The organism is Cryobacterium glaciale (assembly GCF_004402535.1).
Lineage (GTDB): Bacteria > Actinomycetota > Actinomycetes > Actinomycetales > Microbacteriaceae > Cryobacterium > Cryobacterium glaciale.
This window is the reverse complement of sequence record NZ_SOEY01000002.1, coordinates 1-112,694: the sequence shown is the minus strand read 5'-3', so window position 1 is coordinate 112,694 and position 112,694 is coordinate 1. Positions and strand designations below refer to the sequence as shown.

Annotated in this window: 111 protein-coding genes, 1 tRNA gene, 1 other RNA gene, 2 pseudogenes and 1 riboswitch (1 of these 116 running past the window's edge); of the genes and pseudogenes, 57 read left to right on the top strand and 58 right to left on the bottom strand. The window is 66.0% G+C overall.

The window, feature by feature from the left end:
• Positions 1-732 carry the 5' portion of a hypothetical protein gene (locus E3O06_RS00785; protein WP_134501135.1) on the bottom strand. The gene continues 228 nt to the left of window position 1, outside the view, so 732 of the gene's 960 nt are visible here — the first part of the coding sequence; its start codon is at positions 730-732; the stop codon falls past the left edge of the window.
• A 365-nt stretch (positions 733-1,097) separates the two neighbouring features.
• Here E3O06_RS00785 and E3O06_RS00780 point away from each other — a divergent pair, with 365 nt between their 5' ends.
• A complete protein-coding gene (locus E3O06_RS00780) occupies positions 1,098-1,310 on the top strand; it encodes an ABC-F family ATP-binding cassette domain-containing protein (RefSeq protein WP_134501134.1) in 213 nt (70 codons plus the stop codon).
• Positions 1,311-1,454: 144 nt separating this feature from the next.
• Here the strand turns inward: E3O06_RS00780 and E3O06_RS00775 are convergent, their stop codons facing one another.
• On the bottom strand, positions 1,455-1,709 hold the full coding sequence (locus E3O06_RS00775; protein WP_241979783.1) for a DUF1801 domain-containing protein: 255 nt from the start codon (positions 1,707-1,709) through the stop codon (positions 1,455-1,457).
• Positions 1,710-1,752: 43 nt separating this feature from the next.
• Positions 1,753-2,520: an MBL fold metallo-hydrolase gene (locus tag E3O06_RS00770; RefSeq protein WP_134501133.1), complete on the bottom strand. Its 768-nt coding sequence runs from the start codon at positions 2,518-2,520 to the stop codon at positions 1,753-1,755.
• Positions 2,521-2,611: 91 nt separating this feature from the next.
• Between E3O06_RS00770 and E3O06_RS00765 the strand changes: the two genes are divergently transcribed.
• A complete protein-coding gene (locus E3O06_RS00765; RefSeq protein ID WP_134501132.1) occupies positions 2,612-3,346 on the top strand; it encodes an NUDIX hydrolase in 735 nt (244 codons plus the stop codon).
• Here the strand turns inward: E3O06_RS00765 and E3O06_RS00760 are convergent.
• The 4 genes from E3O06_RS00760 to E3O06_RS00745 all read right to left on the bottom strand — a co-directional run bounded on the left by E3O06_RS00760 (position 3,343) and on the right by E3O06_RS00745 (position 7,283).
• Entirely contained in the window at positions 3,343-4,287 is a 945-nt protein-coding gene (locus E3O06_RS00760) for a hypothetical protein (protein WP_134501131.1), read from the bottom strand. The two genes, E3O06_RS00765 and E3O06_RS00760, sit on opposite strands and share 4 nt — an antisense overlap.
• Before the next feature lie 94 nt (positions 4,288-4,381).
• Positions 4,382-5,308 (bottom strand): OB-fold nucleic acid binding domain-containing protein, encoded by a 927-nt coding sequence (locus tag E3O06_RS00755; protein ID WP_166788046.1) that lies wholly within the window; start codon positions 5,306-5,308, stop codon positions 4,382-4,384.
• Positions 5,309-5,319: 11 nt separating this feature from the next.
• Positions 5,320-6,474 (bottom strand): thiolase C-terminal domain-containing protein, encoded by a 1,155-nt coding sequence (locus tag E3O06_RS00750; RefSeq protein WP_134501129.1) that lies wholly within the window; start codon positions 6,472-6,474, stop codon positions 5,320-5,322.
• On the bottom strand, positions 6,471-7,283 hold the full coding sequence (locus E3O06_RS00745; protein ID WP_206751359.1) for a thiolase C-terminal domain-containing protein: 813 nt from the start codon (positions 7,281-7,283) through the stop codon (positions 6,471-6,473). The genes E3O06_RS00750 and E3O06_RS00745 overlap by 4 nt, the downstream gene beginning before the upstream one ends.
• Positions 7,284-7,458: 175 nt before the next feature.
• Here E3O06_RS00745 and E3O06_RS00740 point away from each other — a divergent pair, with 175 nt between their 5' ends.
• Complete coding sequence (locus E3O06_RS00740) at positions 7,459-8,526, top strand: acyl-CoA thioesterase (RefSeq protein WP_134501127.1); 1,068 nt, start codon at positions 7,459-7,461, stop codon at positions 8,524-8,526.
• Between the two features lie 16 nt (positions 8,527-8,542).
• Here E3O06_RS00740 and E3O06_RS00735 read toward each other — a convergent pair whose 3' ends face one another.
• From E3O06_RS00735 to E3O06_RS00710, 6 genes are all read right to left on the bottom strand, one after another.
• Positions 8,543-9,487: a cytochrome b/b6 domain-containing protein gene (locus E3O06_RS00735; RefSeq protein ID WP_134501126.1), complete on the bottom strand. Its 945-nt coding sequence runs from the start codon at positions 9,485-9,487 to the stop codon at positions 8,543-8,545.
• Positions 9,484-10,473 carry an electron transfer flavoprotein subunit alpha/FixB family protein gene (locus E3O06_RS00730; RefSeq protein ID WP_134501125.1) on the bottom strand — a complete coding sequence of 330 codons (990 nt, stop codon included), beginning with the start codon at positions 10,471-10,473 and terminating at the stop codon, positions 9,484-9,486. Before E3O06_RS00730 ends, E3O06_RS00735 begins: the two co-directional genes overlap by 4 nt.
• On the bottom strand, positions 10,473-11,249 hold the full coding sequence (locus tag E3O06_RS00725; RefSeq protein WP_134501124.1) for an electron transfer flavoprotein subunit beta/FixA family protein: 777 nt from the start codon (positions 11,247-11,249) through the stop codon (positions 10,473-10,475). Before E3O06_RS00725 ends, E3O06_RS00730 begins: the two co-directional genes overlap by 1 nt.
• 136 nt (positions 11,250-11,385) lie before the next feature.
• Entirely contained in the window at positions 11,386-13,383 is a 1,998-nt protein-coding gene (locus E3O06_RS00720) for a 3-hydroxyacyl-CoA dehydrogenase NAD-binding domain-containing protein (RefSeq protein WP_255453524.1), read from the bottom strand.
• Positions 13,384-13,403: 20 nt separating this feature from the next.
• Positions 13,404-14,315 carry an acyl-CoA dehydrogenase family protein gene (locus E3O06_RS00715; RefSeq protein ID WP_134501122.1) on the bottom strand — a complete coding sequence of 304 codons (912 nt, stop codon included), beginning with the start codon at positions 14,313-14,315 and terminating at the stop codon, positions 13,404-13,406.
• Positions 14,312-15,445, bottom strand: a complete 1,134-nt coding sequence (locus tag E3O06_RS00710; RefSeq protein ID WP_134501121.1) for an acyl-CoA dehydrogenase family protein — start codon at positions 15,443-15,445, stop codon at positions 14,312-14,314. Before E3O06_RS00710 ends, E3O06_RS00715 begins: the two co-directional genes overlap by 4 nt.
• Positions 15,446-15,553: 108 nt before the next feature.
• Between E3O06_RS00710 and E3O06_RS00705 the strand changes: the two genes are divergently transcribed.
• Positions 15,554-16,489: a cyclase family protein gene (locus E3O06_RS00705; protein ID WP_134501120.1), complete on the top strand. Its 936-nt coding sequence runs from the start codon at positions 15,554-15,556 to the stop codon at positions 16,487-16,489.
• Here the strand turns inward: E3O06_RS00705 and E3O06_RS00700 are convergent.
• The 4 genes from E3O06_RS00700 to E3O06_RS00685 all read right to left on the bottom strand — a co-directional run bounded on the left by E3O06_RS00700 (position 16,486) and on the right by E3O06_RS00685 (position 21,730).
• The gene (locus E3O06_RS00700; protein ID WP_134501119.1) at positions 16,486-17,331 is read right to left on the bottom strand and encodes a shikimate dehydrogenase family protein; all 846 of its coding nucleotides are present in this window, start codon (positions 17,329-17,331) and stop codon (positions 16,486-16,488) included. The two genes, E3O06_RS00705 and E3O06_RS00700, sit on opposite strands and share 4 nt — an antisense overlap.
• Positions 17,332-17,348: 17 nt before the next feature.
• Complete coding sequence (locus tag E3O06_RS00695) at positions 17,349-18,554, bottom strand: acyl-CoA dehydrogenase family protein (RefSeq protein ID WP_134501118.1); 1,206 nt, start codon at positions 18,552-18,554, stop codon at positions 17,349-17,351.
• A 69-nt stretch (positions 18,555-18,623) separates the two neighbouring features.
• Positions 18,624-20,627 carry an AMP-binding protein gene (locus E3O06_RS00690; protein ID WP_134501117.1) on the bottom strand — a complete coding sequence of 668 codons (2,004 nt, stop codon included), beginning with the start codon at positions 20,625-20,627 and terminating at the stop codon, positions 18,624-18,626.
• The gene (locus E3O06_RS00685) at positions 20,627-21,730 is read right to left on the bottom strand and encodes an NAD-dependent epimerase/dehydratase family protein (protein ID WP_134501116.1); all 1,104 of its coding nucleotides are present in this window, start codon (positions 21,728-21,730) and stop codon (positions 20,627-20,629) included. Before E3O06_RS00685 ends, E3O06_RS00690 begins: the two co-directional genes overlap by 1 nt.
• A gap of 128 nt (positions 21,731-21,858) precedes the next feature.
• Between E3O06_RS00685 and E3O06_RS00680 the strand changes: the two genes are divergently transcribed.
• From E3O06_RS00680 to E3O06_RS00660, 5 genes are read left to right on the top strand one after another with little or no spacing between them, the layout of a single operon-like run.
• Positions 21,859-22,650, top strand: coding sequence for an enoyl-CoA hydratase/isomerase family protein (locus tag E3O06_RS00680; protein WP_241979796.1), 792 nt, complete (start codon positions 21,859-21,861; stop codon positions 22,648-22,650).
• A gap of 5 nt (positions 22,651-22,655) precedes the next feature.
• Positions 22,656-23,396: an SDR family NAD(P)-dependent oxidoreductase gene (locus tag E3O06_RS00675; RefSeq protein ID WP_134501114.1), complete on the top strand. Its 741-nt coding sequence runs from the start codon at positions 22,656-22,658 to the stop codon at positions 23,394-23,396.
• A gap of 12 nt (positions 23,397-23,408) precedes the next feature.
• Complete coding sequence (locus E3O06_RS00670; protein WP_198415753.1) at positions 23,409-24,236, top strand: enoyl-CoA hydratase-related protein; 828 nt, start codon at positions 23,409-23,411, stop codon at positions 24,234-24,236.
• The gene (locus tag E3O06_RS00665) at positions 24,233-25,228 is read left to right on the top strand and encodes an LLM class flavin-dependent oxidoreductase (RefSeq protein WP_166788043.1); all 996 of its coding nucleotides are present in this window, start codon (positions 24,233-24,235) and stop codon (positions 25,226-25,228) included. Before E3O06_RS00670 ends, E3O06_RS00665 begins: the two co-directional genes overlap by 4 nt.
• Before the next feature lie 55 nt (positions 25,229-25,283).
• Positions 25,284-26,435 (top strand): acyl-CoA dehydrogenase family protein, encoded by a 1,152-nt coding sequence (locus E3O06_RS00660; protein WP_134501112.1) that lies wholly within the window; start codon positions 25,284-25,286, stop codon positions 26,433-26,435.
• Here the strand turns inward: E3O06_RS00660 and E3O06_RS00655 are convergent, their stop codons facing one another.
• From E3O06_RS00655 to E3O06_RS00605, 11 genes are all read right to left on the bottom strand, one after another.
• Positions 26,436-27,197, bottom strand: a complete 762-nt coding sequence (locus tag E3O06_RS00655) for an ABC transporter ATP-binding protein (RefSeq protein ID WP_241979782.1) — start codon at positions 27,195-27,197, stop codon at positions 26,436-26,438.
• On the bottom strand, positions 27,151-27,882 hold the full coding sequence (locus E3O06_RS00650; RefSeq protein WP_134501111.1) for an ABC transporter ATP-binding protein: 732 nt from the start codon (positions 27,880-27,882) through the stop codon (positions 27,151-27,153). The genes E3O06_RS00655 and E3O06_RS00650 overlap by 47 nt, the downstream gene beginning before the upstream one ends.
• A complete protein-coding gene (locus E3O06_RS00645; RefSeq protein WP_134501110.1) occupies positions 27,879-28,916 on the bottom strand; it encodes a branched-chain amino acid ABC transporter permease in 1,038 nt (345 codons plus the stop codon). The genes E3O06_RS00650 and E3O06_RS00645 overlap by 4 nt, the downstream gene beginning before the upstream one ends.
• Positions 28,913-29,779, bottom strand: a complete 867-nt coding sequence (locus E3O06_RS00640; protein ID WP_134501109.1) for a branched-chain amino acid ABC transporter permease — start codon at positions 29,777-29,779, stop codon at positions 28,913-28,915. The genes E3O06_RS00645 and E3O06_RS00640 overlap by 4 nt, the downstream gene beginning before the upstream one ends.
• Positions 29,780-29,840: 61 nt before the next feature.
• Entirely contained in the window at positions 29,841-31,085 is a 1,245-nt protein-coding gene (locus tag E3O06_RS00635; protein ID WP_134501108.1) for an ABC transporter substrate-binding protein, read from the bottom strand.
• 187 nt (positions 31,086-31,272) lie between these two features.
• A complete protein-coding gene (locus E3O06_RS00630) occupies positions 31,273-32,040 on the bottom strand; it encodes an enoyl-CoA hydratase/isomerase family protein (RefSeq protein ID WP_134501107.1) in 768 nt (255 codons plus the stop codon).
• 82 nt (positions 32,041-32,122) lie between these two features.
• Positions 32,123-32,761: a TetR/AcrR family transcriptional regulator gene (locus E3O06_RS00625; RefSeq protein WP_134501106.1), complete on the bottom strand. Its 639-nt coding sequence runs from the start codon at positions 32,759-32,761 to the stop codon at positions 32,123-32,125.
• Between the two features lie 138 nt (positions 32,762-32,899).
• Positions 32,900-33,634 (bottom strand): 3-oxoacyl-ACP reductase FabG, encoded by a 735-nt coding sequence (fabG, locus tag E3O06_RS00620; protein ID WP_134501227.1) that lies wholly within the window; start codon positions 33,632-33,634, stop codon positions 32,900-32,902.
• Positions 33,635-33,821: 187 nt separating this feature from the next.
• Positions 33,822-34,700: a universal stress protein gene (locus tag E3O06_RS00615; RefSeq protein WP_134501105.1), complete on the bottom strand. Its 879-nt coding sequence runs from the start codon at positions 34,698-34,700 to the stop codon at positions 33,822-33,824.
• Between the two features lie 110 nt (positions 34,701-34,810).
• The gene (locus E3O06_RS00610) at positions 34,811-35,017 is read right to left on the bottom strand and encodes a hypothetical protein (protein ID WP_134501104.1); all 207 of its coding nucleotides are present in this window, start codon (positions 35,015-35,017) and stop codon (positions 34,811-34,813) included.
• Between the two features lie 199 nt (positions 35,018-35,216).
• Positions 35,217-36,272, bottom strand: a complete 1,056-nt coding sequence (locus E3O06_RS00605) for a zinc-dependent alcohol dehydrogenase family protein (RefSeq protein WP_134501103.1) — start codon at positions 36,270-36,272, stop codon at positions 35,217-35,219.
• Between the two features lie 257 nt (positions 36,273-36,529).
• Between E3O06_RS00605 and E3O06_RS00600 the strand changes: the two genes are divergently transcribed.
• Positions 36,530-37,384 (top strand): universal stress protein, encoded by an 855-nt coding sequence (locus E3O06_RS00600; RefSeq protein ID WP_134501102.1) that lies wholly within the window; start codon positions 36,530-36,532, stop codon positions 37,382-37,384.
• Positions 37,385-37,451: 67 nt separating this feature from the next.
• Positions 37,452-39,230 carry a GAF domain-containing sensor histidine kinase gene (locus E3O06_RS00595; protein ID WP_134501101.1) on the top strand — a complete coding sequence of 593 codons (1,779 nt, stop codon included), beginning with the start codon at positions 37,452-37,454 and terminating at the stop codon, positions 39,228-39,230.
• Here E3O06_RS00595 and E3O06_RS00590 read toward each other — a convergent pair.
• Both E3O06_RS00590 and E3O06_RS00585 read right to left on the bottom strand, forming a co-directional pair.
• Positions 39,130-39,789, bottom strand: a complete 660-nt coding sequence (locus E3O06_RS00590) for a response regulator (protein WP_134501100.1) — start codon at positions 39,787-39,789, stop codon at positions 39,130-39,132. The genes E3O06_RS00595 and E3O06_RS00590 overlap by 101 nt on opposite strands.
• Positions 39,790-39,892: 103 nt before the next feature.
• Complete coding sequence (locus E3O06_RS00585; protein ID WP_134501099.1) at positions 39,893-40,201, bottom strand: metal-sensitive transcriptional regulator; 309 nt, start codon at positions 40,199-40,201, stop codon at positions 39,893-39,895.
• 131 nt (positions 40,202-40,332) lie between these two features.
• Between E3O06_RS00585 and E3O06_RS00580 the strand changes: the two genes are divergently transcribed.
• The 5 genes and pseudogenes from E3O06_RS00580 to E3O06_RS00560 all read left to right on the top strand — a co-directional run bounded on the left by E3O06_RS00580 (position 40,333) and on the right by E3O06_RS00560 (position 43,621).
• The gene (locus tag E3O06_RS00580; RefSeq protein ID WP_420898854.1) at positions 40,333-40,560 is read left to right on the top strand and encodes a heavy-metal-associated domain-containing protein; all 228 of its coding nucleotides are present in this window, start codon (positions 40,333-40,335) and stop codon (positions 40,558-40,560) included.
• Between the two features lie 43 nt (positions 40,561-40,603).
• A pseudogene (locus tag E3O06_RS00575) lies at positions 40,604-41,221 on the top strand (heavy metal translocating P-type ATPase); the annotation flags it as partial.
• Positions 41,222-41,380: 159 nt separating this feature from the next.
• Positions 41,381-43,045 carry an FAD-dependent oxidoreductase gene (locus tag E3O06_RS00570; RefSeq protein WP_134501097.1) on the top strand — a complete coding sequence of 555 codons (1,665 nt, stop codon included), beginning with the start codon at positions 41,381-41,383 and terminating at the stop codon, positions 43,043-43,045.
• Positions 43,042-43,344, top strand: a complete 303-nt coding sequence (locus E3O06_RS00565; RefSeq protein WP_134501096.1) for a rhodanese-like domain-containing protein — start codon at positions 43,042-43,044, stop codon at positions 43,342-43,344. The genes E3O06_RS00570 and E3O06_RS00565 overlap by 4 nt, the downstream gene beginning before the upstream one ends.
• A gap of 1 nt (position 43,345) precedes the next feature.
• Complete coding sequence (locus tag E3O06_RS00560; protein ID WP_134501095.1) at positions 43,346-43,621, top strand: metal-sensitive transcriptional regulator; 276 nt, start codon at positions 43,346-43,348, stop codon at positions 43,619-43,621.
• Positions 43,622-43,745: 124 nt separating this feature from the next.
• Here the strand turns inward: E3O06_RS00560 and E3O06_RS00555 are convergent, their stop codons facing one another.
• From E3O06_RS00555 to arsB, 3 genes are read right to left on the bottom strand one after another with little or no spacing between them, the layout of a single operon-like run.
• Positions 43,746-44,384, bottom strand: a complete 639-nt coding sequence (locus E3O06_RS00555; protein ID WP_134501094.1) for an arsenate reductase ArsC — start codon at positions 44,382-44,384, stop codon at positions 43,746-43,748.
• Positions 44,384-44,782 (bottom strand): arsenate reductase ArsC, encoded by a 399-nt coding sequence (locus E3O06_RS00550; RefSeq protein WP_134501093.1) that lies wholly within the window; start codon positions 44,780-44,782, stop codon positions 44,384-44,386. The genes E3O06_RS00555 and E3O06_RS00550 overlap by 1 nt, the downstream gene beginning before the upstream one ends.
• Positions 44,783-44,807: 25 nt before the next feature.
• Positions 44,808-45,911: an ACR3 family arsenite efflux transporter gene (gene arsB / locus E3O06_RS00545; RefSeq protein WP_255453485.1), complete on the bottom strand. Its 1,104-nt coding sequence runs from the start codon at positions 45,909-45,911 to the stop codon at positions 44,808-44,810.
• Between the two features lie 108 nt (positions 45,912-46,019).
• Between arsB and E3O06_RS00540 the strand changes: the two genes are divergently transcribed.
• The 4 genes from E3O06_RS00540 to crcB all read left to right on the top strand — a co-directional run bounded on the left by E3O06_RS00540 (position 46,020) and on the right by crcB (position 47,934).
• Entirely contained in the window at positions 46,020-46,376 is a 357-nt protein-coding gene (locus E3O06_RS00540; protein WP_420898853.1) for a metalloregulator ArsR/SmtB family transcription factor, read from the top strand.
• 124 nt (positions 46,377-46,500) lie between these two features.
• Positions 46,501-47,001, top strand: a complete 501-nt coding sequence (locus E3O06_RS00535) for a universal stress protein (RefSeq protein ID WP_241979781.1) — start codon at positions 46,501-46,503, stop codon at positions 46,999-47,001.
• A gap of 10 nt (positions 47,002-47,011) precedes the next feature.
• Positions 47,012-47,081, top strand: a riboswitch (Fluoride riboswitch).
• A 41-nt stretch (positions 47,082-47,122) separates the two neighbouring features.
• Entirely contained in the window at positions 47,123-47,557 is a 435-nt protein-coding gene (locus E3O06_RS00530; protein ID WP_134501090.1) for a CrcB family protein, read from the top strand.
• Positions 47,554-47,934 (top strand): fluoride efflux transporter CrcB, encoded by a 381-nt coding sequence (crcB, locus tag E3O06_RS00525; protein ID WP_134501089.1) that lies wholly within the window; start codon positions 47,554-47,556, stop codon positions 47,932-47,934. The genes E3O06_RS00530 and crcB overlap by 4 nt, the downstream gene beginning before the upstream one ends.
• A gap of 96 nt (positions 47,935-48,030) precedes the next feature.
• Here crcB and E3O06_RS00520 read toward each other — a convergent pair whose 3' ends face one another.
• Positions 48,031-48,912 carry a DsbA family protein gene (locus tag E3O06_RS00520; RefSeq protein ID WP_166788042.1) on the bottom strand — a complete coding sequence of 294 codons (882 nt, stop codon included), beginning with the start codon at positions 48,910-48,912 and terminating at the stop codon, positions 48,031-48,033.
• A 251-nt stretch (positions 48,913-49,163) separates the two neighbouring features.
• Positions 49,164-50,009, bottom strand: coding sequence for an NAD-dependent epimerase/dehydratase family protein (locus E3O06_RS00515; protein WP_134501087.1), 846 nt, complete (start codon positions 50,007-50,009; stop codon positions 49,164-49,166).
• Between the two features lie 186 nt (positions 50,010-50,195).
• On the opposite strand from E3O06_RS00515, the gene E3O06_RS00510 reads away from it, so the two are divergent.
• The 3 genes from E3O06_RS00510 (at position 50,196) to E3O06_RS00500 (ending at position 53,753) form a co-directional block, all read left to right on the top strand.
• Positions 50,196-51,473, top strand: coding sequence for a multidrug effflux MFS transporter (locus tag E3O06_RS00510; RefSeq protein ID WP_241979780.1), 1,278 nt, complete (start codon positions 50,196-50,198; stop codon positions 51,471-51,473).
• Between the two features lie 190 nt (positions 51,474-51,663).
• On the top strand, positions 51,664-52,374 hold the full coding sequence (locus tag E3O06_RS00505) for a phosphatase PAP2 family protein (RefSeq protein WP_134501086.1): 711 nt from the start codon (positions 51,664-51,666) through the stop codon (positions 52,372-52,374).
• The gene (locus E3O06_RS00500; protein WP_134501085.1) at positions 52,371-53,753 is read left to right on the top strand and encodes an NAD(P)/FAD-dependent oxidoreductase; all 1,383 of its coding nucleotides are present in this window, start codon (positions 52,371-52,373) and stop codon (positions 53,751-53,753) included. The genes E3O06_RS00505 and E3O06_RS00500 overlap by 4 nt, the downstream gene beginning before the upstream one ends.
• On the opposite strand, the gene E3O06_RS00495 is transcribed toward E3O06_RS00500, so the two are convergent.
• On the bottom strand, positions 53,750-54,316 hold the full coding sequence (locus E3O06_RS00495) for a hypothetical protein (RefSeq protein WP_134501084.1): 567 nt from the start codon (positions 54,314-54,316) through the stop codon (positions 53,750-53,752). The genes E3O06_RS00500 and E3O06_RS00495 overlap by 4 nt on opposite strands.
• Before the next feature lie 142 nt (positions 54,317-54,458).
• Between E3O06_RS00495 and E3O06_RS00490 the strand changes: the two genes are divergently transcribed.
• From E3O06_RS00490 to E3O06_RS00480, 3 genes are read left to right on the top strand one after another with little or no spacing between them, the layout of a single operon-like run.
• On the top strand, positions 54,459-55,844 hold the full coding sequence (locus tag E3O06_RS00490; protein WP_241979779.1) for a TrkH family potassium uptake protein: 1,386 nt from the start codon (positions 54,459-54,461) through the stop codon (positions 55,842-55,844).
• On the top strand, positions 55,837-56,535 hold the full coding sequence (locus tag E3O06_RS00485) for a potassium channel family protein (protein WP_134501083.1): 699 nt from the start codon (positions 55,837-55,839) through the stop codon (positions 56,533-56,535). The genes E3O06_RS00490 and E3O06_RS00485 overlap by 8 nt, the downstream gene beginning before the upstream one ends.
• Entirely contained in the window at positions 56,532-56,759 is a 228-nt protein-coding gene (locus E3O06_RS00480; RefSeq protein WP_134501082.1) for a putative acetyltransferase, read from the top strand. The genes E3O06_RS00485 and E3O06_RS00480 overlap by 4 nt, the downstream gene beginning before the upstream one ends.
• Before the next feature lie 78 nt (positions 56,760-56,837).
• On the opposite strand, the gene E3O06_RS00475 is transcribed toward E3O06_RS00480, so the two are convergent.
• The 4 genes from E3O06_RS00475 to pdhA form a co-directional block, all read right to left on the bottom strand.
• Positions 56,838-57,542: a helix-turn-helix transcriptional regulator gene (locus E3O06_RS00475; protein WP_166788041.1), complete on the bottom strand. Its 705-nt coding sequence runs from the start codon at positions 57,540-57,542 to the stop codon at positions 56,838-56,840.
• A 64-nt stretch (positions 57,543-57,606) separates the two neighbouring features.
• Positions 57,607-58,941, bottom strand: coding sequence for a dihydrolipoamide acetyltransferase family protein (locus E3O06_RS00470; protein WP_134501080.1), 1,335 nt, complete (start codon positions 58,939-58,941; stop codon positions 57,607-57,609).
• A 9-nt stretch (positions 58,942-58,950) separates the two neighbouring features.
• Positions 58,951-59,973 (bottom strand): alpha-ketoacid dehydrogenase subunit beta, encoded by a 1,023-nt coding sequence (locus E3O06_RS00465; RefSeq protein WP_241979778.1) that lies wholly within the window; start codon positions 59,971-59,973, stop codon positions 58,951-58,953.
• Positions 59,970-61,046, bottom strand: a complete 1,077-nt coding sequence (pdhA, locus tag E3O06_RS00460) for a pyruvate dehydrogenase (acetyl-transferring) E1 component subunit alpha (protein WP_134501079.1) — start codon at positions 61,044-61,046, stop codon at positions 59,970-59,972. Before pdhA ends, E3O06_RS00465 begins: the two co-directional genes overlap by 4 nt.
• A gap of 139 nt (positions 61,047-61,185) precedes the next feature.
• On the opposite strand from pdhA, the gene E3O06_RS00455 reads away from it, so the two are divergent.
• The 6 genes from E3O06_RS00455 to E3O06_RS00430 all read left to right on the top strand — a co-directional run bounded on the left by E3O06_RS00455 (position 61,186) and on the right by E3O06_RS00430 (position 69,321).
• Positions 61,186-61,908, top strand: a complete 723-nt coding sequence (locus tag E3O06_RS00455) for a helix-turn-helix transcriptional regulator (protein WP_166788040.1) — start codon at positions 61,186-61,188, stop codon at positions 61,906-61,908.
• 145 nt (positions 61,909-62,053) lie between these two features.
• On the top strand, positions 62,054-65,818 hold the full coding sequence (locus E3O06_RS00450; RefSeq protein WP_134501077.1) for a nitrate reductase subunit alpha: 3,765 nt from the start codon (positions 62,054-62,056) through the stop codon (positions 65,816-65,818).
• On the top strand, positions 65,818-67,497 hold the full coding sequence (narH, locus tag E3O06_RS00445) for a nitrate reductase subunit beta (RefSeq protein ID WP_134501076.1): 1,680 nt from the start codon (positions 65,818-65,820) through the stop codon (positions 67,495-67,497). The genes E3O06_RS00450 and narH overlap by 1 nt, the downstream gene beginning before the upstream one ends.
• Positions 67,494-68,219, top strand: a complete 726-nt coding sequence (gene narJ / locus E3O06_RS00440) for a nitrate reductase molybdenum cofactor assembly chaperone (RefSeq protein WP_241979777.1) — start codon at positions 67,494-67,496, stop codon at positions 68,217-68,219. Before narH ends, narJ begins: the two co-directional genes overlap by 4 nt.
• Positions 68,216-68,974, top strand: coding sequence for a respiratory nitrate reductase subunit gamma (gene narI / locus E3O06_RS00435; RefSeq protein WP_134501075.1), 759 nt, complete (start codon positions 68,216-68,218; stop codon positions 68,972-68,974). The genes narJ and narI overlap by 4 nt, the downstream gene beginning before the upstream one ends.
• Positions 68,975-68,979: 5 nt before the next feature.
• Positions 68,980-69,321 carry a DUF488 domain-containing protein gene (locus E3O06_RS00430; RefSeq protein WP_198415752.1) on the top strand — a complete coding sequence of 114 codons (342 nt, stop codon included), beginning with the start codon at positions 68,980-68,982 and terminating at the stop codon, positions 69,319-69,321.
• Positions 69,322-69,404: 83 nt separating this feature from the next.
• Here E3O06_RS00430 and E3O06_RS00425 read toward each other — a convergent pair whose 3' ends face one another.
• On the bottom strand, positions 69,405-70,634 hold the full coding sequence (locus E3O06_RS00425) for an NAD(P)/FAD-dependent oxidoreductase (protein ID WP_134501074.1): 1,230 nt from the start codon (positions 70,632-70,634) through the stop codon (positions 69,405-69,407).
• Between the two features lie 69 nt (positions 70,635-70,703).
• Here E3O06_RS00425 and E3O06_RS18165 point away from each other — a divergent pair, with 69 nt between their 5' ends.
• The gene (locus E3O06_RS18165) at positions 70,704-70,826 is read left to right on the top strand and encodes a hypothetical protein (protein WP_255453479.1); all 123 of its coding nucleotides are present in this window, start codon (positions 70,704-70,706) and stop codon (positions 70,824-70,826) included.
• 142 nt (positions 70,827-70,968) lie between these two features.
• Here the strand turns inward: E3O06_RS18165 and E3O06_RS00420 are convergent, their stop codons facing one another.
• Positions 70,969-72,294 (bottom strand): MFS transporter, encoded by a 1,326-nt coding sequence (locus E3O06_RS00420; RefSeq protein WP_134501073.1) that lies wholly within the window; start codon positions 72,292-72,294, stop codon positions 70,969-70,971.
• Between the two features lie 179 nt (positions 72,295-72,473).
• Here E3O06_RS00420 and E3O06_RS00415 point away from each other — a divergent pair, with 179 nt between their 5' ends.
• Both E3O06_RS00415 and E3O06_RS00410 read left to right on the top strand, forming a co-directional pair.
• Positions 72,474-72,989 (top strand): MogA/MoaB family molybdenum cofactor biosynthesis protein, encoded by a 516-nt coding sequence (locus E3O06_RS00415; protein ID WP_241979776.1) that lies wholly within the window; start codon positions 72,474-72,476, stop codon positions 72,987-72,989.
• Positions 72,989-73,411 (top strand): molybdenum cofactor biosynthesis protein MoaE, encoded by a 423-nt coding sequence (locus E3O06_RS00410; protein WP_134501072.1) that lies wholly within the window; start codon positions 72,989-72,991, stop codon positions 73,409-73,411. Before E3O06_RS00415 ends, E3O06_RS00410 begins: the two co-directional genes overlap by 1 nt.
• Positions 73,412-73,539: 128 nt before the next feature.
• On the opposite strand, the gene E3O06_RS00405 is transcribed toward E3O06_RS00410, so the two are convergent.
• A complete protein-coding gene (locus E3O06_RS00405; protein WP_134501071.1) occupies positions 73,540-74,907 on the bottom strand; it encodes an APC family permease in 1,368 nt (455 codons plus the stop codon).
• Positions 74,907-75,800: a carbon-nitrogen hydrolase family protein gene (locus tag E3O06_RS00400; RefSeq protein ID WP_134501070.1), complete on the bottom strand. Its 894-nt coding sequence runs from the start codon at positions 75,798-75,800 to the stop codon at positions 74,907-74,909. Before E3O06_RS00400 ends, E3O06_RS00405 begins: the two co-directional genes overlap by 1 nt.
• 100 nt (positions 75,801-75,900) lie before the next feature.
• Between E3O06_RS00400 and E3O06_RS00395 the strand changes: the two genes are divergently transcribed.
• Complete coding sequence (locus E3O06_RS00395) at positions 75,901-76,494, top strand: TetR/AcrR family transcriptional regulator (protein WP_134501069.1); 594 nt, start codon at positions 75,901-75,903, stop codon at positions 76,492-76,494.
• A gap of 67 nt (positions 76,495-76,561) precedes the next feature.
• Here E3O06_RS00395 and E3O06_RS00390 read toward each other — a convergent pair whose 3' ends face one another.
• Genes E3O06_RS00390 through E3O06_RS00365 form a run of 6 tightly spaced genes read right to left on the bottom strand, consistent with a single transcriptional unit; the run spans position 76,562 to position 81,024 of the window.
• Positions 76,562-76,801, bottom strand: coding sequence for a MoaD/ThiS family protein (locus E3O06_RS00390; RefSeq protein WP_134501068.1), 240 nt, complete (start codon positions 76,799-76,801; stop codon positions 76,562-76,564).
• Positions 76,801-77,073, bottom strand: a complete 273-nt coding sequence (locus E3O06_RS00385; RefSeq protein WP_134501067.1) for a DUF6457 domain-containing protein — start codon at positions 77,071-77,073, stop codon at positions 76,801-76,803. Before E3O06_RS00385 ends, E3O06_RS00390 begins: the two co-directional genes overlap by 1 nt.
• Before the next feature lie 6 nt (positions 77,074-77,079).
• The gene (gene mobA / locus E3O06_RS00380; RefSeq protein ID WP_198415751.1) at positions 77,080-77,760 is read right to left on the bottom strand and encodes a molybdenum cofactor guanylyltransferase; all 681 of its coding nucleotides are present in this window, start codon (positions 77,758-77,760) and stop codon (positions 77,080-77,082) included.
• Positions 77,757-78,266 (bottom strand): cyclic pyranopterin monophosphate synthase MoaC, encoded by a 510-nt coding sequence (gene moaC, locus E3O06_RS00375; RefSeq protein WP_134501066.1) that lies wholly within the window; start codon positions 78,264-78,266, stop codon positions 77,757-77,759. The genes mobA and moaC overlap by 4 nt, the downstream gene beginning before the upstream one ends.
• Positions 78,263-79,732, bottom strand: coding sequence for a molybdopterin molybdotransferase MoeA (locus tag E3O06_RS17745; RefSeq protein ID WP_134501065.1), 1,470 nt, complete (start codon positions 79,730-79,732; stop codon positions 78,263-78,265). The genes moaC and E3O06_RS17745 overlap by 4 nt, the downstream gene beginning before the upstream one ends.
• A 2-nt stretch (positions 79,733-79,734) precedes the next feature.
• Positions 79,735-81,024, bottom strand: a complete 1,290-nt coding sequence (locus E3O06_RS00365; RefSeq protein WP_134501064.1) for a ThiF family adenylyltransferase — start codon at positions 81,022-81,024, stop codon at positions 79,735-79,737.
• A 191-nt stretch (positions 81,025-81,215) separates the two neighbouring features.
• Here E3O06_RS00365 and E3O06_RS00360 point away from each other — a divergent pair, with 191 nt between their 5' ends.
• From E3O06_RS00360 to E3O06_RS00330, 7 genes are all read left to right on the top strand, one after another.
• Positions 81,216-81,620, top strand: coding sequence for a TOBE domain-containing protein (locus tag E3O06_RS00360; protein ID WP_134501063.1), 405 nt, complete (start codon positions 81,216-81,218; stop codon positions 81,618-81,620).
• Complete coding sequence (gene modA, locus E3O06_RS00355) at positions 81,617-82,405, top strand: molybdate ABC transporter substrate-binding protein (RefSeq protein WP_241979775.1); 789 nt, start codon at positions 81,617-81,619, stop codon at positions 82,403-82,405. Before E3O06_RS00360 ends, modA begins: the two co-directional genes overlap by 4 nt.
• 283 nt (positions 82,406-82,688) lie before the next feature.
• Positions 82,689-83,471, top strand: a complete 783-nt coding sequence (locus tag E3O06_RS00350) for an ABC transporter permease (protein WP_134501062.1) — start codon at positions 82,689-82,691, stop codon at positions 83,469-83,471.
• A gap of 91 nt (positions 83,472-83,562) precedes the next feature.
• A complete protein-coding gene (locus E3O06_RS00345; protein ID WP_134501061.1) occupies positions 83,563-84,669 on the top strand; it encodes a sulfate/molybdate ABC transporter ATP-binding protein in 1,107 nt (368 codons plus the stop codon).
• Positions 84,670-84,770: 101 nt separating this feature from the next.
• Entirely contained in the window at positions 84,771-85,283 is a 513-nt protein-coding gene (locus E3O06_RS00340) for a mycothiol transferase (protein WP_134501060.1), read from the top strand.
• 175 nt (positions 85,284-85,458) lie between these two features.
• On the top strand, positions 85,459-86,673 hold the full coding sequence (locus E3O06_RS00335) for an ATP-binding protein (protein ID WP_134501059.1): 1,215 nt from the start codon (positions 85,459-85,461) through the stop codon (positions 86,671-86,673).
• Positions 86,670-87,764: a tetratricopeptide repeat protein gene (locus E3O06_RS00330; protein ID WP_134501058.1), complete on the top strand. Its 1,095-nt coding sequence runs from the start codon at positions 86,670-86,672 to the stop codon at positions 87,762-87,764. The genes E3O06_RS00335 and E3O06_RS00330 overlap by 4 nt, the downstream gene beginning before the upstream one ends.
• 184 nt (positions 87,765-87,948) lie before the next feature.
• Here the strand turns inward: E3O06_RS00330 and E3O06_RS00325 are convergent.
• Positions 87,949-88,036: transfer RNA gene (locus E3O06_RS00325), tRNA-Ser, on the bottom strand.
• A gap of 121 nt (positions 88,037-88,157) precedes the next feature.
• Here E3O06_RS00325 and ffs point away from each other — a divergent pair.
• From ffs to E3O06_RS00305, 4 genes are all read left to right on the top strand, one after another.
• Positions 88,158-88,254, top strand: an RNA gene (ffs, locus tag E3O06_RS00320) — signal recognition particle sRNA small type.
• A 365-nt stretch (positions 88,255-88,619) separates the two neighbouring features.
• Positions 88,620-91,091: a phosphoketolase family protein gene (locus tag E3O06_RS00315; protein WP_134501057.1), complete on the top strand. Its 2,472-nt coding sequence runs from the start codon at positions 88,620-88,622 to the stop codon at positions 91,089-91,091.
• Between the two features lie 53 nt (positions 91,092-91,144).
• Positions 91,145-93,349 carry a phosphate acetyltransferase gene (gene pta / locus E3O06_RS00310; RefSeq protein ID WP_134501056.1) on the top strand — a complete coding sequence of 735 codons (2,205 nt, stop codon included), beginning with the start codon at positions 91,145-91,147 and terminating at the stop codon, positions 93,347-93,349.
• Entirely contained in the window at positions 93,346-94,596 is a 1,251-nt protein-coding gene (locus tag E3O06_RS00305; RefSeq protein WP_134501055.1) for an acetate/propionate family kinase, read from the top strand. The genes pta and E3O06_RS00305 overlap by 4 nt, the downstream gene beginning before the upstream one ends.
• A 135-nt stretch (positions 94,597-94,731) precedes the next feature.
• Here E3O06_RS00305 and E3O06_RS00300 read toward each other — a convergent pair whose 3' ends face one another.
• Positions 94,732-95,649 (bottom strand): type IV toxin-antitoxin system AbiEi family antitoxin domain-containing protein, encoded by a 918-nt coding sequence (locus E3O06_RS00300; protein ID WP_134501054.1) that lies wholly within the window; start codon positions 95,647-95,649, stop codon positions 94,732-94,734.
• A gap of 199 nt (positions 95,650-95,848) precedes the next feature.
• A complete protein-coding gene (locus E3O06_RS00295; protein ID WP_134501053.1) occupies positions 95,849-96,520 on the bottom strand; it encodes a hypothetical protein in 672 nt (223 codons plus the stop codon).
• A gap of 293 nt (positions 96,521-96,813) precedes the next feature.
• Between E3O06_RS00295 and E3O06_RS00290 the strand changes: the two genes are divergently transcribed.
• From E3O06_RS00290 to E3O06_RS00260, 7 genes are all read left to right on the top strand, one after another.
• Positions 96,814-99,447, top strand: a complete 2,634-nt coding sequence (locus E3O06_RS00290; RefSeq protein WP_174843189.1) for a DNA polymerase III subunit gamma and tau — start codon at positions 96,814-96,816, stop codon at positions 99,445-99,447.
• A gap of 3 nt (positions 99,448-99,450) precedes the next feature.
• Positions 99,451-100,050 carry a recombination mediator RecR gene (gene recR, locus E3O06_RS00285; protein WP_134461491.1) on the top strand — a complete coding sequence of 200 codons (600 nt, stop codon included), beginning with the start codon at positions 99,451-99,453 and terminating at the stop codon, positions 100,048-100,050.
• Between the two features lie 221 nt (positions 100,051-100,271).
• Positions 100,272-101,549, top strand: a complete 1,278-nt coding sequence (locus E3O06_RS00280; protein WP_134501052.1) for an aspartate kinase — start codon at positions 100,272-100,274, stop codon at positions 101,547-101,549.
• Positions 101,550-101,730: 181 nt separating this feature from the next.
• Positions 101,731-102,801 (top strand): aspartate-semialdehyde dehydrogenase, encoded by a 1,071-nt coding sequence (locus E3O06_RS00275; protein WP_134501051.1) that lies wholly within the window; start codon positions 101,731-101,733, stop codon positions 102,799-102,801.
• Positions 102,802-103,102: 301 nt separating this feature from the next.
• Positions 103,103-105,472: an EAL domain-containing protein gene (locus tag E3O06_RS00270; protein ID WP_134501050.1), complete on the top strand. Its 2,370-nt coding sequence runs from the start codon at positions 103,103-103,105 to the stop codon at positions 105,470-105,472.
• Positions 105,469-107,097 carry a sensor histidine kinase gene (locus E3O06_RS00265; RefSeq protein WP_134501049.1) on the top strand — a complete coding sequence of 543 codons (1,629 nt, stop codon included), beginning with the start codon at positions 105,469-105,471 and terminating at the stop codon, positions 107,095-107,097. The genes E3O06_RS00270 and E3O06_RS00265 overlap by 4 nt, the downstream gene beginning before the upstream one ends.
• Positions 107,098-107,118: 21 nt before the next feature.
• Complete coding sequence (locus E3O06_RS00260) at positions 107,119-108,288, top strand: diguanylate cyclase (protein ID WP_134501048.1); 1,170 nt, start codon at positions 107,119-107,121, stop codon at positions 108,286-108,288.
• A gap of 25 nt (positions 108,289-108,313) precedes the next feature.
• Here the strand turns inward: E3O06_RS00260 and E3O06_RS17355 are convergent, their stop codons facing one another.
• Positions 108,314-108,472 carry a helix-turn-helix domain-containing protein gene (locus E3O06_RS17355; protein ID WP_166788039.1) on the bottom strand — a complete coding sequence of 53 codons (159 nt, stop codon included), beginning with the start codon at positions 108,470-108,472 and terminating at the stop codon, positions 108,314-108,316.
• A gap of 49 nt (positions 108,473-108,521) precedes the next feature.
• Entirely contained in the window at positions 108,522-109,172 is a 651-nt protein-coding gene (locus tag E3O06_RS00255; RefSeq protein ID WP_134501047.1) for a response regulator transcription factor, read from the bottom strand.
• 139 nt (positions 109,173-109,311) lie between these two features.
• Here E3O06_RS00255 and E3O06_RS00250 point away from each other — a divergent pair, with 139 nt between their 5' ends.
• The 3 genes from E3O06_RS00250 (at position 109,312) to E3O06_RS17350 (ending at position 111,509) form a co-directional block, all read left to right on the top strand.
• The gene (locus E3O06_RS00250) at positions 109,312-110,742 is read left to right on the top strand and encodes a malate:quinone oxidoreductase (RefSeq protein WP_241979793.1); all 1,431 of its coding nucleotides are present in this window, start codon (positions 109,312-109,314) and stop codon (positions 110,740-110,742) included.
• A 262-nt stretch (positions 110,743-111,004) separates the two neighbouring features.
• Entirely contained in the window at positions 111,005-111,319 is a 315-nt protein-coding gene (locus E3O06_RS00245) for a hypothetical protein (protein WP_134501045.1), read from the top strand.
• A gap of 37 nt (positions 111,320-111,356) precedes the next feature.
• Entirely contained in the window at positions 111,357-111,509 is a 153-nt protein-coding gene (locus E3O06_RS17350) for a hypothetical protein (RefSeq protein ID WP_166788038.1), read from the top strand.
• Here the strand turns inward: E3O06_RS17350 and E3O06_RS00240 are convergent.
• From E3O06_RS00240 to E3O06_RS17680, 3 genes and pseudogenes are all read right to left on the bottom strand, one after another.
• Positions 111,506-111,787, bottom strand: coding sequence for a hypothetical protein (locus E3O06_RS00240; protein WP_134501044.1), 282 nt, complete (start codon positions 111,785-111,787; stop codon positions 111,506-111,508). The genes E3O06_RS17350 and E3O06_RS00240 overlap by 4 nt on opposite strands.
• 15 nt (positions 111,788-111,802) lie before the next feature.
• Positions 111,803-112,261, bottom strand: a complete 459-nt coding sequence (locus E3O06_RS00235; protein ID WP_134501043.1) for a hypothetical protein — start codon at positions 112,259-112,261, stop codon at positions 111,803-111,805.
• Positions 112,262-112,391: 130 nt separating this feature from the next.
• Positions 112,392-112,694: pseudogene (locus E3O06_RS17680) on the bottom strand (hypothetical protein); the annotation flags it as partial.

Genomic DNA, 112,694 nt, shown 5'->3' with positions numbered 1-112,694 from the left:
TTCGTTGGAGATCGACTCCTGGGCATCGGCCTTCTTGAGGAAGGTCGCATACCCGGCGTCGGCCATGCAGGTCGCCCATTCGGCGTCGAGGGCGACGAGGGTGGGGGACGATTGGGCTTCCTCGTACATGGCGCTCATCGCGTCGTACAGCGCCGCGTGATCTTCCTGCGACGGCTGGTCGCCATTGATTTCATGACTGGCGAAGCCCTGGCAGCCCGAGGTCTCCCAGTTGTATTCGTATGAGCCGTCTTCGCCCATCTCCTCTTCGGTGGGCTGAACGCCGTAGAGCACCTCGTAGTAGGCCGTCTGCTCACTCTCAGAGAGGCTCATTACGTAGTCCTGGTTGGGGTCGACGTACGCTTCGCTCTGCTCCTGCTGTTCCGCGAGCTGCTCCGGGGACTGGCTCATGCCGTAGCCGTTTTCAGATACCCATTTCTCGGTGCCGTACTCTTCGCTGTCATCGCTCATCATGCCGCTGTACTGCGAGTTGTCGACCGGAACATAGTCGAATCCCTCGTCGGCCATGCAGGTGGCGACCAGCTCTTCCTGTTCGTTCTGCTGGGCCGTCATCGAGTCTTCGTCGTAGTCCCCGTACATCGATGACATGTACTTCGAAAGCGGGCTCTCGGCCGGATCGAGTTTGGCGGCGGTCTTGTCGCCGCTGCACCCCGCGAGCGTCAGTGACAGAAAGGCCGCGGTGGCGATGGCCGTGAGCAGTGAGCGATGGCGCATGAAGGTCCCCTTTGAGCATTGTCTGGGCTGCGCCGCTGACCGATCGCCGCCCCCGATCTCCCCATAAGCTAGCGCACTGCGACGACGAATGGGGGTGAACGCCAAATTGCAGCGCTACAAAGACCATACCGTTCGGTCTGTTTCGGATGCAACGTGCCGGCGGCTATCCGGGTTGTCGCTGGAGGCGAGCGCGTGGCTGTCCGGTCCTCCGCGTGGCGGTCACCGAGCGGACAGGAACTCGAGGGTGCGTGCGATCACGACGGCGGGTCGTTGCTCGGCAATGTAGTAGCCGGTACCGGGGACGTGCCCGAGGGTGAAGTCGTCGACGTAGTCTTGGCAGTTCGGGCGTGGTCTGCGTGCTGGTCATGGCATACTCCTCGCGTGTGTACCGACCCGAGCAGTGGTCCAGGGCGGCACTGGCCGGGCTGGGTGCTCCGGATCCGAAGACCGCGGCCGTCGCTCTCATGGCGTTCGGCGAGGGACTGATTTTGCACCGCCTGACGGTCGACGAAGGCGCCGAGATCCGCCCAGCGGTCGCCCTCGTTGTGCGCGCCTGCCTGGCTTCGCCGACGCCGTAGACTGACGGGCTGCGCGCATAACTCCTGAAATTTCTGAACCCGGATGATCAGATCCGCGTCATGACGGGAGAGTTGTAATACATCGAGACGGATTGCAGGAGTTACGAACGGGAACGGGGTTTGAGGAACCGAAGAACTTCGAAACTAGGCCGCGGGTGCTGCGGGGTCGTCGCCCCTGGCCGCGGCGATCGCAATGAGCCGGCGCAGCACGTCGAGGTCGATGTCATCGAGCTTCTTCACGTACACACACCCGGCGCCCTCGGTATAGGTGCCGAGTTGGGGAAGCAGGGCGGCGCCCTCGGGGAGATCCTTGAGGCCGTAGATCGACAGTTGTGCTTTGCGCGGGGAGAAGCCCGAGCCCAGTATCGCGCGTGCGGCCCGGCGCAGGCCAGACCGCACGCGGGAAAGTTTGCGCGACAGCGACAGCGACAGCGACAGCGGGTCAGGCCTCCGCGCGCAGGTAGGCCAGCTGCGCGCGAACGGATGCCTCGGCGGCGAACCGCACCGCGGCATCCGTTTGCGCGTAGACGAGATCGGTGACTTGGGCCACCGTCGCCGCGGAACCGAGCCGCGCGAGGGCAGCGCGCACCTGGTCGAGACGCTCATGCCGGTGCGCGAGATAGGCGGTGCAGCTGGCTGCCAGGTCGGGCAGTACCGGGCCGTGCGCGGGCAGCACGGTGGCCGGGCCGAGCGCGCGCAGGGCTTCGAGGGAGGCGAGGTAGTCGGCGAGGTCGCCGTCGATGATCGTCGTTCCCCGGCCGAGAATGGTGTCGCCGGTGAGCACCGATCCGGCCTCGCCGTCGCCCGGCAGGTGCAGGCAGACCGAGTCGTCGGTGTGTCCAGGGGCGGCTATTACCCGGATGCTGGTGCCGGCGGCCGCAATCAGCTCACCGTCGACGAGTGGGTCGCCATTCACGCAGTGCGCCGCGTCGAACGCCCGGACCGGGGCTCCGGTCAGCTCGGCGAATCGCACGCTCCCCGCCGTGTGGTCGGCGTGCCGGTGCGTGATCAGCACGAGCTCGACCCGGCCGGCAGCGGCGAGGGCGGCGAGGTGGCCCTCGTGTAGCGGCCCCGGGTCGACGACGACCAATGCCGGTGCGTCGGCGGCGCCGATGAGATAGCTGTTGGTGCCGTCGAGCGTCATCGGCCCAGCGTTCGGCGCGAGCAGGCTGCGGGTGAGCGGACTCGTGCGCTTGATGTCGGCGGGCATGGTTGGCAGCTTAGCGCCGGTGTTCGTGTCGGTGTCGGAGCCCGGCGTTAGGGTGGGGGAAGCCTGCACGATCCGACCATAAGGACCAGCGATGACGCCAGACACCGAGAGCATGCACGCTTCGATCGGAGTCGCGGCGACCGTGGTCTTGCTTCGGGACAGCCCAGACGGCCCCGAAGTGCTGCTCCTCGAGCGGCCCCGCCACCGCGGGTCCTTCGCCGGCGCGTGGGTCTTTCCCGGCGGCGGCGTCGACCCCGACGATCGACTGCCAACGGATGCCGCAGCGCCCGCTGGCAGCGCGCCCTCGGCGGAACGAGCCGAGGCCATCGAGCAGCTCGCCGCCCGCCGGGCTGCGGTGCGCGAGGTGCGCGAAGAGACCGGACTCGAAGTCGCACCCGAGGCCCTCGTGGCCGCAGCGCTGTGGGTTCCGCCGCTGAACGTGCCGAAGCGGCTGCGCACCTGGTTCTACCTCACAACGGCACCGCCCGGCACCATCGTGCTCGCCGAAGACGAGGTCATCGACTTCGTCTGGCTGCGGCCGGCGGCGGCGCTGGAGCGACACTCATCCGCTGTGATGACTCTGGTAGCACCGACCTGGGTGACGCTGCACGGGCTGCAGGGACACGAATCGGTGGCCGACATCGTGGCCAGCGCAGGGCAGCGCGGGCTCGCGCACTACGAAACCCGGCTCGGTGCGAGCGAGCGTGGGCCGGCGCTGTTCTGGGCTGGTGACGTTGCCTACGCCGATGACGCGCTCGCCGAGCAGGCCGGGGGGCGGCACCGCCTCGAGATCGGCGGGCTGCCGTGGGTGTACAGAGCGAACTAGCCGGCCGCGGCGACGGTCGGCAGCAGTGACACGGGCGTGCAGCCTTGGCCGTCGACGAAACTGAGGCAGTCGTCGAAGATGACCGAGAACGGTTCGAGGGCCCCGTCCCCGAACCAGTCGTTGTAGAACAGCCAGAAATTGAGGTTGCCGTAGGTGGAGCAGGCGTCGCCCTCGTCGCCGGCGTTCTCGACGGCAACCGGGTTGGGCTGGTACGGCGTGTAGTTGTACAGGTTGGCGGTGGCCTGGTTCTCGATGACCACGGCGGAGGCCCCGCACTCGGCGTTGGGGTTGAAACCCACATCGACCGAACCGACCTGGAACGCCCGGTCGGGCTCCTGGGTGTACTGCCGAAACTGCCAGGCCGCGTTGTAGACCTGGTTGAAGAAACCGAAGTACTGGGCGTCGCAGTCCGCAGTGTCCGGGCAGCCGTAGCCGGTGGCGCGCAGATAACCGGATGCCGTGGGCCGGGTCAGCAGCGACTGCTCCTTTTGCAGCAGCACCAGCAGGACTTCGGGGCTGATCGTGCAGGCCGCCGCGATCTTCGCGATGATGCGGGCGGCCGTTTCGTTCTCGGCACCGGCGTAGGGCAGGCAGTGGCCGGCGCCCTGGGCCGGTTGGCTGGTCGTCGTCTCGCGGTATTCCCAGAGGCACGGCACGTCGTCGCTCGGGCGGCAGGATCGCTGCTCGAGAAAATCCTGAATCTGGACCGCGGTGAGGGCATCGGGGTTGAAGAAGTTGTAGTCGCTGATGATGAGGCCGGGGTCGAACGGAGCAGGGTCAAGCGGGGCCGGGTCGGTCGGTGCCGATTCGGTCGCGGCCGAGAGCGGAGCTGCGGCGACCGACGTCGCCGGCAGTGTGATGAGCGTCGCGGCCAGCCCGAGCAGGGCCATCACGGTCGCCAGCGGGCGCAGTCGACGTCGGGTCTGCGCGAAGAGTTTCATACCAAAACCCTAACCGGGGTCGCGCGGCAGGCTCGCCGCGAGCGGCTCGAACGATAGGGGAGCCACACCCTGCGGTGTGGCTCCCGTCTCGCAATCAGGGGATGAGTTTGAAGTAGTCGATGTCGGTGAGGCTGCCGGTTCGGCGGTCGCTCCACACCGCCCGTACCCGTGCTCCAGGGGTTGCGGCTGTCTTGGCGTCTTCGGCATCGACATCACCGATCATGTGAATCAATCGTGTCGATGTCCCATCGAGCACGATCTCGGAGTAGACGTACGGCGGCTTCATCCGCTGCCCGATGAATTCGATGTGTACGATCGAGCTTGCCTGCACCGTGCCGACTGCGTCGATATCTACCCATTGCGAGGTCGGAGCGAAGCAGACATCGCACATGGCGCGCGGTGGCAGCAATACTCGGGCGCATTTCGTACACGTGACCCCGCGCAGTCGTCGGTCGTATTTCACGGCGTTAAACAGGGTGCCGTAGTACGGGCCGTAGGCGTGCTGGTAGTCCAGAGTCATCGAATAGTCGACTTGCAGCACGGGCGGCAGAAGGTCACCCGGCACCGCACGCGGAGAGAACGATTCGCTCGAGCTGGCTAGGGCAAACCCGGCAAGGTCGAGCATGCTTCCCACGGGTTTATCCGACCACACCGCTTCGACTCGCGCACCAATCTGAAGCGTTTCGCTGTCGAAGTCAAGCAGTCGATGAATCATCGGGATATCTGTGCCGTCGATCAGTACCAGCCCGAGCGTGCCATCCGCTGTGGTGGTGAAGCCCTGCAGCGCACCGACCGGTGCCACTTCGACGAGCCCTTCCGTTGGCTCGCCGGACGTACCGCTGAAGTCCTGCGCTGGCACACTGATCGTGTCACCGTGCCGGGAACCAATGAGGCGGTGCCGCCCGAGTTCGGCGAGGAAGATTCCCGTCGCCCAGCCCGGGGTCAGGGTGTACGGCATCCTGAGCTGCGCGGCGAGGGATTCCATCTCGTCGCTCGCAGTTGGAGCATCTGTTGTCGTCATCGTCTCGCCTTTCATCGCTTTTCGGCTCCGACTGCAGCGACGCCGCGGAGGTTTGCCCAGCCGCCACCGGCCTGCACGAGCGCACGTTCGGCGCCGACGACCTGGTGATCACCGGCCTTGCCCGTCACTTGCATCGCAGCTTCAGCGAGCCTGATCAACGCGGTGGCGCCGATCGGATTGGCACCCATGCAACCGCCCGACGGATTCACGGGCAGGGAGCCGCCCATGGCCGTTTCGCCCGACTCTATGAGTTCCGCTGCGCCACCCTCGGGGCACAGCCCGAGACCTTCGTAATAGCTCAGCTCGAAGCAGGTGTAAGGCTCCTGAACTTCAGCAACGTCGAATTGGCGGAACGGGTTCGTGATCCCGGCTTGCTTGTAGACCTTCGCTGCCGCGATCTGTAGCGGCTCGGACTGCAGCATCGAGCGATCCGCTCCGTTGTCGGCCTCGCTGTAGTAGGTCATCCCGTGGATCCAGGCGGGGCGGTCGGTGATCGCCTCTGCATCACCGCCGGCCGCAAAGATCACGGCACAAGCTCCGTCAGAAATAGGCGGGACATCGAGCAGCTTGATCGGCCAGCACAGGGGGCGGGACGCCATCACTTCGTCGACGGTGACCTCGCGTCGTACGTGCGCTTTCGGATTGGCCATGGCCTGTCGACGATTCTTCACCGCGACCAGGGCCGCGGCCTCTTCGGTATGGCCGAGCTTCTCGATTCGAGCATGCCAATAGGCCGCGGCGAATCCCATGATCCCCACAGCGAATTCGCGACCCCAGAACGGGTCGTACAGGGTCGAGATTGATGCCTGCAGCGCGCCCTCGGAGAGCTTGTCATAAGCCACCACGAGTACACGACGCGCTGAGCCGCCATTGATCTGGTTGATGGCAGCCAGCGCCCCGGCGAGCCCGGTACCGCCGCCACTGGTGACTCGCACCAACGGCTTGTATCGGGCGCCGAGAGCGTCGACGAGCCATTTTTCAGGCTGATTCACGGCGCCGAACATGGCCGGTCCGCTCGCGACGATGACGCTGTCGATGTCGTCCATGGTGAGGCCGGCGTCGGCCAGCGCTTCGATGACGGCTTCGCGGGCGAGGCCGGCCTGACTGACGTCGGTTCGACGACGGGCATGAACGGTTTGGCCCGTTCCAACTATTGCGATGCTCATGAGTTGACTTCCAAGGTGATGACGCAGTGATTTTGCATTCCGAACCCTCCGGCTCCGTGCACGAGTGCCGTTCTGGCGTCGGTGGCCTCGACGCCGGGGCGCCCGCCTAGGCGTGACGCGGCTTCATGTAGTCGAACCAATCCGGTGGCCATGATTGGATCTGCCGGCAAAGCTCCGCCAGACGGGTTGATTCGGCTCTGGTCAGGGTCTCGATAGAGGTCGATCCCGTGGTGTTTCTCGGCGAGTCCGACGGCTTCGAGCACCATGAGTTCACCGACCGTCGACGTGGCCGACACTTCGGCGAGGTCGATGTCCGCCGGGCCTATCCCGCCAGCCATTCGATAGGCGGACTTGGCCGCGACTTCGCAGGCTGGAAAGGTGTCGGGTTCTCGAGCTGCCAGAAAGTGCTGGTCGATGGCGGAGCCCATTCCGGTGATCCAGATCGGGCGCGAAGTTGCGCTGGCTGCGACCTCGGCGTTGGAGATGAGGATGGCGACGGCGCCATCGACGGGCCGGGAGAGATCGGAGCGCCTCAGTGGGGTGGCGAAATCATCATTCCAGAAGGCGTCATCGGTGGGCAATTCGCTGACGTCCACGCCCGCGTTGCGTGCCGCTGCGGCCCAGGCATGCTCGCTCACCGAACGGAGGTCATCAGCTCCGAGGCCGGCCGCGGCCAGATATCTCTGGGCATAGAGACCGGCAGCTGACCGCTGGTCCAGCCCGACCGGGCGTTGGATGAACGGCTCCAGGAGGCTGGTCCAGAAAGCGTCAACGTCGCTTTCAGAGGGCTTCGAGTAGGCAATAATCAACCCGACGGATGCTGCGCCACTCGCAATTTTATTGGCCCCATACATAAGAGACCAGAGACCATCTTCTTCGACTCGGGATTCTTCTTTATGGTGGGCTCCCATCGCGCCGAGGAATCCGCAGTTTGAAATACTCCTTCCGTCAAGAAAGTCGCTCCCGGAGTCGATGACGAAATCAATGTCATTGATTCCGAGTGAGGTTCCTTTCAGTGCGCGCGTTACCGCTTCTGAAATGAGGTCGATGTGCTGTCGGTCTGACCACGAGGGTGTCAGTAGCGTGTGTGCGCTATTTAACACTGCAGTGTGCCGTAAAAGCGTTTCTGTCATAGACTCATTCAACCGTACGTTTGGTATTATTGCAAGGGAATTGAGTGCCGTGAATGAACTTCGAAACATCGCCGGGTCGGTGCCGCGTGAGCGGCGATTGCAGGATTGGCTCTCCACGACGAACGCACCCCACGGTCGGGTGGCCTATGCGCCGCCGGGCGCCGGTGGGTCGATTTTTGGCGGGGCACTGCTGGCGCAATCACTTCAGGTCGCCTCCCTCGGCGTCGATGACAAACAACGCCCCCACTCCCTCCAGATGAGTTTTCTGCGCGCGGGTGACATCACCCAACCGGTGCTCTATGGGCGGGTGGTGCTCAACGAGACGAAGCGCTTCAGCACGATTCGAGTCGCGGCGAACCAGAACGGCCGACTCATCGCAACCTCGACGGCCTCGTTTCATTCCCCGGAATCATCGCCGGAACATGCTGCCGAAGCGGCGACGCGTTGGGCGAAGCCGGGTTCGGGGACCGACGCTGTCGGTGGGGCGCTCCCGCCGATCGGTTCGTTCATGCGAAACTCGTTCGAGCTCCACGCCGCCGAGCCCACGGACTCCCAACGGCTGGGACAGGGGGCACCGGTGGGAATCTGGATGCGCGCGTCCACCCTCGTGGACCAGCCGGCGATCCGTCATGCTTCAGCGCTGGCCTGGGCCTCAGATTTCGCCATGACTCACGTGGCCGACCTAGAGCACCAGCACCTTGCCGGGCCTCGCTTCGCCACGTCGCTCAATCATTCGCTTTGGTTTCACCGGCCGTTTGCCATGACCGAGTGGCTGCTCCACGAGGTGGAGAGCCCGGTCTATCGGGATGCCCTGGCACTCTCGGTCGGTCGTTTCTTTGATGAGCGCGGACGGATGGTCGCTTCGGTGGCGCAGGAGTCGTTGTTGCGGCGATCAGCGCCGAACCCTTTCGACCGGTGAGCGTCGGCCGGCGTCGTTACCGGCTGACTGTTCCGGTCAGGGCAGCGATCGGTCGCAGCAACAAGGGACGAGCGGCCACCCAAGCGATCACCATCACGACCGCAGAGGCGGCGAAGATGCCGAAGCCGAGCCATGATTCACCGTTGTTGACGGCATACATGTTGTTAAGGTTGTGCAGGACTCCCGTGGTCGCAACCAACGTCACGTGGGCGACGATGAAGAGGACGAAGTAGAACATGACGGGCAGGTGAATGGCCCGAGCGATTTCGATCGGGTACAGTGCGTTCAGCCGGCGGGCCTTCTGTGGCCAGGCGCCCGACATGCGAAGCCCCGTGATGATCGCGAGCGGTGCCGCAATGAAGATCGTGGTGAAGTAAGCCAGAACCTGCAGACTGTTGTAATTGACCCAGCCGCTCTCGGTAGGCCAGTTGAGGGACGCGTAGTGGAGCAGGGCAGAAACGGCGTTCGGGAACACCTCCCAGGTCAGCGGGACCACCCGCATCCATTGGCCGGTCGCGAACAGGAGCACATAGAAGACGACACCGTTCGCAATCCACAGCGCGTCGAGCGAGAGATGAAGCCAGAGGTCGATGCTGATCTTCTTCGGCGCGTTCCTGGTACGAAAGATGCCGGTGTTCCGGCGGGTCCAGAATGCTTCGGGCCTCCGCACGGTGCGAACACGCCAGCCCGAGCGGATGATGAGGAGCAGGAACAGAGAGTTGAGGAAATGCTGCCACGCCAGCCAGGCTGGAAACCCGACCGGAGCTGTCGCGGGCAGGTCAGTCTCCCCCGGAAAATCCACGAGGAACGATTGGACGGCCGGCAATTCTCGTAGCCCCTTGGCCACGAGAATGACCACGGCAACAATGACGACGGCTGTGGGAACCATCCAGATCAGCTTGCGCCAGCGGTTCGAGGTTCCGAGCGGTGAACGCGACGTCGACTCGGCCGTGGCGGTCATGGTCGCCGGGCTTCGATCGCCTCAATGAGCTGGGGAACGACGGTGAACAGGTCGCCCACGATGCCAAAGTCGGCGATATCGAAAATCGGAGCATTTTCGTCCGTGTCGATCGCCACGATCGTTTGCGCCGTCTGCATCCCGACCCGGTGCTGGATCGCACCGGAAATTCCAAGCGCGATATAAAGCTGGGGCGACACGGTAGTGCCGGTTTGGCCAACCTGAAAAGCCGGTGGTCGGTAACCCGCATCCACGGCGGCGCGAGACGCCCCGACGGCAGCGCCCAGGGTGTCGGCGAGTTTCTCGACCAGCTCGAATTTCTCTCCCGAGCCGAGACCGCGGCCTCCCGCCACAACCCTCTCAGCGCTGCGCAGTTCGGGTCGGTCCGATTGAGAGCTGGACTCTTCGACTCCGCTGATGAGCGGCAGGCCCGCCGGGGCCACGTCGAGCTCCACCGCGAGAACCTGCGGTTCGGCAACCGGGTCAGTCGCCAGCGCGGTGCCCATACGCACCGTGACGATCGTCACCGCGCCACCCTCGACCGTCGAGTGAACATCGTAGGCTCCGCCGAAGACCGAGTGGGAAGCGACGATCGATCCGCTGTCGCGGCTCAACCCGACGGCATCCACGATCAAGCCCGCGTGCAGGCGCACCGCCGCTCGTGCCGCGATCTCACGGCCATCGATCGTATTCGCGGCGAGGATGGCGATGGGTGTGAATTCCTGTGCGGCCGCCACGAGTGCGTCCAATTGTGGGGCAAGCAGCGTACGACCGACCAGTTCTGTGTGCGCCACGAACACTCGTGCGGCTCCGACGGTTGCCAGGTCAGTAACAAGCTGGGAGTGGTCGTCCGAACTCGTCGCGACCACGGCTACCGGCGTGCCGATGGTCGCCGCCAGTCCGAGAAGAATTTGAGCGCTGTTTGAGATGCCGCCCGTGGAGTCCAGCTCCACGAGGACCAGCACGGTGGATGTTTCTTTCTCACTCATCAGTGGAACCCCCGGGTAGCCAGAAAATCTGCGAGGCGTGTGCCCGCATCTCCATCATCGACAATTTTCAGCCCGCCACTCTTGGCGGGGCGCTCGCTCACGCTCACGATGACGGTGCGAGCACCGGCCAGCGACGCGGCCTCGATGCGCAGATCGGCGAGCGACCAGGTGTCCAGCGGTTTGCGCTTGGCCGTCATGACTCCCTTGAAACTGGGGAACCGGGCGGCCGGATTGGCCTCGGTGAGCGACACGATGGCTGGGATTGTGCCGGTCACGGTGAAGGTGGCGTTTTCGGCGGCCCTGACACCGCTGATTTCGGTGTCGCTGAACTCTACCGAGTTGAGTGACGTGAGCTGAGCGATACCGAGGTGCTCTGCGATCATCGCCGGGATCACACCCCCGCGTCCATCGGTGGATTCATTGCCCGCGATAATCAGGTCGAAGCCGATCTTCTTAACCGTGGCAGCCAGCACCGACGCTGTCCACGTCAGATCCGCACCGCCGAGACCATCGTCGCTGACGTGAACGGCCGAGGTTGCTCCGATGGCCAGTGCCTTCCTCAGTGATTTCGCCACGCTGGACGGGCCCATCGAGACGGCGATGACCTCAGCGCCAGAATTCTTGTCGCGGTAGCTCACCGCCGCTTCGAGGGCCTTTTCACTAATTTCATCCAACACGGGGGCGCTGGCGCCCCGATCGACGTACCCGCTGCCGGTGTCGAGCTTTCGTTCACCGTAGGTGTCGGGCACTTCTTTAACTAAGACGATGATCTTCACCCTGTCGTCCTCCTGGTTCTGATGGTCTGTTCTCTGTCGTCGTTCGAGGTGTAGCCAATTACAGCATGAACCCGGCAAGCAATCTACCATGCGTTTGATTGGTAATTCCGAATTATTCGCACGTGTACGCGACTGGCTACGGGGCGACCTGGCGAAGAAGAACGCTGATCGCCTCGGGGAGTTCTCCGTTCACGGCGGGTGCCGCGATCGCGAACGTGATCGAGCATGAGCGGTAGGTGGCGGCCAGGGTGTCGACCAGCTCCGCGTGGGGCATTCGCGCCAGATGCCGGATGGGGCCGCCGACATGGCGAGGGAAGGCGAACCCTTCGGTCAGGGCGACATCGATGTCAGACGCTCGTTGCACAGTGCCCGACTGCATCAGGGATGCTGCGGCGCAGAGCATCGCGGCGAAGATTCTCGATCGAATCTCTTCGTCGTCGATGTCTCGGGGCGAGATGCCGTGCGCAACCCGATCGGCCTGGATCAGAGCATCCGTTCGCGGATCGGGGACTCCTCGCGGTTGGTCCGCTCCGTAGCGGTACCAGCCACTCCCGGACTTCTTGCCGAACCGACCGAGCTCGCACAGTTGGTCAGCAATGGTGACGTAGCGCTGGCGAGGATCGCGGGTGGCTGCCAGACGTTTGTGGCGGCTCCAGGCAATATTGAGCCCGGAGAGATCGCCGACCGCGAAGGGGCCGATGGGGAACCCGAACGATATGAGGGCCGCATCGACCTGCTGCGGTGAAGCCCCATCCTGCACCAGGAATTCGGCCTGGCTTCGGTACGCGGCATAGATGCGGTTGGCCACGAATCCGTCGCCCATTCCGGCTGAGATCGGAGTCTTTCCGAGCCGGGAAACCACGACGCTTAACGTTGCAATGGTGGCGTCGTCGGTATGCGGCGCGCGAATCACCTCGACGAGAGGGTTGCGGTCGGCCGGGTTGAAGAAGTGCAGACCGGCGAACCGGGAGGTCTTAGCAAGCGATCGTGAAAGCTCGGCAAGGTCTAGATAGGAGGTGTTACTCACCAGAATGGTGTCCGCACGAACGTGTTCCTCGATTTCACGAAACAGCGCCGTCTTGACCTGCATATCTTCAAAGACCGCGTCCACGACCAGGTCGGCCTTGGCAAGCCCGGAGAGCGCATCCGTGCCGCTGACCCCAGTAATCTCGTTCACGCGGGCGACGGCGGCGGCATTCGGATCATAAACGGTCACGTCGTAGCCAGCTGCGGCGAAGGCGCGCGCCAGAGAGCTGCCCATCGTGCCGGCGCCGGCGATTCCCACCGAACGTACCTTGCGTGGAGACGCCGTCGTGCGCAGGTCCTTGGCAGCTGCACGCCGCGCGAAGAAGAGGTATCGGAGATTGGTTGCTTCGTCGGAAACACGCAGACGGTGAAATGCCTCCCGTTCGAGTACCAGCGCCTCAGGTCCACTCAGGTGCGCGGATTGTTCGATCAGGGCAACGGCTTCGAGAATGTTGGGTCGGGAGCGTTTCGGGAGTAGGGCAACGGCAGCATCAATCTGCGTGCGCGCCGCGGGGGCCAGGGGCAGGTCACGCACGAGTCTCTTCGCCGGCATCGACCGTGCATAGGCAATCGCCGCATCGAGCAGCTCGTCGGGCGGGACCACTCGGTCGAGGATTCCCAGCGACAGGGCTTCGTCGGCATCAATCTGACGGGCCGTTGCGATCAGGTCGATTGCTTTGGGGATGCCGGTGAGCCTAGGTGTGCGCACGGTTCCGCCAGCTCCGGGTAAAAACCCGAGGGTGACCTCGGGAAACCCCACGCGCGCGCTGGTATCGCCCACCCGAGCGTCACAGCCCAAGGCAAACTCGAGCCCGCCGCCGAGTGCAAGACCCGTGATCGCTGCGACGACGGGCACCGGCAGCGCCTCAAGCGCCGCGATGACCGCGGGCAGCTGTGGTTCCGACGGTGGCCCGTCGAACTCTGCGATGTCGGATCCGGCATAGAAATGACGTCCGGCCGTCGTAATCACGACGTTGAGGACGTCGGTTCGCCCCTCCAAGGCGGTGATCGCTTCAAGGAGGGCGGTACGCATGGCGGTGTTCCCCATGTTCACGGGTGGATTGTCGATCACTAGAACAGCGGTCGAATTTTCAACGGATGTCGACACGATTGGCACGGCGTTGTTCCTTACTCGATTGTCGCTAATTGGATGAGACCGGGAACCATTTCGCGCACCATCATCATGTGCCGAAGGTAGAAGTGCAGCCCCATTTCCCAGGTGAAGCCGAGGCCTCCATGGACTTGCACAACGATTTCCGCGGTCTTGATGCACTGATCGACGGCGAACAGCAGAACAGCTGCCGAGACGGTGTCATCGACACTCGCCCAAATGGTCGTGGACTCGGCAAGTTCAACGGCGATGAGCGCGTTCGCGAGGTGGTGTTTGATGGCCTGGAACGACCCGATCGGCTGCCCGAACTGCTCCCGAGTACCCACAAACGACACGCCGTCGGCAAGGAGTTGTCGTGCGCCTCCGACGCACTCGGCGACCAACACGATGGCAACGTCGCGGGCCACCTGGGGTGACAGAGCTGAAATCTCGTCCGCCTCAATGCCGTGCAGCGAGAGCGCCAGATCGTCGGCCTGTCCGGCTGGAATGCTATGGACGCCGTCTGTGCTGCCGCCTGGATCTCTGACGAGTAAGATGCCGTCCAGTTGGCCGAATGGCAAGTACGACCGGCCGGAGGGCAGCGACACTATGGGCAGGGCCATGGTGAGTGGCGCGTCAGTTTCGAGTGATGCAGGTGAATGACGTTTAGCGACGATCGTCAGCATGAATGGGAGCGGAATCAATTGCTCTCCCCAGGCGATGGCGATTTCCACCAGGTCGCGGCGGGTTGCGCCTTCACCGTTTTCGACAATCCCGGCGAGGTCCCAACCGCCTTCGACGAGCTCATTCCAGGCCAACGGCGATGGTCCTTCGACATAGGTCGAAATCTTCGAGCCGCCCGTGGCTTTCAAGGCCAATTCGCGCACGGCTTCGGCGGCCATCAAGCCGATTTCTCCCACCGTCGATGACGGGACGGCGTTCACATTCATCGTGGCAACCCCAGTACTCGCTCGGCCATTATGTTTCGTTGAATTTCGTTGGTTCCTGAATAGATGCTGGCGGAACGAGATTCCAGGTACTGAAACCGCCAGTGTTCGCGGTCGTCCGGATTGCCGGCTCGCCAGCCGGCTCGCGTCACGTCCTGCCATAGCTCACTCCAGACGACTTTGAGAACTGAGACCGCACGAAGAAAGGCCTCGCCCTGTTCCCCCTCGAGGTCGACGACTTTTGACAGATGCCAGCGAAGCGCCTCGGCGCGAATGTCGAGGGCTGAGAGCTCAGCGGCCAAATCCGGTCGATCCCCGCACGTCTCAAGTAATGCGTCAATGTCGGAGCGGATCTCGACGTAGCGTGTGGCCGCTTCGGCCCCACCCCGCTCGTCAGAGAGGATGCTCATGGCGAGCTTCCACCCTTCCCCGTCGGCACCCACCCGATCGTCGTCGCTGACAAAGACGTCGGTGAACTGGACCTCGGCGAAATGAACGGCTCCTGATATCTGTCGGATGTCGTCCACAGTGACGCCGGCTTGGCGCATGTCCACCAGGAACAGGCTGAGATTCTTGTAGCGCGGGGCCTGCTCATCCGTTTGCACGAGCATGAGGCATCGGTCGGCGTGCTGAACGAAACTGGTCCAGGTCTTACGCCCGCGGATGTGATAGCCGCCGGACACACGGGTGGCTCGGCTGGCGATGCTGGCGAGGTCCGATCCGGCAGTGGGCTCGGAGAATCCCTGGCACCAGATTTCCTCACCGTTCAAGATTTTGGGAAGGTAGCGGGCCTGCTGCGCGACAGTGCCAAACCGCACGAGCAGGGGCGCGGTGAGAATTTTTCCGATGCGGGCGAGGCCATCGGGAGCCTGTGCCTTGGCCGCCAAAACGTGAAACGCCACCTCTTCGGCCAGGCCCATGCCCTGGCCGCCGAATTCCTTCGGCAAGCTCAATCCGGCGAACCCCGCCTCCGACAGTGTTCGGTCCCAGTCCCGACGGATTGCGTCCGACTCGCTGGTGCTCAGTGCCCCCCGCTCGCTCTTCCAGCGCGGTGGAATGGACGTCGACAACCACGTGTCGGCGCGCGCACCGAACTCCTCGATGGACTCACGAGGATTCTCCGAATCGTGCATTTTCCAGCATCCTTCCCTCTCTGCGTGTCACGCCTGTCGGACCTTGACGAGGTTCAGCTTGTCATACAAACGTTTGGCTCGCAATCATTTCATGGGTAGTCTGAACCCATGGACATTACGAGTGAGATCCCCCGGTACGCCGCACTGCCTCGGATTCCCGGGCTGGATCTTGCTTATTCCTGGGATTTCTTCGGCCGGGGCGACGAGTTGGGCACGCTCAACTACCTCACGCCGGAGCTGATCCGATCCGCAGCTGCACTCGTTGTCGACGGCACGGTGATCTCCCTCAACCTGCCGATTGACCAGCCGAGCCCGGGCCTGTTCGGGAGAGAGCGCTACGTTCACGAGCAATTTTGGGTTGATCGCAACACCTGGGATGAGAAATTGGACGGCTACTTTCCGCAGAGCTCTACCCAGTGGGATGGCTTCAAGCACTTTCGCGCCCGAGAGCACGGTTTCTTCGGCGGCCGCACGGGTGACCCCGCCACCGAGATCCATGACATTGGCATCGATGTATGGGCACGACGTGGAATTGTCGGTCGGGCGGTGCTTCTCGACGTGGAAAGGTATTTGCAGGGCCGCGGGAGCTCGGTGCCGGTAGACGAGCGATTCATCATTTCGGCTGAGACGCTGAAACTCGTCGCGGCAGCACAAGGCGTCACGATCGAACGCGGCGACATTCTGGTGATTCGAACCGGCTGGCCAGCGAAATACTCAGAGCGACCATCGGGGTCTGGCAGTCTGAGTATGCTGCCCGGTCTCGATGCTGATGACGAAACGGCCCAAGTGCTCTGGGATTGGCACATATCAGCCCTGGTGACCGATTTGCCGGCAGTCGAAGCGGTACCTGGAGACCCTGCGGTCGGCTCGCTCCATCGTCGGTTGCTGGCACTGTTGGGTCTCCCGTTGGGAGAGCTCTTCGACCTTGAGGAGGTGGCAGTGCGTTGCCAAGACACCGGTCGATACGTTTTCTTTTTCACCTCGGCACCGATGCACCTGCCGGGCGGTGCAGGCTCGCCGGGTAACGCACTTGCGATGCTTTAAGGCAGACTTTTCTGGCCGCCGTTCAGCAGGCCCCACCTCGTCGGTGCGCGCCCGGCTGCGGTCGTCACGATGGCCGTCATCCGCTCAATGGTCGGTGCCGCTATGGTGCGCGCAGCGAGCGTTGCTTCAGCGTGGGCCTGCAGGTGCGCAAGGCCGTCGACCGCTCTGACCCCCGCTCGGGAAGCGAGCCTCTGGAGGGGGGTCAGCTCGGGGCTGTAGATGAGGTCATAGAGCAGGGCGCCTTCCGGCCATCGAGCGAGCGGCGTCGCGTCGACCGTGAGCCCGAACGGTGCTGTATTGATGATGAGATCTGCACCGGCTGCATGGCGTTCACGATCACTCCACAGCACTGGGACCGTGCGAACGGACCAGTCCCGATCGGCTAGGGCTCGAGAGCGATCATCCGTGCGGTTGGTGATTAGAACGGTCGACGCCACCTCGTTCGCGGCGCAGACCAGTGAGGCGGCCGTCGCACCGGCCCCGATCACGAGGACACGCTGGGGTGGAGCCGGCAGCTCAGAGAACAGGATCCGCGCAGCTTTGACATCAGTGTTGCTGCCCATGATCTGGTCGCCTTTCAGCGACAGGCTGTTCGCCACCTGGGTCACCCCGACCGTCGAGTCGTCGTACGTGTCGGCTACTCCGAACGCCCACCTCTTGTAGGGCATGGTGACGTGAAAGTGCGTCACCCGTCCGGCACGTAGATCGGCGATCGCAGCGTCGAGTGCGGTTTTATCGACATCTCGAAGGGCATAGCTGCCGCTCAGTGACAGCTCCGCGAATATGCCCTCCCACATGCGAGGCGACAATGAGTGTCGGATGCCTCGCCCGAGGAGGACCATCTTCTCGATCGTGTCTCCTAGTCAGCGAGAACGGCGTATTCGTCGGAGTCCGGACCGGGGTTCGGTCCGTAGAATTCCGCGGGTAGTGTCGGCACCCACTTCGAAATCGCCTGACGCGAGATGACGGATTTCTGGACCTCTGCTGTACCTTCTTCAAACCACATGCCTCGAGCGTCTCGATACATCTGTTCGATCGGGTATGCCGAGGTGTAACCGACGCCGCCGTGCACGCGAATCGAGTGGTCGGTGACTCGCCCCACCATCTCGAGTCCGAAATACTTGCACATCGCGGCTTCCTGAATGATCTCGTCGCCGCGATCAAACGCTGTAGCGGTGTGCATCACGAGTGCGCGTGCAGCCGCGATGTCCGTCGCCATATCGGCCAGGCGACCCTGAATGTACTGACGCGAGGAAATGGGTTTTTGAAAGGTGGTACGCCGGGTCGAGAACTCGAGGGCCTGATCCAGAGCACCCTGCGCCAATCCGACACATGATGCCGCGATGGAGAGGCGGCTGGGGTCGAGAAAACCGCGAAGTGCCACGTCCAGCCCGCCGCCGATCTCTCCGAGAATTCTGTCGTGGGGCACCACGGCGTCATCGAAGAACATCACATCGTGGTCGAGCCCTTTGCAGCCCATCGTGTGCGCCATGTGCTTCCTCGTGATGCCAGGACCGTTCGGGTCGACCATGAACGTGGTGATACCCAGATCCTCCCCGCTGGCCGAACGAGCCTTGGCCGGGATATAGATGAGTTGGGCTTTGCTGGCCAGGGTTGCCCATTGCTTTGCACCGTTCAGTATCCAGCCGTTCTCGGAACGCACAGCGGTCGTGCCGATGTCCTCGCCGCTCCCGGTTCGTGGCTCGCTAATGCAGAAACCCAGGTAGCTGCCGGTTGCCAGCCCGGGCATCAACTTGGCCTTCTGCTGGTCTGTTCCGAATCGGTCCAGTGCACGCCACGTCCCGTTCGCACCGTGCACGATCATTCGGATTGCTCCGTGCACGGGCGCGCAGACTTCGAGGATGGGAAAGTATTCCGCCAATGACAGACCCTCGCCGCCCCATTTTGTCGGGAGCGTGAGACGAAGGAGGCCGGTATCGGCCAGGCGTTGCCACCAGGCATCGCTGACGATGCTGGTCGCTTCGGCTTCTCGACCGAGGGCCGCCAACTCTGTTACCGCCAAGACGCGTGCGCGCGCCAGGAGTTCTTCGCTTCTCGTGCTCATGATTCCTGTCTCTGGATAGATGGGACTGCGTCATCCCGGCGCCACATCCGTGTGGTGCCGGGATGTGCTTCAGTGTGCTGCCGCAGGGTGCGGGACGGCCGGCGCGGCAAGCGATCGAATTGCTTCTGCGGCGGAGGGGTTCTCCAGGTTTGAAAGATCACCCGGATCCAGGTCCAGCAGCCAGGCCCGCAGGGCGCGGCGATGAATTTTGGAATTCCTCGTGAGCGGCAACTCGTCCACGATCGCGACGCGCGAAATTCGGAATGGTTTACCGAGTGCGTGTTCCACCCGTTCGTGGATTGAATCGCTGATGGATTCACCGGCGTGGGCGTATTCCGGGGCAAGCGTGATGATTATCATCACTGTCTGGCCTTTGAGCTCGTCGGGAATTCCGACGGCAGCAGCCCCGGAAACTCCTCTGATACCGAGCGCGAGTTCTTCGTATTCGCTCGGCCCGATCCGCTTTCCTCCGACCTTGAGCAGGTCGTCGGACCGGCCGGGCACCTCCCAGCTCCCGTCGCTGTGCTGGATCGCCCGGTCGCCGTGTATGTAGACGCCCTCGAATTTGGATGCGTGGGCAACGGTCCAGCGCTCGTTTTCGTTCCAGAAGCCATAGGTCATCGATGGCCACGGCGCCAGTACCGCCAGCTCACCCAGCTCGTCCACCACCGGATGGCCTTCCGAGTTGACGACCACCACGGCCAGCCCGGGCGGCGGCCCGGCAAACCGGCATTCTCGCATCGGCAATACCGGGCTCCCGGTTAACAGGGCGCAACCGATTTCGGTACCGCCGGTGTGGTTCATCAGCGGCCGGATGCCGCGACCGACGTTTCGATGCATCCATCGCCAGGCTGCCGACGTCATGGGTTCACCCGCCGACACGATCACCTGAAGAGATTCCAGCCCGTAGGGCTCCACCCATTCAGCACCGTGCGCTGCGAGCAATCGCATGAGGGTTGGTGACGAACCAAGGTGGGTGACCTTGTAACGATCGACGAGCTTCCACAGTGTGTCGGGGGCCGGGAACGTCGGCGCTCCCTCGTAAATGAGGTGTCGCCCGCCCAGGGTGAACGAGGTGATGAGTCCGAGCGGCGCGATGATCCATCCCATATCGCTCGGCCAGTACAAACACGAATCGTCCGACATATCGATGCAATACGCCATGTCGATGGCAGCGCGATAGGGCATTCGTCCGTGACAGTGCACGGCCCCCTTGGGCCGGCCGGACGAACCGCTTGTGAAAGCGATCAGCCACGGCTTTTCGGGGCCGAACCACGTGAAGAACTGTTCAGGCTCGTGGTCGAGCAATTTCCGCCAGGGAGTCTCGTTCGACTGGCAGTCGTCGTCCTTGCCCAAGCGCGGTACGACGAACACGTTCTCGATACCGGCCTTGGTGGCGGCTGTGCGAGCCACGCTGATCATTTCGACCTCGTGGCCGTGGTGGAGGTATCGATTGGCCGTGACGAGGTGCTTGGCTCCGACGATCTCGAGACGCTCACTGAGGGCGTCTTCACCGTATCCGGAGAACGCTGGGGCAACGACGGCCCCGATGCGGGCTATGGCGAACATGGAGATGACCGCCTCGGGAAGCGGCGGAAGGTAAAGCCCCACCACGTCCCCGTCAACAACTCCGTGAGCGCGCAGTCCCGCCGCCACTCGTGAAACTTCGTCGGCCAGTTGGGCATAGGTGTACGAGCGCGTTGATCCGTCTTCACCCTCCCACTCCAGAGCAAGCCGGTCGCCCTGGCCGCGCTCAACCCAGCGGTCGAGTGCCAACCAGGCGAGATTGGTGGTTCCACCCACGAACCATTTCGACCAGGCGGCGCCATCGGACTGATCGACGAGCGTGTGCCACTCCGTCTGCCATTCGAGATCGAGGTCGGCCATTGCTGCGCGATAGAACTCTTCTGGCTTGTCGATGGCGTAGCGCAAGAAGTCCTGGTAATCGTCGAGACCCAGTTTCTGCATGAACTTCGACACGCGACGCTGTTCGATCGATGCCGGTGGTGGCACCCACCGATCGACCTCGAACCATTCCGGTAGTTGACTCATTGTGGTGTTGGATCCTTCCATCAGTCAATCTTCTGTACAGGCGGGTGGTCGTACGCGTGCCGGGTCGGCGCGACGAGAATCGGAATGGCGGCGCAGTCGTCAACGAATCGACGACGAGCCAGACGGAAGCGATCTTCGGCGACGTAATCGAATTGGTCGCCGAGTCGGGCCTCGATATCGCCGCCCGGAACACTCGGGTGCTCGAGATACCAGTCGACGGTGCGTTGGATTGCCTCGTCGAAATCGACGAGATCCCGATACCCGAGTTCAGCTTTGGCGCGCGATATGTCCAGCACCGAATGATCGGTAATGGGAAAATCCTTCTGTTTGACCCCGAGGGTTCGTCCAGCGAACCAGAACCAGGCCGGCTGGCTGACCTCGCGGGGATAATTCACGAGCTCGATCTCGGTCCCCATAGCGCGCGCGATCGCGTGCGCCCGTTCGCCATCGGTCGGGGTGAGTTCGTCGGAGACATGGTAAATTTTACCCGCTGAATCTGGCGTATCGACCGCGAGAAGTACCGCGTGTGCCGCATTCTCGGAATATGCCTTGCTCTCCTGGGATAACCCTCCGTCCACAACCGGGATTGTGTGACGCCCATCCAGTATCCGGCGAATGATGCTCCATTCCCGCGGTGCGAGTTGCCGGGCACCGTACAGGTACGGGTAACGAATGTGGGTCAGATTCAAACCCGTTCGTGCCGCACACTCGAAGATCGCTTCCTCGGTCTGCTGAATTTTCAGGGTCAGTGGTGTCGTCAGGTCTCGGAGTGCTGTTTCAGTTATCGGTGTCGACCAACGCTGTCTGGCGTAGGCCGTTCCGCCGACACTGACGAGACGGTTGGTGTGCCGGGCCACCTCGATGGCGACATGGCGCAGCCGCCCATACGTGACCACGGCCACATCGAAAGTTCGGCCCAGAAGACCGGCAGCGAGTTCGCCCTCGAAGTGCGGATCTGCGTGAATGTGTTCAAAATCGGCCACGTCGTCGATCTCATGGCTTCCACGGTGCAGGATGGTCGTTTCGTACCCCCGCGACTTTAATCCACGGGCTATATCAGGCCCGGTCGGACCGGTGCCGCCAATCAGGAGCGCCCTCATTGGGCCCCTTTCCTTGCCAATCAATCGTTTGGTTCGAGTGTGACGGCATTCTGTGCGGGTGTCAACAGTGAGAGATCGGATAGCGTTTAGTTGACACTAAACCAAACGTGCGACAGTCTTATCTACCAGACGATGGGTAGAATTGGAGCGTGATGGACATCCAAAAGATTGGCCACGTGATGACGTGGACGCTTGACGCACCGCCGGTCAACAGCATCAGCGAATCATCGCTCCTGGCGATGGAGCGTTCGCTGCTCGAGTTGGACGCTGATCGGGGAGATGTCAGGGTGCTGGTCATAACGGGCGCCGGTCGATTCTTCTCAGCTGGTGTCGACCTCACCCTGGTGCAGGAGAATATGGAGCGGCAGGATGGCGCTGACCGAATGGTGGAATTCATCGCCAGGGTTCAAGCGGCCTACGCGGCGATCGAAGCGTTGCTCATTCCCACGGTCTGCATCATCAACGGGAACGCCCTTGGTGGCGGCTTCGAGCTCGCGCTGGCCTGCGATTTACGAATCGCCTCGGCGGGCGCCCAGATCGGGCTGCCAGAGATCACCCTGGGCCTCCTGCCCGGAGCGGGAGGTACCCAACGTTTGCCGCGGCTCGTTGGATCAGCGCTCGCACTCCGCCTGATCATGCGTGGGGAAGCCCTCGACGGCGCTGAGGCGGAGCGGCTGGGTCTGGTGCACTGGGTCGTCTCCGCCGGCGAAACAGCCGCCTTTGGTTCCGAGCTCGCAATGGAGCTGGCCGGTCGATCACCGGTCTCGCTCGCTGCGATCAAACGTTGCATCCGGCTCTCATCCACACCGGGTGGGGGATACGTGACCGAACTCGAGACGACGCACCTGTTGATGAGTGACGACATCGCACGCGGCGAAGTAACCGACTTTTTTTCACGCCGACAGTCCAGTAAAACGAATCGAACGAGAGCAGGATCAGAGTGAGTGCAGTGCAAAACCTCGTGGTGGTAACCGGCGGTGGCTCAGGGATGGGTCGCGCCATCGCCCTCGGAATGGCAGCACAGGGAAAACCTGTGGCGGTTTTGGATCGCGATCTTGAGGGGGCGGAGGAGACTGTGCGCGAGATAAGGGAACGCGGCGGTGAAGCGACCAGTTTTTATGTGGACATCTCCCTGGCCGACGAAGTCTCGGCAGCCTGCGCGGCCGTGGAGGAAACCTATGGCCCAGCCCACACGCTGATCAATAATGCTGGCTGGGAGGAGATCATGCCCTTCATGGAGACCTCGCCCGAGTTCAGATTGAAGAACATCTCGATCAACCTGCTGGGCACTATGTCGGTCAGTTCAACATTTCTGAGGGGAATGATCGACGCCGGGCGCGGGGGCCGGGTCGTGAATATTTCCAGCGATGCTGGCAGAGTGGGGAGCAGCGGTGAAGCTGTCTATTCGGGGGCGAAGGGCGGGATCATCGCGTTCACAAAATCAATTGCACGCGAGATGGTTCGATATCAAATCACGTCCAACTGCGTGTGCCCTGGACCCACTGAAACGAGGATGCTGTCCGGAGCTCCTAAGAAACTCACCGACTCCCTCGAAAAAGCAATCCCGATGCGGAGGCTCGCCCAACCTGAAGACATCATGAACGCTGTCCGTTTTTTTGCTTCAGAAGAATCGTCTTATATCACCGGCCAGACCCTGAGCGTCAGCGGCGGCCTAACAATGGCAGGTTAGAAAGGAATCGCAATGAACGACAATGAAGCCTTCAGCGATATCAGTGGCTACACGGACATCCTCTATGAGGTCGAGAATGGCGCGGCGATCATCACGATCAATCGCCCCGAGCGGTACAACGCATTTCGCGGTCGCACGATCGACGAGTTGGTTCATGCTTTTCGGCGAGCGTCGGCAGACAACGCCGTACGCACCGTCATCTGGACTGGGGCGGGAACGAAAGCGTTCTGTGCCGGGGGGGATGTCAAGCAGCGGGCCGAGACCGGCAACTATGGTCCGACTCGGGATGGAATTCTCGACGCCGACTATCTCCACAGTCTCATTCGCGACATTCCGAAGCCCGTCATTGCGGCGGTCAACGGGGTAGCGATCGGTGGGGGACATGTGTTCCATGTCTTGTGCGATATCAGCATCGCCTCTGAAACCGCGCTCTTCGGCCAGGCTGGCCCGCGCGTCGGCTCCTTCGACGCCGGCTATGGAACAAACTATCTCGCTCGAATCATCGGTCAGAAACGTGCTCGCGAGATCTGGTATTTCTGCCGCAAGTACACCGCCGCGCAGGCCCTCGAGTGGGGCCTGGTCAACGCGGTAGTGCCGCCGGACCAGCTCATGGCCACCGCGAAAGCATGGGCCGCTGAGCTGAATGATATGAGTCCAACGGCATTGAAGTTCCTGAAGTTCTCCTTCAACGCCGACACAGCTCACCATGCTGGTCTGGAGAAGATGGCCAACGCTGGTCTTGATCTGTTCGTGGCCACGGAAGAGGCCAAGGAGGGTGCCGCTGCATTCGCTGAAAAGCGCGCACCGGACTTTGAGAAATACATGAGCACCGGGCATTGAATCGACCGTTAGTCGGGGTCGCGGGCGTCGTACGAACCTTTCCCGGGTTCTGGGAGGGCTTTGGCTATGAAGTTGCTCTTCCTGCCCGCGGCCTCGGCGCGGCCCAGATTCTGGAGCTGTCCATCCAGGCAGAGAAGGATGGGTGGACCGGAATCTGGGTTTCCGAGGTGCTCTCCCTCGATGCGTTCGCCCTGCTCGGCGCAATATCCCAGCGCACGGAGCGTCTGCGCCTCGGTACGTCGATTGTTCCGGTGACCACGCGCAGTGCAGCGTTGCTGGCCATGACGGCCACGACCATGGCCCAGCTTGCTCCCGGGCGCTTTGCATTGGGGATCGGGGTGAGTACCCCGGCGATTGTCTCGGTCCGTCATGATCGCGCCGTAACAGGGCCGGCCGCGACTTCTGCCGGGGTGCTAGACGTCATCGAGAGTGCGCTGAGCGGTCTCCTCGTCGAGCACGCCGGCAATCCTGCCGTGCAGAACCTGAGAATCGATGCTCCGCAGGTTCGGCCACCCGTGCTCCTCGCGGCACTGGGCCCGATGATGATCCAGACGGCTATCGAACACGCTGATGGTCTCATCCTCAATCTGGTGCCCCTCGCGCACGCGCGCGAGATCGCGGCCGCCGCGGCGACAGCCAGGCCGGGGTTTCAGACACTCCTGACGCAGCGGGTGTGCTTCGATCCCACGGCCGACGATCTCGCGGCGATCCGCCGTGAAGTCACGAGTTATTGCCGGGTCCCCACCTACGCCGACAATCTTTGTCGGCTTGGGTGGGACCTCGAGGCTGTTCGAGTGGCTTCACCGACCGAGGCCGCGGTCCTGCTTCCACCCGGGCTGTTGGAAGAATTAGTCATCATGGGGACCGCCGAAGAATGTCATCGCCGGTTCGAAGAGATCGCCGCAGCTGGAGTACGCGCTATCGCAGTTCCAGTCGGAAGCGGCAACACGACGGAAAAACTATTTGCCGGCTTCAAGCCCAGATTTTTGTAACTCGCAGCACCGACAGTGTCGTCACACCCATCAAATCGAAAGAGAGAAACGCAGCATGGACTTTGCCATAACCGAAGAGCAGTCAGACCTCGTGCAGGTTGCTCGCACGTTCGCCGCCGAACGCATCGCCCCCTATTATCAGCAACGGGAGAACGAGGGAAAATTCGACCGGGCGACCCTCGTTGAGATGGGCAGCCTGGGGTTCTTCGGCGTTGAACTGCCGGAGGAGGTCGGTGGTCTCGGGCTCGACTGCCTCACCGCCGGCCTCGTTCTCGAAGCCCTGAGTGGCGACGATTACAACCTCGGCTATATCCCGGTGACGGTATCGCTCGCAGCTCAGATCATGCACAACTATGGCCGGGCCGAGGTCGTGCAGCCCTGGATCAGGGGGATGCTGGCCGGTGAGGTAATCCCGTGCGTGGCACTCACGGAGCCCAGTGGTGGATCCGATGCCGCAAACCTCACGCTCAATGCGCGTAAGGACGGCAACGAGTACGTTCTGACCGGCGAGAAGACCTCGATCAGCATGGCAACTCAAGCGGATGTCGCGGTCGTGTTCGGCCGAACCGGCACTCCTGACTCGCGCTCGCGCGGCGTGAGTGCCTTCCTAGTCCCGCTCGACGACCCCACGGTGACTCGAAGCGCATTCAACGACCATGGTGGTCGAGCTGCGGGGCGCGGAACCATCCACTTCGACGGCACCCGCGTGCCGGAGTCGCATCTTCTGGGAGAGGAGAACCGCGGGTTCTCACAGGTCATGTCTGGTTTTGACTACAGTCGGGCGCTCATCGGGTTGCAGAGCCTCGCGGTCGCGCGAAAATCACTGGATGAAACCTGGGCCTACGTCAGTACTCGGCGCAGCTTCGGCCAGGCGCTCGTCGAACACCAGGGCGTGGCGTTCCCCCTCGCGGAGGCAGAAACGCACTACGAAGCGGCGCGGCTGCTGTGTTTGCAGACGCTGTGGCTCAAAGACCAGGGTGCTCCCCACACCTCGCAAGCCGCGATGTGCAAGTGGTGGGCACCCAAGTTGGCCTATGACATCGTGATGAAGTGCCTGCTCTCCCACGGTCACGGCGGATACTCGAATGAGCTTCCGTTTGAGCAGCGGCTGCGTGACCTTCTTGGTCTGCAGATCGGCGACGGCACGGCCCAGATCATGAAGACCGTGATCACCAAGCGTCGCCTGATGGCACTCGCGAAAGAGTAGTTACTCCTTCGCGGCCGCCGCGATGCCGAGCATCGCGGCGGGCAGGCCTGGATCATTGAGCAGCTCCTGACCGGTTCCCTCCATGATGACCGTTCCCTGCTGGAGTGCGTAGGCGCGGTTCGACAGGGCCAGGGCGCGCGATACATTTTGCTCAACCAGCAGCACGGCCGTGCCCTCGCTGGCGATTCGCGCAATAATGCTGAAGAGTTCGGTGACAACGATGGGCGCAAGTCCGAGAGACGGCTCGTCGAGCAACAAGAGACGCGGCTGAGCCATGAGGGCTCGGCCGATCGCCAGCATCTGCTGCTGGCCTCCGCTCAATGTTCCGGCCAGCTGGTCTTTTCGGTCCTGAAGCACTGGGAGAAGCCGGTAGATCTCTTCGCGGCCCTTCACTGAGTCGCGTCGCGCACGCTTGTGATAGGCGCCGAGCTGGAGATTGTCGTCGACACTGAGCCGAGCGAAAAGCCGGCGCCCTTCCGGCACCTGAACGATGCCGAGCTCGGGGAGTCGGTGGGGCTTCAGGTCGCCCAGGGGCTGGCCCTCGAACATGATTGAACCGCTGGACAGGCGATTCAATCCGGAAATCGAATTGATGAGCGTCGTCTTGCCGGCGCCGTTTGCACCGACAATTGCGACGGTCTCACCCTCGTTGACGCTCAGCGTGGCTCCGCGGAGAGCCTCCACCTCGCCGTAGTTGACGCGGACATCGTGAATTTCAAGAAATGGCAAAATCGTCTCCCAGATATGCTTCGACAACCGCACGGCTGCTCATTACGCTTGCGGGCAGACCTTCTGAAATCTTTCGCCCCTGACTAATGACCACGATGCGACTGGCGAGCTGCATGACGGCGTGCACCACGTGCTCGACCACGATGATGGTGACACCCTGCCGATTCACATCGCGCAAGATCTCAATGAAGGGATCAAGCTCCGCAGGGTTGAGTCCGGCCATCATCTCATCGAGCAACAGGAGCTGTGGCTGGGACGCGAGCGCACGAGCCACCTCGAGCCGCTTTCGATGACCGAGCGTCAGACTTGACGCCATTGTGGTGACCATCTCGGACAACCCCACCAGGTCGAGTGCCGCCTCGGCGCGCTCCCGCGCGTGGCGCACCGATCTCGTCTTCGCGAAGGCGCCAACCATGGCATTCTCGAGAACGGTCAAGCCAGCCAGGGGCCGAACAATTTGAAAAGTGCGCGCTACGCCCCTCTGGCACATTCGATGCGCGGGTTGGCCGGTCACGTCTTCTCCGAAAACTTCCAGACGGCCCGTATCGGGCGGAAGTGCCCCAGCTATCAAGTTGAAGAGCGTGCTCTTCCCCGCACCGTTCGGTCCGAGTAGTCCGACGATCTCGTTCTCGAAGATCTCGAGGTCCAGGGAATCCACTGCAGTGACACCGCCGAAGCGCTTCGTGATTCCAGTCGTTCTCAACATTAGTGTGCTCATGAGTGCTTCCTTCGACGATTGATCAAGGCTGCGGTGTCAGTGAGCATGCCCCAGATTCCTCGGGGGAAGAGAAGGATCACGATGATCACGATGACCCCGTAGACGAGTGTGTGCAGGCCGGGAAGCGCGCCGCCGAATTCGCGAAGAACCAGTTGACCGGCAGGAATCAGCAGGACGGCGCCGAGTAAGGGACCGTAGAGTTTGCCGCTGCCGCCGACGATTGCCAGAACGATGATCTCGATCGAGACAGCCGTTCCGAGTACGCTGTCCGGGGTGAGAAACAGGATGTATTGCGCGTAGATCGTGCCGATGCCCGCGGCCAGACCACCGCTGAGCGTTCCGGCAAGGAGCTTGACCCGCGTTGCATTCACGCCGAGAGCCCGAGCGGCTTCTTCGTCTTCGCGCACCGCGGCGAGCTGGTAGCCGAACCGGTTGGACAAGATTATCCCGCTGATCAGGAGGCAGACCAGAAGGTAGCCACCGGCTATGACGACGTACTGCCAGCGGTTAAGGAAGGTCATCGTTCCCCAGCCTTCCGTGGGGGGCAACGAGATGCCGACGTGGCCTCCCGTGAGCTCACGGAAGTGAACGGCCACGTTCAGCAGAATTATGCCGAGGGCGAGGGTGGCCAGCGCGAAGTAGGGGCCGCGTAGTCGAAACGTCGGGATTCCGATCAGAAGACCTAGCGTGGCACCGCCCAGGAGTGCAATCAGGAGACCGATCCACGGCGAGATGCCGAAGTCCACAAAGAGTATCGAGCTCGTGTAGGCACCAAGGCCGAAGAACGCTGCGTGCCCCAGCGAGAGCTGGCCGGCAAAGCCGCCAATGATGTTCCACGATGTGGCGAGCGCCGCATAGATGAGCGTCATCACGATCATGTGCCCATAGAATACGGGCGCGGACGAGGACACGAACGCGAGGAGTGCAATCGCGACCACGCCGAATCCGATGAGCAGGGAATGCTTCGGGAGGGGCCGGGACCTGACCATTGGGTCGATAGGGCCTGATGAACGGTTGACGATCTGCTGGCTCATACGGTATCTCCTTTGAGAATTCCCTGCGGACGAACCAGCAAGATCACGATGAACAGCGCGAACACCACGATCTGGCTCATCGCGGCTCCCAGCCAGAACCCTGCCAGGGCCTCGACGACGCCGATGATGATGCCCCCCAGGAATGCTCCGGCGACGCTGCCGAGTCCGCCGAGAACGACGACGACGAATCCGATGAGAAGGATATTCACGCCGACCGTCGGGTAGACCGGGTAGATGGGCATGAGCATGACACCGGCCGCTCCGGCCAGTGCTGAGCCGATTCCCATCGTGATCAGATAGACGCGCTGAACCGGGATGCCCATCAGGGTCGCGGCGTCACGATCCATTGCCGTTGCCCGCATGGCCTTTCCGGTGAGGGTGCGATCGAGCAGGAACAGCAGGGCGATCGTGGCAATTCCAGCGACAACGAACGCTGCGAGGCGGGTCGTGCCGATGGAGATCGAACCGATCACGATCGAGCCGCCCCGAAACGGCTCGATCTGCAGCGACTGGAAGGAGCCCCCGAAGATCATCAGCGCGGCGCTTTGAAGCACGATGCCAATGCCGAGCGTGAGCACGATCTGCTGGGTGTGCCCACGATCGACAACCCACCGAAGTAGGCCGAAATGTATGCCGGCCCCGAGGCCGAAGAGCGCGACAACGACGATCGGAAAAGCGACGTACGGGTGAAGGCCGAGAACAGTGTGGAGCAGGAGGGTGAGGTACATTCCCACCATCAGGAGTTCACCCTGCGCGAAGTTCACGATCTTCATGACCCCGAGCACGAGCGTGATCCCGACCGCCAAGAGCGCGTAGACGCCCCCAATGAGGACCCCCGAGACGAGTATTTGTATGGTGGTCATGTTTGTCCTCGCCTCGGGGTCATGGTGCAGCTCTGGCTGGTCGTAGTCACTACTTCGAGACTTACTGCCCTGAAGCCAGTGCGGTCGGGTAGATCGTCACGAGTTCGCCTTCCTGGTACTGCATGAAGAACCAGCCGGCGCGTTCGTTCTGGCCCGTTTCGTCGAATTTGACACCGAACGAGGCCACCGTCTCGCCGGGGCCGAGGTCGACGGCTTCGGCTGCGGCGACGATTCCATCAGCGTCGAGGGTTTCTGCCTTCGAGAGCACTTCCTGAAAGAGAACCGTTGCTCCGACATAGCCAAGGGTGGCGTGGGTCAGGGGCTTGCGGCCGATCTGTTCCTCGTAGGCCGTGATGAATTCGCTGTAGGTCGGCGAAAGGTCGGCGCTAAGCAGGCTGTCGGAAATGTTCAGGGGTGCGGCATCGGCAACGACCAGTCCGTCAGCGGTGTCACCGACGGCTGCAATGAAGTCGACGCTCGTGTATCCGGTGCCATTGCCCAGCGTGTAGGCGGGTTTGAATCCGAGGGCGGCCGACTGCTGCGTGAGGAGGATCGCGTCATTGATATTGGGAACGGAGTACAGCACGTCGATTTTGGCGGCCTTGAGCCGCTCGATCACCGATGTCAGGTCGTTCGTATTGGCCGCGTACGATTCCGTCGCCACGAGATTATAGCCCTCGGTGCCGGCTAGTGCTTTGAACTGATCCGAGGCTGAAGTGCCGTAAGCGCCGTCTTCGAAGACGAGCCCGAAGCGAAGTTCGTCGGGCGAAGATTCGAGCGCAGGAGCGGCTACCTTAGAGATGAACTCCTGTGTCGCGTTCGAGTATGCCGGCATGGCCGCACTGATCACCGTGCGGTACAGATGCGACAGGCCTCGGTCGGTGGTCGCCGCGGCAACGCTTCCGGTTTCCCAGTACGGCATCTGATTTCGGCTGGCGACAGCCGAGGCCGGAATGGCGATGGAGCTCGAGTAGGAGCCCATGATGGCAGTCACATCCGGGTCGGTGCTCAAGGTGCCAGCGACGGAAACGGCGTCTTCTGGAGTTGGGGCGTCGCTGACCTGGAACTCGATCTGGCGACCGTCGACCCCGCCGGCTTCATTGAAGAGCGTGCGGGCCACTTCGTAGCCGTTCTGCATCTCCTTACCAAGTGTGGAAAGCGGGCCGGTGAGCGGAAGAAGGACGCCGATTGTGATGGGAGCTTCGGCCTCCGACGTTGAATCTCCGGCCGTGGAAGCACACGCGGTGAGAGCGAGTGTTCCCATAAGCGCGAGTGCCAAAACTGGCTTGAAATGTGATTTCGACATATGTGATCCCCTGATAAGTACGACGGTGTACTGCAGATAAGCTATTCGCAAATCTACCAGATGTCTGGTTGATTTATCTATATTGATTTCGGCGAGCCTGACGCGGCCCACCGCAGACCGAACGCCGAGGGCCAACGAACGGTCCGCCTGGGGGTGCTTGTTCGGTCGATGAAGTGGGTTGGTGAAGCTAGCCCTGGCTCCGTGAGGTGAACGCCGCTACGCTGTCACTGTGCTCCGGCGTACCGCTGAGCATCAATTGGGACAGCGCCTCGCGGTCGAGTTGACGTGCCAGGGGGCTTTCAAAGCTGCTGTTCACCAGCTGCTTGATGGCGCCATAGGCTGCGGTCGGGCCGGCGGCCAGCGTGCCGAGATAGCCATCGAGTTGTGCCTCGAAGGTCGCGGGTTCCCAGACGTGCGAAACGAGACCGAGACCGGCGGCCTCGTTGACGCCGACGGTTCGACCCGAAAGCAGGATTTCTTTGGCTCGATGGATTCCCACCTGGCGGCTCAACCAGAACGAGCCTGACATGTCGGGGGCCAACCCACGATGAACGAATGATGGATGAAACCGTGCAGACGTATCCGCCACGACCAAGTCGCAGGCTAGGGCCAGGCTCATGCCCGCCCCGGCTGCGTCGCCCTGGATAGCACCGACCACGGGCTTATTCAGTTCGGCAATCGCTGTGATGATGCTCCCGGCCAGGTCGAGCTTGGCGAGAGAGTCGGCCATTCCGCCGCCCATCTGCTTGATGTCACCACCCGCACAAAATGTCTTGCCTGCGCCACGGATAACGACAACCCGTACCTCCGAGGCTGTGGCGTTGACTCTGATAGCGACATCGAGCGCTCGTCGCAGATCCCAGTTGATGGCGTTACGAGCCTGTGGGCGGTTGAGCGTCAGTGAAAGGACGCCGAGCCGCTGCTCGATGATGAGTGGGTGTGCTTCAGTCGACATTTCGATCTCCGATCAACCATACGATCGTTTGAGTCTAGAGCACGAAGACCGCCCAGAGTAGACCAGTGTGGTCGAGCGGCCCCTACGCGCTGGTCAGCGGCGGCATTTTTCCAAAGACACTGGAGCAAGCCAGCAACGACAGTTCTGAAGCGATATGGGCCGGATTGACCGGACGGGACGTGCGGTACCAGGTCGGGATGCTTCCGATGGCGGAGATGATGAACGAGGTCGCAACGCGGATATCCATGTCCGTGCGGATGAAGCCCGTCTCTTGCGCTTCGATCAGGATCGAACGCATGTATTCGTCGTAAGCGCGTCGCTGAGTCTTCGTGATCGCGGCATGCTCGCCCTGGAGATACCGCCATTCGGTGAGGTAGAGACTCGCTCTCTCCAGATTGGCCAAGTACCAGGTGGCGAGTCTTTCGACGTAAACCAGGAGTCGTTCCTGGGCGGGGAGGTTCAACGCATTCACTTCTTGCATCATAATTTCTGCGTGATGATGCGTGTCCTGGAGCACTCTGAAGAGGAGGCTCTCCTTAGAGTTTATGTAGTGGTACAAACTGCCCTTGAGTAGGCCGACTTCGTCGGCGATGTCTTGCAGTGAGGCCGCTGAGTACCCCTTTTGCGAGAACACTTTGATCGCCGCGTCCATGACTTCAACGTCACGATTGCGCCGATTGGACTGATGTTCACTTCCCGGGGTTGACAGTGCCTTAACCACAAAACACACTCCTTTTTTGAGAGGCCGGTCGGGGACCTACCATACGATTGTATGCTCAAATCGAGTTCGAAAAGATTGTATCGGCGTAATGCGATTACCATTTCTCGGGGCTCTCGATGCGGCCGTCGGGCTTGTCCTTCAGGTGAAAGGCCCTCCGCCAACGTAAAGGACCTGCCCTGAAACGAAACTCGCTTCGTCACGCAGGAAGAACGACACGGCGGCCGCGACGTCCTTTGGTTTGCCTGGGCGCCCCACCGGTATCGAGGCCACCAACTCGTCGGAATACGTCTCAAAAGTTTTACCGATGCGTGCGGCCGTGGAGCGCGTCATTTCGGTGTCGATGAAACCGGGGGCTACGCAGTTCACGGTCACGCCAAACACACCCAGCTCTATTGCGAGAGATTTGGTCAAGCCCTGCAGGCCGGCCTTGGCGGCAGCGTAGTTGGCCTGGCCCCGGTTGCCCAGAGCGGAGGTGCTTGAAATATTGACGATGCGGCCCCACCCGGCGTCGAACATGTGTGGCTGCACCGCCTTGCTCATTAGGAAGGCGCCACGCAGGTGTACCGAGATCACCGCATCCCAGTCACTCTCCTCCATTTTGAACAGCAGACTGTCGCGAACAATGCCAGCGTTGTTCACAAGGCCCGTGGGTGCGCCTAGTTTATTGGCCACGGCCTCGACCGCTGCGCGGACGGTGGAAGCATCGGTGACATCGGCACCGATACCAACTGCATTCCCGCCACTGTCCTGGATGGCTGCGACAGTTCGTGCGCACGATGGTTCATCGAGGTCGATGACCGCCACGGAAAACCCGTCTGAAGCTAAACGAATCGCCGTTGCAGCACCGATACCGCGCGCGGCTCCGGTGACCATAACAACCTGATTTGGGCGCCTTGCGTCGGTGGCTGCCACAGTTTCCCCCTAGATGTGCAACGTTGGGTTTCAAGTAATAATACAAACGATTGATTGGTACGGCTAGTACATATTATCGTGACGGATGGTTGCGAAGTTCACGCGAAATCGTGGCATGAATGGCAGGTCCGGCGCGCGGGGCGCGAGGTCAGGCCGTCGGGGCGGGGATGACCACCATCGGGGACTGGATGTTCAGGACGATCGAGTGACTCACGGAGCCGAGCAGCAATTTCGACAGGCCTTTGATGCCGTGGTCGCCGACGACCAGCAGCGCAGCCCCGCGGGCTGCGTCGAGCAGCACCGACTGGGCCGGGCCTCGCACCAGCGACGGTCGGATGCGCACCATCGAGTAGCGGGCGGCGACGGTACGCAGCGACTCGTCCAGGATGCGTCGGTGCGAGGTCTCCAGGGTCTCCAGAAACCGGGCGTCAGGTTCGGTCGTGTCGCGCCAGACAAGCGGTTCCTGCCAGGCATGGATCGCGATGAGGTCTTCGCCGGAACGCTCGGCTTCGGCCGCCGCGAATTCGATGGCGGCGTTGGAAGCAGCCGAACCGTCGACGCCGACCACGATGCCGGTGTGCCCGGTGTTGAACGGCACAGCGCTGTCGCCCTCCGGAATGATCGCGACGGGTCCGTTGGCCGAACCGGCCAGGCGTGCCCCCATCGACCATTCGTAGCGCAGGGTCGACCCGCGGCGACGGTGGGTTCCGACGACGACGAGGGTGTCCGTTCCGCTCAGCGCGCGCAGTTCGGAGATCGGGTCTCCGGAGAGCAATTCGGAGTGCACCGTCAGCGCCGGATACTTCGCGCTGACCCGCTCCGCATCATCGCTGAGTACCTCACGTGCGCGTGCTGTCGTGGACTCCAGCGCGAAATAGTCCGCCGACGACACCGTGCGATCGAGCACCTGCACCAGCGTGAGGTCCCCGCCGATTGCACGGGCCAGCGACCAGTTCAGGGCCGCTCGGGCCGGCTCCGTTCCGTCCCAGGCAACCACCATCTTGGCGGTAGTGAGCGTGTCAGTCATGAGCCCAACCCTTTCTGCGGTGCTGGGCCGCGAGTGAATTCTCGGGTGACCGTCGCCGACTTCTGCCTTTCAGGTTAGCCACGGCGATCATCCCCAAGTAGGGCCGAAAGTCACGAGATCAGCGACGACATCCGCTCAGCACGGTACGCAACGCCGGTAGATTTCGGGACACGCCGTGATTGGGGCGCAGCCAGATCGGGCAGGGAGCCGAGCCATTCGCGCACGCCGCTGCCGGCGGCATCCGCTTCGAGGTGGAGGGTGTGCTGGGGGGTGACGGCCGCGTCGATCGCGCCCTGGCGGGTGCTCGGGCGACTCATGCCGTGCACGTGCGTGGGGCCGCCGACCACGAGCAGGTCGACCTGCGAGGGCCACCCCGGCAGCCTGAACGGTCGGAACGAGGGTCACCTCGGCCGGGTCCAGGCCGCGCCCGATCGCCTCCGCGACGAGACGGGTATTGCCGTACATCGATTCAAAGACGATCAGGGCGCGCATGAAAACCTCTAGGAGTGAAGCGGACTAGCGGGAAATGACGACCTTGAGCGCCTTGGTCTCGGCCGCGCGGCCGAAGGTGTCGTAAGCCTCGAGGAACTGGTCGAAGCTGAAGTGGTGCGTGGCCAGCTTCTCGGCCGGCAGCTTCTTGCTCGCGACGAGCTTGAGCAGCATCTTCGTGGTGTTGGCGTTGACCAGGCCCATGCTGATGTTGATGTTCTGGATCCACAGGGTCTCGAGGTGCAGGTCGACCGGCTTGCCGTGCACGCCCACGTTGGCGACGTTGCCGCCCGGTCGCACGATCTCGGTAGCCATGGTGAAGGTCTGCGGAATGCCGACCGCCTCGATGGCCACGTCGACGCCCGCCCCGTCGGTGAGTGCCAGGACCTGCTCTTTCCAGTCGGCGGCGCCCGAGACGACCGTGTCGGTGGCGCCGAAGTCTCGGGCCCGCTCGAGGCGGTTCTCGTCGAGGTCGATCGCGATGATGGTCGCCGCACCGTAGAGACCGGCTGTGGCGATGGAGGCGAGGCCCACCGGGCCGGCGCCGATCACGGCGACGACATCGCCGGGCTTGACCCGGCCGTACTGTACGCCGATCTCGAAACCGGTGGGAAGGATGTCGCTGAGCATGACGCCCTGGTCGTCGCTGACGCCCTCAGGCAGTTTGTGCAGGGAGTTGTCGGCGTAGGGCACGCGCACGAACTCGGCCTGGGTGCCGTCGATGAGGTGGCCGAAGACCCAGCCGATGCCGGAGGCGCCCTCGTCGCCGAGGCAGTGCGAGTACAGGCCATTGCCGCAATTGCTGCAGTGACCGCAGCTCTTGATGCACGAGATGATGACCCGGTCGCCGACCGTGAGGTTGCTCACCGCTGAGCCGATCTCGGTGATCGTGCCGACGCCCTCATGGCCGAGGATGCGCCCGACCGTGACGGCGGGAACATCCCCCTTGAGAATGTGCAGGTCGGTGCCGCAGATCGTGGTGGTGTCCACGCGCACGATGGCGTCGGTCGGGCTGTGCAGCGTCGGGTCGGGAACATCGGTCCAGCTCTTCAGACCGGGGCCGCCATAGACAAGTGCCTTCACGAGTAACTCCTTTGTGATGAATGGGGTGTGATGAATGGGGGTTGTGGCGAATGGGGGCGGGCGAACCCGTCAAAACCACGGTACGACCGGGTGCCCGGTTCGGCTAGGGCCGAAGGTCCCGTAGCCGCCCCGGGGAATAGGCGGCTAATCGGGACTTCCGGCCCTATTCGCGCGGCCCGCAGACTGACAGGATGGACGGGAGGCGATGGAGCACCAGCTCTGGGCCCGCCCTTTCGATTGCAGAACGAGGTAGAGCAATGAACCGGATGATTGTGGTCGGCATCGACGATTCGGCTGCCGGCGAGACCGCCCTCGCGTGGGCCATGGCCCGGGCGGAGAGCGTGAAGAGCCCGGTGACGCTCATGCACACCGTGTACGAAACCTGGCTGGCCGACGGCTACGGCTACTACGACTCCATCCTTGACGCCGAGAAGAAGCTGCTCGCCGAAGCGGGCGCCCGCGCTGCGGCCCTCGCCCCCACGGTCGTGACCCACACCGAGCTGCGCACCGGCAGTGCGCCGCGCGTGCTCAGCGAGCTGTCGAAGGACGCCGACCTGATTGTCGTCGGCACCGAGCGTAAGAGCCGGGTCGAGGGTGACCTGTTCGGCAGTGTCAGCCTGCAGATCGCCGCGCTGGCTACCTCCCCGGTCGCCGTCATCCCCTCGCTGCCCGAGGCCGAGAGATCCGGCGTCTACGTCGGCGTCGACGGCTCGGCCGACTCGGTGACCGCCGTGGCGTTCGCCGCGGCCGAGGCCGACCGCACCGGCCAGGAGCTGTTCGCCCTGTACGCGGTGCACCTGCCGACTCGTCGCGTGCTGCGCAGCATCCCGGCCGAGGCCGTGACCGAGCGCATGGAAGAGGAACGCGTCGTGCTCGCCGAGTCCGTGGCCGGACTCAGCGCACGCTACCCCGACCTCGTGGTGCACCAGGTTCTCGAGACCGACGAATCGCCGGCCCGGGCGCTCGTGGCCGCAGCCCGGAACGCGCAACTGCTCGTGGTGGGCAGCCGCGGTCGCGGATCGCTGCAGCGACTGCTGATGGGGTCGGTCAGTCACGAGGTGCTCCTGCACATCACCTGCCCGACAATTGTCACCAGAACCACCCATAAGTAAGGGCACCACTCGCCAAAGCGTGCTTAGGTTAGAGCCTAAGGCGGCTTGATGGGCGGGGACGAGAACAATGACGGATCAGACTGCCGCCGAACTTGCCCTCACCCAGGAACGAATGCGCGGCCTGCTCGATGCCGTCGTGTCGGTGGCCGAGGACCTCAGCCTTGAAGCGGTGCTCGAACGCGTCATCACCGCGGCCTGCCAGCTCGTGCAGGCCCGGTTCGGCGCCCTCGGCGTGATCGGCGCCGGCCAGGAGCTCAGCCACTTCGTCACCGTGGGCTTCGACGACGAGACCGTGCGCAAGATCGGCGCGCTGCCGGTCGGGCACGGCGTGCTCGGCCTCCTCATTCGAGAACCGCACCCCATTCGCCTGCATGACCTGCACGATCACCCCGACTCCTTCGGTTTTCCAGCGCACCACCCGCCGATGAAGTCATTTCTCGGTGTGCCGGTGCGGGTACGCGACACGGTGTTCGGCAACCTCTATCTCACCGAGAAAGAGGGCGGCGGCGACTTCACCGACGAAGACCAGGAACTCGCCGTCGCGCTCGCCGCGGCCGCCGGCGTCACGATCGAAAACGCCCGCCTTTACGACGAGGCCCGCGGTCGTTCACGCTGGCTCGAAGCGGTCGCCGAAATGGGCCGCGACCTGCTGCGACCGGTCGACGGCGACGAAGACAACGGCCTCGACCTCGTTGCCGAGCGGGTGCTCGCAGCATCCGGCGCCGATCTCGCCGTGATCGGGTTTCCCACCGGCGACAGCTTGTTCTGTGCGGCTGCGGCCGGCGCGCCTGCGTCTCTGGCGTCTGCATCCGCCCTGGTCGGCACGACCGTGCTGCTGCACGCCGACGTCTTGCGCGACGTGCGGGCGACCGGCCGGTCCGCCATGCTCGCCGGGCCGCCACTGCACCCAGCACCATTGCAGGCAGCGGATGCCGCGCCCGGCCCCGCCGCGCACTGGTCGCTCCTGGGTTCCACCCTCGTGGCCGCGCTCGGGCCGGCCGGGGACGGGCAGGGCGTGATCCTGCTGTCGCGCGCGCCGGCATCCGCTGGTTACAGCCTCACCGATCTGGAGATGAGCGCGGTCTTCGGTACCCAGGTGTCGCTCGCGCTCGAACTGGCCTCTGTGCATCGCATGCGCGAGGAGCAGGCCGTGCTCGGTGACCGCGACCGCATCGCCCGCGACCTGCACGACCTGGTCATTCAGCGCCTGTTCGCCGCCGGGCTGAGCATGCAGAGCCTGCGGCGGTTCACCAACGATCCGATCGCGCTCGACCGGATCAACGCCGTGACCAACGAGCTCGACGACACCATTCGGGAACTGCGCGACACGATCTATTCGCTGCGGGGAATGGCGCAGGACACCGGCACGCTCAGCAGCCGCATTCTGGCCGTGATCAAGGAGGGGGCGGCGAGCCTGCCGTATGCGCCGCGCATCCGCCTGTCTGGACCGATCGATGCGCCGCTCAGCGACGAGCTGGGCAGCAGCCTGCTCGCGGTCATCTCGGAGGGACTCAGTAATGCTGCACGGCATTCCCAGGCGAGCTCGATCGACATCTCGGTCGACGCCGACGCTGATCGCATCAAGCTCGTGATCGCCGACAACGGCTGCGGCTTCCGCAAGCCCGCCCGGCGCAGTGGCCTCGACAACCTGAAGGAGCGCGCGGCGCTGCTCGGCGGCAAGTTCTCGGTGCGCAGCGTTCTGGGCGAGGGTACCCGGCTGCGCTGGTCGGCGCCGGTGCCGGAGGTTACCGTGGGTGTTCGTCTCCACGTTTCGCAACGTACACGGCAGCCTGGGTTCGGCGCTGAAAATCCAGCTTCGCCAGCATCGACGACACGTAGTTCTTGACCGTCTTCTCGGCGAGGAACATGGTCTGACCGATTTCACGGTTGGTCAGCCCCTCCCCGATCAGGTCGAGCACCTTGCGCTCCTGCGCGGTGAGCGACGCCAGTCGGGCGTCCTGCGGGTCGGCCAGCCCGGCGATGATGCCCGCCTTGACCGCCGGGTCGAACAGTGAATCGCCGGCCGCCGCGCGTCGGATCTTGCCGAGCAGGTCGGTGCTGCGAATCTCTTTGAGCACGTAGCCGGCCGCCCCGGCGAGCACCGCGCCGCGCAGGGCCTGCTCGTCGTCGTAGCTCGTGAGAATGAGGCAGTGCACGGAGGGGTCGGCCGACCGCACGTCGCGGCAGACCTCGATGCCGGTGCCGTCGGGCAGGCGGGCATCGAGAATGGCCACATCGGGTCGCAACTGCAGAATCAGCGGTGTCGCTTCGGCTGCCAGCCCGCTGTCGGCGACCACGTCGAAGCCCTCGCCCTCGAGTAGCTCGCGCAGGCCGCGGCGCACCAGCTCGTGGTCGTCGAGGATGAAGACGCGAATGCGGTCGGTCGTGCGCGCTGGGGTGTTCATGGGGTGTCCTTCCCGGCCGGGCGCGGTGCAGGCGGCCGGTGCTCGGTTATAAGTCTTTCCAGTGTTGCGCGCGGGCTCACCCGGCGACTAGGGCCAAAGGTCCTTAAGAGCGCACCAACCGGGCAATGGCAGCGGATGCCTCCTGCAGCTTGGCCTCGGCTTCGGCGCCGCCGGCCATGGCCGCGTGCAGAACGCAGTGGTTCAGGTGGTCGTCGAGCAGGCCGAGGGCGACCGATTCGAGCGCGCTCGTCATGGCCGAGATCTGCGTGAGAATGTCGATGCAGTACTTGTCGTCGATGACCATGCCCTGCAGGCCGCGAGCCTGGCCCTCGATGCGGCGCAGGCGCTTGAGGTAGGCGTCCTTGTTGGAGATGTAGCCGTGCGGGCCGTCGTGGGTCTCTGACTCGGTCATGACATCACTGTACCCCCTTGGGGTATGGTTGGGGAATGGTACCCCCAAGGGGTATGGTGGAAATGAAGGCCCCTTCGGGGGCGAAGACCCTTCTCGGGGAGATTACCTTCGCGGGGAGAAGACAGTGAGGCATGACGATGAGCACCACGACCGCCTACGGCGTTGACGGAATGACCTGCAGCCACTGCGTCGCGAGTGTCACCGCGGAGATCGCAGCTCTCGCGGGCGCCGAATCCGTCAGCGTAGACCTCGTCACGGGCGGCACCTCGCGGGTGACCGTCACGAGCGAGTCGGAGCTCGACCCCGCCCTGGTCGCTGCGGCCGTCGAGGAGGCGGGCTACCAGCTGGTAGCCGTCTGATGTCCGCCGGTCAACAGGTTGACCTGCACCTCCTGCGCCGCGCGCCGAGGCGCTCGGCAAGACGGCCGTCATGGTGGCCTGGGACGACGAGGTTCGGGGCGTGCTCACCGTCGCCGATACCGTGAAGCCCACGAGCGCTGCCGCGATCGCGCGGTTTCGGGCGCTCGGGTTGACGCCGATGCTGGTGACCGGTGATAGTGCTGCCGCCGCCCAGACTGTCGCGGACCTGTGCGGCATCACCGACAACACCGCCGGGGTGCTGCCCGCCGACAAGGCGCTGGTGATTGCTTCTCTGCAGGCGCAGGGGCACGTGGTCGCGATGGTCGGTGACGGCGTGAACGATGCCGTCGCCCTGGCGACCGCTGACCTCGGCATTGCGATGGGCTCTGGCACCGATGTGGCGATCGAGGCGAGTGACCTCACGCTCATGCGCAGCGATCTGCTGGCCGCAGCGGATGCCATCCGCTTGGCTCGCCGCACCCTCGCGACGATCAAGGCCAACCTGTTCTGGGCCTTCGCTTACAACGTCGCGGCGATTCCGCTCGCGATGGCCGGGCTGCTGAATCCGCTCATCGCCGGGGCGGCGATGGCCCTCTCGTCGGTCTTCGTGGTGACGAATAGCCTGCGCCTGCGCGGGTTTCGGGCGTTGCCCGTCACCTGAGTGTGGTGTTTATCTTTCCGGGCCCGGGCCCGGAAAGTGGGCCCATGATCTATCGTGGGCCCGGTTGCGTAAGGTGGGCCCAGGCGAGCGGATGCCGCAGCACGCGCCCGGAGGCTTGTACACGCATACCCCTGGGGTATCCTGATCGAGGAGGCAAATGTGAAAATCATCATCGTAGGCGGAGTTGCGGGCGGAATGTCAGCGGCAACGAGGTTGCGCCGGCTCGACGAGACGGCCGAGATCATCGTGTTCGAGCGCGGCCACTACGTGTCGTTCGCGAACTGTGGTCTGCCCTATTTCGTCGGGGGAGTCATCCGTAATCGAGGTGACCTGCTGTTGCAGACCCCGCAATCGCTCGGAGCCCGCTTCTCACTCGACGTGCGCGTCGACACCGAGGTCGTGCAGATCGACCGCGCAGCCCAGACCGTCTCCGTGCGCGATATGCTCACCGGCGAAGAGAATACCGAGCACTACGACCGCCTCGTGCTCGCCGCCGGAGCCTCGGCCCGATCCGGAGCTGTCAGCGACACCACCATTCCCACCCATACGCTGCGCACGGTCGATGACGTCGACCACATCACCGCCGTGCTCGCAGAATCGGGCGCGGCATCCGCTGTGGTGATCGGGGGCGGATTCATCGGCCTCGAAGCCGTCGAAAACCTCGTGCACCGCGGCGTGCACGTGACCCTCGTGCAGCGCGGGCCGCAGATCTTCACCCCACTCGACCCCGAAATGGCAGCGCCCGTGCTCGATCGCGTGCGCGAACGCGGCGTCGACGTGCGCCTGAACACCACCGTGACCGGGCATTCTGGTCAGAGCGTCACCTTGAGCGACGGCACAACCGTGCCGGCCGACCTCGTGATCGACGCGAGCGGCGTGCGCCCCGACGTGACCCTCGCCGAGCAGGCCGGCCTGCGCATCGGCGAGAGCGGCGGCGTCTGGGTCGACGGCACCCAGGCCACAAGCGATCCGCTCATCTTCGCCGTCGGCGACGGTGTCGAGAAAACGGATGCCGTCGACGGCTCCGGCACGCTCGTCACCATGGCCGGACTCGCGAACCGACACGGACGCTCGGTCGCCGACAGCATCGCCGGCACCGCCGAGCAGGCCGCCCCGGCCCTCGGAACCGGGATTCTGGGGATCTTCGGCCTCACCGTGGCACTGGTCGGCTGGAACGAGAAACGCCTCGTCGACGCCGGGCGCGCACACCGCATCGCGCACACGCACCCCGCCAACCATGCCGGCTACTTTCCCGGCGCGGAGGGCATGTCGATCAAGCTGCTCATCGACGCCGAGTCCGACGCTATCCTCGGCGCGCAGATCGTGGGCGGCGCAGGAGTGGACAAGCGCATCGACGTGCTCGCGGTGGCGATGGCGGCGGGGCTGGGCGCATCCGCTTTGACGCGTCTCGAACTCGCCTACGCGCCGCAGTATGCCTCGGCGAAAGACCCGATCAACCAGCTCGGCTATGTCGCCGACAACCTGGCGCAGGGCACGAGCGTGAACCTGCAGTGGCACGAACTGGATGCGGCGCGTGCGGCGGGCTCCGTGCTCGTCGACGTGCGCTCGGCCGGAGAGTTCGCGGCGGGCAGCATTCCCGGCGCGCTCAACGTGTCGCTCGACGAGTTGCGCGCGCGGCTCGCTGACCTGCCGCGGGCGCCGCTCATCGTGCACTGCCAGGTCGGCCAGCGCGGCCATACCGCTGCGCGCATCCTCACCCAGCACGGTTTCGATGTGCAGAACCTCGACGGCGGCTACCGCACCTGGCTCGCCGGAACGTCTAGCCTTGTTGTTTCCCCCATTGCTGAAAGGGTCCTCGTATGAAAGAGATCACCGTCACCGAACTGTCCGCGCTCGCCGAGCCCGTCGTCATCGACGTGCGCGAGCCGTGGGAGTACGAAGCCGCCCACGTGCCCGGCGTCGTGCACATTCCGATGGGCGAGGTCGTCGCACGAATCGGCGAGATTCCAGCGGATGTGCCGGTGCACGTCATCTGCGCCGCCGGCGGTCGCAGCGCGCAGGTGGCCGAGTACCTCGCGGCCCACGGCCATGACGCCGTGAACATTGCCGGTGGCACCGGGGCCTGGCAGCAAGCCGGGCTTCCGACCGAGCAGGGGGCTTGAGATGACGACCACCGACGACGCCCGGGCGGCCGAGCAGAAGAAGATCCTGAACCGGTTGCGGCGGGCGCAGGGGCAACTGACCGCCGTCATCGCCGCGGTCGAGGCTGGCGGCAACTGCCGCGATGTCGTCACCCAGCTCGCCGCGGTGTCGAGCGCGCTCGACAAAGCCGGCTTCGTCATCGTGTCGACCGCGATGCGCGACTGCATCGCGAACCCCGACAGCGAGAACTCGCTCACGGTGCCTGAGCTCGAGAAATTGTTCCTGACGCTCGCGTAGCGCTTTCGGGCAGAGCCGGCCGGATGGGGCACCTATTCGCCGGGCCCACCTTACGAAAGCGGGCCCATGATCTATCGTGGGCCCGCTTTCCGGGCCCGGGCCCGGAAAGCAAAGAGCAGGGGGCTCAGACCGCGGGGGTCACTCCGAGACCTGCCAGCATCTCGGTGACGTTGGCCTTGATCTGGTCGCGGATGCGCCGCACCTCGTCGATCGGCTGGCCGGCCGGGTCCACGAGTTCCCAGTCCACATAGCGCTTACCGGGATAAATCGGGCAGGCGTCGCCGCAGCCCATGGTGATCACGACATCCGCAGCCTGCACGACGTCGTCGGTCAGCGGCTTCGGGAACGACTCATCGAGCGACAAGCCGAGCTCGGTCATGACCGCGACCATGGTGGGGTTCAGCTCGGACGACGGCATCGATCCGGCCGAGCGCACGTGCACGGCGCCACCGGACAGCGCGTTGGTGAACACCGCGGCCATCTGTGACCGGCCGGCATTCTGCTCGCAGACGAACAGCACCTCGGGCACGGCACGCTCGATGGCACCCTTGGCCTGGGCGAGCGCGGTGAGGCGTTCGAGCGCAAACCGCGCGGTGCGGGTCGTGAGGTGCGCCTTCACGCTCGAGGTGCGGAGCAGCCCGGTGTAGGACTCGAGCACGTAGCGTTCCACGGTTTCGGCGGCGAAGATGCCGTGAAAGCGCTCTGCGAGGTCCCCGGCCAGTCGTTTGAGTGACTCTTCGGGGTAGCTCAGACCGGGAAGCATCAGGCCGGCAGGATCTCGGTGAGCAGCTGCTCGATCCGCGCTTTGATCTCATCGCGAATCGGGCGCACGCTCTCGATGCCCTGGCCGGCCGGGTCGTCGAGCTTCCAGTCTTCGTAGCGCTTGCCGGGGAAGATCGGGCAGGCGTCGCCGCAGCCCATGGTGATCACGACGTCGGACTGCTTGACCGCCTCGGTCGTGAGGATCTTCGGAACGTTGCCGGCGATATCGATGCCCTCTTCGGCCATCGCGGCGATCGCCACCGGGTTGATCTGGTCCTTCGGCTCCGAGCCGGCCGAAAGCACCTCGACGCGACCCTGCGACAGCGCGGTCAGAAAGCCAGCGGCCATCTGCGAGCGTCCGGCGTTGTGCACGCAGACGAACAGTACGGAGGGTTTCATGGAACTCTTCCTTCTTGAGTGTGATTTAGACGAGAGCGGATGCCGCGGCCGGCGTCGGCGCGTCGGCCGGCGGCATCCGCTCGGGGAACAGGCGGGGCTTGAGCCAGAGGGCGACATAGACGAGGGCAACTAGGGCGGGAACCTCTATCAGCGGACCGACGATGCCGGCCAGGGCCTGGCCGCTGAGCGCGCCGAAGGTGCCGATCGCGACGGCGATGGCGAGCTCGAAGTTGTTGCCGGCGGCGGTGAAAGCGAGCGTCGTGGTGCGCTCGTAGGTCATGCGCAGCAGCCGCCCGGTGAGAAAACCGACCAGGAACATGACCGCGAAGTAGACCAGCATCGGCAGCGCGATGCGAGCGACATCGCCGGGGTGGTCGATGACCTGCTGGCCCTGCAGGGCGAACAGCATCACGATCGTGAACAGCAGGCCCCAGAGGGCGAACGGGCCGACCCGGGGCAGAAACTTCGCCTCGTACCAGTCCCGGCCGCGGCGCGCCTCGCCGATGCGGCGCGACAGGTAACCGGCCAGCAGCGGGATGCCGAGGAACACCAGCACGCTCGCGGTGATCGCCCAGATCGAGAACTCGGCGCTCGTGGTGGGCAGGCCGAGCCATCCCGGTAGCACCTGCAGGTAGAACCAGCCGAGGGCGCCGAAGGCCACGACCTGGAACACCGAGTTCACGGCCACGAGGAAGGCGGCGGCTTCACGGTCGCCGCAGGCGAGGTCGTTCCAGATCAGCACCATGGCGATGCAGCGGGCGAGGCCCACGATGATCAGGCCCGTGCGGTATTCCGGCAGGTCAGGCAGAAAGATCCAGGCCAGGGCGAACATGAGCGCCGGGCCCACCAGCCAATTCAGCAGCAGGGAGGAGACCAGCAGGCGCTTGTCGGAGGCGACGGCGCGGGCATCCGTGTAACGCACCTTGGCGAGCACGGGGTACATCATGACGAGCAGTCCGATCGCGATCGGCACGCTGATCGACCCGATCGTGAACGCGTGCAGCAGGTCGCCGGCGGCCGGCACGAACACGGCCAGCAGCAGGCCGAGGCCCATAGCGGCGAGGATCCAGACCGGCAACAGTCGATCTATTGCGCCGAGACGGGTGGGGGCAGGCGCCGTAATGCTCACGAATCTCCAAAGTATTGACGACAGCGACTCGCGGTAACATTGATCGGTGTCGATGCCTACGCTAGAACACTGCATCGACCAATGTCAATCTAAGGAGAGTGTGTTCACGTGACGTTTACCCGGACCCTGCCACTGACCGACATTTCAGCCGATGCCTGCTCGTCCCCGCTGGCCCGCGCGGCCATGGCTCCGGACAGCGCCGATGCCCTCGCCCGCTCGCTCAAGGCCCTCGCCGACCCGGCCCGGCTGCGCATCATCTCGATCGTTTCCGCTCACGCCGACCAGGAAGCCTGCGTCTGCGACCTGACCGACCAGCTGACCCTGAGCCAGCCGACCATCTCACACCACCTCAAGGTGCTCGTCGATGCCGGGTTCCTGACCCGCGCCAAACGCGGCACCTGGTCGTATTACAGCCTCGTACCCGGGGCGCTGGGGTCTGTCGCCGGGGTGCTCGCGGGCGTCTGACCCGAGCGGGCCTTGCCGCGACTGCGCGATGGTCTCGCACCGGTTCCGATCGCGGCGGCCCTAGCCGTGCGCACCGAAAGCGGCCAAGCTGATCTCGCAGCCGTGAGGCGGGATGGAGTTGTTCGTGAGTACCTTCGTGATCGTCGGAGTCGTCCCTGGCCAGCCCGACGCGGTCGTACTGGAGGCCGCAGCCTTCGCGGACCGGTTTCACGCCGAACTGGTCTGTGTCATGGTGGAGCCGGGCCGCTATGTTGTCGACGAGTTCGCCGATGGCAGCATCATGTCGCTGCCGGTCGACCCCGACCTGGTCGACCTCGATGATGAGGGCTTTCCGGTTGCCCTGCGCGCCCACCTGACGACCCTGCTCGTCGGCCGCACCCTGACCTGGTCCACCCGCGCCGTGGCCGGCGACCCGGCCCGTGCCCTCTCCCACCTCGCCGACACGCTCGACGCCGCGATGATCGTGGTTGGCACCCGCGAGCGGGGCGTGCGGGCCACCGTGCAGGAATTCTTCGGCGGCTCCGTTGCGGTGCACCTCGCGCACCGGCAGCACCGGCCGGTCGTGGTCATTCCCCTGGCACCGGTCGCCTACCGGGATGAGCTGCCCTGGGAGTCGACGGAATAGGGCGGTGTATTCTGGCCACGGCGATGGATCCCGCCGGAGCATCCGCTCGAACCGCCCGCGCTGATGGTTCCTACTGAATGCATCAGGCAGGTGAACCATCGACACGATCAGGCCGCGCGCCGTGCACCCGAACTGGCGCTCCCTCGGCCTCGTTTTTCTCGGCGGAACCCTGGGTACCGCCCTGCGCGAAGCGCTCGGCCTGCTGCTGCCGGCCGGTCTCGCAGCCGGTGCTCCAGTGCCATTGACCACCGTCGGCATCAACCTGCTCGGTGCCCTGCTGCTCGGGCTGCTGCTCGAGGCCCTCATGCGCCGGGGTCGGGACGCCGGCGGTCGTCGCGACCTGCGCCTGCTGCTCGGCACCGGACTGCTCGGTGGATTCACGACCTACAGCGCCCTCGCCACCGACAGCGCCCTGCTGCTGCGGGACGGCGCCATCGGAATGGCCCTGGCTTACGCCCTCGGCACGGTACTGCTCGGCGGCCTCGCCACCTGGCTGGGCATCGTGGTGGGCGCGGCGCTGCACCGGCGGGCATCCGCTCGGGGGGAGAACGGATGACCCCGCTCCTGTTCCTGGGGATCGCCGCCGCTGGCGGCGTGGGCGCGGCCGCCCGCCTTGCTCTGGACGGCCTCGTGCGCACCCGCCTCGGCGGGGCGTTCCCCTACGGCACCACGATCATCAACGTGAGCGGCTCGCTGCTGCTCGGTCTCGTCACCGGGCTTGCCCTGAACCATCTGCTCGCACCGGAGTGGAGCCTCGTGCTCGGCATCGGCCTGCTTGGCGGGTACACGACGTTCAGCACGGCCAGCTTCGAAACCGTGCGGCTAGCACAGGCGCACCGCTATCTCGCCGCGCTGGCCAACGGTGTCGGCATGCTCGTCGCATCCGTTGTCGCTGCCGCGCTCGGCCTGTGGGCCGGGCTCGCGCTCGGCTAGTCGCGCCGGGCCCAGGTTGCGGAACTGGGCCCATGATTGATCATGGGCCCAGTTTCCGGGCCCGGGCCCGGTCAATAAATGGGACGCGGAGGGGGGCTACTCGCCGCCGGTGGCGGTCATCTGCTCGGTGACGAACGCTTCGAACGCGGTGGCGTCGGAATTGGAACCGGCGTACTTCACACCGTTCACCAGCACGGTCGGAGTCCCCTCGACGGTGTCGATGTCGGAGTTCGGAATCGGGCCAGCGAGCGCGCGCTGCGTCGACGCTTCGACCCAGTCGGAGTAGGTCTGGTCCGTGATGCAGCTTGCGACCTCGGTGGAGGTCACCCCGGCCGACTCGGCGACGCTGGCCAGTTCGTCATTGGTCAGGCCGGTCGTGTTTTCGGCCGGCTGGTCGGCGAACATGGCCGTGTTGAAGGCGAGAAACGTGTCGGGTTCGTAGTTGGCGACGCAGGCCGCGGCGTTGGCGGCGCGGGTGGCATACTTGCTGCCCGACGAGAGTCGGTCGAGAATCGAGATCGGGTGGATTTCGACGGTGGCGTTGCCGGCGGTGACCCAGCTCGTGATCTGCTCGCCGTTGGTCTTCTCGAAATTGCCGCAGATGGGGCAGAGGTAGTCGACGTACATCACAATGTTGGCCGTATCGGCGAGTGCCGTCTGGTCGGTGGCGACGGGGTCGGCGTCGGCTTCGAGGGCGGTCGTCGTGGCGGCGGACACCGTGGTGCCGTCGCTGCCGAGCAGAATGCCGTCGCTGGCCATGTTGGCCGGTCCCGGCGCCGCCGGTGCGTTGACGTTGTTGACGATGACGAGGCTGACGATGGCGACCACGGCCAGCAGGCCGATACCGATGCCGCCGCGCAGAAAGAGGCGGCGGCGGGTGTCCCGCTTGACCTGCTCAGCGCGCATCAGCCGGGCGGTTTCGCGAGCCTCCTCGCGGCGGTCTTTCTTGGGCGGACGGGCCGGGCCGGAAGTGCTCATGCGGAAATTCACCATTCGTTCGTCGCTGCGCTGCCGAAACAGCCGTTGCCTACGACGTTAGCGGCCCCGCCTAACGGTCCGGTTCAGACTGGCTGGGAGGCCGCTGGGAGAGGGCCTCCGGAGGTGACCCATCCGGGTGGTGGCTGACTCAGGAAAATGCCGGGCGGCGGCATCCGTTTCCCTCACCCAGAGCGGATGCCGGCCCGCCGCATTGCGGGATCTCCTGACCTGGCCCCGGCGCGCGACGGCGATCAGACGTGATCGCGCCAGCTGTGCTCGGGTGCGTAACCGAGCAGGCGGCGGGCCTTGTCGATGCCGAGCAGGGTCTCGTGTTCGGTCACCGGCCGGGTGAATCCCACCCGGGGGAACACCTCAGCAGCGAGATCGGAACTGGACCGGCTCGACACCGTGTCGGCTGCGGCGATGATGAAGGTCTCAAAGCCCGGGCCGGCCGTCGTGAGTGCCCGCGACACCGCCTGGGCGCCGTCGCGCCCGTCGATGTAGCCCCACAGGTTCCACTTGCGGTTGCGCGCGTTCTCGTCGTAGCCGGGGAAGGCAGCGTAGTCCTCGGGGTCCATCACGTTCGAGAAACGCAGCGCGGTGATACTCAGGGTCCGGTCCCAGCGCACCAGCTGGATCGCCAGCTGCTCCTCCAGGTGCTTGACCAGCGAGTAGGTGCTTTCGGGCCGGGCGGCGTACTGCTCATCGACCGGGAGATAGGGCGGGTCGAGATCGAACGGCAGGCCGAGTACCGTCTCGCTCGACGCGTAGACGATGCGGGTGATGCCCACGCGACGAGCCGCCTGGAAGACGTTGTAGCTCGTGAGCATATTGTTGTGGAACGTTGCCACATCGGGGCGGATGCCAGGAGCCGGCACCGCCGCCAGGTGCACGAGCGCGTCGAACCCGGTTGCGGTGTCGTCGACACCGTGAAAGGCGTCGAGAACCTCGCCGTAGTTGGTGAGGTCGATGCTGAGAAAACCGGGGCCGCGCGTGCCGACCCGATCCAGGTTGAGCACCTCATGGCCGTCGTCGGCCAACCGTGTGACGACGCTGCAGCCGAGTTTTCCGCTTCCTCCGGTGACGATGATTCTCATGGGGACTCCAGAGTGATCGAGTGAATCGGGGCAGGAACCCGGGAAACCTATCACAGCGACCTGCTGGATCTGGTCACGGACTTCGCGAAGTTGGGAATACTGACGGTCTACCCCAGCTTGCTTTCAGAGCGGCCGGGCAAGCAGCCGCCGCCTCGCCTTCACAACCAGCCAAGGACATCCGTTTTCGTGATTACCGCCAGTATCCCCGTGGTTAGCGCCGCACAACTCACCTCGACCGCCGAGCATCCCGGGGACAAACTGACTCGCCGCCAGCGCATCGTCTACATTCTGATTCTCGGTGCGCTCACTGCGCTCGGCCCGTTCACCATCGACCTGTACCTGCCGGCGTTCCCGACGCTGGAGAGCGAATTCGGTGTGCTGCCGTCGGTTATCCAGCTCACTTTGACCGGGACCATGATCGGTTTCGGATTCGGGCAGCTGGTCGTGGGGCCGTGGAGCGACAAGGTCGGCCGCCGGCTGCCGCTGATGCTCGCGACCGGTGTGCATATTCTGGCCTGTGTCGGCGCTGCGCTGTCGAACGAGATCGTCATGCTCGCGCTGTTCAGGGTTCTGCAGGGGTTCGGCGCCGCGGCCGGCGCGGTCGTCGCGATGGCGATGGTGCGCGACCTGTTCGGCGGCAAGCCGCTCGTGCGCATGCTCTCCCGCCTGGCCCTGGTCAGCGGCCTCGCGCCGGTGTTGGCTCCGGTGATCGGGTCGCAGCTGCTGCTCGTCATGAACTGGCGCGGCATCTTCTGGGTGCTCGCCGCCTACGGCGTCGTCGTGATTCTGGCCGTCGCCTTCTGGATCGTCGAGACCCTGCCCGACAGCGAACGCCACGCGAAGGGGCACAACACCCTGGGTCAGCGCTACAAGGCCGTGCTCAGCGACCGCACCTTCGTGGGCGTCGCCATCATCGGCGCGATGACCTTCACCGGACTGTTCTCCTACCTGTCGGCGTCACCGTTTCTGTTCCAGGACGTGTACCGGTTCAGCCCCCAGGAGTACGGCCTGCTGTTCGCCGTCAACTCCCTCGGCGTGGTCACCGGCGTGCAGCTGAGTTCGCGCCTGATGCACCGCTTCAACGTCGGGCCGCAATGGATTCTGTCGGTCTCCACGGTGGTTCTGGTCATCACCGCCGGCGCGATCGTGCTGCTCGACCTGGCCGGCGTGGGCCTGTGGGGCACCCTCGTGCCGCTCTGGTTCTTCATCGCGGCCTGCGGTTTCACCCTGCCGAGCGTACAGGTCATCGCGCTCAACGCCCACGGTCACGAGGCCGGAACCGCGGCGTCGCTGCTCGGCGCGGCCAACTTCGGTGTGGCCGGTCTGATCTCGCCGATTGTGGGAGTGCTCGGGGTGGGAACGTCGATACCGATGGCATCCGTTATGGGGGTCACCGCGGTCATCTCGATTCTCTCCCTCTGGCTCATCGTGCGCCCGAGCCGCGTGCCGGCACTCGACCGCTGAGGCGGCGCGCCCGACCCCGGTCGAGGTTTTCGCCGCTTGGGCCCATCTTATGAAACCGGGCCCATGTTCAATCATGGGCCCGGTTTCCGGGCCCGGGCCCGGAAAGTAAGAGGGGGAGCGGATTGGGGAGGGGATGGTGGGGGCGGCACGCCGAGGGGCCGATTGTGGGCCGCTCCTCTACTATGGCGGGATGAGTAAACCGGAACGCGCCGCAGACCCCGCTGCCCGCCGCGTATCGCGGCGTTGGCCCGTCATCAGCGGGCTCTCCGCCGTCGCGCTCGCCGCGCTGCTCGGCCTCGTCGTCGTCGTTCGGGCTAACGGCCTCGCCGCCGAGATCGACTCCGAGTGGATGGGCGAGATCATCGAGCACCGCTCGCCGATCTGGGAGATTCCCTCGCTGTTCATGAACGCCCTCGGCGGCGGCCTGTTCGGCGTTCTCGTGGTGCCGCTGGTCGTCACCCTTGTTATCGTGCTGATCAAGAGACCCTGGGCGGCCGGGTACTACGTCGGGGCGACCGTGCTCAGCGCGGCCGGTGTGCAGGTGCTCAAACAGGTCTTCGGGCGCGCGCGCCCCGAAGACATGCTGGTCACCTCCGATTTCGGGTCGTTTCCCTCCGGCCACGTCGCTAACGCGGCGACCATGATGGTGTGCCTGTTCATTATCTTTCCGCGGCTCTGGGTGGCGCTCGCCGGCGCCGCCTACACGATCGTGATGCTGCTCAGCCGCACCTATCTGGGCGCGCACTGGCTCACCGACACCATCGGCGGGTTGCTGCTCGGCGCGGGCGTCGCCATCGTGTTGTGGGCTCCGGTCGCCGCCAAACTCAACGGCGAACGTGAGATCGCCGCCCGTCGACGGCTCGAACGCGAGCGACAGCGCCAAACTAAAGAAGCCCGATGAAAGCGCGGCGGAACGGTGACGTGTCGTTCTGGTGGGACCAGCTCGGGCAGCCCGTGCCGCGCGCAGCCCTGCCCGGATCGACCAGCGCCGATGTTGTCATCGTCGGTGCCGGCTACACCGGGCTGTGGACGGCCTATTACCTCAAGAAGGCGGCGCCGCACCTGCGCATTGTCGTGCTCGAGGCCCGCTTCGCCGGATTCGGCGCGTCCGGCCGGAACGGCGGCTGGTTGACCAACTCGGTCACCGGCGGTCGCGAGCAATACCTGAAAAGTCACGGTCGCCCGGCCGCCGAACGGTTTCAGGCCGCCATGAACGACACGGTCGATGAGGTCATCCGGGTCGCCGCCCTCGAGGGCATCGAGGCCGGCATCGTCAAGGGCGGCGAGTTCACGGTGGCCTACGACCCCGCGCAGCAGCACCGGCTGGAGCGGGCCGCCCGCGCCGAGCAGGCCTGGGCGCACACCGACGTCGAACTGCTGTCGACCACCGCCGCGCAGAACCGCATCAACGTTGCGGGCACCACCGGGGCTATGTGGCATCCGCATTGCGCCCGTATCAACCCGGCCGAACTCGTGGCCGGACTGGCCCGCACGGTCGTGTCGCTCGGCGTGGAACTGTACGAGAACACCGCGGTGAGCGAGATCGTGCCGCACCGGGCAGTGACCGTTCGCGGCACCGTCACCGCCTCGTTCGTCGTGCGCGCGACGGAAGGTTTCACGGCCGGTATCAAGGGGCTGCACCGAACGTGGCTGCCCATGAATTCGTCGCTGATCGCGACGGAGCCGCTCGCGGCATCCGTGTGGGAGAGCATCGGCTGGTCGGGCCGGGAAACCCTCGGCGATATGGCCCACGCCTACATGTACGCGCAACGCACGAGCGACGACCGCGTCGCGATCGGCGGGCGCGGGGTCCCGTACCGATTCGGCTCGAAAACGGATGCTGACGGCCAGACCCCGCAGGTCACCGTCGACGCTTTGCGCGAGATTCTGGTGCGTTTCTTTCCGGCAACGAAGGGCGCGCGCATTGATCATGCCTGGTCGGGCGTGCTCGGTGTGCCGAGGGACTGGGCAGCGACCGTCGGCCTCGACCCGCAGACCGGACTGGGCTGGGCCGGCGGCTACGTGGGCACCGGGGTCGCGACCACGAACCTGGCCGGGCGCACGCTGACCGACCTGATTCTGGGCCGCTCCAGCAGCCTGGTCGAGCTGCCGTGGGTGAACCATCGGGTGCGCGCCTGGGAGCCGGAGCCCCTGCGCTGGCTCGCCGTCACCGCGCTGTATCGGGCCTATTCCCTCGCCGATCGGGCCGAGCTCGGCGGCCGCCGCAGGACGTCACCGCTCGCGCGGGTGGCCGATGTCGTGTCGGGCCGGGGGCACTAGACGCCCTGGCGCGCTGCGCGTCGTGCGAACCGGCGCACCAGCTGCGGCCGGAGGCGGCCGAGATCGGCCAGGGTGAGCGGGTCGGGCGGGCGCACGACCGCAACCCCGAGCGTGTCGATCAGCTCTTCCAGGCCCGATCGAGGCCAGACCTGGCCCCGCAGGCGCAGCAGAACGGCACCGGCGGAGTCGAGAAGGTACAGGTGCGGGAGGGTATCGAGCGTGCCGCTCTGGTACAGGTCGACGAGCACGACGCTGGCGATCTCGCTCGTATCAATCGCCGTCACCCGGCCCAGCAGGTTGCGGCTCTCCAACCGCGAAGCGGTGACGGCGACGCGCATCCTGCGCACCCCGCACAGGGCCACGACGGCGAGAACGGTCAGTCCGAGCTGAACGGCGGCCACGAACATCCACGTGTCGCGGGGGATCGTGAGCCAATAGAGCACGATCAACAGGGGGACCAGCAACGCCAGCGCGGCAATGAGCCCCCGCACGGCCAGCTGTTGCCGGGGTCGCAGAACGTGTGTCGCTGCCGGTTCGAGCCCCTCGCGCACCATGTGTTTCATTTCCCCCTGAATCGAGTATCGCGTACTTCGGGTGGTATCTCTGTCCTGCGCGTGGGGGTAGACGAAGCTGTCTGGATCGAGTACACATGAATGGCCGCAAAACGAGAGCCCCCGGTGACCGGCCCAGCGTAGAGTTGGCTCCGTGCATTCACGGGTCGTCCGCATACGCGGCATCACAGCGAAGCGGTACCGCCTCCATCCGGCGCAGGTCGTCGTCACCGGCTTCGCCCTCACCATTCTGGTCGGGACCGCGCTGCTCATGCTGCCGAACGCCCGGGTCGGACCCGGCGGGGCATCGTTCCTGGAGGCGCTGTTCACCGCGACCAGCGCCGTCTGCGTCACCGGGCTGACCGTTGTCGATACGGCTGTCTACTGGACGCCGTTCGGCCAGGTCGTGATTCTTCTGCTCATTCAGATCGGTGGCTTCGGCATCATGTCCTTCGCCTCGGTCGTTGGCCTCGCGATCGCCCGCAAGCTGTCGCTGCGCTCCCGCATCACGGCCGCCGCCGAGACCAAGAGCGTCGGTCTCGAAGATGTGAAGGGGCTCGTGTTCGGCGTCGTGCGCATCTCCCTCGCCATTGAGGTCACGGTCGCGGTGCTGCTCTCCCTGCGGTTCATGCTCGGCTACGGCGAACCCGTCGGTCGGGCCATCTGGCTGGGGATTTTCCATTCCGTCTCGAGCTTCAACAACGCGGGCTTTGCCCTGTTCAGCGACAACCTCATGGGCTTCGCAACGGATGCCTGGATCTGCCTGCCCATCTGCGCCGCGATCATTCTGGGCGGGCTGGGGTTCCCGGTGATCGTGCAGTTGCGGCGGCAACTGCGCTCGCGCCCGTTCAGCTGGTCGATTCGCACCTGGACCATGAACACCCGCATCGTCATCGCCGGCACGATCGCGCTCCTCATTCTCGGCACGGCTTATATCACGGCCGTTGAATGGTCGAATCCGAACACGCTCGGGGCAATGGACTGGCCGGGCAAGCTGCTCACCGGCTTCTTTCAGTCGGTGCAGACCCGCACCGCGGGCTTCAACAGCATCGACATCGGCCAGATGGACTCGGCGAGTCTGCTCGGCATGGACGTGCTCATGCTGATCGGTGGCGGCCCGGCCGGAACTGCCGGCGGCATCAAGATCACGACCTTCGCCGTGCTGTTCTTCATTCTCTGGACCGAAGTGCGCGGCCAGGTGGCCGTCAACGTGTTCGGTAAGCGGCTCTCCCGGGCGGTACACCGGGAGGCCATCACGATCGCCCTGCTTGCCGTCGGCGTGATCATCGCCGCGACGGCGGCACTCATGCTCCTGACCGAATTCTCCCTCGATGCCCTGCTGTTCGAGGCGATCAGCGCCTTCGCGACGGTGGGACTATCGACCGGAATCACCGCGGCGCTGCCCTGGCCTGGACAGGTCATTCTGATCCTGCTCATGTTCATCGGCCGCCTCGGCCCCATCACCTTTGCCTCGGCCATCGCCCTGCGCGAGCGGCACACCACCTACGAACTTCCCAAGGAAAGACCGATCATTGGCTAAATATTCGCTGTTCGGGAATCGCGACCCTGCCCGCCTCGCCGAAGCCGAATCGGTCGTCGTCATCGGCCTCGGCCGATTCGGCAGCGCACTCGCCCTCGAACTCATGAAGAGCGGCACCGAGGTGCTCGGCATCGACGGTGACGAAGAGGTCGTGCAGCTGCACAACCGGCTGCTCACCCACGTGGTGCGGGCCGACTCCACCAAGGAGGCGACCCTGCGGGAGCTCTCGGTACCCGACTTCTCCAGCGTGGTCGTGGCCATCGGCGGCGATATCCAGGCGAACATCCTCACCGCGTCGCTGCTGCTCAAACTCGGCATCCCGAACATCTGGGCCAAGGCGGTCAGCGACCCGCACGGCGAGATCCTCACCCAGCTGGGCGTGCACCACGTCATCTCGCCGGAGAAGGACATGGGGCAGCGCGTCGCCCACCTGGTGCGCGGCGCCATGCAGGATTACATCGAGATCGGTGAGAACTTCGCCCTGGTCAAGACGGCCCCGCCGCGCTCCCTGATCGGCGTGCCGCTCGGCCAGGCGAAGGTGCGAGCCCGCTACGGCATCACCGTGACCGCGTTCCACCGCCCCGGCAAGGGCTGGAGCTACACCTCGCTCGACACGGTGATCGAGGACGGCGACATCATCCTCATCGCGGGGGAGTCGGCGCGGGTCGAAGAATACAGCCTGATGCGGTGAGCGATCCCTTCGCATTTTTGACGGATGCCCCGCTTGGCACCCGCGTCGTCGTGCGCACCCGCATCACGGGTGGATACACCGACGCGTTGGGGTTTCTGCGGGAGCGGAGCGCAGCATCCGTTTCGGTGGAGACCAAACATGGCCTGGTCACGCTCGCGATGGAGGACGTGGTGGCGGCGAAGGAAGTGCCGCCCGCGCCCGCGCCGAGGCTGCGGCGGGGCTAAGTCTCGCGGTCCCCGTCGGTGCCGCGGCCGCCGTCGACGACGAGAGTCGCGGCCGAGGCGGGGCCAGGTTTCCGGGTTCTAGTCGGTGCCCTGGCCGACGGCCGGAGTCGCGACGGTGCTGGATGCCGGGGTCCAGTCGGTGCCGAGGTCGACGACGCAGAGGTGCGGGCCCACGAAGGGACGCAGTTCGACCGCCGTGTCGTCGTGCCCGAGCGTGCGCGCGACGCGCTGGATCAGCCCGAGGTGCACGGCGCAGACCACGCCGGGGTTCGCCCGGGCCGCCTCTCGAAAGGGGCAGGCCGTGAGCGCGATCGACCGGCCCGCCGGGTCGAGCTCTGGGGCGAATTCGAGCTGGTCGAGCAGATCCACGAGCGGCTCGGCGCCCGTACCGGCCCCGGCCGCGAGGCCGCCGGCGAAGGCCTCCGACCATTTCTCTCCGGCTCGGATGGCCCGGGCGCGGCCGCCGTCCTGATCTTCGGCGAGTGCGCTCGCGAGGGCATGGCTGAGCTGGTCCTGCACGTCGCCGCTGGGCGCCGGCACGGCGGTGAAGCGGATGCGCGGCCGTCCCCGCTGCCCGGATCGGGCGGGTTCGCGCTGGATGAGCCTGGCGGCCAGCAGCTGGTCGAGGTGGAACCGGGCGGTCGTCACGTGCAGGTTCATTTGGACGGCCACGGCGGCCGCATCGAGCGGCTCGCCGGAGTCGACCAGAAACTGAAGCACGCTGCGCCGGATCGGCGACGCGAGCGCGGCGTGCCAGGCGGGAGTGCGTTCTTCGGAGTCCACGATTCAACAGTAGCCCTGATTTGCGAGCAGTAGTGTGCTTTTAATGTCGCGGCACGGGCGCAGGCTACAAAACGATGCGCAGCGGCTCCTCGAGCAGGGTGACGAGGTCGCGCAGGAACGCGGCCGCGACGGCACCGTCGAGCACCCGATGGTCGACGGTCAGGGTGATCTTGACCGTGGGTAGGCTCACGAGCACGCCGTCGCGCACGGCGGGAACGTCGGTCGCCGCGCCGATCGCCAGAATGCCGGCCTCCGGCGGGTTCAGCACGGCGGTGAACGAGTCGATGCCGAACATGCCGAGGTTGCTGATGGTGAAGGTCCCGCCGGTCATCTGGCCGAGGGACAGGCCGCCGGTGCGGGCGAGTCCGGCCAGGGCGCGCGTCTCGACGGCAATGGCGCCGAGCGACTTCTGGTCGGCGTCGGTGACGACGGGAACGAGCAGTCCGTCGTCGGTCGCCACGGCCACGCCCACGTTGACGTGGTGGTGGCGCCGGATGACGCCGTCGCCCCAGGACGCGTTGACCTCGGGGTGGGCCCGCAGTGCGACCGCGCTGGCCCGCACGAACAGGTCGTTCAGGCTGACCTTGGTGCCGAGCGCGGCGAGCGATTCGTTCACCTCGGCGCGGAAGTCGACGAGGCGTTCCACGTTGACGACGCTCGTGAGGAAGAAGTGCGGCACTGCCTGGCTCTCGGTGAGCCGGCGGGCCGTGACGGCGCGGATACGGCTGACCGGCACGTCAACGGAATCGGCCGCAGCGGATGCCGCGGCCGATGTGGGGACGACGGCTGCCGGAGTCGGTGCCGGAACGGCCGCGACGCTCGCCTGGGCCAGGATCGCCGTGTCCACGTCGGTGCGGGTGATGCGACCCTGCGGTCCGGTGCCGGCGATGGTGTGCAGGTCGATTCCGTGCTCGCGGCCGATCTTGCGGGCCAGCGGCGAGGTACGGAGCTCGCCGGTGGGGGCGGGCGAGGTACGGAGCTCGCCGGTGGGCGTGGGCGAGGTGCGGAGCTCGCCGGTGGGCGTTGCCGTGGGAGCCGGTGCTGCCGGAGCCGGGGCCGCCGCTGCGACGGGAGCTGCGGCATCCGCTGGGGGAGCCACGACGGCGGCCTTGTCTGCGACGGCCGTTGGAGCAGCGGGGGCCGCGCTTCCCGTGACGATGTTGCTGCCATCGCCGATGCGGGCCACCGGCTCGCCGATCGGCACGAGGGCGCCAGCGGCGACGAGGTGCTGCTCGAGGATGCCGTTATCGAAGGCTTCCAGGTCCATCGTGGCTTTGTCGGTCTCGATCTCGGCGAGTACGTCGCCCTTGTGGATCTCGTCGCCGACCTGCTTCATCCAGCGGCTGAGTTCGCCCTCCTCCATGGTGTCGGAGAGGCGGGGCATGATGACGTCGGGCATGGCCGGCTCCTACTTGTCGTTCGGGGTAGAGGAAATATTGAGTACTTCGCGCACAACGCGGGCGAGGTCGGCGGCGCTGGGCAGCGCGGCTCGCTCAAGCGCCTTGGCGTAGGGCAGCGGCACCTCGGCGGCGGCGACGCGGCGCACGGGGGCGTCGAGAAAGTCGAACACGCCCTCGCCGATGGTCGCCGAGATCTCGGCGCCGATGCCGTAGCTGAGCCAATCGTCTTCGAAGACGACGGCGTGGCCGGTCTTCCTGACGGAGGCGCAGATGGTGTCGCGGTCGAGCGGGCGCAGGCTGCGCAGGTCGACGACCTCGATCGAGAGGCCCTCGGCTTCGAGCTGGTGGGCCACCTCGAGGGCGGTCGTGGTGCCGCGCGAGTAGCTCACGATGGTGAGGTCGGTGCCGGTCTTGACGACGGCGGCCTTGCCGATCTCGGCGATCTGCTCGCCGTCGGGCACCTCGCCCTTGGCGCTGTAGAGCGAGAGGTTCTCGAGAAAGATCACCGGGTCGTCGTCGCGGATGGCCGCGGTGAGCAGCGCCTTCGCGTCGGCCGGGGTCGACGGGGCAACGACCTTGAGCCCCGGAATGTGGGCGTACCAGACCTCGAGGTTCTGCGAGTGGGTTGCGGCGAGCTGCTGGCCGCCGCCGCCTGGCATGCGGATGACCAGGGGAATGGAGACCTGGCCGGCGAACATCGAGCGCATCTTGGCGGCGTGGTTCACGATCTGGTCGATCGCGATGAGGCTGAAGTTGATGGTCATGATCTCGACCACTGGGCGCATGCCGAGCATCGCGGCGCCGAGGGCTGCACCCACGAAGCCCTCTTCGGCGATCGGGGCGTCGAGCACCCGGTCGGGCCCGAAGTCTTCGAGCAGGCCGGCCGTGATCTTGTATGACCCCTCGAACACACCAATCTCTTCACCGATGAGAAAGACCTTCTCGTCGTGTTCGAGTTCATAGCGCAGGGTCTCGTTGAGTGCCTGGCGGTAGGTGATCGTGCGGGTGGCGGGTACTACTTTGTCAGTCACAGTGCATCCATAACGGGTTCTCCGGGCAGAGCGGATGGCGCATTCGCCACCTTGCTGGCGTACACGTACGCGAACAGGTCGTCAACGTCGGGCTCCGGGCTCTCGTCGGCGAAGGTGACCGCCTCAGAGACCCGCGCGTCGCACGTCTCGTCGATGGTCGCGGCATCCGCTTCGCTGAGCACGCCGGCGGCGATCAACTCGGCGCGGAAGCTCGGCACCGGGTCGGATTCCTGGGCGATCGTCGTGTCTTCCGGAGAGCGGTAGCGGGCCGGGTCGACCACGGAATGGCCGCGCAACCGGTAGCACATGACCTCGAGCAGCACCGGCTGGCGCTGCTCGCGGGCCTGCTTCAGGGCGTCGCGGGCGGCATCGCGCACGGCGAGCACGTCGTCGCCGTCGACCCGCACGCCGGGCATGCGGTACGAGGCTGCCCGCTTGTACAGATCGGGTTCAGCGGATGCCTTCTCCACCGTCGTTCCCATGCCGAGCCCGTTGTTGACGATCACGTAGACGATCGGGAGCTTCCACAGCCCGGCCAGGTTGAGCGATTCGTGGAACGCGCCGATGTTGGTGGTGCCGTCGCCGAGGAGGCACATCACGGCGGCAGCGTCGGGGCCCGCCGCCGCCTGATATTTCAGGGCGAGCGCGGCGCCGGTGGCCGGGGGAATCTGCCCGCCGACGATGCCGTAGCCGCCGAACAGGCGCGTTTCGGCGTCGAACAGGTGCATGGAGCCGCCGCGTCCGCCGGAGACGCCGGTGACCTTGCCGAACAGTTCGGCCATCACGCGCTCGGGCGACAGTCCGCGCAGCAGGGCGTAGCCGTGGTCGCGGTAGCCCGTGAACAGGTAATCGCGGGCCTCGATGGCGGCCATGAGGCCGACCACGGTGGCCTCTTCGCCGAGGTTGAGGTGGCAGTAGCCGCCGATCTTGGCCCGGGCATACATCTCGCTGGAGCGCAGCTCGAAGGCCCGCACGAGCGACATTTGTTCGTAGTAGCCACGCAGGGTGTCGGCGGGTTCACCACCGGGAGCCTCGACTTCTGCTTTCGGTCGCGTGCGGGCTTTGGCCGCCATGTGTTCCCACTTTCGTAGCTGCGTCCTTCCAGCCTAGAACTTTGTTCGCAAAGTTTTCCGGTAAAACCCTGTGTGGGTATAGGGGTCAAAATTCATCTTCAAACGGGGGGCGCCCATAATGTACAGACATAATGGAGACATGGCTGCCCAACCCCCGAGTTACAAGACGCTCGCCAGTCTGAGCCGCATGAACCTGCTCTACCAGCTGCAGAGCCGCGGAACGATGACCGTGAACGACCTCGCCGAGGCGGCAGGCCTGCACCACAACACCGCCCGCGAACACCTCGACCGGTTGATCAACGAGGGTTTCGTCACCTGTGCGCCCGAACCGCGCGACAGCAAGGGTCGTCCCAAGATGCTGTACAGCGCTGCGGGCGGAGTCAGCACCGAGCTGGGATCGATTCGCGGCCGCAAGATCGAGGCCGCGCAGGAGCGTGCCGACCAGCTGCGACGGATGCTGCCCGCCGGCCGGGCCGCCGTGGCCGGTTGCTCCGGTCCGGCCGCGCAACGCCAGCTCGACGCGCTCGACGACCACCTCGACCAGGCCGGGTTCGACGCGAGCATCGCCGCGAACCGCGAACAGCTCAACCTGCGTGACTGCCCGTATTCGGAGATGGTCAAGGACCACCCCGAGGTCTGCGGCGTGCACTACCGCTTGATTCAGGGTGTTCTGGAGCAGGCCGACGGCCCGCTGCGGGCGGTCGGCCTGAACCTCATCAACGCCCCGCACCTCTGCGTGATCGACGTCGTCGCCATGGCCGGAGCCCACGACGACGCCGCGCCCGCCGAGCGCGCTCCAGGCATAACTCCTGCAATTTCTGCGGCATCGCGCGCCCAACCTCGGAATCACGCGACACAATAACTCGCGGCCCACGATTTGCAGGAGTTATGCGCCGGGGCAAATCATTATTACCGGTACTTCTCGGTTGTTGAGGATTATCGGTGCGGCAAAGCTTGTTTCGAGGGTGAGTGCCGCTGCGGCAGTCCCCGCACAAGCAAGGGGCACCGTGAAAACACGCACAACTTCAACCAGCAAACCCGGCACAGACGGCCCCGTCGCCGACTCGCTTCTCAAGCTCGGTCGCTTTCTGCGCCGCGGCGAGACCAGCGAAGACCTGCGCACCGTGTTCAAGAACGGCGGCCGCGGCGCCGACACGTTCTACCGTGACCGCTGGACGCACGACAAGGAGGTGCGCAGCACCCACGGTGTGAACTGCACCGGAAGCTGCTCCTGGAAGGTGTACGTCAAAGACGGCATCATCACTTGGGAAACCCAGCAGACCGACTACCCCAGTGTCGGCCCGGACAGCCCCGAATACGAGCCGCGCGGCTGCCCCCGCGGCGCCGCCTTCAGCTGGTACACCTACTCACCGACCCGGGTGCGTTACCCCTACGTGCGTGGCGTGCTGCTGAACCTCTACCGCGAAGCGAAGGTCCGCCTCGGCGACCCGGTGCTGGCCTGGGCTGAAATCACCGGTAACCCCGAAACCGCCCGCCAGTACAAGAGCGCCCGCGGCCAGGGCGGCCTGGTGCGCGCCAGCTGGGACGAAGCCGCCGAGATCGTCGCCGCCGCCCACGTGCACACCATCAAGAAGTACGGTCCGGACCGGGTCGTCGGCTTCAGCCCGATTCCGGCCATGTCGATCGTGTCGCAGGGAGTCGGCAACCGCTTCATCTCGCTGCTCGGCGGCACCATGCTCTCGTTCTACGACTGGTACGCCGACCTTCCCGTGGCGAGCCCGCAGGTGTTCGGCGACCAGACCGACGTGCCCGAATCGGCCGACTGGTGGAACTCCAGCTACCTCATCATGTGGGGCAGCAACGTTCCCGTCACCCGCACCCCCGACGCCCACTTCATGGTCGAGGCCCGCTATCGTGGCCAGAAGGTCATCACCGTCTCGCCCGACTACGCCGACAACTCCAAGTTCGCCGACGAGTGGCTCGCCGTGCACCCCGGCACCGACGGCGCCCTCGCGCTCGCCATGGGCCACGTCATTCTCAAAGAATTCATGATCGACCGCCGCACCCCGCGCTTCGTCGAGTACATGAAGAAGTTCAGCGACTCGTCCTACCTGATCGCGCTCACCCCGCGCCAGGACGCCTGGGTGCCCGGCAAGTTCCTGACGGCCGACGCGCTGCCCGGCACCGACGCATCCGTTTCTAGTGCCGCGTTCAAGACGGTCATGCTCGACGAGAATGCCGAGCCGTTCGTGCCGAACGGGTCGATCGGCCACCGGTTCAGCGAGGCCGACAAGGGCAAGTGGAACCTCGACCTCGAGGGCCGCGACCCGCTCCTCTCCATAGCGGATGCCCCCGATTACGACGGCGCCAGCGTCGCGATCGACCTGCCCCGCTTCGACGTCACTCCCGACGTCGGTCACGACAGCCCCGGCGAACAGCACGCCGGCGCTTCCGGAATCGTGCGTCGCGGCGTGCCAGTGCGCCTCGTCGCCGGCGTGCTCGTGACGACCGTGTTCGACCTGCTGCTCGCCCAGTACGGCGTCGGCCGCCCGGGCCTGCCAGGCGAATGGCCCACCGGCTACGACGACGCATCCACCCCCGGCACCCCCGCCTGGCAGGAGGAGATCACCTCCGTGCCGTGGCAGGCCGCCGCGCGCATCGGCCGCGAATTCGCGCAGAACGCCGAGGACTCCGAAGGCCGCTCGATGATTCTGATGGGCGCCGGCACCAACCACTGGTTCCACTCCGACACCATCTACCGCGCGTTCCTCGCGCTCACCACCATGACCGGCTGCCAGGGCGTCAACGGCGGCGGCTGGGCCCACTATGTCGGCCAGGAGAAGGTGCGCCCGCTCACCGGCTACGGGCAGTACGCGTTCGGCCTGGACTGGGTACGCCCGCCGCGCCAGATGATCGGCACCGGATTCTTCTACCTCGCCACCGACCAGTGGCGCTACGACGGCCTGAGCGCCGACACCCTCGCCAGCCCGCTCGGCACCGGGATATTCAAGGGACGCACCACCGCGGACACCATGGTCGAATCGGCCAAGCGTGGCTGGATGCCCAGCTACCCCACCTTCAACCGCAACTCCCTCGACCTGGTCGACGACGCGGTTGCCGCGGGGCAGGAGCCCGCCGAATATGTGGTCGATTCGCTCAAGGACGGCTCGCTCGAGTTCTCCTGCGAAGACCCCGACGCGCCCGAAAACTTTCCGCGTGTGCTCGTGGTGTGGCGGGCCAACGTACTCGGCTCCTCCGGCAAGGGCAACGAGTATTTTCTCAAGCACCTGCTCGGGGCGCCCTCCGCCGTACGCGCCGGCGAGTCGATGCCGGCTCGCCGCCCGAAAACCATGAAATGGCACGAAAGCGCGCCGGAGGGCAAGCTCGACCTGCTCGTCACGAGCGACTTCCGCATGACGTCGACGACCATCTACAGCGACGTCGTGTTGCCGCCGGCCACCTGGTATGAGAAAAACGATCTCTCGACGACGGACATGCATCCGTTCATTCACTCGTTCAACCCGGCGATCGCCCCGCCGTGGCAGGCCAAGACCGACTTTGACATCTTTCACGTGCTCGCCGCGAAGATCTCGGAGATGTCGGTCACGCACCTGGGCGTGCGCCAGGACCTCGTCGCCGCACCGCTCTCGCACGACACCCCCGACGGCATGGCCACGCCGCACGGCATCGTGCTGAACGACCAGCCGCTCATCCCCGGGGTCACCATGCCCAAGCTCGTCGTCGTCGAACGGGACTACCCGGCCTTCGCCGCGCAGCTCGGCGCGCTCGGGCCGCTCACCGAAAAGCTCGGCATGGTCACCAAGGGGGTGAAATTCAACCCCGACGTGGAGGTCGCCTACCTCGGCAAGAAGAACGGCCTGGTGCCGAGCGGCCCCGCCGCCGGCCGCCCGCGCCTGTCGACCGCGATCCATGCCTGCGAAATGGTGCTCGCACTGTCGGGCACCACCAACGGTCGCCTCGGCACCCAGGGTTTTCGGCAGCTCGAGGAACGCACCGGCGTCAAGCTCGCCCAGCTGGCGAGCGACAACGAGGGCCGCCGGTTCTCCTACCCGGATGTTCAGGGTGCGCCGGTTCCGGTGCTCACCTCCCCGGAATGGTCGGGTTCAGAGCACGGCGGTCGCCGCTACAGCGCCTTCACCATCAACGTCGAGCACCTCAAGCCCTGGCACACCCTCACCGGCCGCCAGCACTTCTACCTCGACCACGACTGGATGATCGAACTCGGCGAGCAGCTGCCGATCTTTCGGCCGCCGCTGGACATGCACCGCCTGTTCGACGACTCGATCGTCGGCGCCACGACCGCGACCGGGGCGCCCGGCGCGGAGGGTCACGCCGAGGTCGCCGTGCGCTACCTCACCCCGCACTCGAAATGGTCGATCCACTCCGAATACCAGGACAACCTGCTCATGCTCTCGCTGTCCCGCGGTGGCCCGACCATCTGGATGAGCCCGCAGGACGCCGACAAGATCGGCGTGCGCGACAACGAGTGGATCGAGTCCTACAACCGCAACGGCGTCGTCGTGGCGCGGGCGATCGTGTCGCATCGCATGCCAGAGGGCACCGTGTACATGTACCACGCGAAGGACCGCACCATCAACGTTCCGGTCGCTGAAACCAGCGGCATGCGCGGCGGTACCAACAACTCGCTCACCCGCATCCTCTTGAAACCGTCTCACCTGATCGGCGGCTACGCCCAGCTGTCCTTCGCCTTCAACTACCTCGGCCCGACCGGGAACCAACGCGACGAGGTCACCGTGATTCGCCGTCGCAGCCAGAAAGTGGACTACTAATGCGTGTCATGGCCCAGATGTCGATGATCATGAACCTCGACAAGTGCATCGGGTGTCACACCTGCTCGGTCACCTGCAAGCAGGTGTGGACCAACCGCACCGGTGTGGAGTACGCCTGGTTCAACAACGTGGAGACGCGGCCCGGCATCGGCTACCCGCGCGAGTACGAGAACCAGGAAAAGTGGAAGGGCGGCTGGGTGCGTAACAAGCGCGGCCGGCTGCAGCTGAAGGCCGGCGGACGCTTGAAGAAGCTCTCGCAGATCTTCAACAACCCGAATCTGCCGCAGATCGACGACTATTACGAGCCGTGGACCTACGACTACGACATGCTCACCACCGCCCCGGCCGGCACCCAAAGCCCGGTCGCCCGCCCGAAGTCGCTCCTGACCGGCCAGGACATGGACATCAAATGGTCGGGCAACTGGGACGACAATCTCGGCGGCTCGCAGGAAACTGCCGCGCAGGACCCGATTCTCGCCACGATGAGCGAGCACGTGAAGATGGAGTTCGAAGAGACCTTCATGTTCTACCTGCCGCGCATCTGCGAGCACTGCCTCAACCCCGCCTGCGTGGCGGCCTGCCCCTCCGGTGCCATGTACAAGCGTGAAGAAGACGGCATCGTGCTCGTGGACGAAGACGGATGCCGCGGTTGGCGCATGTGCGTCTCCGCCTGCCCCTATAAGAAGGTGTACTTCAACCACAAAACGGGCAAGGCCGAGAAGTGCACGCTCTGCTACCCATTGATCGAGCAGGGTAAGCCCACCATCTGCTCCGAAACCTGTGTCGGACGCCTGCGTTACCTGGGCCTCATGCTCTACGACGCCGACGCGGTGCTCGCCGCGGCCTCGATCGAAAATGATCAGGACCTGCTGGGCGCCCAGCGCGCCTGCTTTCTCGACCCGTTCGACCCCGAGGTCATCGCCGCCGCCAAGGCGGAGGGCATGGCCGACGACTGGATCGAAGCCGCCCAGAACAGCCCGATCTACAAGCTCATCTCCGAGTACGAGATCGCCCTGCCATTGCACCCGGAATACCGCACCATGCCCATGGTCTGGTACATCCCGCCGCTCTCGCCGGTGGTCGACGTTGTCAGCAACTCGGGCAGCGACGGGGAAGACGCCCGCACCCTGTTCGCCGCGATCGACAAGCTGCGCATTCCGGTGGAATACCTCGCCGGACTGTTCTCGGCCGGCGACGTCGTTCCGGTGGAGCTGTCACTGCGCAAGCTTGCCGCGATGCGCGCCTACATGCGTGACATCAATCTCGGCAACGAGCCCGACGAGCGCATTCCGAACGCGGTCGGCATGACCGGTGAGGCCATCACCGCCATGTACCGGCTGCTGGCAATCGCCAAGTACGAAGATCGCTATGTGATCCCCAAGGCTCACGTCGAAACCGCGCGGGAGCTCGAAGAGCTCGGCTGCTCGCTCGACACCGACGGCGGCCCCGGCATGGGCGGGCCCGGATCCGCCGGGCACAGTGGCCCCTACGGCAACACGGTCGGTATGCCGCTCGGCGCCACGGTCGACAACTACAACGAGATGACCGGGCGAGGTGCCAACAAGGGCAGCCCGACTGCCCCGACCACCCCGGGCCGGGTCAACCTGCTCAACTGGAACGGCGGCGGCGTACCCAAGGGCATGTTCCCGCCGGTAGCGGATGCCGGGAGCCCGGCATGAACACCGCCTCCCTCGCGCGCCGCCTGAACTTCGGCTTTCGCACGCCGAAGGTCGCTCCGCGATCGATCGCGGCCGTTCCGCTCACGAACGAGCAGGGGGTCATCGCGCACATGGCGGCGTCCATTCTGCTGGACTACCCCACGCCGGAGCGGCGGGCGCAGTTTGCGCTGGTCGAAGCATCCGTTTTAGATCTGCCGGGTGAGCTGCATCGCAGCTTTGAGGCGTTCTTCACCGCGGTCAACACGCGCAGCCAGCAGCAGCTCGAGACGCACTTCACCGCGACCTTCGACCTGAAACGCAAGTGCTGCCCGTACCTCACCTACTACGCCGCCGGCGATACCCGTCGTCGCGGCATGGCACTCGTGCGGTTCGTCGAGGCCTACCGGGCGGCGGGCTGGCAGGTTGACGCCGACGAACTGCCCGACTACCTGCCGATGGTGCTTGAATTCTCGGCGCTGTCGGACTCCCCGATCGCGCAGGAGCTGCTAGCCGCGCACCGCGACGGCATCGAGGTGCTGCGTGCGGCGCTCGAGAAGTTCGAGAGTCCATACGCCCACCTCGTGGAGGCGGTCTGCCTGTCACTGCCCGTGATCGATGACGAGACCCGCGAACGTTACCTCAACCTGGTCAACGAGGGGCCGCCGACTGAGACGGTCGGCATGACCTACCTCGGCAACCTGAAGCCGTTTTCCGCGCACGCGAACGAAGATGTGAGAGTATGACCGCCTGGGATTACCTGCTCTGGGTCGCTTTTCCCTACGCCGCCTCCGGGGTGTTCGTGGTCGGCCACCTGCTGCGCTACCGCTACGACCAGTTCGGCTGGACCAGCCGCTCGAGCCAGACCTACGAGAACCGGCTGCTGCGCTGGGGTTCGCCCATGTTCCACTACGGCATTCTCATGGTGATCGGCGGGCACGTCGTGGGCCTGTTCATTCCCAAGCCGTGGCTGGAATTCTTCGGCGTGACCGAGCACATGTACCACCTCGGGGCCACCTGGCTCGGCAGTTTCGCGGCCCTGCTGACCGTGGCCGGGCTCGCCATCTTGATCTACCGGCGCCGGCTGACCAAGCGGGTGCTGCTCGTCACGACGGTGATGGACAAGGTCATGTACGTGTTCCTGGCCGGCACCATCACCTTCGGCACGACCGCCACGGTGCTGTACCAGATCTTCGGTGGCGGCTACGACTACCGCGGGTCGATCTCGCCGTGGATTCGTTCGCTCTACAGCCTGCAGCCCGACCCCTCGCTCATGAGTGACGTGCCGTTCTTCTTTCAGCTGCACGTGCTCACCGCCACGACGCTGTTCCTGCTGTGGCCGTTCACCCGCCTGGTGCACGTGTTCTCCGCGCCGCTCGGCTACCTGGTGCGCCCCTACGTGGTGTACCGTTCACGGGACAACCCCCGCGGGGCCGGGTCGCGGGCGCCGCGTCGCGGCTGGGAGAAGAGCGAGCGCCCGCTCGAACGGTCGAGAAAGTAGTCCTGATGGTGCGCATAAAGCGGGCTTACGAGCAGGCATCCGCTGACGATGGATGCCGGGTGCTGGTCGATCGGCTCTGGCCGCGCGGCGTGTCGAAGGAGCGTGCCGAGCTCGACGAGTGGCTCAAAGAGATCGCGCCGTCGCCTGCGTTGCGCACCTGGTGGAACCACGACCCCGAGCGGATGGAGGAGTTCGCGCTGCGCTATCGCGCTGAACTCGATGCCAATACCGAGGCGGTCGCGGCACTGCGGGCGCTCATCGCCCGCGGGGTCACGACGTTGGTCTACGGCGCCAAGGACCCGCAGGTGAACCACGCCCGGGTGCTCGCGGAGTACCTCGAGGAGTAGCCGGATTCGTTGATCGAGGCGCGAGATGGCGAGCGATCGAGATCCGGCGGCGGGGCATTCGCCGGCGGGGCGGCATCCGCTCGCTAGACCTGCTCGAGGGGGACCGCCTCGTCGGCGAGGCGCGCCGAATCGACCGGGTCGCCGCGGCGGATCAGGGCCTGCACGGCGTCGTTGACGTCCCAGACGTTCACGTTCATGCCCGCGACGACTCGGCCGGCGTTCAGCCAGAACACCACGAACTCCCGGCTGCTCGGGTCGCCGCGGTAGACCAGTTCGGCGCCGCTGGTGAGCGGTCCGAAGCCGGAGTACTCCATGCCGAGGTCGAACTGGTCGGTGTAGAAGTACGGGATGGCGTCGAAGGACACGTCCTGGCCGAGCATCGACCGCGCCGCGACCGGGCCGCCGTTCAGGGCGTTCGCCCAGTGCTCGCTGCGCAGGCGCAGTTTCACGAGCGGATGCTGCGCGCTCGCGACATCGCCGGCCGCGAACACGTGCGGGTCGCTCGATTCGAGGTGTGCGTCGACCAGGATTCCGTTGTCGACGGCCAGCCCGGCCTTCTGGGCTAGTTCCACGTTCGGGACCGCGCCGATGCCCACCAACACGAGGTCGGCTGGCACGATTTCGCCGCCGGCCAGCAGCACTCCGGTCACCTGACCGTCGGCGCCAACGAGGCTCTCGATCACCACGGATCGGCGCACGGTCACCCCGTGCTCCTCGTGCAGGGTCGCGAACAGGGCGCCGAGTTCGGGGCCGAGCGCCGCCGCGAGCGGCACAGCGCCGCGTTCAAGAATGGTGACCTCGTTGCCGAGGGTTCGGGCGGTTGCGGCGGCTTCCATGCCGATCCAGCCCGAACCGACGACGACGAGCCGTTTGCCGCCGTCGGCCAGCAGGGACTGCAGCACCTCGGAGTCGTCGAGGGTACGCAGGTAGTGCACCCCGGCCAGGGTGGCCCCCGGCACGGTCAGTCGGCGAGGCCGGGATCCGGTCGTGAGCAGCAGACGGTCGTAGCGGCGTGATCCGCCATCATCCGTGCCGACCCGACGGTCCTCGAGGTCGATGCTGACCGCTCGGGTGCCGGGGTGAAACTGCACGTCGCGGTCGGAGTACCAGGTCTTGCTTTCAACGAAGACCGACGCCCGGTCGGCGGTTCCGGCGAGGTAGCCCTTCGACAGCGGCGGGCGAATATAGGGAAGGTGCTCTTCGGCGCCGATGAGGTGGATTTCTCCGCGGAAGCCCTCATCGCGCAGGGTGCGGGCCGCACTCGCGCCCGCGAGCGATGCCCCGACAATCACGAAAGTCTGTTGGTCGGCCATTGCGTGGTCCTCCCTCGAAAGCGTGCTCTGACTGTACGAGGGTTTGCCCGTTTGGGCGAGGGGTGCCGGGTGGGCATCCGCTTGGCGCCGCGGGTGACGGATGCCGCGCGCGGGTCGAGCGTGCAGGCTCAGCTCGGCGAGACCACCGTGTTGCAGCGCCAGCAGGGGGCCGGTAACTCGCCGGCGACGTAGGCGCCGCACTCCGGGCAGACTTGTTCGAGCCAGCAGACCGGGTCGCCGCCGATGGATTCCATCGTTCCAGTATGACCCCCGGGCAGAAAAGACCCGAGGACCCCCGCTGGAGGAGAGGGGGCCTCGGGTGGAAGGAGGGGCGTCAGCTCGGGTTGGGGGCGCCGGGACGGGCGTAGTAGAACCAGGCGAGGCCGGTGCAGAGCACGCAGAATACCGAGCAGCCGATGAAGAACGTCGTCGGGCTCATGGCCGTGAGTGCCATGCCCACGATGAACGGCCCGAAAGCGGCGATCGCGGCGGTCCAGCCGATGGCACCGCCGGCCTGGCGCTTCGGGAAGATCATCGGCATCTGCTTGAACGTTCCGGCGTTGGCCAGGCCGGAGAAGAAGAAGATGATGATCATGCCGGTGAGAAAGCCGGAGAACTCGTCCACGCTCGTTGGGGTGAGGAAGAACACCGTGACGAGCGTACCGACGGCCATGCCCGCGCCGCCGATGAACGTGAAGATGGCGCCGCCGAACCGGTCGCAGAGTGGGCCTGAGGCCGCGCGCACCAGGGCGCCGACGACGGGGCCGATGAAGGCGAAGGCGAGCGGGTTGGGCGCGTCGGGAAAGTCGCCGTAGACGTTCAGGATGATCAGGCCCATCTGCGCGGCCAGGCCGCTGAACGCGCCGAAGCTCATCAGATAGATGGCGGTCATGATCCAGGTGTGCTTGACCGTGAAGATGTCCATCTGCTGCCGAAAATTCGCCTTGATCGGCACCTTACGTAGAAAAACCAGAGCCAGTACTACCGCGAGCAGTACCCAGGGGATGAGTACGAGGCCGCCGTTGTGCAGCCAGACCAGTTCGCCGTTCGAGTCGCTTTCCGGGGTGAGTACCGCGGTGCCGAGCAGGCCGAAGCCGACGACCCAGGGGGTGAGCAGCTGGATCAGTCCGATGCCGAAGTTGCCGAGCCCTGCCTGCAAGCCGAGCGCTGTTCCGGCGAGGCGCTTGGGAAAGAAATAGCTGGTCGACGCCATGAAGCCCGAGAAGCTGCCGCCGCCGATGCCGGCCGCGAACGAGAGCGCGAGCAGTACCCAGTAGGGCGTGGACACGTCCCGGGCCACCAGGGTCCAGCCGATCATCGGCAGCAGCAGCAGGGCGCTGGAGAGGGCGACGAGAATGCGGGTGCCGAGAATCGGCGGCAGGAACATGAACACGAGACGCAACAGGCCGCCGGCGAGGCCGGGCAGCGCGACGAGCCAGTACAGCTGGCCGGTGCTGAGGTCGAAGCCGATGTCATTGAGCCGCGGCGCGATCGCGCTGACCAGGTACCAGGCGGCGAAACCGAGGGTCATGCTGAAGGTCGTGATCCACAGCGTGCGCCAGGCGAGGTGCGAATCCCAGGTTTCGTCGTGTTCCGGATCCCAGTTGGAGAGGTCCGGCTTCAGCGTAGACGTGACACGTGGGGGTGAGACGGTTGACATGGGCTTCCTCGGTTGTTCGGTCGGGCGTGCGGCCCGTTGTAGTAGCAAGCTTGTTCGCTTGCCAATCGGGGTGCATCGCGCAAACACCGTGACAAATGATTCCGGCAAAGCGGATGCCGGTGGCCGCCGGCATCCGCTTGAGTCGGAGCGCTCTGCCTGCGTCGGGGTACTGTGGAACGGTGAAAACTCAGCTCAAGCTTGGGGCCGAACTCGGGGCCGTCGTGATCACCGTGTCTGACCGCTGTTCGCGCGGTGAACGCGAGGATCGGTCCGGTCCGGCCGCCGTCGATGCGCTCGGGGAGGTCGGCATTCCGGCTGGTCCGCCGCGCGTGGTGCCCGATGGCATCGAGAGTGTGGCCGGGGCAATCTCGGCCGCGCTCGGCGACGGTGCCCGCCTCGTTGTGACGACCGGCGGCACCGGGGTCTCGGCCCGCGACCTCACACCGGAGGGCACGGCGACCCTGCTGCACACGATCCTGCCGGGCATTTCCGAGCGGATGCGCGCGGTCAGCGTCGCGACGATCCCCACCGCTATGCTCTCCCGCGGTATCGCCGGCATCGCCGATTCGGTCGGCAACAACGGCGCCCTGGTGGTGAACCTGCCCGGTTCGGCCGGCGGGGTGCGCGACGGTGTGGCCATTCTGGCGCCGCTCGTGCGGCACATCATCGATCAGCTCGACGGCGGCGACCACTGATGGCTGCCGGCTTCGCCCTCGTCACCGAGACGCTGCTCGACGTCGGCGCACACGTTTCGGCGGTGTCCGATGCGACGCACGGTGCCGTCGTGACGTTCATCGGGCAGGTACGCGACCACGATCCGGATGCCACGGGTCGCGTCACGGGCCTCGACTACAGTGCGCATCCCGACGCTGGGCGCATTATCGGTGAGATCGCTGACCGGGTGCGGGGGCAGCATCCGCTCGTGGTGTTGGCGGTCAGCCACCGCATCGGACACCTCGACGTCGGCGCCCTCGCCCTCGTCGCTGCGGTCGCGAGCGCGCATCGCGGCGATGCTTTCGCGGCCTGCGAGAGCCTGGTCGAGGCCGTGAAGGCCGAGGTTCCGATCTGGAAGAAGCAGTACGAGGTCGACGGAACGCATTCCTGGGTCGGTTTGTAGGGTTCTACCCCGGTTAGTCGCCGGCGAAGGGCGGGATCACGTCCACGGTGTCGGTGGGCGCGAGCGTGACCGCGCGGCTCCACCAGTCGGAAGAATCGCTGTCGATCCCGTCGCGCCGCGCGGAATAGTCAACCCTCGAGTTGTGGAACAGGTTGCGACGTCGTGGTCGGCCCCTCGTCCAGATTTATTTCCGGAGGAGACGCTCGGAATCCCTTGGTGAGGAAGGCAAGGTAGATGACGCCGATCGCCAACCAACCAAGCCCGAGATAGAGCGCCACGGTGCCCAGCTGGGTGAGGAGATAGATGTCGACGACAGCCCCCAGCAGCGGGAGGATCAGGAACGTGAGCACGCGCTCCTTCTGACCTCGGCGCCGCTGTCGAATGAAGTAAACGATCACGCAGACGTTGACGACGGTGAAGGTGAGAAAAGCACCGAAGTTGATGAACGACGCGGCTGTTCCCAGCGAGAGATTCAGTGCGAGCATCCCCACGGCGCCGATCAGGATCAGGTTGAACACGGGTGTCTTGAACTTGGAATTCAGGCGTCCGAACAGTCGGCGAGGGAGCACCCCGTCGCGTCCCATCACGAACATGAGTCGACTGGTGCTGGCCTGGATCGCCATGCAGGAGGCGAATCCGCCGACGATGATTACGATATTGATGATCTGGGCGAATACCGGTCCACCCACGAGAACGGACATCGCGTACGACGCGGTGGAAGGATCCGTGAAAGTCGCGCCGGGATGGACCAGCTGCATGACATAGGACACCGCAATGAATATCGCGCCCCCGATGAGAACGGCGAGCAATATTCCGCGAGGAATGTTCTTCTTGGGATTGATGGTTTCTTCACTCAGCGTGCTGATCGCATCGAACCCCAGGAATGAGTACGCGGCCATCGCTGCACCTGCGGAAACTATCGCGACCGAGGTTGACGAGTTCCAAAACGGAGCGGTGAAAGACGCCGGGGTGTTCGTGCTCAAATGGCCGATTGCGAGCACCACGAATGCGATGATTCCAATCATGGTCAAGGTCATCAGGGTCTTGTTGACCTTGTCAGCCAGCACGATACCGAGGACGTTGACCAGAGTCGTCGCGCCGACGTTGACAACGAGCCACACCCAGATCGGGATAACCGGAAACTGAGCGTTCAGATAAAGCGACTGGATGAGCCAGGCGACCATCGGAAGAAAGAAGTAGTCCAGCAGAATCGCCCACCCGGCGAGGAAACCGACCTCGGGGCTGATCGTTTTTCGTGCGTAGGTGTACGCGGATCCAGAGGCGGGGAATATGCGTGCCATCTTGCCGTAGCTCAGGGCGGTCAGCGACATTGCCGCTGCGGCGATGATGTACGCGGTCGGGGTCGCCCCGTGGCTGCTGACAGCGATGACGCCAAAGGTGAGCATGACGATTGCCGGAGACATATACGCGACGCCGAACAGCACGACCGACGGCAAAGACAGCCTCGCGCGCAGCGTGGGGGTTTGTGTGCTCATCAGTGGATATCCCTCTGGTCGGAATGTTGTGACGGCTGCCACGCCTGCGGGTTGATGTGGCCGGAATAGAAGGGCATCTCTATGCTGGCGTCCTCTGGACTGAAGTGAGCCCAGGGCCGGGTGACCCCGCCCGTGCCGAATCGCCGAGTGTTCAGCACTTCGTCCAAATCGATGACGTCCGTGAGCACTCTCGACTCCGAGGTGAGAGAGTGCACTCGTACGCGCCCTTGCGGGTCGACAAGAAGACTCTGCCCGAGACCGTGTGGTGCTGCAGCGTTGGCGCTGGCAACAAAGACCTGATTGACGATGGCATTGGCGCGGGTGAGCGTGATCTCTTGCTCTCGGTCTGAGGTCGCCGTCTGCACGACGTTGACGATGAGCTCAGCGCCCAGCCAGGCCAGGTGGCGGCTGGTTTCGGGAAACCAGGCGTCGTAACAGATCGACAGTCCGACGCGACCATAGCCAGCCATATCAAACGTGACGAAACTGGCACCGGCAGCCACCTTTTCGGTGGGGCGCCAGGGGAACATCTTGCGGTAAGCGGTCACGCGCTTTCCCTCCGGGGAGTAGGCAGCAGCCGTGTTGTAAATCCGCCCGTCGCTTCTTCGTTCGTAGAAGCTGCCCGGTATGAGCCAGATGCCCAGATCCCCGGCGATCGAGGCCAAGTGGTCATTCCGTGGTCCGTCGAGCGGCTGCGCCAAGCTCTGGATCAGATCGGCTGTCTGGCCATCGGAAGCGTCGCCGACTGTGGACAGGTGTAGTTCCGGGTAGATGAAGAGCGCCGTGTCCGAGTGCGTTTTGGTGAGCAGCTCGAGGGCGGACGCAAAGGCGTCGAGATCGTTGTCTGGCTGGGCCGGGGCTTGAATCAGCGCAAGAGGGAGGGGTCTCGACATGGGTTCCGTTCGCTCAAAAATAGATTAAACAAAATTTATATAATGAACTGCGATCGTGTCAAGGGTGAGTGCCAAAGCCGTGCTGTGGCACTATCGAGGTATGGCACGTCCGAAAGACCAGGGGAAGCGCCGGGACCAGTTGATCGCGGCGGCGACGAATGCCGTTCTGATTCATGGATCGACGGGCGCGCGCTTGGCCGACATTGCCGAGGAGGCGGGACTTTCCTCGGCCTCAGTGCTCTATTACTACCCTGACGTGCGGGTTCTCTACACCGCGGTGTTCGAGCAGGGCAGCGTGGAATACTGCCTCCATCGGGAGAGTCGCGTGGCCGAGTTCACGACCCCCATTGACCGGCTCTACGCGTGCATTCGCTCTGGAATTCCCCGACCGGGCACCGCCGAGGAAGCGAGCCGAATACTTTTCGAACTCACCCCAATCGTGCTTCGCAACGCGGTAGCCGCCGCGCAGCACCGAGCGTTCATTTCCCGCCAGGTGGCACTCTATGAGCGGGTGCTCGCAGAGTGCGAGGCAAGCGGCGAGTATCGGCTGCTCATGCCCGGCTCGATGCTCGCTCGAAGCTTTGTTGCCCTCGAAGACGGCTATGGAATCGATGTGCTCATCTCAGTAATAACCGCCGACGAAGAAGAAGACTGGCTGTGCAGTTACGCCCGCACGATGGTCGTGGCGACCTAGATTTGCAGGGTGGGTGCGAATCGAACCGAAGGCGGGCGGCCGTGAATCTCCGCAGAGGTGAACGGGGTTAACCGCCGGCGAAGGGCGGGAGCACGTCCACGGTGTCGGTGGGCGCGAGCGCGACCGTGTCATCGCTCGCGCGGGCCCCGTTCACGAGCAGGGAACACAGTGTGAGCACCCGCATGAACTCGCTGCCGTAGCGCTCGCCGAGCTCGGCGCGGAGTTCGCCGATCGTGCCGGCGTCGAGCGAGGCCGTGTCGGCCTGGGCGGCTTCCGCGGCTCCGGCGAAGAATCGCAGGCTGGCCATCAGAGTTTCTCGGTCGCCCAGTCGCGGGCGAGTTCGCTCGCGGCGGCGCAGGCGGCTTCGATGTCGGCGCCGGTTCCGCCGTTCTTCGCGGCGGCGAGGCCGATCAGAAAGGTGCTGAGCGGTGCGGCCGGCCGGGCCACATTGTGGGCGACGTCGCGGGCGACATCGAGCAGGTCGCCCACCGGCACGTCGGCCGGATCGAGCTGGAGCCGATCGGCGAGGGCCGTGAGCCACTCGTCGAGCGCTTCGGGAGGCAGCGGTACAGAGCTCATTCGGGGTCACTCCTCGGTCGGTTTTGAGCGGATCAAACGTTCGGAACTACTCTCAACATCCTGCCACGTGTCCACGTCAGTGCCGGTTTCGGATTCGTCCGACAGCCCGTCGAGATTCAGCCCGGCGAGCAGGTCACGCATGCTGGCACCGTTGACGCGATCGCCCAGCCGGTGCACGGCCGCGCGCAGGGCAGGGGCCCGGTAGATCGCGGCGAGCCATTGCGCGTGGCCGGTGGAGTCGACCAGGTGCACACCGTCGACGGTTGGTGCCGAGCCGGTCTCCGGGCCGCTCGTTGTTTCCAGAGCGGATGCTGCCACGACCAGCAGGCGCGCGGCATCCGCTCCCCAGGGCAGATCGCAGGCGAGCACGAGCAACCAGTCGGCCGGTATATCGGCGTTGGCCTCGCCGTGTGCTTTGAGCGCGGCCAGGCCGGCCGCGATGCCGGCGACCGGGCCGCCGAACGGTGGGTCCTCGAGGGCCCAAATTAGGGCAGCACCTGCACGGTCGCCGGCGGCGGGCCGTGCGGCGGGCGGCCCAACGACGACGACGTGTCGGGCGAGGGGTCGGGTGTCGAGCACGCGGGAGAGCAGGGTGCGCCCCGCCACTTCGATCGCGGGTTTGAGCGCGCCGCCGAGGCGGCTTCCGCGCCCGCCGGCGAGCACGATCAGGTCGACCGTGGGGGTCACCCGCGCAACCAGTCGCCGCTCTTGCCGCCGCTCTTGGCGAGCAGGCGCACGTTCTCGATCGTGACGGATTTGTCGAGGCCCTTCACCATGTCGACGACGGCGAGGGCGGCGACCGAGACGGCGGTGAACGCTTCCATTTCGACGCCGGTGCGGTCGGCGGTGCGCACGGTGGCGGTGATGCTGACGCCGTCATCCTCGACGATCAGGTCGACGACGGCGCCGTGCACGCCGATCACATGGGCCAGGGGGAGCAGGTCGGCGGTCTTCTTGGCGCCCTGGATTCCGGCGATCCGGGCCACGGCGAGCACGTCGCCCTTGGGTGCGGTGCCGTCGCGGAGGGCCGCGACCACTTTCGCGCCGCAGCGCACGAAGCCGGCGGCGGTGGCGCTGCGCACGGTTGGGACCTTGTTGGTCACGTCGACCATGCGGGCCTGTCCGGCCGAGTCGAGGTGGGTGAACGGCTGAGCGGGCACGGGCGCGCCGGTCGTGTCGGTGGTGTGCGTCATGATGTCAGCATGACAGTGATGAGGTCGCCGCCGCGAATGTGAGTCGTGTCTTCGGGCACGATTGCGAGTCCGTTGGCCTGGGCCAGGCCGGCGACGAGGTGCGATCCAGACCCGCCGCGGGAGGCCGGGCGCACTTCGACACGGATGCTGCCGGTGCTGCCCTCCCGGGTGTTGTCGGCGGGTGGGCGCTGGGTGTCGGTGGGGTGCGTGACTATCACCGGCATATATTGGGCACGTCCGGGCGGGGAGTTCCAGCCGTCGGTGACGGTCGCCGTGACGGTGGATCGGTGCAGCGCCGGGTGGTCCAGCGCCCGGTGGTCCAGCGCCGGGTAGCTGGTGCTCGTGTCGGCGGCACCGGTGTGGCTGTCCGCGAACGTGGGTTCGTCGTTCGTCGCGCCGGCCGGGTCGGACGTTCCGTGCCCGAGCAGACGCCGTAGCGCGGGACGCACGAACACCTCGAAGGACACGTAGGCGCTGACCGGGTTGCCAGGCAGGGCGAAGATGAGTGGTCCGGGCACGTTGCCGGTGGCGGGCCAGCGTCCGAATCCCTGTGGCTTGCCGGGTTGCATCCTGACGGGTCCGAAGTCGACGGTGCCGATCGGTTTCAGCACGGCTTTGACCACGTCGTACGCTCCGACGCTCACGCCGCCGGAGAGCACGATCACGTCGACCGTGCCGGCCAGCTCGGCCAACAGGGCGCGCAGCACGTCGTCGTCGTCGGGCACGGCGCCGATGCGCACGGGTATTCCGCCGGCCTCGGCGACGGCCGCCGAGAGCAGAAAGGAGTTCGAGTCGGGAATCTGACCGCGACGGGTCGGGCTGCCCGGTGTGACGAGTTCGCTTCCGGTGGAGATGACGGCCACGCGCGGAGCGGGGTGCACGAGCACCGTGCTGGTTCCGGCGCTCGCCGCGGCGGCGACCCTGGTGGGCCAGAGCACGCTGCCCGCGGCGAGCACGCGGTCGCCGGCGTGGGCGTCTTCGCCGGCGCGGCGCACGTGTGCTGCGAGCTCGGGCGCCTGAACAATGGTGACCAGCTCGGTGCCCTGGTCGGTGTCTTCGATCGGCACGACGGCATCCGCTCCGTCGGGAATCGGCGCGCCGGTCATGATGCGCGCCACCTGCCCGGGCGCCAGACGCGGGTTTTCGGCGGTGCCGGCGGCGAGGTCGGCGACGACGGACAGGACGATCGGGTTCTGGGCGGATGCGCCGAGCAGGTCCGAGCGGATGACGGCGTAACCGTCCATCGCGGAGTTGTCGAAGGGCGGCGTGTCGGTCACGGTGAGCACGTCTTGGGCCAGCACGAGTCCGCGGGCTGCGTCGAGTTCCAGGCGCATGGGCGGCAGCGGAGCGACGCTGGCCAGCACGAACGCGAGTTGCTCGGCAACGGTGCGGGCGGAGGTGGCGGGTGCGCAGGCATCCGCTCGCTCGGTGTGCGTGTGACCGGGCGTGTGTTCGGTGTCGGTCACAGTCAGACCAGGCTGTCGGACTGGCCGGCGCTGCCGGCGTCATCGCGCGCTGACGCGTGCCGCCCGGTCGCGACGGTCTCGAGCGAGGCCCAGCGGCTGCCGAACCCCGGAGCCCGGCCGGCCGTGACGAGGTCATCCCAGGCGAGGATTCCGCCGGTCAGCACCGAGACATCGGTGAATCCGGCCTCGCGCAGCGCGTTCGCGGCCCGGGAGGCGCGGCCGCCGGCGTGGCAGTGCACGATCAGCGGCGTGCCCTCGGGAAGAGCTGCGCGGCCGCTCTCCGAGAGCACACCGTCGGTCAACAGCTCGCCGAGGGGCAGCAGACGAGCCGTCGGAATGGAGCTTTCAGCGAATTCGTTCGGCTCACGCACGTCCACGACGAGAAAAGTGTCGGTGCCGGCGCCCTGGGCGGCCAGACGGTCGACGAGCTCGGCGCTCGAAACCTCGGGGGTGCTGGTCATGGAAGCCTGCGCCGCTTCGGCGGCGGTCTCCGCGGCGGTCGGCTCGGGGGCGATTCCGGTTCCGAGCAGCGGAATCTCGCTGAACCGACCCGATAGCGCGTCGATCACGAGCACGCGACCGATCAGCGGTGAGCCGATCCCGGTGATGAGTTTGATGGTCTCGGTCGCCATGAGCGAACCGACCTGGCCGCACAGCGCGCCGAGCACACCGGCGTCGGCGCAGTTGGGCACCTCACCCTCGGCTGGCGGCGTTGGAAACAGGTCGCGCAGGTGCACGCCGGTCACGCCCGAGCCCTCCGGCGGCGTGGCCCAGAACACCGAAAGCTGTGCGTCGAAGCGCAAAACGGATGCCCACACCAGCGGCAGCCCCAGCCGCGCGCAGGTGTCGTTCACGAGGAACCGGGTCGGGAAATTGTCGGTGCCGTCGATGACCACGTCGTAGCCGTCGATGATCTCGGCCGCATTTGCCGCGATGAGGCGTTCGGTGTGCCGAACGACCGTCGTTTCCGGGGCGATCTCGGCGATACGCTCGGCGGCGCTGTCTACCTTGGGGCGGCCGACATCCGCTTGGCCGTGGATGATCTGGCGCTGCAGGTTGCTCGGTTCCACGTCGTCACCGTCGACGATGCCGATGGTCCCGACGCCGGCGGCCGCGAGGTAGAGCAGGGCGGGGGAGCCGAGCCCGCCGGCGCCGAGCACGAGCACCCGGGCGTTAGCGAGGCGGCGCTGGCCGAGTTCATTGAGCTGGGGGAGGCGACGCTGGCGAGCGGTGCGCACGGATTCTGATGCGCTGAGCCGGTCGACGGGCTCAACGAGGGGAGGAATAGCCATGGCTTAACGCTAGGCGCTGCGCGGCGCGGCGGCCACCCATTTGAGGCCAGCGTCCAGCCATCTGAACGGTCTAACCCGTCTCCTGGTCATTCGCCTCGCGCGATGCCATGATCCCTAAGCCTCGGGTAGTCGCGAAGACGGGTTGTCGGTCCGTCGGGCGAAACCGCAGATACGGTGCTAATCTGCAATTTATGCCGCAATATCGGATCAGTGAGGCCGCCGAGCTCCTCTGCGTCAGTGACGATACCGTGCGACGCTGGGTCGACGGTGGCCGTCTCGCGGCCGACGCCGACGCATCCGGTCGCCTGACGGTTGACGGCGCAGCGCTCGCCGCTTTCGCCGTCGACCAGGCGAGCACCCCGACCGACCCGTCGAGTGTGGGCCGCAGCGCCCGCAACCGGTTCGTTGGCATCGTCACCGCCATCACGATGGACACGGTCATGGCCCAGGTCGAGCTGCAGTGTGGCCCGCATCGCGTGGTCTCGCTCATGTCGAGCGAGGCCGTGCGCGAACTCGGCCTCGAGATCGGCTCGCTCAGCGTCGCCGTGGTCAAGGCCACCAACGTGATCGTCGAAACTCCGGGACGGATGCCGTGACCCGACTCCCGCCGGCTCTGGCCGTTCTGGCAGTGCTCGCCCTGGCCCTGACCGGCTGCGCGCCGTCGACCGCCATGGATGCCGGCAAACCCGGCCCGGCCACCGGGCTCGAGCCCCAGACCCTCAGTGTCTATGCCGCCGCGTCCCTCACCGGGGCTTTCGATGAGCTCGCTCTACTTCTCGAAGACGAGAATCCGGGGGTCGATGTGCAGGTCACCTACGACGGATCCTCCACCCTGGCCACTCAGATCGCCGCCGGAGCCCCGGCCGACGTGTTCGCGAGCGCCGACCAGAAGAACCTGCAGCCGCTCGCCGACGACGGGCTCACCGGCCCGGCCACCCGGTTCGCCGGCAACACCCTGCGCATCGCGGTCGCCCCCGGCAACCCGCTGAAGATCGAAAACCTCGCCGATCTCGCCCGCCCCGGCGTGATCACCGTGCTGTGCGCGGCGCAGGTGCCGTGCGGGGCGGCATCCGCTACCCTGCTCGCCAATGCCGGCGTCACGCTCACGCCCGCGAGCGAGGAGCAGAATGTGACGGCCGTCGTCACCAAGATCGCCGGCGGCGAAGCGGATGCCGGCCTCGTCTACACGACGGACGTCGCCGCCAACCCTGGCCGCGTCGAGGGCGTGACCCCGGCCGGAGCGGACGCGGTCGTCGGGCACTATCCGATCGCGGTCGTGGAAGGCAGCGCGCACGCCGAGGCCGCCCAGGCCTTCGTCGACCTCGTGCTGTCGCCCGCCGGTCAGGCCGTGCTCGCCGCCCACGGCTTTCTCGCTCCATGACCCTCCACTCTCGACCGGGCCCGGGCCCGGAAACCGGGCCCACGATAGATCATGGGCCCAGCGACCGGGCCCGGGCCCGGAACGCACTGCCCTGGACACCGAGTGCCGCAGGCGACCACGGCACCACGAACATCGCCGGATGCAGGATCGCGCGCCCGGGCCCACCTTCTGAAACCGGGCCCACGATAGATCATGGGCCCAGCGACCGGGCCCGGGCCCGGAAAGTGATGCTCCGCCACGTCACACATCGGTGCCCGCGCACGACGCCCAGACGGCGGAGCGCATGATCCCGCGCCTGCTCTACCTGCCCGCGAGCATCGGCCTCACCCTGCTCGTGCTGCCGCTCGCCGGACTCCTGCTCAAAGTCGACTGGCCCGCCCTGCCCGCCCTGCTCCTCTCACCCGAAGCCCTGCAGCCGCTGGGACTGTCGCTCGCGACGGCATCCGTTTCGACCGTGCTCTGCCTGCTGCTCGGCGTGCCGCTCGCCGTCGTCATCGCGCGGTCGAAGCCGCGTGTAGCCGGCCTGCTGCGGGCGCTCGTCACCGTGCCGCTCGTGCTGCCTCCGCTCGTCGGCGGCATCGCGCTGCTCTCCCTGCTCGGACGCGGCGGCGTGCTCGGCAACTCCCTCGAACTCGTCGGACTGCGCATCCCCTTCACGACGGCCGCGGTCGTGATCGCGCAGACCTTCGTGGCCCTGCCGTTCCTCGTGATCGCGGTCGAAGGCGCGCTGCGCACCGCTGGCATCCGCTACGAACGGGTCGCCGCAACCCTCGGCGCCGGTCGCGGCACCGTTTTCGCCCGCATCACCCTGCCGCTCGTGGGCCCCGGCCTGCTCGCCGGAACCGTTCTGAGCTTCGCCCGTGCCCTCGGCGAATTCGGCGCGACCGCCCTGTTCGCCGGCAACCAGGCCGGAGTCACCCGCACCATGCCGCTCGCCATCTACACCGCCTTCAACGGCTCCGGCGTGACGACCGACCAGGCCGTCGCCCTGTCGCTGCTGCTGATCGCGGTCGCCGTGATCATCCTCGTGCTGGTCGGAACCCGCCGGGCGAGCGTGCTCTCGTGACGCCGATCCAAGCGGATGCCGCTGCCACCACCCATCCGCCGCGCACGCTCCGCGTCCGGTCAGTAAGGCCGCCCCGACGGAGCATGCTCGCATGACCCCCGCACTCTGGAAATCCGCCGCCAAAGCCCTCCTCGAAGCCAACCTGCAGCTGACCCGCGGCTCGTTCTCCCTCGACCTGCGGCTCACGCTCGCGCGCGGCGAGGTGCTCGCGCTCCTCGGCCCGAACGGCTCGGGCAAGTCGACGGTGCTCGACCTGCTCGCCGGCCTCGCCATCCCATCGCGGGGAATCGTCGCCCTCGACGGCGCCGTCCTCACCGCGCCGGGGCGTTTCGTGGCGCCCGAAAAGAGGGCCATCGGTCTGCTCGGGCAGGAGCCCCTGCTCTTCCCGCACCTGACCGCCCGCGCCAACGTGGCCTTCGCGCTACGCGTCGGCGAAGCACGACTGAATGCCGCCGCGGCCCGCGCCGCGGCCGACCGCTGGCTCGACCGCGTCGGCCTGAACGGCCTCGGCGGCAGCGTGCCCGGTGCACTCTCCGGCGGCCAACAGCAGCGCGTCGCTCTCGCCCGCGCCCTCGCCGCCGGCCCGCGCGTGCTGCTGCTCGACGAACCGATGGCCGCCCTCGACGCCGAAACGGCGCCGTTCATGCGCCAGCTCATCCGCGAGCAGCTCGCCGACACCGGCACGAGCGCGATCATCGTCACCCACGACATCGTCGATGCGGTCGTGCTCGCGGATCGCGTGGCCGTGCTGCACGACGGCGCCCTGATCGACGAGGGCACGACTGCGGCCGTGCTCGCCGCCCCCCGCAACCCCTTCGTCGCGGCCCTCGCCGGCGTCAACCTCGTGGTCGGAACCGTGCAGAAGGGCGCGATCGTCGCCCCCGACGGCCGCACCTTCTCGGTGCGCCCAGCGGATGCCGCCGACCTCGACGCCACCGGACCGGCCGCGGCCGTCTTTCGCCCGGCATCCGTTGTCGTGCAGACGGAACAACCGCGCCACGCCAGCCCACGCAACGTCTGGTCGGCCCGGGTGACCGGAATCGAGCCGGGCAGCGGCGGAGTGCGCCTCCGCACGAGCGGCGACCCCGAGATCATCGCGGAGCTCACCCCCGCCGCGGTTGCCGACCTCGGCCTGCAGCTGGGCTCGCCCGTCTGGCTCTCGGTCAAGGCCACCGAGGTGAGCGCCTACCGCCGCTGACGCCGCCCCGACTGACGATCCCGTTCACGGACCGTCACCAGGGACGGGCCCGGGCCCCGTCCGCCAGCGGGGGTAGGTTTAATGCACGACCTAGGAGACCCATGACCCCGTCCGAACTGCTCATCGAAGAGTTCTCCCGCATTCAGGGCACCGTGCACCGCGCCCTGAAGGACGCCAGCGTCGCCACCCTCACTTTTCGAGCGGATGCCGACGCCAACACCATCGCCTGGCTTACCTGGCACCTGTCCCGCGTGCAGGACGACCACCTCGCCGACCTCGCCGGCACCGGCCAGGTGTATGCCGACCAGGACTGGGCCGACCGTTTCGCCCTGCCGTTCGGGCCGACGGCCACCGGCTACGGGCACACCTCCGCCGACGTTGCGGCCGTGCAAGCCGACGCTGATCTGCTCGGCGGGTACTACGACGCCGTGCACACCGCGACCGTCGCCTACCTGGCCACCCTCACCGAGGCTGACCTTGACCGGGTCGTCGACGAGTCCTGGACCCCCGCCGTCACGGTCGGCGTGCGTCTGGCGAGTGTGCTCTCCGACGACCTGCAGCACGCCGGCCAGGCTGCCTTCGTGCGCGGCCTCGCCGACCGCGCCGGCGTCTAGCGGTCGCCGGCGGTCTGCGACAACCGGCCACCTCCGCTGGTCGCGGCGCGAGGAACGAGCGATCGAGACCTGTTGGTTCGGGATCTCGATCGCTCGCGGGCTCGCGCCTCGATCGACGAGGGCGATGCCCGGTCTCGCTGACGTACCCTGAGGAGACCGGAGAGGAACCGCACCCATGACTGATTCCAGTGTGATCGACGCCATCGCAGCGGCCGTGGCGGTCGCGCCGACCAACTCCGGGCTGCGCGTCCACCTCATCGGCCTCCTGCTCGATGCCGCCCGCAAGGCCGAGGCGCGCACCCTGCTGCAGGGGCTGCGGGAACTGGAGCCGGGGCATCCGCTCTTAAACGAACTCGACACCCGTGCCGCGGCGGAGAAACCCGGTTTCGACTGGACGGATGCCGAAGCGCAGGTGCGCGATATCGCGAGGCCCCCGTTCGTGGCGAGCACCCCGGAGCCGGTGGAACAACCCGAACCGATCCCCGTCGCCGGCGAACCGGACGTGCTCGACTTCGAGAGCGAGCGCCCCGCGGTCACCCTCGCCGATGTCGGCGGGCTGGTCGAGGTGAAGAAACGCCTCAACGCCTCGTTCCTGGCCCCGCTGAAAAATCCCGAACTGACCAGGATGTACCACAAGAGCCTGCGCGGCGGACTGCTGCTCTACGGCCCTCCCGGCTGCGGCAAGACCTTTCTGGCCAAGGCCATCGCCGGCGAACTCGGTGCCTCGTTCATCTCGGTTAGTTCGTCGGACATCTTTCAGCCGTTCATCGGAGAGACCGAGAAGGCCCTGCACTCCGTGTTTGAAAAAGCCCGCAACGAGGGCCCGTGCGTGCTCTTCCTCGACGAGGTCGACGGCATCGGCGGCAAGCGGTCCGCAATGGGCCACGCGCCCTGGCTGCGCCTCATTATCAACCAGTTGCTCACCGAACTTGACGGCGTGAACGGCGACAATGAGGGTGTCTACGTGCTCGCGGCGACCAACCAGCCGTGGGACGTCGACCCGGCCCTCCGTCGCCCGGGAAGGCTCGACCGCACCCTGCTCGTGCTGCCGCCCGATCACCCGGCCCGCGAGGCCATCTTCGCGGTGCACCTGCGTGACCGTCCGGTCGAGGCGATCGACCTCGGCATCCTCGCCGCCAGGAGCGACGGACTCTCCGGCGCCGACATCGCCTACGTCTGCGAGCTCGCCGCCGAGATCGCCATGATGGACTCCATCGACACCGGCGTGGCCCGCATGATCGGCATGGACGACCTGCTCGAACCGCTGCGCACCATCGCGCCGTCCATCATTCCGTGGCTCGAATCCGCCCGCACAGTGGTCAGTTACGGCACCGACGATGGCACTTTTGGCGAGCTCAAGGCCTACCTGAAGAAGGTCAAACGCTGGTGAGCTCGGCCACCGACCGGGCCAGTAACCTGCTGGACATGGGGCAAAACCGCCAGGCTGCCATCCTTCTCGAAACCCACATCGCCACTTCACCAACGGATGCCGCGGCGCTCGGCCTGCTCGCCCGCGCCCTCACCGCGACCGATCGGCACGCCGATGGAGCGGCCGCCGCGCTGCGCGCCGTGCGGCTGGAGCCGACCGATGCCTACCTCCTCGTGCTCTACGCGCACTGCATGGTGAACGCGAGCCAGTACGACAACGCGATCTCGGCCGCCGAGCAGGCCATCCGTCTGAATCCGAGCCTCCTCTGGGCGCACGAGACGCTCGCCCGGGCGCACGCGGGGCTGGCCAATTTTGAGGCCGCCGCCGACGCGGTCGACGCCGCGCAGTTGCTCGCCGAGCCCAACAATGACGCCCAGGCGGCCATGCACAGCCTCCGCTCAAGCGTGTTGGCCGGCTGGCCGAAACGGTTCGGGGAATCGATCGAGCAGGCTCAACTCGCCGTACGCCGCGCTCCCCAGAACGACTGGTATCGCACCCGGCTGGCCCAACTGCAGTTCATCGACCACAAGCCCTGGCTGGCCCTCCGCACCGCGACCGACGTGCTCACCTCGGCGCCGACGACCGACGGCGCGCGCGGCACCCTGCTCAGCGCACTGCACCTGCTGCAGCGACGGATGCTGGGGGCCCAGTTCGCAACCGCGGCCCTGACCGCGGTACTCGGAATCTTCGTCTTCAGCAGTAGCGCCAACGCGACCCGTCTGGTCTCCCTCCTCTCCCTCGCACTCACCGCAGCGGCCGTGCTCCTCCTGCTGCGCGGTGCCCCTTTGGGCGGGCGCCTCGTGCGCTCGCTCGGCAACACCATGCGCACGTTTCGGGGTTCGGTCGTGGCTGGAGCGCTGCAGGCCCTCATCGTGCTGCTGTCGCTGGCGACGCTGGTCACCGGCAGCGACTGGCCGATCACGATCGGCTGGCTCCTGATCGTGGCGGCCGGCATTGCCTTCGAAACGTCCGGGAAGGCCATGGTCGAGGCCGCGTCGCGGGCCTACGGTCGCAGCGAGGCCGAGGTCTTCTGGGACGCGAGGGGCTGGTGAATCATGGCGGAGAATGGGGGATTCGAACCCCGCGAATGGGTTTTGTGCNATGGGGGATTCGAACCCCGCGAATGGGTTTTGTGCTTTCACCGAACACGCTGCGGTAAGACTGTGGCGGAGAATGGGGGATTCGAACCCCGCGAATGGGTTTTGTGCTTTCACCGAACACGCTGCGGTAAGACTGTGGCGGAGAATGGGGGATTCGAACCCCCGAGGGCTTTCACCCAACACGCTTTCCAAGCGTGCGCCATAGGCCACTAGGCGAATTCTCCTGGCCGACGTTGCGGTAAAGCAACGGCACCAGAGAATCTTACCTGTTTCCAGCGGATGCTGCCGCCACCTCCCGGGCCGGCCCCCGGTTGGTGCCTTCCTGCGTCGTACCCTAAACTGAGGTTCGGCTCCTCGCGTGGCGCCACCTTGGCCAATTCCCCCAGGACGGAAACGTAGCAAGGGTAACCGGGCTCTGGCGGGTGCGCGAGGAGTCTTTTCTATGTCCAGTTCTCGCAGGGGTAACCGGGGCTGCGCTCTTGTGCCGAGGTGCGCGAGGAGTCTTTTCTATGTCCAGTTCTCGCAAGGGTAACCGGGGCTGCGCTCTTGTGCCGAGGTGCGCGAGGAGTCTTTTCGACGCCCACACGGCCGCGAAAGCGGAAGAATCGTTGCTTCAGCACCCCATGGCAACGTATTTCCCGCTCTCGCGTGAAGATCAGGCAGAGATCACGTGATATTCCGTAGATTTTGTGACCCCCATTTGGCCGAAGACGCGGCAGTCGGGACCTTTGGCACTGGGGTAGACGTCGAGGCTGAATAGGATGGGAGCAGCGCGGCTGTGTCGCCGCGCGACAAAGCGGAGGACCGATGATCGAGGATTCCGGCACCATGACCTGGCCTTCGCGCGCGCCAAAACCCCTCAGCGCAGCAGCCCTGAACAGCATCGACGCCTGGTGGCGTGCCGCGAATTACCTCGCCGTCGGCCAGATCTACCTGCTCGGCAACGCCCTCCTCACCGAGCCCCTCGCCCGCGACCACGTCAAGCCGCGCCTGCTCGGCCACTGGGGAACCACGCCCGGCCTCAACTTCCTCTACGCGCACCTCAACCGCGCCATCCAGGAACGCAGCCAGAGCACGATCTATATCACCGGGCCCGGCCACGGCGGCCCCGGCATGGTCGCCAACGCCTACCTCGACGGCACCTACACCGAGGTCTACGCCGACATCGAGCAGAACGCGTATGGCGTGCAGAAGCTGTTTCGCCAGTTCTCCTTTCCGGGCGGCATCCCCAGCCACGCCTCGCCCGAACTGCCCGGATCCATCCACGAGGGCGGCGAGCTCGGCTACGCCCTGAGCCACGCCTACGGTGCCGCGTTCGACAACCCGAACCTGCTCGTGGCCGCGGTCGTCGGCGACGGTGAGGCCGAAACCGGCCCGCTCGCCACCAGCTGGCACTCGAACAAGTTCATCGACCCGCTGCAGGACGGCGTCGTGCTGCCCATTCTGCACCTCAACGGGTACAAGATTGCCAACCCCACCGTGCTCGCGCGCATCCCCGAAGACGAGCTGCTCGATCTCATGCGCGGCTACGGTCACACTCCTTATATAGTGAGCGGCGGCTTCGACGGCGAAGATCCCCTGCTCGTGCACGCACGCATGGCTGAAACCCTCGACGTGGTACTCAACCAGATCGCCGAGATCAAGGCAGCCGCCGCCCAGGCCGCCAGGAACAACGAGGATTTCGCCCGCCCGCGCTGGCCCATGATCATCCTCCGCACCCCCAAGGGCTGGACCTGCCCCGCCGTGATCGACGGCGTGCAGGTCGAGAACACCTGGCGGGCGCACCAGGTGCCGCTCGCCAACGCCCGCGACACCCCGGCGCACACCGCCCTGCTCGAACAATGGATGCTGTCCTACCGCCCCGCAGACCTGTTCGACTCCACCGGCGCTCCCGTACAACAGATCCGGGATCTCGCCCCGTCCGGAAACCTGCGCATGAGCGCCAACCCGATCGCCAACGGCGGACTCCTGCGCCGCGACCTGCACCTGCCCGATTTTCGTGACTTCGCCGTCGACGTTCCCGATCCGGGCGCAACGGTGAACGAGGCCACGCGAGTGCTGGGCGGTTACCTGGCCGAGGTCATCCGCTTGAACCCGGATAATTTTCGTATCTTCGGGCCAGACGAAACGGCCTCGAACCGGCTGGCCCCGCCGGTCTACGAGGTCACCGCCAAGCAGTGGAACGCCGAACTGAGGCCCGGCGACACCAACCTCGCCCGCGCCGGCCGGGTGATGGAGATGCTGAGCGAGCACCAGTGCCAGGGCTGGCTCGAGGGCTACCTGCTCACCGGGCGGCATGGGCTGTTCAACTGCTACGAAGCGTTCATCCACATCGTCGACTCAATGTTCAACCAGCACGCCAAGTGGCTCAAGGTGACCGCTGAGATCCCGTGGCGGGCGCCGATCGCGAGCCTCAACTATCTGCTGAGCTCGCACGTCTGGCGGCAGGATCACAACGGTTTCAGCCACCAGGACCCCGGTTTCATCGACCACGTCGTCAACAAGAGCGCCGACGTTGTGCGGGTCTACCTTCCCTTCGACGCGAACACGCTGCTGAGCACCTACGACCACTGCCTGCGCAGCGTCAACTATGTCAACGTCGTCGTGGCCGGCAAGCAGCCGGCGCCGAACCTGCTCACCATGGAGCAGGCCGTCGCGCACTGCACCCGCGGCCTCGGCATCTTCGACTGGGCCGGCACCGAAATCGCAGGTCACGAGCCGGATGTCGTGCTCGCCGCCGCCGGCGACGTGCCGACGCTCGAGGTGCTCGCCGCCGCCGAGATTCTGCGCAAAAACCTGCCAGATCTTAAGGTTCGGGTCGTGAACGTCGTCGACCTGATGCGGCTGCAGTCCGAGGAAGACCACCCGCACGGCCTGAGCGACAGCGCCTTCGACGCCGTCTTCACGCCCGACAAGCCCATCATTTTCGCCTATCACGGCTATCCGTGGCTGATCCACCGGCTCACCTACAAGCGCCACGGCCACGAGAACCTGCACGCCCGCGGCTACAAGGAGATCGGCACCACGACGACCCCGTTCGACATGGTCATGCTCAACGACCTCGACCGGTATCACCTCGTCATGGACGTCATCGACCGCACCCCCGGCCTCGCCGCGCGGGCCGGCCTGCTCCGGCAGCAGATGCAGGACGCCCGCCTGGCCGCACGCCAATACACCCGCGATCACGGGGAAGACCTTCCCGAGGTCACCGACTGGTCCTGGTCGTCCCAAACGGATGCCGCCGCCACCGCCGCCGAGACCGGCAGCGACAATGTCTAGCATCTAGGGCCCGCCCGACACTCTCCCAACCCGAATACGTTTGAATGGACATCGTGGCTCGAAGCATCTACATCACCAGCGCCGAAGGTAATACCGGCAAATCCTCGATCGCGCTCGGCGTGCTCGACACGCTCACCCACCTGGTGGAGCGGGTCGGCGTGTTCCGCCCCGTCGCCCGTACCTCGACCGAACCCGACTACGTCGTCGATCTTCTCCTGCGCCACCTGCAGGCCAACGCCGGTCCAGGCGCCGCAGCCGGGCAGACCTACGAGCAGAGCATCGGCGTCAGCTACGACGACGTCAATACCGACCCCGACGCCGCCCTGGCCCGCATCGTTGCGCGCTACAAGGCGGTCGAGGCCAACTGCGACACGGTCGTCGTCATCGGCAGCGACTACACCGACGTCGGCAGCCCCACCGAGCTCGCCTTCAACGCCCGCATCGCCGCGAACCTCGGCGCCCCCGTGCTGCTCGTGCTCGGTGGCCGCGTCGGCCCAGGCGAGGGCGAACGCCTCGGCCAGAGCGACGCCCGCTCGGCCGTGGAGATCGGCCAGCAGACCGACGTCGCGCTGGCGGAATTGCGCGACGAACACGCATCCGTTTTGGCGATCATCGTCAACCGGGCCGACGAGAACGTGCTGCCTCAGATCATCGATTCGGTGCGGGCCACGACTAACGCCCAGCCGGCGCGCTCGGGCGGAGCCTTCGGCGTGCCGATCTGGGCCATTCCCGAAGATCCCTACCTCGTCGCCCCGAGCATGCAGAGCATCATGGAGGCGACCGAGGGCACCCTGATCAAGGGCGACCCTGCACTCCTGGCCCGCGAAGCGCTCGGCGTCGTCGTGGCCGCCATGTCGATGGTCAACGTGCTGCCGCGCCTCATCGAGGGCGCCGTCGTCGTCGTGCCGGGCGACCGGGAAGACGTGCTGCTGGCTGTGCTGCTCGCCAACGCCTCCGCGACGTTCCCGTCGATCGCCGGCATCGTGCTCAACGGCGGTTTCGAGCTGCCCGACGCGATCCAGCGGCTGATGGAGGGCCTGGCGCCGTCGCTGCCGATCATCAAAACGTCTCTCGGCTCCTACGACACGACCATGCGTATTACCCGCACCCGGGGGCGCCTCGCCGCCGATTCGCAGCGCAAGCACGACACCGCGCTGGCCCTGTTCGAGAACCACGTCGACGCCGCCGCACTGCTCGACCGGCTCGACGTCAGCCGGGCCGAGGTCGTCACCCCGCTCATGTTCGAGTACGCGCTGCTCGAGCGGGCGCGCAAGCACCGCAAGCACATCGTGCTGCCCGAGGGCGAGGACGACCGCGTGCTGCGTGCCGCGGCCACCCTGCTGGCCCGCGATGTGGTCGAGCTGACCATTCTCGGCGAGGAGTTCGAGGTACGTTCGCGCGCCATCGGCCTCGGTCTCGACATCTCCCGGGCCCACGTCGTGAGCCCCTACGACGACCTGCTGCGCCTCAGGTTCGCGCAGGAGTACATGCAGCTGCGCTCGCACAAGGGCATCACCCTCGACCAAGCCAATGAGACCGTCACCGACGTGAGCTACTTCGGCACCATGATGGTGCAGCTGGGACTCGCCGACGGCATGGTCTCCGGCGCCACCCACACCACCGCGCACACCATCCGGCCCAGCTTCGAGATCATCAAGACGCAGGACGGCGTCGGTGTGGTCTCGAGCGTGTTCCTCATGGCCCTTGCCGATCGGGTGCTCGTCTACGGCGACTGCGCTGTCATTCCGGTGCCGACCGCGGAGCAGCTCGCCGACATCGCCATCTCCGCCGCCGCGACGGCCGTGCAGTTCGGAATCGAGCCGCGCATCGCCATGCTCTCCTATTCCACCGGGTCATCCGGCGAGGGCGCCGACGTCGAGAAGGTGCGCACCGCCACCGCCCTGGTGCGCGAGCGGCGTCCCGACCTGCTGGTCGAGGGCCCGATCCAGTACGACGCAGCAGCGGATGCCGCCGTTGCCGCCACGAAGATGCCCGGTTCCAGCGTGGCCGGCCGCGCCACGGTGTTCATCTTTCCCGACTTGAACACCGGCAACAACACCTACAAGGCGGTGCAGCGCAGCGCTGGCGCCGTCGCGATCGGCCCCGTGCTGCAGGGCCTGCGCAAGGCGATCAACGACCTGTCCCGCGGCGCCCTCGTGCAGGACATCGTGAACACCGTCGCGATCACCGCCATCCAGGCGGCAGGGTTGACCCAGGCCGTGGCCCTTGACGCCACCCCGGCCGGGGCCATCCGATGACCGCCGTTCTGGTCGTCAATTCTGGCTCGAGCTCCTTCAAATACCAGCTCATCGAGATGGACACCGAGACCACCCTGGCCAGCGGGCTGGTGGAGCGCATCGGCGAGGTCATCGGCGATTCCGTGCACTCCATCGCCGGGGTGAAGGCCGAGGTGTCGGCGGCGGAGGCTGCGGCGGAGACGCACCTGGCGGCATCCGCTGACCAGAAATGGAAGCGCGAGCTGCCCATCCCCGATCACACGGCCGGATTCGCCGTGATGCTCGAGGCCTTCGCGACCCACGGGCCGTCGCTTGCCGTGCACGCGCCGGTCGCCGTCGGGCATCGCGTCGTGCACGGCGGGGCGCGCTTTCACCAGCCGACCCTGGTCACGCCTCAGGTCGAGCGCGACATCGACGAGCTGTCGGGGCTCGCGCCGCTGCACAATCCGGGCGCGCTGCAAGGCATCGTCGCGGCCATTGAGGCGTTCGCCGACGTACCGCACGTCGCCATCTTCGACACCGCCTTTCACCAGACGCTGCCGCCGGAAGCGTTCACCTACGCGATCAACGCCGACCTCGCCGAGAAGTTTCGCATCCGTCGCTATGGGTTTCATGGCACCAGCCACGGCTTCGTCGCGCGCGAGGCGGCTGACTTTCTGCAGCGCCCGGTCGAAGACCTGAACCAGATTGTGCTGCACCTCGGCAACGGGGGGTCGGCCTGCGCGGTCGAGGGCGGGCGTTCGGTCGAGACCAGCATGGGCATGACGCCGCTCGAGGGGCTCGTCATGGGCACCCGGTCCGGCGACATCGACCCGGGCGTGCTCTTTCACCTGCATCGCCGGGCCGGACTCGACTTTCCCGAGATCGACAAGCTGCTCAACCGGGGCAGCGGGCTGCTCGGACTCACCGGACGCGGCGATATGCGCGATGTGATCGTGGCCGCGGCCGCCGGCGACGGGCCGTCCCAGCTCGCGATCGACGTGTACGTGCACCGGGTCAAGGGCTACGTCGGCGCGTATTACGCACAGCTCGGTCGGGTCGACGTGATCTCCTTCACCGCCGGCGTAGGCGAGAACGCGCCGCTGGTGCGCGAGCGCGCCCTCGCGGGCCTGGAAGCCATGGGCATTCGCATCGACCCTGAGCGCAATGCCGCCGCCGACCGCGGCGCTCGGGTAATCAGCGCCGACGACTCCGCGGTCACCGTGCTCGTGATTCCGACCGATGAGGAGCTGGAGATCGCCCGCCAGACCTTGGCGACGGTGCGCTAGCCGGCTAGCCGGCGTGGATGCCCCCCGCCGCTCCCCGCCGGGCCAGTACGCTATGCCGGTAAATTTGCGACACGCCGTGCAGAAGCGGCCCAGAATACGGCGTGTCGCGAAATTTACCGGCGTTACGGACGCGGGTCACCACCACGGCTCGTTCTGGCCGGAGATTCGGCGACCTCGACGACGATTTCGGAGTCGGAGCGCGTCCGCGACCGTGCGTTCTATCGTCGCGAGGGTCGTTTGCCAGTCGAACATGACCTGTCGATAGGACAGTCGAAGGGCGCGCCGGCCCAGCCCCTCGACCATCAAATCGCGGTCATAGTCGGAGCCGAGTTTGGCCGCCCCGTGCCATTGCCTGCCGTCGATTTCGAGGGCGACGCAATCCTCAACCACGAGGTCTTCTCGAATCGACCCGGCGGAGGCGCCGACCTGCCCCTGCGCCACGACGGTGAAGCCGTGATGTCGCAGTCGTCGGCGCGTCAGGGTTTCGACCCCGGAATCCGCCGTGTCCTCCATCTCCCGGATGCCCGGATGCAGCCGGGCCGGCGCGAGCACGCACAGGCGGTGCATCTGGGTCGGCGTGATGAATTTGAGGTGCTGGGCCGATTCCAGACAGGCGATGGCATTTTCTTCGTCGAGACAGTGGATGGCCTGCCACACGGCTTCCACAGGGTCGACCAGCCACGACGTCCCGGGGCGGCCGAACCGCGGCGCGGCTCCGTGAAAATGTAGGTCGTGTCCATGGGCATCGACCCGCAGGCGGGCACCCGCGCCGCCTCGGGCATCCGCTGGACGCATGAGGTGGAGTGCGGTGTCCAGGCCGCACCAGACTCCGAACCGGTGCACGGCGCTGACGCACGCGATTTGGGAGTGCAGCGCAGCGGCCTGGCGCTGTTCGGCGTCGGCGTGCTGGCAGACGTAGACGCCGCGGGTGGCGCGAGAGATCTGCCCGGCCTGCAGCGCGGCGCGAATATGGCGCGCGCTCGCGCCACGGCGAAAGAGTTCGTCGGTCGTTGCGATGTGACCAAGCGAGCACACCACGTGAAGAGGATGCATGCCGTGAGTGTGCTCACTCTGGCTCCCGAGCGGGGGCTGACCCGCCATTTTGGGGAAAGCGGATGCCGCGCCCGGCGGGGGAGGAGACATCCGCTGCGCGCTATGCCGGTAGAAATCGAGACACGCCGCAAATGGGGCGACTTTCAAGCGGCGTGTCGCAGATTTACCGGCATAACGTACCGGCACGGGCGGCTACGCGTCAGGCGTTCGTGATGGTGCAGCCTCCGGTGCCGATCAGCAGCGGAAACGTGGCGCGCGCGCTCGAAATGAGCGAACGCCATCCGCTCGAGTTCGCCGCGGCCACTCCGACGTCGCCGGATCCGCCGAGCAGCCCGCCCAGCAGCGACCCCTGGAACGTTGTCGTGAAGGTACCGCTCACCGGCCCGGTCGTGCTCACGCCGTTGCCCAGCGCGACCGGTGCCAGGTTGCCCGCCCCGACGCTCGAGTTGTAGTAGCGGGCATCGGCGCCGACGTATCCGCCGGTCCCATAGGGCCAGGTCAGCTCGACCCGCGGTACGAGGCTGAGCGACACGAGCACGCTCGACGCCGTGCAGGTGTCGATCACCGGCGCCGGCACGACAATGGCCGTCACAGCGGATGCCGCGACTTCAGTATCCGTGAACGTCGAGTCGGTGGAGCTCGCCGGCACGAGCACGGCGGCGAGCGCCGCCGCCGCTACGAGGGCGCTGACCCGGCGCGGGATCACGGCGATCCCCTCTCGGTGACGTTCATAGTGGCCTCCGACACCGTCGTGACCTTTGCGACCGCGGCGCACCACCGGATTCACGGGTCTGCAGGCCGCCGGCTTCGGGGTCTCCTGCTCCTGCTCGGCATCCTCGCGGTGACCATCCTCGGAAGGCGCAAGCTGCACCTTCCCTCCTAGACACGTGCGGCTCCGGCCGACCCCCGCCGCCGGGGCCGCACGTTTGCCCCCTCTCCAATACGCGCTTGTGTATGCGGTTCCGGGGCTCATTTAGGACCTGCGGGCAAATTTCCCGGTATTTCGGCGCCAGAGCGGATGCTCGGCGTCGATTTGCTGAATGAGCCACGACCGCGCGGACGGAGCCGTGGGTGGCGGTCGTCGACGCGCGCAGCATCCGCTTGACGGTTTCGCCGGAGGGCTCGCGCAGGTGAGTGTCGGTGCGGGCAAGTACCATGGAGAACGTGGTTACCGCCCTGTATCGCCGCTACCGGCCAGAGACCTTTGCCGAGATGATCGGCCAGTCCCAAGTGACCGATCCGCTGATGACGGCGCTTCGCACCAACCGGGTGAATCACGCCTATCTGTTCAGCGGACCGCGCGGCTGCGGCAAGACCACGTCGGCGCGCATCCTGGCCCGCTGCCTCAACTGTGCTGAGGGCCCCACCGACACGCCCTGCGGCGTCTGCCCGAGTTGTGTCGAACTGGCCCGTGACGGCGGCGGATCCCTCGACGTCGTCGAGATCGACGCGGCCAGCCACAACGGTGTCGACGACGCCCGCGACATTCGCGAGCGAGCCATCTTCGCGCCCGCTCGCGACCGCTACAAGATCTTCATCCTCGACGAGGCGCACATGGTCACGCCGCAGGGCTTCAACGCTCTGCTGAAGATCGTCGAAGAGCCCCCGGAACACGTGAAGTTCATCTTCGCGACCACCGAACCCGAAAAGGTGATCGGCACCATCCGCTCGCGCACCCATCACTATCCGTTCCGGCTGGTGCCGCCGGGGCCGATGCTCGAATACGTGCAGCAGATGTGCGATACCGAGAAGATGGTCGTGGCCCCCGGTGTGCTGCCGCTCGTCGTGCGGGCCGGCGGAGGCTCGCCGCGCGACACCCTGTCGCTGCTCGACCAGCTCATGGCCGGCAGTGACGGGCAGTCCATTGAATACGAGCGCGCCGTCGCGCTGCTCGGCTACACCAGCGCGTCCCTGCTCGATGAGGCCGTCGACGCCATCGGCGCCCGCGATTCCGCCGCCGCGTTCGACGCGGTCGACCGGGTCATCCAGACCGGGCAAGATCCGCGCCGCTTCGTCGAAGACCTGCTCGAGCGCCTGCGTGACCTCATCATCGTCGCGGCCACGAGCGTGGCGGGCGCCGCGGCCGTGCTGCGCGGTGTTCCGCAAGACGAACTCGAGCGCATGAACGTGCAGGCCGCCGCTTTCGGGCCGGCCGAACTCTCGCGCACGGCCGACATTCTGAACGCCGCGCTCACCGAGATGAGCGGGGCCACCTCGCCGCGCCTGCACCTCGAACTCATGATCGCGCGCGCCCTGATTCCCGCGACCGACGACACGGCACGCGGCGCCCTCGCCCGGGTCGAGCGCCTCGAGCGGCGCATCGGCGTCGACGGCGTGGCGGGTGCGCCTGCAGCGGCCGCCGTCGCATCCGCTGCTCGGCCGACGACCACTGGCGAGGGTTCTGCGGGCTCCGCTGGTCCCGCGTCCACTCCATTGGTCGTGTCTCGACAGGCTCGACAACCGGAAGCCGAGACCGCCATTGTGGGAACGCAGGGTGTCTCAGCAACCCAACCATTCCCGGCGGGCCCGCCCGCCCGCCCCGCAGTGGTTCCCGGAGCCCCGGTCTCCCTGCAACAGCTCAAGGACGCCTGGCCGGAGATTCTCGAAGCCGTCAAGACCGAGAAGACGACCGCGTGGCTCGTCGTCTACACCGCGCACGTGCTCGGTCTCAACGGCGACGTGCTCGCGCTCTCTTTCCCGAGCCAGGCCGACGTCGAGAGCTTCAAGCAGCAAAAGGTTCCCGGAATGGGAACGAGCGACTTTCTGCGCACCGCGATCGTCGCCGTGCTCGGCCTGCGGGTCAAGTTCATCGCCCGGGTCGACGCCGCACGGGAGACGTCCTCGCCGAGCGCATCGTCCGGCGACGCGCCGGCCGTCGCCGCGGAGCCTGCGCCAGCGGCCCCCGCAGCAGACTCGGCCGAAGCAGAGGCGCCTGGAGTGGCGCCGCCAATTGCAGCATCGACTGGCTCGTCAGCTGAATTGGCGACGGCGGCCTCGCCCTCGTCGGATCCAGCGACCCCTGACACCGTGAAATCACCCGCGCCGGCGAAGACGGCACCCCACGCCGCCGGGGCGGCACGTTCAGCCGCGACGCCGGTTGGGTCCGTCATCGACGGCGCGTCGCCCGTGGCTGCGTCGACCAGCGGATGGGCCACCGTGGCTATTCCGGGCTCGCCCAACGGCCCCGCAGTTCCAGCTCTGGCTGACGACCCAACGGAGGTCCCGGCTCCCGCCGCCGCCGCTCTCGCAGCTCCGCAGCCGAACGCTGACGCGGCTCCGGCCGCGTCGGGAACGCCCCAGTCGACGGTGTCGTCCGCCGCGACCTCAACCCCATCCTCCGCGCTCCAGCACGACGACGAACCGCCGTTCGACGATGTACCACCGCCATTCGATGACGATGTGCCCCCCGAGATGGACGCACCCGCCGACGAACGCGTGCCGAACTACTCGGCGCCCGCCGAGGCATCCGCTGTGCAGGCGAGCCCCGATCAGCGTCGGCAGCAGCAGGGTGCGCCCGGGCAGAGTTCCGCCCAGCGTGACTCCGCCCAGCGTGACGCGGGCCAGCCGAACGCGGGCGGCCTGAACTCCGGGCAGCCGAATGTCGGCCAGCGTGACTCCGCCCAGCGTGAGCATCCGAATGCTTCCGGGCCGCGCGGCACGACGAAAGGCCCGTCGCGGGCGCCGTCCTTCGCCGAGAAGCAGCGCTACGGCGAGGCCGTCGTGCGTGAGATTCTCGGCGCCACCTTCATCGAAGAACAGCCGTACACCGCGGCACCCCGAACGAGAAGCGACTACTAGACCATGTATGAAGGTATTGTTCAGGAATTGATCGACGAGCTCGGCCAGCTTCCCGGCATCGGCCCGAAGTCCGCCCAGCGCATCGCGTTCCACATTCTACAGACCGAGAAATTCGACGTGACCCGGCTCGCCAACGTGTTGCTCGAGGTGCGCGACAAGGTGCGGTTCTGCGATATCTGCGGCAACGTGTCCGAACAGCCGACCTGTCTCATCTGCCGCGACCCGCGCCGCAGTCCCGCCTCGATCTGCGTGGTCGAGGAGGCCAAGGATGTCGTCGCGATCGAGCGCACCCGTGAGTTCAAGGGGCTCTACCACGTGCTCGGCGGGGCCATCAGCCCCATCGACGGCGTCGGTCCCGACGACCTGCGCATCCGCCAGCTGATGCAGCGCCTCGCCGACAACACCGTGCAGGAGGTCATCATCGCGACCGACCCGAACCTCGAGGGCGAGGCGACCGCGACCTACCTGTCCCGCCTGCTGACGACCCTCGAGATCAAGGTGACGCGTCTCGCCTCCGGACTCCCCGTGGGCGGCGACCTCGAATACGCCGACGAGGTCACACTCGGCCGGGCCTTCGAGGGTCGCCGCGAGGTCACCCACTAGCCCGATCAATGTCCGGGCCCGGGCCCGGAAAGTGGGCCCATATTAGATCGTGGGCCCGGTTCTCGAAGGTGGGCCCAGCCAGCGGATGTCCCACCGCCCCCGTGCGCCCGCCCCACGCAGCGCAGCGTCACATGGCACCCACCCGCGAGCACCAGCATTTAGGATGGGAACTTGGACGCGGCCCGAACGACAGGCCCGCGCACCCCCACCTCAGGAGTCACATGAGCTTGATCGTGCAGAAGTTCGGCGGGTCATCCGTCGCCGATGCCGAAAGTATCAAGCGGGTCGCCAAGCGCATCGTCGATACCCGCAAGGCCGGCAATGAGGTCGTCGTCGCCGTCTCGGCGATGGGCGACAGCACCGACGAACTGCTCGACCTCGCCCACCAGGTCACGCCGCTGCCCGCCCCGCGCGAGCTCGACATGCTGCTCACCGCCGGCGAACGCATCTCCATGGCGCTGCTCGCGATGGCCATCAAGAGCCTCGGTTACGACGCCCGCTCCTTCACCGGCAGCCAGGCCGGCATGATCACGGATGCCCGCCACGGCTCCGCGCGCATCGTCGACGTCACGCCTGGGCGCATCCGCTCGGCCCTCGACGAGGGCGCCGTCGCCATCGTCGCCGGCTTCCAGGGCTTCAACCGTGACACCAAGGACATCACCACCCTCGGCCGCGGCGGCTCCGACACCACCGCCGTCGCGCTCGCCGCCGCGCTCGGCGCCGACATCTGCGAAATCTACACGGATGTCGATGGCGTCTTCACCGCGGATCCGCGCGTCGTTCCCCGCGCCCGCAAACTCGAGCGCGTCACGAGCGAAGAGATGCTCGAACTCGCCGCTGCCGGGGCCAAAGTTTTGTATATTCGCGCTGTGGAATATGCCCGCCGTCACGGTGTGACCCTGCACGTGCGCTCCTCGTTCAACAACAACACCGGCACCATTGTGTACAACGCCGCAACCGCGCGAGAAAATGGAGAAATTGTGGAAGAGCCCATCATCGCCGGAATCGCCGCTGACCTGAGCGAGGCGAAGGTCACCGTCGTCGGTGTCCCCGACATTCCCGGCAAGGCCGCCCTCATCTTCAAGATCGTCGCGAAGACCAACGCCAACGTCGACATGATCGTGCAGAACGTGTCGGCCGCCTCGACCGGCCTCACCGACATCTCCTTCACCCTGCCGAAGTCCGAGGGCCAGCAGGTGCTCACTGCGCTGACCAACGAACGCGACCGCATCGGGTTCGCCGGACTGCAGTACGACGACCAGATCGCCAAGCTCGCCCTGGTCGGCGGCGGCATGCGCACCAACACCGGCGTCTCGGCGAAGCTGTTCGAGGCCCTGTACGAGGCCGGAATCAACATCGAGATGATCTCCACAAGCGAGATTCGCATCTCGGTCGTCACCCGCGCCGACACCATCAACGAGGCCCTCCGCGTGGTGCACACCGCGTTCGGGCTCGACGGCGAGATCGAAGCCGTCGTGCACGGCGGCTCCGGCCGCTAGCCAGCACCACTCCTCCCCGTTCATAACTCCTGCAATTTGTCAGCATCGTCTTTGACTTCCCCGTAATTACGCGGGAGTGCACCAACGGGCGAAGAAATTGCAGGAGTTATGCGCCAAAAGGGCGGGGGAGAACCTTGCAGAATGAAGCGCCCGTGAGGGCGAACGACGTTAGGAAACACACGTGACCACCTCAGCCAGCACGGCCGGCATCAACATCGGCGTAGTCGGAGCCACCGGACAGGTCGGCGCCGTGGTGCGTCGCCTGCTCGAGGAGCGCGACTTTCCGGTGAAGAGCATCCGCTTCTTCGCTTCCGCGCGCTCAGCCGGAACCATCCTGACCTTCAAGGGCGAGCCGATCACGGTCGAAGACGCCTCGGTCGCAGACCCGACCGGGCTCGACGTGGCTATCTTCTCGGCCGGCGCCACCCTGTCCAAGGCGCAGGCCCCCCGATTCGCCGCGGCCGGCGTACTCGTCGTCGACAACTCAAGCGGCTGGCGCATGGATCCGGACGTTCCCCTCGTCGTCAGCGAGGTCAACCCTGAAGCCATCCAGCAGGCCGTCAAGGGCATCATCGCCAACCCGAACTGCACCACCATGGCCGCGATGCCCGTGCTCAAGGTGCTGCATGACGAGGCCGGCCTCAAGCGGCTCATCGTCAGCACCTACCAGGCGGTCTCCGGCAGCGGTCTGGCCGGCGCATTCGAACTGGCCAGCCAGGTGCGAGTCGCCGCGCAAGACGAGAACCTGTTGCAACTCGTGCACGACGGCAGCGCCGTCAAGCTGCCTGAGCCCACCATTTACGCCCGCCCGATCGCGTTCGACGTGATCCCGCTGGCCGGGTCCATCGTCGACGACGGCCAGTTCGAAACTGACGAAGAGAAGAAGCTGCGGGGCGAGAGCCGCAAGATCCTCGGCCTGCCCGAGCTGCTGGTCAGCGGAACCTGCGTGCGCGTTCCCGTGTTCACCGGCCACTCCCTCTCGATCAACGTCGAGTTCGCCAGGCCGATCAGCGTCGCCCGCGCCGAAGAACTGCTCCAGGACGCCCCCGGCGTCGAGCTGACCGACATCCCCACGCCCCTGCAGGCCGCCGGGCAGGACGCCAGTTTCGTTGGTCGCATCCGGCAGGACGAAGGCGTAGCGGATGGCCGCGGCCTCGCCCTCTTCATCAGTAACGACAACCTGCGTAAGGGTGCCGCGCTGAACGCCGTGCAGATCGCCGAACTCATCGCGGCCGCGCGAGTCGCCGCCTGAACTGAGCCCGAATCCGGCACGCTCTAGCGTACGGGCCCCGTCCGAATCACGGCAGACCCCTGACCTCGGCCGCGCGCACGAGCCGACCACGCCGTCCGCCACGGGCAGGCCACACCCACGGACTCCGGCACCTAAGCCTGCCAACGCGGCCACATCTTCCGGGCCCGGGCCCGGAAAGTGGGCCCACGATAGATCATGGGCCTGCTTTCGCAAGGTGGGCCCGGCCACCACGCGCGAACTCCGACACCAAAACCCGCCCCCACGCCCTCATTCGGGGGCAACTCGCGTAGGCTTTGACCGCGTGAGCCGAATTGGGGTGTCGGGCGTGCTGCAGCGCGTCGCCTTTGGCGTGTTCACGGCCCTGGGACTGGTGTTCATTCCCGGTGCCTTCGCCATTGTTCTCGCTGAGCCGGCAACCAGAATCGTCGCAGCGCTCGTCGGCACCGTCTGCGTGGCCGCCCTCGAAATAGCCTTGATTCGCGTGGGCAGTGTGCCCCATCGCACCCCGGCCATCAGCGTGCCGGTCCTGGCCGTTCCGGCGTTGGCCCCGGTGCTGCCGGGGCAGGCCATCATCGGCGTGCTCATGCTCGGAATTCTGGTTGCCCTGCTGTTGGAATCCCGCCGCATCGGCGTTTCAGTGTACAGCGCTGGCCTCGCGGGCCTCGGCTGCATGGTCTATTTCCTCATCGACTGGCTGCTGACCGGGGTGGGGGTGGCCACGCTGCCAGCCGTCGCCGCGGCATCCGTCGGGTATGTGCTCGTGGTGCTGGCGCTCGAAGTGCTGCGCCTGCACCTGATCGATGCTCCCGCCGAGCGGGGCGGCCAACCGCTAATCTCGCCCGTGCGGCTGATCGCGTTGCTGGGCGGTGTCGCGGCGTTGACCATGTTCTCGGCGAACTGGGCCGTGGTCGGCCTGCCCACACCAGGAGTCGGCCGCGTCCCCATCGAAACCGCTGTCGGCACGCTGATGGGCAGTTTCGGGGTGGCGCTGGTGCTCATAGTTCTGCGCTCCGTCTGGGACATGCGGCGTCGGCTGAGCGGCCTCGTCGTCGGCAGCAGCATGTTGAGCACCATTCGAAGCGTAGACAGCGTCGGCGAGGCACTCGGTGAGGCACTGTGCGCGGCGGCAGCCACGGCCGTCGGCGTGCAGTCCGTCGCCGTGCAGGCCGGCCCGGCCGAACCCGGCGCCGTCGGGGTGCCGGTCACGCTCACGCCCGGCGTGCGGCAGTTTCTCGTGGCCCGCCGTGACCCGATGGACGGCGCCTTCTCCTCCCTCGACCGGCGAGCGTTGCAGGCCCTCGCGGCCACCGCAGAACTGGCCGCGCAGGTCAGGCAGAACCTGGCGGGGCTCACGGCCAAGGCCAACACCGACTCCCTCACGGGCCTGCCCAACTACGGCGCCTTCCAGGAGGCCCTCGACACCATCAACAGCACGCGCAGCGATGCTGAAAGTATCGCCGTACTGTTCGTGGACCTCGACGGTTTCAAACGCCTCAACGACACCTTCGGGCACCAGACCGGCGACGAAGTGCTGCGGGTCCTCGGCCAGCGCCTACGCCAGTCGGTACGTCCGCACGACGTCGTCGCGCGGGTCGGCGGCGACGAATTCGTCATCATCCTGACCCGCCTGGCGACACTCGCCGAAGCCAAAACCATTGCTGAAGCGATGCTGGACGCATGCGTCACACCGCTCGCCGTCGGTGCCGTCACCGTCACTCCCAGCCTCAGTATCGGCCTCGCCTACTCCGATCTGGTCGAAACGGATGTCGCCTCCCTCGTTCACGACGCCGACCACAGCATGCTGCTGGTCAAGAAAAACCGACGTCGGGGTGACTGCCAGTCGAGCATCAACGTGTCTGGTCATCGATCGTCGCAGTTCAACGACACGGTCGCCGAAGCCATCGACCAGAACCAGCTGCCCCTGGCCTATCAGCCCATCGTCAGCCTGGTCACCGGCCGCATCTGGGCCTTCGAGGCGCTGCTGCGCTATGTGCACCCGGAACTCGGTTCGATCTCACCGCCGTCGCTGATCGAAAAGGCGAAGAGCCTGGGGCGGTTCGACCAGCTGACCCAGCAGATTGCCGAGACGGCCATGGCCGCCGCCGCCAAGTTTCGCCTGGTCGAACCCGGCATCGTCTGCATGACCGTCAACGTCGAGGCTGGGCAGCTGGCACCGGAACGGCTCGGCCGGTTCATGGAAGACCTGAACACGCGCTACCCCGAGATCTCGCTCTGCCTCGAGCTCAATGAGCGGTCGGTCGGGCGGGTATCGACGCAGATTCGCGAGCAGGCCGACCGGCTGCGCTCCAGCGGAATTCTGATCGCCCTCGACGATTACGGCTCGGAAGATTCCTCGGTTGATTCGCTCGTTCGCGTGCCGATGGACATCCTCAAGATCGACCGCAGCCTCGTCGACGACCTCGGTGACATTCGCCAGCGTGAGGTGCTCACGGCCCTGCAGGGGTTCGGCGACAAGCTCGAGTACTCCATGATCGTCGAGGGCGTGGAGGACCAAGCGATGGCCGAGCAGCTCGCCAGGCTCGGCATTCGCAGCGCCCAGGGGTTTCACTTCGGCGTACCGGAGGGCTTCACCGAGACCATCGACCGGCTCGATGAATTCGGGGCAAAGGCCGTGCTGCCAGCCCCAATTGCCACGGTGACGCCCTTATGATGCAGCGCCGCCCGCGACCAGACCGAGCCCACCGCTACCGGGTTGAACGATCCGTCTTTCTCTCCCAGCTGCTGGTCGGGTCGGCGACCCTGCTGCTGGTGGCAGTGTCCGGGTTGCTCGACCCGCACCTCTTCACCAACCAGCTGTTCCTGGCCGGTATCCTCATCATCTTCCTCGCCACGGCGGTCGCGGCCGGGGTGCCCTGGCGGCACCTCGACAAGAATTGGATCATCGCCCTGCCGATCGTCGACCTGGTCGGGCTGGTGATCGCCCGGGGGGGCGAGCCGCTGCTCGGCACGACCTTTTTGCTCGTCTTTCCCATCATCTGGTTGTCGACCCACTTCGGCGGACGGGGCGCGATCGGCGGCGTGGTCCTGGCGTCCGCGCTGCTCTGGACGGGCGGCCTCTGGAGCATCAATTCCCCCGAGGAGATTCCCCGGCTGGCCATTGTTCCCATCGTGCTGGCCTTTGTCGCCGCCACGACTTACACGACCACGCAACGTGCAGCGGCGCAGCGGGTGCTGCTCACCCAGCAGTCCGTCTTGTTCGAGGGGGCCCTGCGCCGGTCCCGCCGCGAGGAACGCACCCTCGACGAGATTTTTAACACCGTCGACTTCGGCGTCGTCGGCTTCAGCCGGGAAGCCAAACCGAACTTCATCAACCGCGCCCAACGGGAGATGTTCTCCCGTTTCGGCGTGCAAGACGGCCAGCCCTCCTCCATCGTCGTGTACCAGGAAGACCAGGTCACCCCGTATGCCGAAGCAGATAGGCCGTTCCAACGCGCGATGCGTGGCGAAACGGTCGACCGTACCACCGTCTGGGTGGGGGAGCAGGGCAAACAGCAGGCCGCCGTGCTCATCTCCGCCCGGCCCATCCTCGACGAAAACGACAACTACGACGGCGGCGTCATGGTTGCGCGGGACGTCACCGCCGAACTGCGCGCGATCAAAGCGCGGGACGATCTTGTCGCATCCGTTTCGCACGAATTGCGCACCCCGCTCACCTCGATCATGGGGTATCTCGAGCTGGCCCTCGACGACGACACCCTCGACCAGTCGACCCGGCGCATGATCGCGGTCGCGTCGAAGAATTCCGACCGACTGCTGGCCCTGGTCGCCGATCTGCTCAGCACCGCCGCCTCGACCAGGCACGAGCTCGCGGTCACACTCGCGCCGTGCGACCTATCGGTCATCGTCACCGAGGCCATCGAATCGCTCCGACCGGTCGCGGCCGAGCGCGATATCACCTTCGTGCTGGCGGCGCAGCCGACGGTGCGACTGCAAGCGGATGCCTTCCGCCTGCGCCAGGTCGTCGACAACCTGATCTCGAACGCGATCAAGTACAACATCACCGGCGGTCGCATCGAGGTGAGCCTGGCCGATTCGCTCACCCAGGTCGAGCTGCGGGTGACCGATACCGGCCGGGGCATGACCACCGGTGAACAGCTGAACCTGTTCGATCGGTTCTACCGCGCCGACTCGGTGCGCGGATCGAGCATTCACGGCACCGGCCTCGGCTTGAGCATCAGCCGGGACATCTGCCGCCGGCACGGCGGCGACCTGACACTCGAATCGGCTCCCGGCAAGGGGGCCACCGCGACCGCGACGTTTCGGCGCACATCATGAACGGCCGCAAGGGGTAGGCGCATGTATCTGGACTCAATGACCGTGCTCGTGCTCAACGGAGTGGTCGTCGCGCTGTGCGGGGTGGCGTTCATTCTGAACACCGCCTTCAACCGCAACGATTCCGTCGGCCGCATCTGGTCTATGGCGTTCATCGCCGCCATGACGGTCACCATCGCGCACGGTGCGTCGGCGACCGGGCAGGTCATCTGGTGGGCCAGCGTCGTGGCCAACGTCGCGCTGATCATCGCTGTCGGGTCGCTGTGGTCGGGGCTGCGCCGGTACAACGGCCGCGGCCGCGGCTTTCGGGTGCTCGCCCTGATTAGTGCTTTCGTGTTCGCCGCGACGCTGCTGCACGGAGAACCGGCCGGCCGCTGGGCCGGCGCCGGCGAGGTGTGGATCGGCGTGGCCGTGCTGGCGGCGCTCGGGGCGCGCGAAGCGGTGCAGGGACGGCTGCGTCGCAACCTGAGCAGTCGCATCCTCGCCTTCACCCTGTGGGTCGCTGCGGTGGCGGCCACGGCTCGCGCCGTCGTCTTTACCGTCGATGGTGTCACCGGGGCAGTCTTTCTGACCTACTTCAACACGGCCAACGCCACGGCGCTCAGTCTGTGTCTCGTGGTGCTCATGACGATCGCCGCGGCAGCCTTGCGCGCCGAGCAGGCGTCGGGCCGCGCCGTCGGTGACCTGACCGACGGCATCCACTCGGCGGCGGGCGTGTTGTCGGCGGATGCCTTTGTGCAGGCAGTCACCGACCACCTGCACCGGGCGAAATCTGCCGGGGTCGGACTCGCCCTGATCGGTGCCGACATCGACAATCTGCCGGAGATCAATATCGCCTTCGGCCGGTTGGCCGGCGATGAGGCGATCACCCGATTTGCCGCGAAACTGCGCGGGAGCGCTCCGGTGCTGTCGATCATCGGCCATCGGGCCAGCGGACGGTTCCTGGTGCTCGCCGCGGCGGCGTCGGCGACTGAAGCCCGTGTGCTCGCGGAGCGCATCCAGACCACCCTCGTGGAGGAGCCGCTGAAGGAGGCCTCCCTGATTCGCCTGACCGCGAGTTTCGGCATCGCCGACACCTTCGACCATGGCTACAGCCTGACCGCGCTCGGCGACGCGGTGAATACCGCCATCACGACGGTCAAGGCGCGCGGCGGCAACGATATCGCCGTGGAGCTCGCTGCGCCCGGATCCTGAGGCGACGCAGACCCGAATGCGGGGTTTACGGCTGGTCGTCGGCCGCGGCGAGGCGGTAGCCCTCGCCGCGCAGCAGCAGGGCGAGATCGGTTTTGCTGCGCACTCGCCGCTCGGATTCGAGCAGAGCGGCAAGCAGGTCGAACTCGGTGCGGGTCAGTTCGAGCTGGGAGCCGGCGAGCCGCACGAGGCGCTTCGCCGGGTTCAGCCGCAGGTCGTTGTATTCAAACCAGCCGTTAACCGTTGTTGAGCCCCGTCCTCTCGGCGCCCACGGATGCCACGAAAATGGGGGCGTCCGCGACGGGCGTCGGCCGAAAAACGGGTGACGGTGTCGTGTTGATGGGCGGGATATGGGTCGCTGCGATGGTGGCTGCTTGGGCGTCGGCCGGTGAGGCTTCAACCGGCGGACTGACGAGCTGGGCTGGCGCGGCGGCCGCAAGTGCCGCGGGCGCATCCAGTGGGGCGGGCGCGGCCGGCTCAGGGTCGGCATCCGCTGGGACCGGGTGCCGGGGTCGCCGCAACATTGCCTCGATGCGGGCGCGCAGTACCCGAGGCCGAAAAGGCTTGGTCAGATAATCATCAGCGCCGGCCTCGAGGCCCTGCAAGGTGTCGATTTCGTCGCCGCGGGCGGTGAGTATGACGAGGTAAGTGGAGCTGAAGGCACGGATACGACGGGACGTTTCGAAGCCGTCAATGCCCGGCATGCTCACGTCGAGGGTCGTGACGATCGGATCGTAGGCGCGTATCGCGGCGATTCCGTCGAGACCGTTGCTCGTGGCGATCGCTTCGAATCCGGCCTGGCTGAGCACAGCCTCGAGCAGGTTGCGGATGTCGGGGTCATCTTCGATGATGACGGCGACGCGCCGCGGTGCGTTGTCTGGAAACATTTTCCTAGTATCGCTTACTCGGGGGAGCCGCCCAGTGGCAGGCAGGTGGGCGCGGTCGGGCGCATCCACTCGCAGCGATACACTCGACAGTGTGAATTCTCAGGGAACCGTTGACGTAGTCCTCATTGGTGGCGGCATCATGAGTGCCACCCTCGGCACGCTCCTGAAGGAGCTGCAGCCCGATTGGCGCATCGAGGTGTACGAGCGGCTCGGCGAACTGGCCCAGGAGAGTTCGAACCCGTGGAACAACGCCGGCACCGGCCACGCGGGGCTGTGCGAGCTCAACTACATGCCGCAGGCTGCGGACGGTTCGGTCACCGCCGACAAGGCCGTCGTCATCAACGAGCAGTTCCAGATCAGCCGCCAACTGTGGGCGCACCTCGTGCAGATCGGCGCCCTGCCGGAGCCGCACAAGTTCATCAACTCCACCCCGCACATGACCTTCGTGCACGGCAAAGCGAACGTGGAGTACCTGCGCAAGCGCCACGCCGTGCTCGCGGGTGAGCCGCTGTTCGCCGGTATGGAGTTCAGTGATGACGCCTCCAAGATCGGCACCTGGACCCCGCTGCTCACCCGCAAGCGTCCGGCCGGCCAGAAGATCGCCGCCACCCGCATCGTCAGCGGCACCGACGTCGACTTCGGCGCCCTCACCCGCTTTCTGTTCGAGAACCTCGAACAGCAGGGCGTCACGATGCACATGAACGAGCAGGTCGTCGGGCTGGGGCACAAGGCGGATGGCACCTGGAACCTCAAGCTGCTGCGCCAGGTCGGGCAGACCCGCAGCACCATCAACGCCCGCTTCGTCTTCGTCGGCGCCGGCGGTGGAGCCCTCGCGCTTCTGCAGCAGAGCGGGATCCCCGAAATCAAGGGGTTCGGCGGCTTCCCGATCAGCGGCCAGTTTCTGCGCACCACCAACCCGAAGCTCGTCGCCCAGCACCAGGCCAAGGTCTACGGCAAGGCAGCCAAGGGCGCCCCGCCCATGTCGGTGCCGCACCTTGACACCCGTGTCGTCGACGGCGAAATGTCACTGCTGTTCGGCCCCTACGCCGGGTTCAGCCCCAAGTTCTTGAAGACCAGCACCTGGTTCGACCTGCCGTTCTCCATTCGCACGCACAACCTCGGCCCGATGCTCGCCGTCGCCCGCCACAACTTCGACCTCATGAAATATCTGATCGGCGAGGTGTTCGCCTCGCGCAACGCCAAGCTCAAGGCCCTGCGTGAATTCATTCCCGCCGCGGTATCTGAGGACTGGGAGCTCATCACGGCCGGCCAGCGCGTGCAGGTCATGAAGAAAGACGCCAAGCTCGGCGGAGTGCTGCAGTTCGGCACCGAGGTCATCACCTCGTCGGACGGCTCGATCGCCGGCCTGCTCGGTGCCTCTCCGGGAGCCTCGACGGCCGCGCCGATCATGGTGGACCTGCTGGCCCGCTGCTTCCCGGACCGCATTGAGGGATGGAAGCCGCGCATCCGCCAGATGATCCCGAGCTACGGCACCAAGCTGTCCGACGACCCTGCCGCCGCGGCCGCCTCCCTGGCCGCCACCGCCGAGGTGCTGCACCTCAGCAACTAGGCCCGGCTGCTGCCTGATCGGCTGCTGCCTGGCTTCTGGTGGCCGGCTTTCGCGGGGCATTACTCCTGCAATCTGCGTGCCGAAAAGTGGACTTCCGCGTGATTACGCGGGTGGCTTGGGGTGCCCGGAACGAATTGCAGGAGTTATGCGCAGCCGACGCCTTGGAGCGCCGTGAGAGTTGGGTAGGAGGGTGCTGTCAACCCCTTGAATCGGGCAGTCAGCGGATGTCTACTTAAGGCCCAAAGCGGCCCGGAGGCGGCAAGTGAACCCGAACAATGGTGTTTCGGATGCGGAGAACCTGCGCGTATCGCAGCTCGGCATCCTCCAGCTCACCCCGACCGAGTGGTTGGTGCGAGATCCGCAAATTCTTGACGGCGACCCGGCCGCCCTGCTCGGAGTTATCCAGCAGAGTGGGGACGCCTACGAGGTGACCAAGCTCGGAGTGCTTACGACGAGGTGGTTTTACTCCTCGTTCGATCGAGCCCAGGCCAGCTTCCTGGTGCGGGGTGCCCCGGTGCCGCGCCCCGGGCGGGCAGTGCGTCCGATCGATTCGGTCGCTTCACGGGTCACGGACTAACCGGCCGCGACCGCCCGACGGCTCGTGGATCACGGTAGTGAGTCCGCGTGGACGCCGAGACCTGGCCGCCGAGACCTGGCCGCCGAGACCTGGCCGCCGAGACCTGGGCGCCGACAGCTGGGCCCGAGACACCGTCCCGACACCCCGGCTCGACGTTTCAGCCGGGGTGTCGGCGACGCGCGCGGTCTAGATCTCGTGGCTCCCGTCATCCGCTGTCGGGGTGGCCTTGCGCTCTTCCTTTTTGACGGATGCCTCGGTGCGATCCAACAGATCGCTCACCTTGGCCTGCGCCACGGACGCGGCGTCGCGCGCGATGGTCTCCGCCTGCGAGATGACCTTCTGAGTGGCGGGATCACCCCACATTTCGTGGGCTTTCGCGCTGATGCGGTCGTAAGCCTGGCGGCCGGCTTTCGATCCGAGCACGAAGCCCGTCGCGGTGCCGACGAGGAACAGTAGCTTGCCTTTCATGGGGACTCCTTGGGGTTAGGCGGTGGGTTCAGCGAGGGTGGGGTCTTCTTCGTTGATGTCGTGACCGACCAGATCGGGGTTCGATGGATTGTCGGCCGGGTCGACGTCATCGAGGTTCGGCTCGTTGTCGGCGTTGTCCTGGTCGTCTTCGGTGTCGCTGTCCGGCTCGGTTTCGGTGGCGGTGGCGGTGGCGGTGTCGGCGTCGCTGTCCGGCTCAACCGGTGTTGCGGCGGCGGCTTCTCCGGCAGTCGATCCGTCGGCGCTCGGTGCCGGCCCGTCGGGGCCCGTGCTCGCGCTCGCGACCGGAACGGTCGGTTCGGTGTGTTCGCCGGCAGATTTGCCGGACCCCGCCTGTTCCGCGGCCGGGCCGTCGGGGCCGTCCGGTCCGACGAGCTGGTCGGGATTGCTGGGAGTGCTCGGCGCCTCTGGGATTTCGAGCGGCGGCTCTTCAACGGGATCAGAATCGTGGGTCACGGGCAAACCTTTCTCGACGGCAGACATCCGCCCCGGCAAGGCGGCATTCAAGTTATACCCCGAACGTGGGACATCCAGTGAAATCGCCCGCGGTGCTGGCGGGGCATTTTGCACCGTGACGTTCCCCCGTTCACTCCGCGTCTCCGAGCAAGAGTGCACGCAGCGCCGTTTCGACTGAGACCCGGCCCGCCGGGTCGATGGTTTCACCCGCCCGAAACAGGTCGACGATTCGCGGATCGACGTAGCTCGTGCGCGCGATCGCCGGCGTATTGCCGAGAGCCTCGGCAGCCTGATGCATCGCTTCGGCGATGGCGCGGTCGTCGGCGCGACGGCTGCGCGTCGCTGCGCGCGGCGGCCGGGCAGTGGATGTGGCCGGTGCCGCCGGCGCCGCGGCCGCGTTCGCCGAGCCCGCTCCACGAGCCGATGCTGCCGT

What these genes read in the sequence shown, in the direction of transcription:
- E3O06_RS00780 (WP_134501134.1), top strand. Translation starts at nt 1,098, where the DNA reads ATGGCATACTCCTCGCGTGTGTACCGACCCGAGCAGTGGTCCAGGGCG.
- E3O06_RS00770 (WP_134501133.1), bottom strand. Translation starts at nt 2,520, where the DNA reads ATGCCCGCCGACATCAAGCGCACGAGTCCGCTCACCCGCAGCCTGCTC.
- E3O06_RS00765 (WP_134501132.1), top strand. Translation starts at nt 2,612, where the DNA reads ATGACGCCAGACACCGAGAGCATGCACGCTTCGATCGGAGTCGCGGCG.
- E3O06_RS00760 (WP_134501131.1), bottom strand. Translation starts at nt 4,287, where the DNA reads ATGAAACTCTTCGCGCAGACCCGACGTCGACTGCGCCCGCTGGCGACC.
- E3O06_RS00755 (WP_166788046.1), bottom strand. Translation starts at nt 5,308, where the DNA reads ATGACGACAACAGATGCTCCAACTGCGAGCGACGAGATGGAATCCCTC.
- E3O06_RS00750 (WP_134501129.1), bottom strand. Translation starts at nt 6,474, where the DNA reads ATGAGCATCGCAATAGTTGGAACGGGCCAAACCGTTCATGCCCGTCGT.
- E3O06_RS00740 (WP_134501127.1), top strand. Translation starts at nt 7,459, where the DNA reads ATGTCATTGATTCCGAGTGAGGTTCCTTTCAGTGCGCGCGTTACCGCT.
- E3O06_RS00735 (WP_134501126.1), bottom strand. Translation starts at nt 9,487, where the DNA reads ATGACCGCCACGGCCGAGTCGACGTCGCGTTCACCGCTCGGAACCTCG.
- E3O06_RS00730 (WP_134501125.1), bottom strand. Translation starts at nt 10,473, where the DNA reads ATGAGTGAGAAAGAAACATCCACCGTGCTGGTCCTCGTGGAGCTGGAC.
- E3O06_RS00715 (WP_134501122.1), bottom strand. Translation starts at nt 14,315, where the DNA reads ATGAATGTGAACGCCGTCCCGTCATCGACGGTGGGAGAAATCGGCTTG.
- E3O06_RS00710 (WP_134501121.1), bottom strand. Translation starts at nt 15,445, where the DNA reads ATGCACGATTCGGAGAATCCTCGTGAGTCCATCGAGGAGTTCGGTGCG.
- E3O06_RS00705 (WP_134501120.1), top strand. Translation starts at nt 15,554, where the DNA reads ATGGACATTACGAGTGAGATCCCCCGGTACGCCGCACTGCCTCGGATT.
- E3O06_RS00700 (WP_134501119.1), bottom strand. Translation starts at nt 17,331, where the DNA reads ATGGTCCTCCTCGGGCGAGGCATCCGACACTCATTGTCGCCTCGCATG.
- E3O06_RS00695 (WP_134501118.1), bottom strand. Translation starts at nt 18,554, where the DNA reads ATGAGCACGAGAAGCGAAGAACTCCTGGCGCGCGCACGCGTCTTGGCG.
- E3O06_RS00690 (WP_134501117.1), bottom strand. Translation starts at nt 20,627, where the DNA reads ATGGAAGGATCCAACACCACAATGAGTCAACTACCGGAATGGTTCGAG.
- E3O06_RS00680 (WP_241979796.1), top strand. Translation starts at nt 21,859, where the DNA reads ATGGACATCCAAAAGATTGGCCACGTGATGACGTGGACGCTTGACGCA.
- E3O06_RS00670 (WP_198415753.1), top strand. Translation starts at nt 23,409, where the DNA reads ATGAACGACAATGAAGCCTTCAGCGATATCAGTGGCTACACGGACATC.
- E3O06_RS00660 (WP_134501112.1), top strand. Translation starts at nt 25,284, where the DNA reads ATGGACTTTGCCATAACCGAAGAGCAGTCAGACCTCGTGCAGGTTGCT.
- E3O06_RS00650 (WP_134501111.1), bottom strand. Translation starts at nt 27,882, where the DNA reads ATGAGCACACTAATGTTGAGAACGACTGGAATCACGAAGCGCTTCGGC.
- E3O06_RS00645 (WP_134501110.1), bottom strand. Translation starts at nt 28,916, where the DNA reads ATGAGCCAGCAGATCGTCAACCGTTCATCAGGCCCTATCGACCCAATG.
- E3O06_RS00640 (WP_134501109.1), bottom strand. Translation starts at nt 29,779, where the DNA reads ATGACCACCATACAAATACTCGTCTCGGGGGTCCTCATTGGGGGCGTC.
- E3O06_RS00635 (WP_134501108.1), bottom strand. Translation starts at nt 31,085, where the DNA reads ATGTCGAAATCACATTTCAAGCCAGTTTTGGCACTCGCGCTTATGGGA.
- E3O06_RS00630 (WP_134501107.1), bottom strand. Translation starts at nt 32,040, where the DNA reads ATGTCGACTGAAGCACACCCACTCATCATCGAGCAGCGGCTCGGCGTC.
- fabG (WP_134501227.1), bottom strand. Translation starts at nt 33,634, where the DNA reads ATGGTCACCGGAGCCGCGCGCGGTATCGGTGCTGCAACGGCGATTCGT.
- E3O06_RS00615 (WP_134501105.1), bottom strand. Translation starts at nt 34,700, where the DNA reads ATGACTGACACGCTCACTACCGCCAAGATGGTGGTTGCCTGGGACGGA.
- E3O06_RS00610 (WP_134501104.1), bottom strand. Translation starts at nt 35,017, where the DNA reads ATGAGTCGCCCGAGCACCCGCCAGGGCGCGATCGACGCGGCCGTCACC.
- E3O06_RS00600 (WP_134501102.1), top strand. Translation starts at nt 36,530, where the DNA reads ATGAACCGGATGATTGTGGTCGGCATCGACGATTCGGCTGCCGGCGAG.
- E3O06_RS00595 (WP_134501101.1), top strand. Translation starts at nt 37,452, where the DNA reads ATGACGGATCAGACTGCCGCCGAACTTGCCCTCACCCAGGAACGAATG.
- E3O06_RS00590 (WP_134501100.1), bottom strand. Translation starts at nt 39,789, where the DNA reads ATGAACACCCCAGCGCGCACGACCGACCGCATTCGCGTCTTCATCCTC.
- E3O06_RS00585 (WP_134501099.1), bottom strand. Translation starts at nt 40,201, where the DNA reads ATGACCGAGTCAGAGACCCACGACGGCCCGCACGGCTACATCTCCAAC.
- E3O06_RS00580 (WP_420898854.1), top strand. Translation starts at nt 40,333, where the DNA reads ATGACGATGAGCACCACGACCGCCTACGGCGTTGACGGAATGACCTGC.
- E3O06_RS00565 (WP_134501096.1), top strand. Translation starts at nt 43,042, where the DNA reads ATGAAAGAGATCACCGTCACCGAACTGTCCGCGCTCGCCGAGCCCGTC.
- E3O06_RS00560 (WP_134501095.1), top strand. Translation starts at nt 43,346, where the DNA reads ATGACGACCACCGACGACGCCCGGGCGGCCGAGCAGAAGAAGATCCTG.
- E3O06_RS00555 (WP_134501094.1), bottom strand. Translation starts at nt 44,384, where the DNA reads ATGCTTCCCGGTCTGAGCTACCCCGAAGAGTCACTCAAACGACTGGCC.
- E3O06_RS00550 (WP_134501093.1), bottom strand. Translation starts at nt 44,782, where the DNA reads ATGAAACCCTCCGTACTGTTCGTCTGCGTGCACAACGCCGGACGCTCG.
- crcB (WP_134501089.1), top strand. Translation starts at nt 47,554, where the DNA reads ATGACCCCGCTCCTGTTCCTGGGGATCGCCGCCGCTGGCGGCGTGGGC.
- E3O06_RS00520 (WP_166788042.1), bottom strand. Translation starts at nt 48,912, where the DNA reads ATGAGCACTTCCGGCCCGGCCCGTCCGCCCAAGAAAGACCGCCGCGAG.
- E3O06_RS00515 (WP_134501087.1), bottom strand. Translation starts at nt 50,009, where the DNA reads ATGAGAATCATCGTCACCGGAGGAAGCGGAAAACTCGGCTGCAGCGTC.
- E3O06_RS00505 (WP_134501086.1), top strand. Translation starts at nt 51,664, where the DNA reads ATGAGTAAACCGGAACGCGCCGCAGACCCCGCTGCCCGCCGCGTATCG.
- E3O06_RS00500 (WP_134501085.1), top strand. Translation starts at nt 52,371, where the DNA reads ATGAAAGCGCGGCGGAACGGTGACGTGTCGTTCTGGTGGGACCAGCTC.
- E3O06_RS00495 (WP_134501084.1), bottom strand. Translation starts at nt 54,316, where the DNA reads ATGAAACACATGGTGCGCGAGGGGCTCGAACCGGCAGCGACACACGTT.
- E3O06_RS00470 (WP_134501080.1), bottom strand. Translation starts at nt 58,941, where the DNA reads ATGCCCGACGTCATCATGCCCCGCCTCTCCGACACCATGGAGGAGGGC.
- pdhA (WP_134501079.1), bottom strand. Translation starts at nt 61,046, where the DNA reads ATGGCGGCCAAAGCCCGCACGCGACCGAAAGCAGAAGTCGAGGCTCCC.
- E3O06_RS00455 (WP_166788040.1), top strand. Translation starts at nt 61,186, where the DNA reads ATGGCTGCCCAACCCCCGAGTTACAAGACGCTCGCCAGTCTGAGCCGC.
- narH (WP_134501076.1), top strand. Translation starts at nt 65,818, where the DNA reads ATGCGTGTCATGGCCCAGATGTCGATGATCATGAACCTCGACAAGTGC.
- narJ (WP_241979777.1), top strand. Translation starts at nt 67,494, where the DNA reads ATGAACACCGCCTCCCTCGCGCGCCGCCTGAACTTCGGCTTTCGCACG.
- narI (WP_134501075.1), top strand. Translation starts at nt 68,216, where the DNA reads ATGACCGCCTGGGATTACCTGCTCTGGGTCGCTTTTCCCTACGCCGCC.
- E3O06_RS00430 (WP_198415752.1), top strand. Translation starts at nt 68,980, where the DNA reads ATGGTGCGCATAAAGCGGGCTTACGAGCAGGCATCCGCTGACGATGGA.
- E3O06_RS00425 (WP_134501074.1), bottom strand. Translation starts at nt 70,634, where the DNA reads ATGGCCGACCAACAGACTTTCGTGATTGTCGGGGCATCGCTCGCGGGC.
- E3O06_RS00420 (WP_134501073.1), bottom strand. Translation starts at nt 72,294, where the DNA reads ATGTCAACCGTCTCACCCCCACGTGTCACGTCTACGCTGAAGCCGGAC.
- E3O06_RS00410 (WP_134501072.1), top strand. Translation starts at nt 72,989, where the DNA reads ATGGCTGCCGGCTTCGCCCTCGTCACCGAGACGCTGCTCGACGTCGGC.
- E3O06_RS00405 (WP_134501071.1), bottom strand. Translation starts at nt 74,907, where the DNA reads ATGAGCACACAAACCCCCACGCTGCGCGCGAGGCTGTCTTTGCCGTCG.
- E3O06_RS00400 (WP_134501070.1), bottom strand. Translation starts at nt 75,800, where the DNA reads ATGTCGAGACCCCTCCCTCTTGCGCTGATTCAAGCCCCGGCCCAGCCA.
- E3O06_RS00395 (WP_134501069.1), top strand. Translation starts at nt 75,901, where the DNA reads ATGGCACGTCCGAAAGACCAGGGGAAGCGCCGGGACCAGTTGATCGCG.
- E3O06_RS00390 (WP_134501068.1), bottom strand. Translation starts at nt 76,801, where the DNA reads ATGGCCAGCCTGCGATTCTTCGCCGGAGCCGCGGAAGCCGCCCAGGCC.
- E3O06_RS00385 (WP_134501067.1), bottom strand. Translation starts at nt 77,073, where the DNA reads ATGAGCTCTGTACCGCTGCCTCCCGAAGCGCTCGACGAGTGGCTCACG.
- moaC (WP_134501066.1), bottom strand. Translation starts at nt 78,266, where the DNA reads ATGACGCACACCACCGACACGACCGGCGCGCCCGTGCCCGCTCAGCCG.
- E3O06_RS00365 (WP_134501064.1), bottom strand. Translation starts at nt 81,024, where the DNA reads ATGGCTATTCCTCCCCTCGTTGAGCCCGTCGACCGGCTCAGCGCATCA.
- E3O06_RS00360 (WP_134501063.1), top strand. Translation starts at nt 81,216, where the DNA reads ATGCCGCAATATCGGATCAGTGAGGCCGCCGAGCTCCTCTGCGTCAGT.
- E3O06_RS00350 (WP_134501062.1), top strand. Translation starts at nt 82,689, where the DNA reads ATGATCCCGCGCCTGCTCTACCTGCCCGCGAGCATCGGCCTCACCCTG.
- E3O06_RS00345 (WP_134501061.1), top strand. Translation starts at nt 83,563, where the DNA reads ATGACCCCCGCACTCTGGAAATCCGCCGCCAAAGCCCTCCTCGAAGCC.
- E3O06_RS00340 (WP_134501060.1), top strand. Translation starts at nt 84,771, where the DNA reads ATGACCCCGTCCGAACTGCTCATCGAAGAGTTCTCCCGCATTCAGGGC.
- E3O06_RS00335 (WP_134501059.1), top strand. Translation starts at nt 85,459, where the DNA reads ATGACTGATTCCAGTGTGATCGACGCCATCGCAGCGGCCGTGGCGGTC.
- E3O06_RS00315 (WP_134501057.1), top strand. Translation starts at nt 88,620, where the DNA reads ATGATCGAGGATTCCGGCACCATGACCTGGCCTTCGCGCGCGCCAAAA.
- E3O06_RS00305 (WP_134501055.1), top strand. Translation starts at nt 93,346, where the DNA reads ATGACCGCCGTTCTGGTCGTCAATTCTGGCTCGAGCTCCTTCAAATAC.
- E3O06_RS00300 (WP_134501054.1), bottom strand. Translation starts at nt 95,649, where the DNA reads ATGCATCCTCTTCACGTGGTGTGCTCGCTTGGTCACATCGCAACGACC.
- recR (WP_134461491.1), top strand. Translation starts at nt 99,451, where the DNA reads ATGTATGAAGGTATTGTTCAGGAATTGATCGACGAGCTCGGCCAGCTT.
- E3O06_RS00280 (WP_134501052.1), top strand. Translation starts at nt 100,272, where the DNA reads ATGAGCTTGATCGTGCAGAAGTTCGGCGGGTCATCCGTCGCCGATGCC.
- E3O06_RS00265 (WP_134501049.1), top strand. Translation starts at nt 105,469, where the DNA reads ATGATGCAGCGCCGCCCGCGACCAGACCGAGCCCACCGCTACCGGGTT.
- E3O06_RS00260 (WP_134501048.1), top strand. Translation starts at nt 107,119, where the DNA reads ATGTATCTGGACTCAATGACCGTGCTCGTGCTCAACGGAGTGGTCGTC.
- E3O06_RS00255 (WP_134501047.1), bottom strand. Translation starts at nt 109,172, where the DNA reads ATGTTTCCAGACAACGCACCGCGGCGCGTCGCCGTCATCATCGAAGAT.
- E3O06_RS00250 (WP_241979793.1), top strand. Translation starts at nt 109,312, where the DNA reads ATGAGTGCCACCCTCGGCACGCTCCTGAAGGAGCTGCAGCCCGATTGG.
- E3O06_RS00240 (WP_134501044.1), bottom strand. Translation starts at nt 111,787, where the DNA reads ATGAAAGGCAAGCTACTGTTCCTCGTCGGCACCGCGACGGGCTTCGTG.